Source organism: Microbulbifer mixtoriginis (SeqCode), assembly GCF_052466865.1.
The window spans coordinates 4,234,229-4,349,571 of sequence record NZ_CP174293.1; the positions used below are offsets into that span (position 1 = coordinate 4,234,229).

The 115,343-nt window shown below is 48.1% G+C and carries 98 protein-coding genes, 1 tRNA gene, 1 other RNA gene and 5 pseudogenes (1 of these 105 cut by a window edge); 51 read left to right on the forward strand and 54 right to left on the reverse strand.

What is annotated here, in order from left to right:
• Nucleotides 1–42: 42 nt before the first annotated feature.
• Entirely contained in the window at nucleotides 43–438 is a 396-nt protein-coding gene (locus ACJJJA_RS19105) for a nuclear transport factor 2 family protein (protein WP_444903065.1), read from the forward strand.
• Between the two features lie 150 nt (nucleotides 439–588).
• On the opposite strand, the gene ACJJJA_RS19110 is transcribed toward ACJJJA_RS19105, so the two are convergent.
• Nucleotides 589–2,979: a chitinase gene (locus ACJJJA_RS19110; protein WP_444903066.1), complete on the reverse strand. Its 2,391-nt coding sequence runs from the start codon at nucleotides 2,977–2,979 to the stop codon at nucleotides 589–591.
• A gap of 1,227 nt (nucleotides 2,980–4,206) precedes the next feature.
• Here ACJJJA_RS19110 and ACJJJA_RS19115 point away from each other — a divergent pair.
• Nucleotides 4,207–4,668, forward strand: coding sequence for a helix-turn-helix domain-containing protein (locus ACJJJA_RS19115; RefSeq protein ID WP_444889508.1), 462 nt, complete (start codon nucleotides 4,207–4,209; stop codon nucleotides 4,666–4,668).
• Between the two features lie 336 nt (nucleotides 4,669–5,004).
• Complete coding sequence (locus tag ACJJJA_RS19120; RefSeq protein WP_444903067.1) at nucleotides 5,005–6,066, forward strand: FAD-dependent oxidoreductase; 1,062 nt, start codon at nucleotides 5,005–5,007, stop codon at nucleotides 6,064–6,066.
• A gap of 31 nt (nucleotides 6,067–6,097) precedes the next feature.
• On the opposite strand, the gene cueO is transcribed toward ACJJJA_RS19120, so the two are convergent.
• Nucleotides 6,098–7,669, reverse strand: coding sequence for a multicopper oxidase CueO (gene cueO / locus ACJJJA_RS19125; RefSeq protein WP_444903068.1), 1,572 nt, complete (start codon nucleotides 7,667–7,669; stop codon nucleotides 6,098–6,100).
• Between the two features lie 800 nt (nucleotides 7,670–8,469).
• Here cueO and ACJJJA_RS19130 point away from each other — a divergent pair.
• Entirely contained in the window at nucleotides 8,470–9,825 is a 1,356-nt protein-coding gene (locus ACJJJA_RS19130; RefSeq protein ID WP_444903069.1) for a hypothetical protein, read from the forward strand.
• A 133-nt stretch (nucleotides 9,826–9,958) separates the two neighbouring features.
• Nucleotides 9,959–10,807 (forward strand): annotated as a pseudogene (locus ACJJJA_RS19135) (transposase).
• Between the two features lie 169 nt (nucleotides 10,808–10,976).
• On the opposite strand, the gene ACJJJA_RS19140 reads toward ACJJJA_RS19135, so the two are convergent.
• The gene (locus ACJJJA_RS19140; protein ID WP_444887103.1) at nucleotides 10,977–11,360 is read right to left on the reverse strand and encodes a lysozyme inhibitor LprI family protein; all 384 of its coding nucleotides are present in this window, start codon (nucleotides 11,358–11,360) and stop codon (nucleotides 10,977–10,979) included.
• 638 nt (nucleotides 11,361–11,998) lie between these two features.
• On the opposite strand from ACJJJA_RS19140, the gene ACJJJA_RS19145 reads away from it, so the two are divergent.
• Together ACJJJA_RS19145 and ACJJJA_RS19150 are read left to right on the forward strand one after the other, a co-directional pair.
• Nucleotides 11,999–12,124 carry a hypothetical protein gene (locus tag ACJJJA_RS19145; protein WP_444887104.1) on the forward strand — a complete coding sequence of 42 codons (126 nt, stop codon included), beginning with the start codon at nucleotides 11,999–12,001 and terminating at the stop codon, nucleotides 12,122–12,124.
• Nucleotides 12,121–12,444: pseudogene (locus tag ACJJJA_RS19150) on the forward strand (transposase); the annotation flags it as partial. The gene ACJJJA_RS19145 and the pseudogene ACJJJA_RS19150, both read left to right, overlap by 4 nt.
• Before the next feature lie 282 nt (nucleotides 12,445–12,726).
• On the opposite strand, the gene ACJJJA_RS19155 reads toward ACJJJA_RS19150, so the two are convergent.
• The 16 genes from ACJJJA_RS19155 to ACJJJA_RS19230 form a co-directional block, all read right to left on the reverse strand.
• Nucleotides 12,727–13,233 carry a tyrosine-type recombinase/integrase gene (locus tag ACJJJA_RS19155; RefSeq protein ID WP_444903070.1) on the reverse strand — a complete coding sequence of 169 codons (507 nt, stop codon included), beginning with the start codon at nucleotides 13,231–13,233 and terminating at the stop codon, nucleotides 12,727–12,729.
• Between the two features lie 2,006 nt (nucleotides 13,234–15,239).
• On the reverse strand, nucleotides 15,240–15,443 hold the full coding sequence (locus ACJJJA_RS19160) for a hypothetical protein (protein ID WP_444903071.1): 204 nt from the start codon (nucleotides 15,441–15,443) through the stop codon (nucleotides 15,240–15,242).
• Between the two features lie 740 nt (nucleotides 15,444–16,183).
• Nucleotides 16,184–16,591 (reverse strand): GFA family protein, encoded by a 408-nt coding sequence (locus ACJJJA_RS19165; protein WP_444903072.1) that lies wholly within the window; start codon nucleotides 16,589–16,591, stop codon nucleotides 16,184–16,186.
• 28 nt (nucleotides 16,592–16,619) lie between these two features.
• Nucleotides 16,620–17,795: a serine hydrolase domain-containing protein gene (locus ACJJJA_RS19170; protein WP_143730613.1), complete on the reverse strand. Its 1,176-nt coding sequence runs from the start codon at nucleotides 17,793–17,795 to the stop codon at nucleotides 16,620–16,622.
• A gap of 79 nt (nucleotides 17,796–17,874) precedes the next feature.
• On the reverse strand, nucleotides 17,875–18,480 hold the full coding sequence (locus tag ACJJJA_RS19175) for a tetratricopeptide repeat protein (protein ID WP_444903073.1): 606 nt from the start codon (nucleotides 18,478–18,480) through the stop codon (nucleotides 17,875–17,877).
• A gap of 44 nt (nucleotides 18,481–18,524) precedes the next feature.
• Nucleotides 18,525–19,067: a tetratricopeptide repeat protein gene (locus tag ACJJJA_RS19180; RefSeq protein ID WP_444903074.1), complete on the reverse strand. Its 543-nt coding sequence runs from the start codon at nucleotides 19,065–19,067 to the stop codon at nucleotides 18,525–18,527.
• Nucleotides 19,068–19,621: 554 nt separating this feature from the next.
• Nucleotides 19,622–20,647, reverse strand: a complete 1,026-nt coding sequence (locus tag ACJJJA_RS19185) for a DUF4062 domain-containing protein (RefSeq protein WP_444903075.1) — start codon at nucleotides 20,645–20,647, stop codon at nucleotides 19,622–19,624.
• A gap of 592 nt (nucleotides 20,648–21,239) precedes the next feature.
• On the reverse strand, nucleotides 21,240–21,560 hold the full coding sequence (locus ACJJJA_RS19190; protein ID WP_444925248.1) for a hypothetical protein: 321 nt from the start codon (nucleotides 21,558–21,560) through the stop codon (nucleotides 21,240–21,242).
• Between the two features lie 617 nt (nucleotides 21,561–22,177).
• Nucleotides 22,178–22,489, reverse strand: a complete 312-nt coding sequence (locus tag ACJJJA_RS19195) for a hypothetical protein (protein ID WP_444903077.1) — start codon at nucleotides 22,487–22,489, stop codon at nucleotides 22,178–22,180.
• 96 nt (nucleotides 22,490–22,585) lie between these two features.
• Nucleotides 22,586–23,047, reverse strand: coding sequence for a hypothetical protein (locus ACJJJA_RS19200; RefSeq protein WP_444903078.1), 462 nt, complete (start codon nucleotides 23,045–23,047; stop codon nucleotides 22,586–22,588).
• Between the two features lie 61 nt (nucleotides 23,048–23,108).
• Nucleotides 23,109–23,528 carry a hypothetical protein gene (locus ACJJJA_RS19205; protein WP_444903079.1) on the reverse strand — a complete coding sequence of 140 codons (420 nt, stop codon included), beginning with the start codon at nucleotides 23,526–23,528 and terminating at the stop codon, nucleotides 23,109–23,111.
• Nucleotides 23,529–23,531: 3 nt separating this feature from the next.
• Nucleotides 23,532–23,861, reverse strand: coding sequence for a CPCC family cysteine-rich protein (locus ACJJJA_RS19210; RefSeq protein ID WP_444903080.1), 330 nt, complete (start codon nucleotides 23,859–23,861; stop codon nucleotides 23,532–23,534).
• A 123-nt stretch (nucleotides 23,862–23,984) separates the two neighbouring features.
• A complete protein-coding gene (locus ACJJJA_RS19215) occupies nucleotides 23,985–24,227 on the reverse strand; it encodes a hypothetical protein (protein WP_444903081.1) in 243 nt (80 codons plus the stop codon).
• A gap of 86 nt (nucleotides 24,228–24,313) precedes the next feature.
• On the reverse strand, nucleotides 24,314–24,697 hold the full coding sequence (locus tag ACJJJA_RS19220; protein ID WP_444903082.1) for a hypothetical protein: 384 nt from the start codon (nucleotides 24,695–24,697) through the stop codon (nucleotides 24,314–24,316).
• Nucleotides 24,698–24,823: 126 nt separating this feature from the next.
• Nucleotides 24,824–25,144 carry a DUF5076 domain-containing protein gene (locus tag ACJJJA_RS19225; protein ID WP_444903083.1) on the reverse strand — a complete coding sequence of 107 codons (321 nt, stop codon included), beginning with the start codon at nucleotides 25,142–25,144 and terminating at the stop codon, nucleotides 24,824–24,826.
• Between the two features lie 125 nt (nucleotides 25,145–25,269).
• On the reverse strand, nucleotides 25,270–25,698 hold the full coding sequence (locus ACJJJA_RS19230) for a hypothetical protein (protein ID WP_444903084.1): 429 nt from the start codon (nucleotides 25,696–25,698) through the stop codon (nucleotides 25,270–25,272).
• 335 nt (nucleotides 25,699–26,033) lie between these two features.
• Here ACJJJA_RS19230 and ACJJJA_RS19235 point away from each other — a divergent pair, with 335 nt between their 5' ends.
• Entirely contained in the window at nucleotides 26,034–27,020 is a 987-nt protein-coding gene (locus ACJJJA_RS19235; RefSeq protein ID WP_444903085.1) for an integron integrase, read from the forward strand.
• A gap of 322 nt (nucleotides 27,021–27,342) precedes the next feature.
• On the opposite strand, the gene ACJJJA_RS19240 is transcribed toward ACJJJA_RS19235, so the two are convergent.
• The 12 genes from ACJJJA_RS19240 to rlmE all read right to left on the reverse strand — a co-directional run bounded on the left by ACJJJA_RS19240 (nucleotide 27,343) and on the right by rlmE (nucleotide 40,260).
• Entirely contained in the window at nucleotides 27,343–30,171 is a 2,829-nt protein-coding gene (locus tag ACJJJA_RS19240; protein WP_444903086.1) for a DUF927 domain-containing protein, read from the reverse strand.
• Between the two features lie 232 nt (nucleotides 30,172–30,403).
• Nucleotides 30,404–30,838 carry a hypothetical protein gene (locus ACJJJA_RS19245; protein WP_444903087.1) on the reverse strand — a complete coding sequence of 145 codons (435 nt, stop codon included), beginning with the start codon at nucleotides 30,836–30,838 and terminating at the stop codon, nucleotides 30,404–30,406.
• Nucleotides 30,838–31,086 (reverse strand): helix-turn-helix transcriptional regulator, encoded by a 249-nt coding sequence (locus ACJJJA_RS19250; RefSeq protein ID WP_444889491.1) that lies wholly within the window; start codon nucleotides 31,084–31,086, stop codon nucleotides 30,838–30,840. Before ACJJJA_RS19250 ends, ACJJJA_RS19245 begins: the two co-directional genes overlap by 1 nt.
• Nucleotides 31,087–31,194: 108 nt before the next feature.
• Nucleotides 31,195–32,205, reverse strand: coding sequence for a DUF6387 family protein (locus ACJJJA_RS19255; protein ID WP_444903088.1), 1,011 nt, complete (start codon nucleotides 32,203–32,205; stop codon nucleotides 31,195–31,197).
• A 67-nt stretch (nucleotides 32,206–32,272) separates the two neighbouring features.
• Entirely contained in the window at nucleotides 32,273–33,511 is a 1,239-nt protein-coding gene (locus tag ACJJJA_RS19260) for a tyrosine-type recombinase/integrase (protein WP_444903089.1), read from the reverse strand.
• Between the two features lie 167 nt (nucleotides 33,512–33,678).
• Nucleotides 33,679–33,764: transfer RNA gene (locus tag ACJJJA_RS19265), tRNA-Leu, on the reverse strand.
• A gap of 8 nt (nucleotides 33,765–33,772) precedes the next feature.
• Nucleotides 33,773–34,213 carry a preprotein translocase subunit SecG gene (secG, locus tag ACJJJA_RS19270; protein WP_252083192.1) on the reverse strand — a complete coding sequence of 147 codons (441 nt, stop codon included), beginning with the start codon at nucleotides 34,211–34,213 and terminating at the stop codon, nucleotides 33,773–33,775.
• Nucleotides 34,214–34,281: 68 nt separating this feature from the next.
• Nucleotides 34,282–35,016 carry a triose-phosphate isomerase gene (gene tpiA, locus ACJJJA_RS19275; RefSeq protein WP_444887106.1) on the reverse strand — a complete coding sequence of 245 codons (735 nt, stop codon included), beginning with the start codon at nucleotides 35,014–35,016 and terminating at the stop codon, nucleotides 34,282–34,284.
• 127 nt (nucleotides 35,017–35,143) lie between these two features.
• Nucleotides 35,144–36,496, reverse strand: a complete 1,353-nt coding sequence (glmM, locus tag ACJJJA_RS19280; protein WP_444882648.1) for a phosphoglucosamine mutase — start codon at nucleotides 36,494–36,496, stop codon at nucleotides 35,144–35,146.
• 93 nt (nucleotides 36,497–36,589) lie between these two features.
• Nucleotides 36,590–37,438 (reverse strand): dihydropteroate synthase, encoded by an 849-nt coding sequence (folP, locus tag ACJJJA_RS19285; protein ID WP_444887107.1) that lies wholly within the window; start codon nucleotides 37,436–37,438, stop codon nucleotides 36,590–36,592.
• Nucleotides 37,439–37,532: 94 nt separating this feature from the next.
• Complete coding sequence (gene ftsH / locus ACJJJA_RS19290) at nucleotides 37,533–39,461, reverse strand: ATP-dependent zinc metalloprotease FtsH (RefSeq protein WP_444903090.1); 1,929 nt, start codon at nucleotides 39,459–39,461, stop codon at nucleotides 37,533–37,535.
• Nucleotides 39,462–39,636: 175 nt separating this feature from the next.
• Nucleotides 39,637–40,260: a 23S rRNA (uridine(2552)-2'-O)-methyltransferase RlmE gene (gene rlmE, locus ACJJJA_RS19295; RefSeq protein ID WP_252083196.1), complete on the reverse strand. Its 624-nt coding sequence runs from the start codon at nucleotides 40,258–40,260 to the stop codon at nucleotides 39,637–39,639.
• A gap of 143 nt (nucleotides 40,261–40,403) precedes the next feature.
• Between rlmE and yhbY the strand changes: the two genes are divergently transcribed.
• A complete protein-coding gene (gene yhbY, locus ACJJJA_RS19300) occupies nucleotides 40,404–40,706 on the forward strand; it encodes a ribosome assembly RNA-binding protein YhbY (RefSeq protein ID WP_252083197.1) in 303 nt (100 codons plus the stop codon).
• A gap of 44 nt (nucleotides 40,707–40,750) precedes the next feature.
• On the opposite strand, the gene ACJJJA_RS19305 is transcribed toward yhbY, so the two are convergent.
• The 4 genes from ACJJJA_RS19305 to ACJJJA_RS19320 all read right to left on the reverse strand — a co-directional run bounded on the left by ACJJJA_RS19305 (nucleotide 40,751) and on the right by ACJJJA_RS19320 (nucleotide 45,950).
• On the reverse strand, nucleotides 40,751–40,996 hold the full coding sequence (locus ACJJJA_RS19305) for a hypothetical protein (protein ID WP_444903091.1): 246 nt from the start codon (nucleotides 40,994–40,996) through the stop codon (nucleotides 40,751–40,753).
• Between the two features lie 136 nt (nucleotides 40,997–41,132).
• Nucleotides 41,133–42,782, reverse strand: coding sequence for a S41 family peptidase (locus tag ACJJJA_RS19310; protein WP_444903092.1), 1,650 nt, complete (start codon nucleotides 42,780–42,782; stop codon nucleotides 41,133–41,135).
• 210 nt (nucleotides 42,783–42,992) lie between these two features.
• Complete coding sequence (pntB, locus tag ACJJJA_RS19315) at nucleotides 42,993–44,384, reverse strand: Re/Si-specific NAD(P)(+) transhydrogenase subunit beta (RefSeq protein ID WP_444882653.1); 1,392 nt, start codon at nucleotides 44,382–44,384, stop codon at nucleotides 42,993–42,995.
• A gap of 15 nt (nucleotides 44,385–44,399) precedes the next feature.
• A complete protein-coding gene (locus tag ACJJJA_RS19320) occupies nucleotides 44,400–45,950 on the reverse strand; it encodes a Re/Si-specific NAD(P)(+) transhydrogenase subunit alpha (RefSeq protein WP_444903093.1) in 1,551 nt (516 codons plus the stop codon).
• Nucleotides 45,951–46,656: 706 nt separating this feature from the next.
• Here ACJJJA_RS19320 and ACJJJA_RS19325 point away from each other — a divergent pair.
• The 9 genes from ACJJJA_RS19325 (at nucleotide 46,657) to ACJJJA_RS19365 (ending at nucleotide 59,328) form a co-directional block, all read left to right on the forward strand.
• On the forward strand, nucleotides 46,657–47,244 hold the full coding sequence (locus tag ACJJJA_RS19325; protein ID WP_444903094.1) for an ANTAR domain-containing response regulator: 588 nt from the start codon (nucleotides 46,657–46,659) through the stop codon (nucleotides 47,242–47,244).
• A 7-nt stretch (nucleotides 47,245–47,251) separates the two neighbouring features.
• Nucleotides 47,252–48,316, forward strand: a complete 1,065-nt coding sequence (locus ACJJJA_RS19330) for a CmpA/NrtA family ABC transporter substrate-binding protein (RefSeq protein WP_444903095.1) — start codon at nucleotides 47,252–47,254, stop codon at nucleotides 48,314–48,316.
• A gap of 180 nt (nucleotides 48,317–48,496) precedes the next feature.
• On the forward strand, nucleotides 48,497–49,960 hold the full coding sequence (locus tag ACJJJA_RS19335; RefSeq protein WP_252083204.1) for a NarK family nitrate/nitrite MFS transporter: 1,464 nt from the start codon (nucleotides 48,497–48,499) through the stop codon (nucleotides 49,958–49,960).
• The gene (locus tag ACJJJA_RS19340; RefSeq protein ID WP_444903096.1) at nucleotides 49,950–51,728 is read left to right on the forward strand and encodes a bifunctional protein-serine/threonine kinase/phosphatase; all 1,779 of its coding nucleotides are present in this window, start codon (nucleotides 49,950–49,952) and stop codon (nucleotides 51,726–51,728) included. The genes ACJJJA_RS19335 and ACJJJA_RS19340 overlap by 11 nt, the downstream gene beginning before the upstream one ends.
• Before the next feature lie 331 nt (nucleotides 51,729–52,059).
• Nucleotides 52,060–54,597, forward strand: coding sequence for a nitrite reductase large subunit NirB (gene nirB, locus ACJJJA_RS19345; RefSeq protein WP_444903097.1), 2,538 nt, complete (start codon nucleotides 52,060–52,062; stop codon nucleotides 54,595–54,597).
• A gap of 78 nt (nucleotides 54,598–54,675) precedes the next feature.
• Entirely contained in the window at nucleotides 54,676–55,104 is a 429-nt protein-coding gene (nirD, locus tag ACJJJA_RS19350; protein ID WP_444903098.1) for a nitrite reductase small subunit NirD, read from the forward strand.
• Between the two features lie 12 nt (nucleotides 55,105–55,116).
• Nucleotides 55,117–57,879 (forward strand): nitrate reductase, encoded by a 2,763-nt coding sequence (locus ACJJJA_RS19355; RefSeq protein ID WP_444903099.1) that lies wholly within the window; start codon nucleotides 55,117–55,119, stop codon nucleotides 57,877–57,879.
• 275 nt (nucleotides 57,880–58,154) lie between these two features.
• The gene (locus ACJJJA_RS19360; RefSeq protein ID WP_252083209.1) at nucleotides 58,155–58,568 is read left to right on the forward strand and encodes a VOC family protein; all 414 of its coding nucleotides are present in this window, start codon (nucleotides 58,155–58,157) and stop codon (nucleotides 58,566–58,568) included.
• Between the two features lie 34 nt (nucleotides 58,569–58,602).
• Entirely contained in the window at nucleotides 58,603–59,328 is a 726-nt protein-coding gene (locus ACJJJA_RS19365; protein ID WP_444903100.1) for a dienelactone hydrolase family protein, read from the forward strand.
• A 52-nt stretch (nucleotides 59,329–59,380) separates the two neighbouring features.
• On the opposite strand, the gene soxR is transcribed toward ACJJJA_RS19365, so the two are convergent.
• Nucleotides 59,381–59,869, reverse strand: coding sequence for a redox-sensitive transcriptional activator SoxR (gene soxR / locus ACJJJA_RS19370; protein WP_444889479.1), 489 nt, complete (start codon nucleotides 59,867–59,869; stop codon nucleotides 59,381–59,383).
• An 83-nt stretch (nucleotides 59,870–59,952) separates the two neighbouring features.
• On the opposite strand from soxR, the gene ACJJJA_RS19375 reads away from it, so the two are divergent.
• The 5 genes from ACJJJA_RS19375 to ACJJJA_RS19395 all read left to right on the forward strand — a co-directional run bounded on the left by ACJJJA_RS19375 (nucleotide 59,953) and on the right by ACJJJA_RS19395 (nucleotide 63,588).
• Nucleotides 59,953–60,135, forward strand: a complete 183-nt coding sequence (locus tag ACJJJA_RS19375) for a hypothetical protein (protein WP_444903101.1) — start codon at nucleotides 59,953–59,955, stop codon at nucleotides 60,133–60,135.
• Between the two features lie 153 nt (nucleotides 60,136–60,288).
• The gene (locus ACJJJA_RS19380) at nucleotides 60,289–61,359 is read left to right on the forward strand and encodes an MFS transporter (RefSeq protein ID WP_444905264.1); all 1,071 of its coding nucleotides are present in this window, start codon (nucleotides 60,289–60,291) and stop codon (nucleotides 61,357–61,359) included.
• 62 nt (nucleotides 61,360–61,421) lie between these two features.
• A complete protein-coding gene (locus ACJJJA_RS19385; protein WP_444887123.1) occupies nucleotides 61,422–62,384 on the forward strand; it encodes an ABC transporter ATP-binding protein in 963 nt (320 codons plus the stop codon).
• Nucleotides 62,384–63,145, forward strand: a complete 762-nt coding sequence (locus ACJJJA_RS19390; protein WP_252083213.1) for an ABC transporter permease — start codon at nucleotides 62,384–62,386, stop codon at nucleotides 63,143–63,145. The genes ACJJJA_RS19385 and ACJJJA_RS19390 overlap by 1 nt, the downstream gene beginning before the upstream one ends.
• A gap of 17 nt (nucleotides 63,146–63,162) precedes the next feature.
• Entirely contained in the window at nucleotides 63,163–63,588 is a 426-nt protein-coding gene (locus ACJJJA_RS19395; protein WP_444903102.1) for a GFA family protein, read from the forward strand.
• 11 nt (nucleotides 63,589–63,599) lie between these two features.
• On the opposite strand, the gene ACJJJA_RS19400 is transcribed toward ACJJJA_RS19395, so the two are convergent.
• Complete coding sequence (locus ACJJJA_RS19400) at nucleotides 63,600–64,232, reverse strand: TetR/AcrR family transcriptional regulator (protein WP_444903103.1); 633 nt, start codon at nucleotides 64,230–64,232, stop codon at nucleotides 63,600–63,602.
• Nucleotides 64,233–64,366: 134 nt separating this feature from the next.
• Between ACJJJA_RS19400 and ACJJJA_RS19405 the strand changes: the two genes are divergently transcribed.
• Both ACJJJA_RS19405 and ACJJJA_RS19410 read left to right on the forward strand, forming a co-directional pair.
• Nucleotides 64,367–65,485 carry an efflux RND transporter periplasmic adaptor subunit gene (locus ACJJJA_RS19405; RefSeq protein ID WP_444887125.1) on the forward strand — a complete coding sequence of 373 codons (1,119 nt, stop codon included), beginning with the start codon at nucleotides 64,367–64,369 and terminating at the stop codon, nucleotides 65,483–65,485.
• A 111-nt stretch (nucleotides 65,486–65,596) separates the two neighbouring features.
• Nucleotides 65,597–68,707: an efflux RND transporter permease subunit gene (locus tag ACJJJA_RS19410; RefSeq protein WP_444903104.1), complete on the forward strand. Its 3,111-nt coding sequence runs from the start codon at nucleotides 65,597–65,599 to the stop codon at nucleotides 68,705–68,707.
• Nucleotides 68,708–68,823: 116 nt separating this feature from the next.
• On the opposite strand, the gene ACJJJA_RS19415 is transcribed toward ACJJJA_RS19410, so the two are convergent.
• The 3 genes from ACJJJA_RS19415 to ACJJJA_RS19425 all read right to left on the reverse strand — a co-directional run bounded on the left by ACJJJA_RS19415 (nucleotide 68,824) and on the right by ACJJJA_RS19425 (nucleotide 72,255).
• Entirely contained in the window at nucleotides 68,824–69,735 is a 912-nt protein-coding gene (locus tag ACJJJA_RS19415) for an MBL fold metallo-hydrolase (protein ID WP_444903105.1), read from the reverse strand.
• A gap of 50 nt (nucleotides 69,736–69,785) precedes the next feature.
• The gene (locus tag ACJJJA_RS19420) at nucleotides 69,786–70,589 is read right to left on the reverse strand and encodes a glycerophosphodiester phosphodiesterase family protein (RefSeq protein ID WP_444887128.1); all 804 of its coding nucleotides are present in this window, start codon (nucleotides 70,587–70,589) and stop codon (nucleotides 69,786–69,788) included.
• Between the two features lie 184 nt (nucleotides 70,590–70,773).
• The gene (locus ACJJJA_RS19425; RefSeq protein ID WP_444903106.1) at nucleotides 70,774–72,255 is read right to left on the reverse strand and encodes a hypothetical protein; all 1,482 of its coding nucleotides are present in this window, start codon (nucleotides 72,253–72,255) and stop codon (nucleotides 70,774–70,776) included.
• An 802-nt stretch (nucleotides 72,256–73,057) separates the two neighbouring features.
• Here ACJJJA_RS19425 and ACJJJA_RS19430 point away from each other — a divergent pair.
• The 13 genes and pseudogenes from ACJJJA_RS19430 to ACJJJA_RS19490 all read left to right on the forward strand — a co-directional run bounded on the left by ACJJJA_RS19430 (nucleotide 73,058) and on the right by ACJJJA_RS19490 (nucleotide 88,123).
• Complete coding sequence (locus tag ACJJJA_RS19430; RefSeq protein WP_444887130.1) at nucleotides 73,058–73,651, forward strand: helix-turn-helix transcriptional regulator; 594 nt, start codon at nucleotides 73,058–73,060, stop codon at nucleotides 73,649–73,651.
• A complete protein-coding gene (locus ACJJJA_RS19435) occupies nucleotides 73,648–74,076 on the forward strand; it encodes a CsgE family curli-type amyloid fiber assembly protein (RefSeq protein WP_444887131.1) in 429 nt (142 codons plus the stop codon). The genes ACJJJA_RS19430 and ACJJJA_RS19435 overlap by 4 nt, the downstream gene beginning before the upstream one ends.
• Nucleotides 74,076–74,495, forward strand: coding sequence for a curli assembly protein CsgF (locus tag ACJJJA_RS19440; protein ID WP_444903107.1), 420 nt, complete (start codon nucleotides 74,076–74,078; stop codon nucleotides 74,493–74,495). Before ACJJJA_RS19435 ends, ACJJJA_RS19440 begins: the two co-directional genes overlap by 1 nt.
• A 30-nt stretch (nucleotides 74,496–74,525) precedes the next feature.
• The gene (locus tag ACJJJA_RS19445) at nucleotides 74,526–75,398 is read left to right on the forward strand and encodes a CsgG/HfaB family protein (RefSeq protein WP_252083224.1); all 873 of its coding nucleotides are present in this window, start codon (nucleotides 74,526–74,528) and stop codon (nucleotides 75,396–75,398) included.
• 42 nt (nucleotides 75,399–75,440) lie between these two features.
• Nucleotides 75,441–75,992 (forward strand): hypothetical protein, encoded by a 552-nt coding sequence (locus ACJJJA_RS19450; RefSeq protein ID WP_444887133.1) that lies wholly within the window; start codon nucleotides 75,441–75,443, stop codon nucleotides 75,990–75,992.
• A 692-nt stretch (nucleotides 75,993–76,684) separates the two neighbouring features.
• Nucleotides 76,685–77,635, forward strand: a complete 951-nt coding sequence (locus ACJJJA_RS19455; protein ID WP_444903108.1) for a hypothetical protein — start codon at nucleotides 76,685–76,687, stop codon at nucleotides 77,633–77,635.
• A 510-nt stretch (nucleotides 77,636–78,145) separates the two neighbouring features.
• Entirely contained in the window at nucleotides 78,146–79,168 is a 1,023-nt protein-coding gene (locus ACJJJA_RS19460) for a hypothetical protein (protein ID WP_444887135.1), read from the forward strand.
• Nucleotides 79,169–81,066: 1,898 nt separating this feature from the next.
• Nucleotides 81,067–82,089: a hypothetical protein gene (locus tag ACJJJA_RS19465; RefSeq protein WP_444903109.1), complete on the forward strand. Its 1,023-nt coding sequence runs from the start codon at nucleotides 81,067–81,069 to the stop codon at nucleotides 82,087–82,089.
• 881 nt (nucleotides 82,090–82,970) lie between these two features.
• Complete coding sequence (locus ACJJJA_RS19470; RefSeq protein WP_444903110.1) at nucleotides 82,971–83,993, forward strand: hypothetical protein; 1,023 nt, start codon at nucleotides 82,971–82,973, stop codon at nucleotides 83,991–83,993.
• Nucleotides 83,994–84,240: 247 nt separating this feature from the next.
• Nucleotides 84,241–84,357 (forward strand): annotated as a pseudogene (locus ACJJJA_RS19475) (helix-turn-helix domain-containing protein); the annotation flags it as partial.
• A gap of 582 nt (nucleotides 84,358–84,939) precedes the next feature.
• Nucleotides 84,940–85,311, forward strand: coding sequence for a hypothetical protein (locus ACJJJA_RS19480; RefSeq protein ID WP_444903111.1), 372 nt, complete (start codon nucleotides 84,940–84,942; stop codon nucleotides 85,309–85,311).
• Between the two features lie 551 nt (nucleotides 85,312–85,862).
• The gene (locus ACJJJA_RS19485; RefSeq protein ID WP_444903112.1) at nucleotides 85,863–86,753 is read left to right on the forward strand and encodes a hypothetical protein; all 891 of its coding nucleotides are present in this window, start codon (nucleotides 85,863–85,865) and stop codon (nucleotides 86,751–86,753) included.
• 491 nt (nucleotides 86,754–87,244) lie between these two features.
• The gene (locus ACJJJA_RS19490; protein WP_444899885.1) at nucleotides 87,245–88,123 is read left to right on the forward strand and encodes a hypothetical protein; all 879 of its coding nucleotides are present in this window, start codon (nucleotides 87,245–87,247) and stop codon (nucleotides 88,121–88,123) included.
• Nucleotides 88,124–88,188: 65 nt separating this feature from the next.
• On the opposite strand, the gene greA is transcribed toward ACJJJA_RS19490, so the two are convergent.
• From greA to dapB, 7 genes and pseudogenes are all read right to left on the reverse strand, one after another.
• Nucleotides 88,189–88,665: a transcription elongation factor GreA gene (gene greA / locus ACJJJA_RS19495; protein WP_252083232.1), complete on the reverse strand. Its 477-nt coding sequence runs from the start codon at nucleotides 88,663–88,665 to the stop codon at nucleotides 88,189–88,191.
• An 86-nt stretch (nucleotides 88,666–88,751) separates the two neighbouring features.
• On the reverse strand, nucleotides 88,752–91,979 hold the full coding sequence (gene carB, locus ACJJJA_RS19500; protein WP_444903113.1) for a carbamoyl-phosphate synthase large subunit: 3,228 nt from the start codon (nucleotides 91,977–91,979) through the stop codon (nucleotides 88,752–88,754).
• Between the two features lie 112 nt (nucleotides 91,980–92,091).
• Nucleotides 92,092–93,240 carry a glutamine-hydrolyzing carbamoyl-phosphate synthase small subunit gene (gene carA / locus ACJJJA_RS19505; RefSeq protein ID WP_282931318.1) on the reverse strand — a complete coding sequence of 383 codons (1,149 nt, stop codon included), beginning with the start codon at nucleotides 93,238–93,240 and terminating at the stop codon, nucleotides 92,092–92,094.
• 331 nt (nucleotides 93,241–93,571) lie between these two features.
• Nucleotides 93,572–94,285, reverse strand: coding sequence for a YfiR family protein (locus tag ACJJJA_RS19510; RefSeq protein WP_444887141.1), 714 nt, complete (start codon nucleotides 94,283–94,285; stop codon nucleotides 93,572–93,574).
• 54 nt (nucleotides 94,286–94,339) lie between these two features.
• Nucleotides 94,340–95,278, reverse strand: coding sequence for a 30S ribosomal protein S6--L-glutamate ligase (rimK, locus tag ACJJJA_RS19515; protein WP_444888945.1), 939 nt, complete (start codon nucleotides 95,276–95,278; stop codon nucleotides 94,340–94,342).
• Nucleotides 95,279–95,362: 84 nt separating this feature from the next.
• A pseudogene (locus ACJJJA_RS19520) lies at nucleotides 95,363–95,779 on the reverse strand (ATP-dependent zinc protease family protein); the annotation flags it as partial.
• Nucleotides 95,780–95,929: 150 nt separating this feature from the next.
• The gene (gene dapB / locus ACJJJA_RS19525) at nucleotides 95,930–96,745 is read right to left on the reverse strand and encodes a 4-hydroxy-tetrahydrodipicolinate reductase (protein WP_444903114.1); all 816 of its coding nucleotides are present in this window, start codon (nucleotides 96,743–96,745) and stop codon (nucleotides 95,930–95,932) included.
• Nucleotides 96,746–96,983: 238 nt separating this feature from the next.
• Here dapB and ACJJJA_RS19530 point away from each other — a divergent pair, with 238 nt between their 5' ends.
• On the forward strand, nucleotides 96,984–97,439 hold the full coding sequence (locus tag ACJJJA_RS19530) for a hypothetical protein (protein WP_444903115.1): 456 nt from the start codon (nucleotides 96,984–96,986) through the stop codon (nucleotides 97,437–97,439).
• Between the two features lie 132 nt (nucleotides 97,440–97,571).
• On the opposite strand, the gene dnaJ is transcribed toward ACJJJA_RS19530, so the two are convergent.
• From dnaJ to grpE, 3 genes are all read right to left on the reverse strand, one after another.
• On the reverse strand, nucleotides 97,572–98,696 hold the full coding sequence (dnaJ, locus tag ACJJJA_RS19535; protein WP_252083238.1) for a molecular chaperone DnaJ: 1,125 nt from the start codon (nucleotides 98,694–98,696) through the stop codon (nucleotides 97,572–97,574).
• Between the two features lie 225 nt (nucleotides 98,697–98,921).
• Nucleotides 98,922–100,874, reverse strand: a complete 1,953-nt coding sequence (gene dnaK, locus ACJJJA_RS19540) for a molecular chaperone DnaK (RefSeq protein WP_252083239.1) — start codon at nucleotides 100,872–100,874, stop codon at nucleotides 98,922–98,924.
• A 123-nt stretch (nucleotides 100,875–100,997) separates the two neighbouring features.
• The gene (gene grpE, locus ACJJJA_RS19545) at nucleotides 100,998–101,639 is read right to left on the reverse strand and encodes a nucleotide exchange factor GrpE (RefSeq protein WP_252083240.1); all 642 of its coding nucleotides are present in this window, start codon (nucleotides 101,637–101,639) and stop codon (nucleotides 100,998–101,000) included.
• Nucleotides 101,640–101,870: 231 nt separating this feature from the next.
• On the opposite strand from grpE, the gene recN reads away from it, so the two are divergent.
• On the forward strand, nucleotides 101,871–103,541 hold the full coding sequence (gene recN, locus ACJJJA_RS19550) for a DNA repair protein RecN (RefSeq protein WP_444903116.1): 1,671 nt from the start codon (nucleotides 101,871–101,873) through the stop codon (nucleotides 103,539–103,541).
• Between the two features lie 262 nt (nucleotides 103,542–103,803).
• Nucleotides 103,804–104,409, forward strand: coding sequence for a 1-acyl-sn-glycerol-3-phosphate acyltransferase (locus ACJJJA_RS19555; protein ID WP_252083242.1), 606 nt, complete (start codon nucleotides 103,804–103,806; stop codon nucleotides 104,407–104,409).
• A gap of 42 nt (nucleotides 104,410–104,451) precedes the next feature.
• On the opposite strand, the gene fur is transcribed toward ACJJJA_RS19555, so the two are convergent.
• Complete coding sequence (gene fur, locus ACJJJA_RS19560) at nucleotides 104,452–104,862, reverse strand: ferric iron uptake transcriptional regulator (protein WP_252083243.1); 411 nt, start codon at nucleotides 104,860–104,862, stop codon at nucleotides 104,452–104,454.
• A 277-nt stretch (nucleotides 104,863–105,139) separates the two neighbouring features.
• Here fur and ACJJJA_RS19565 point away from each other — a divergent pair, with 277 nt between their 5' ends.
• Nucleotides 105,140–105,484: an outer membrane protein assembly factor BamE gene (locus ACJJJA_RS19565; RefSeq protein ID WP_444903117.1), complete on the forward strand. Its 345-nt coding sequence runs from the start codon at nucleotides 105,140–105,142 to the stop codon at nucleotides 105,482–105,484.
• A 2-nt stretch (nucleotides 105,485–105,486) separates the two neighbouring features.
• Here the strand turns inward: ACJJJA_RS19565 and ACJJJA_RS19570 are convergent, their stop codons facing one another.
• Both ACJJJA_RS19570 and ACJJJA_RS19575 read right to left on the reverse strand, forming a co-directional pair.
• On the reverse strand, nucleotides 105,487–105,834 hold the full coding sequence (locus ACJJJA_RS19570) for an RnfH family protein (protein WP_444903118.1): 348 nt from the start codon (nucleotides 105,832–105,834) through the stop codon (nucleotides 105,487–105,489).
• Complete coding sequence (locus ACJJJA_RS19575; RefSeq protein ID WP_252083246.1) at nucleotides 105,831–106,271, reverse strand: type II toxin-antitoxin system RatA family toxin; 441 nt, start codon at nucleotides 106,269–106,271, stop codon at nucleotides 105,831–105,833. The genes ACJJJA_RS19570 and ACJJJA_RS19575 overlap by 4 nt, the downstream gene beginning before the upstream one ends.
• Before the next feature lie 193 nt (nucleotides 106,272–106,464).
• On the opposite strand from ACJJJA_RS19575, the gene ACJJJA_RS19580 reads away from it, so the two are divergent.
• The 7 genes from ACJJJA_RS19580 (at nucleotide 106,465) to ACJJJA_RS19610 (ending at nucleotide 113,080) form a co-directional block, all read left to right on the forward strand.
• Nucleotides 106,465–107,883 carry a sodium-dependent transporter gene (locus ACJJJA_RS19580; RefSeq protein WP_252083247.1) on the forward strand — a complete coding sequence of 473 codons (1,419 nt, stop codon included), beginning with the start codon at nucleotides 106,465–106,467 and terminating at the stop codon, nucleotides 107,881–107,883.
• A 15-nt stretch (nucleotides 107,884–107,898) separates the two neighbouring features.
• Nucleotides 107,899–108,378: an SsrA-binding protein SmpB gene (smpB, locus tag ACJJJA_RS19585; protein ID WP_152454820.1), complete on the forward strand. Its 480-nt coding sequence runs from the start codon at nucleotides 107,899–107,901 to the stop codon at nucleotides 108,376–108,378.
• A gap of 39 nt (nucleotides 108,379–108,417) precedes the next feature.
• On the forward strand, nucleotides 108,418–109,764 hold the full coding sequence (locus ACJJJA_RS19590; protein WP_444889457.1) for a sodium-dependent transporter: 1,347 nt from the start codon (nucleotides 108,418–108,420) through the stop codon (nucleotides 109,762–109,764).
• 155 nt (nucleotides 109,765–109,919) lie between these two features.
• Nucleotides 109,920–110,309: a transfer-messenger RNA gene (gene ssrA / locus ACJJJA_RS19595) on the forward strand.
• Nucleotides 110,310–110,910: 601 nt separating this feature from the next.
• A complete protein-coding gene (locus ACJJJA_RS19600) occupies nucleotides 110,911–111,363 on the forward strand; it encodes a nucleoside deaminase (RefSeq protein WP_444903119.1) in 453 nt (150 codons plus the stop codon).
• Nucleotides 111,364–112,138: 775 nt separating this feature from the next.
• Complete coding sequence (locus ACJJJA_RS19605; RefSeq protein WP_444903120.1) at nucleotides 112,139–112,381, forward strand: hypothetical protein; 243 nt, start codon at nucleotides 112,139–112,141, stop codon at nucleotides 112,379–112,381.
• Between the two features lie 105 nt (nucleotides 112,382–112,486).
• Complete coding sequence (locus tag ACJJJA_RS19610; RefSeq protein ID WP_444903121.1) at nucleotides 112,487–113,080, forward strand: hypothetical protein; 594 nt, start codon at nucleotides 112,487–112,489, stop codon at nucleotides 113,078–113,080.
• Nucleotides 113,081–113,792: 712 nt separating this feature from the next.
• Here the strand turns inward: ACJJJA_RS19610 and tenA are convergent.
• On the reverse strand, nucleotides 113,793–114,458 hold the full coding sequence (tenA, locus tag ACJJJA_RS19615) for a thiaminase II (protein WP_444903122.1): 666 nt from the start codon (nucleotides 114,456–114,458) through the stop codon (nucleotides 113,793–113,795).
• 311 nt (nucleotides 114,459–114,769) lie between these two features.
• On the opposite strand from tenA, the gene ACJJJA_RS19620 reads away from it, so the two are divergent.
• Together ACJJJA_RS19620 and ACJJJA_RS19625 are read left to right on the forward strand one after the other, a co-directional pair.
• A complete protein-coding gene (locus ACJJJA_RS19620) occupies nucleotides 114,770–115,021 on the forward strand; it encodes a hypothetical protein (protein WP_444903123.1) in 252 nt (83 codons plus the stop codon).
• Nucleotides 115,022–115,141: 120 nt separating this feature from the next.
• Nucleotides 115,142–115,343 (forward strand): annotated as a pseudogene (locus ACJJJA_RS19625) (transposase) (its annotated part continues 39 nt past the right edge of the window); the annotation flags it as partial.

The following is a 115,343-nucleotide window of genomic DNA, read 5'->3' on the forward strand; positions in this document are numbered from 1 at the left end:
TCGAAAACACTATTAATTTTAATCTAGTGGAGAGCTACCGATATGCTCGAACGGAAAACTGTCGAAGAGGTATTCAACGCTCTCCGTACCGACCCCCAACCATTTTTAGAGCGCGTTGCGGACAATGTGCACTGGGTTGTAAAGGGCACCCATGCTATGGCTGGCGAATATTCCTCCAAGAGAGAATTGGTTGAGCGTGCCTTTCATGGAATTGGCAAGGTACTCCAAGGAGGTAAGGTAATGATGGAGGTCAAGCGAATACTAATCGACGGGGACTATGCGGTGGTTGAAATGGAGAGCACCTGCATCGCATTAAATGGTAGAAGGTACAACAATACCTACTGTTGGATTGTTAAATTTGAGAATGGCTTAATTACTGAAGGCACTGCCTATGTGGATTCTGCACTGGTACAGCAGGTCTTGGATGAAAACTCTTAACCCAATTTTTTATTGCCGAAAAACTTGCTTTGGCTTCAGACTGTATAAAAATTATCTGTACAAAGCCCGGTAGCAATGCTTGCTACCGGGCCCACTGATCAGTAAAGAGCCGCATATTTACGGCCCCATATTTTAAGTCGCCACTATTAGTTAGTTTTGGTAATCGATAGTCATATCAAAATTACCCTCTACACATTTAGCGTAATCGCCTTGATTCAGTGCGGAGTAGGCGGTTTGATAGTTCACCAACTGACAAGCAAAACTCTCATTATTGGGATTGTCGGCAGACCAACCCCAATCCTTATCCCAATAGATACTCAGGGAGGCAGCACCACCGGTCTCAAACTGACCCATATTGGCACATCCCAACTCTTCATCCGCAGGAATGTTCACGCCCAAATAGTCGGTGAAACTTTTGTAGTAGTCCATGCGATTCTGAGAGCGAGCGTCCTCTGGACCCTTACTACACTCGATAGCGCCGTTCACAATATTGGTAGTGACACCAAAACCGGAACTCAGGTTATTGGCCCGGTCAACACTATTGGGCTCCCAGGTCCCATCAACCACATGCAACATGCTCGGCTTGGGCGGCTGTGGATACACGAAGAAGAAAATAGCGCTCGCCAAGTTCAACCAGGTATCCGCAACCAGCTCCGGATTTTCCAGCAGTGTATAAATATCACCGTACATAGCCTGAGAGAAAGGCCCGTAGTTATAGTTCCAGCTCAACTGCTTGGCACCGCGGCCAAAATAACTCTTGTAACCGCCATCAGCATTGATGGCACAGGGCCATACATCCGCCGCCCAGCTGCTACTGGATTCGCAGGCGCCATAACCACCGGAAGTTTCCTCAGTCCAACCAATCTCACGAATCCAGTAGAGACCCTGACGCCATTCCGGATCATCCCAGGCCGCCGCATGGGCACCGGCTTCCTGGCCAAAATGGGCAAACATAACTGCCAGCGCTTTACGGCAAATAGCATCGGAATTGCGACCATCGGTGTAGTCACCGCAAAAAGCCGGAAACTTGGCCACTGCGCGCAGGAAATTGGTGTAAGTGTATGCATCAGCCCGCAGGGGGAACAAATAGTCCCAGGTATCCTCAGAAATAATACTCTCAACACGCTGAACATTTGTCGGGTTGGCACTGCGACCGGGTTGAACCGCTTCCACAATCGCGTTACCTCGGGTCTCAACAGTATTTTTCACTTCTTGCAGAAGCGAATCAGTGGTACGGGCACTCTCCTCCGCCTTCAGTTCACTCAAGCCCATGACATGACCACTTGCGGAGGCACAACCCGTTTGATTGATGCTTACCTCTGCAACGTCACTGGCCGCAGAGGAATCGGTAGCCGTCAGCTGGAAGGTGTAGGTCACATTGCTGTAAACCTCAGACAATACCGCCTGAGTGGAGCTGCCCACGTAGTTTGAGAGCTTGATGGAAGGGCCACCTGTCTGGCTCCAGATATAGCGCATACCGCTACCACCGGTAGAGTCAGAACCATCCAGAGTAATGCTGCCGGTACAGCCCACACTATTGGCAGAGGCGGAGATCACCGCATTCACTGCACCACCTGAGTTGCCATTATCATTGGCGTCATCACCGTTACCAGCGTCAATGGCGAGGTTTTGCACTGTAACCTGCGCCTCCTCACTGGTTTCACCATCGCTGACAATCAGACTAAAAACAAAGTTCACATCATAGGTTGTGGCCGGTAGAGTCACAGAAGTCGAGGCGCTTGTCGCTGAGGCAATATCCGCTTCAGGAGCGCTCGGTGAGAGCTGTGCCCAACTATAACTGAGCGCGCCATCACCGCCGGAAGCACTAGCGCTGAGCTGCACCGTACCTCCACCAGTCACTTGTGTTTGTGAAGTAGACAGGTTGAGAGAGATCGGTGTATTGCCGGTATCGCCATTGTTACCGGTATCTCCTCCACTATTACCGCCGTTATTACCGTCAGAGTCTCCGCCGTTTTCGCTTCCATTGTTTTCATCGTTAACGCTACATCCATCGGCCTCTTTGCGAACCCAAGGTGAATCCCAAGTATTTTCCGCTGTCAGTGCATCAGAGGGTAAGTCACTGCCATTTGCCCACCATTGAGCAACAAAAATATCGCCGGAATAGCAAACTTCACTACCCTTGCGATAGCTTTGCCCGGATTGGTAAGCGGCTACGTCACTGGAGCTATCACTACCGGAATTATCTGAACCAGCAGAATTTCCGGAATCAGAATTGTCGTTGTCATTGTGATTATCGGAATGATCACTGTCACTACTATCATCAGAGGCGTCGCAGACTCCTGTTTCTTGCACGATCCAGGGGGAATCCCAGGTGTTCTGCGCAGTCAGGGCCTCAGCTGGACGCTGTTCTGCAGTAGCCCACCACTGCGCTTTAAAAAGATCGCCGCCATAGCAAACTTGGCTACCTCCCCGGTAATGCTGGCCTTCCACATAGTCTTCTGCGGGCTGATCGGCTGCCACAGCCTGGGCACCAATGATCAATGCCGAAGCAATCGCTGTACGAATAAAAAGGTGGCTCATGGAGTCTCCACTATTCATTTTTAGGGTTCTATTCAAAAATGGATGTATGCAAGGAGGTAGTGCAGCACGCTAGTGTTATTACAAGAAGTGCGGGCTAAGATTTTATCGTTAAACTCTATAGTGGGTTTTCAATTTCTAATTATGTGGTCAGAATTTATAAACCATCTGACTTTAGCCCCAGGCATTTAGAGGAATAATATTCCCATCCAATTAGACTCTTATTTCGGCACAGATAAACTGAGCCATATGATACCTTCAACAAATACTTAAAATTTTTCTGCGCTATATAGCCAAAACCCCATACATACACTGCAAATTCGATAGAACCTTCTCAGAATGGTTCCCACCATAAAAAACAATTCTTTACAAAACAGCCACCTCAAAACACACATAAAGTACTAGGAAGCGGAAGCAAATAGGAAAGCTATCCCAAAGCATATCGAAAACACCTCTGCCTAGATTCAACTCAGCCTATCTTAAATAGAAATTTAATTTTTAATAAAACAGACAAATCAATACACAAAAAGCACATAAATATCATTCCATAGATAATCTTTTGCATATTTCTTCCATATTTATATATTTTAGGCTGTCGGCAAATGTAAAAAAACTAAACGAGCCAATGTCATTCTCCAGAGCAATTTCTCTCGTACTTCCAACAATCCAGCTTAACAGCCCTCCTTTTCCCTATGAGTGGGCTAGAGCCTCAATAGAAAATCTCTGGTAAAACTATCAATTCCCATTCAGCCTCAACTCCAGCTTTACAATTGAATCGGCTATCGAACTTATCCCTTCAACCTGCAGCCCAGCTTGAGCCTCATCCGAATTACCCTTAAAGGACAACCAGGATTACCTAGCAACTGTTTCCCCACCATATGAAAAAATAGAAAAAAACATAGAGAAAAAAACTAATAGATCAAAGAGCAAGATATTGGTGCTTATCGCACTCAAGGCATTAAGTCATAATGCCAAGCCTAGCATCAATGACCCCCCGTAATTAGAGCAACCTCTGATGACTCTGAGATTAGCAATCATTAAAATAAAGCAGCATTAAGAAACTTATTTGGAATCTAATCGATATAAAGATAAAGACACGAGCCAATAAGGCATCGGATGTATCACAACTTCTATTTCTCTTCCAGGCTCTACCCACTAAGTAATGAAGGGTTGCCAGCGGGGTCAGTGAAAACTAGGATACAACTTCAAGTCTGCTTGAGGTCAATACAGATGAGTGGTCAACAGGATATAGATATTCGCGAAGTCGCGAAACGCAGTGGGCTTCCCTCCTCTACCCTTAGATATTATGAGGAGAAGGGTCTGATCCAATCTATCAGTAGACGAGGTATTGCCAGAGTCTTCCATATCAGTGTGCTGGAGCAGCTCTCTCTAATAGCTCTGGCACGCTATGCGGGCTTCTCTCTCGATGAGATCGCTAGTTTGTTTACATACAACGGAAAACCCAATATTGATCGGGAGCAATTGCTCGAAAAGGCCGATGCAGTGGATAAGAATATCCGCCGCCTGGAAGCTATGCGCGATGGTTTGAGGCATGTGGCAAATTGCCCAGAGGACAATCAGCTGGAGTGTTCAAACTTCCAAAACCTTGTGAAAAGAGCAATGAAATTACAGCAAGAGCCTAGTGATGACTCTACCGAAACGACTCAGAACAAGCTAAGTCACAGCCAATAATCTGTTGCTCTCTTAAAGATGCCACCCCACTAACCTGTTGAGAAGCTTGTAAACGGTTAAAGGTTTATTAGAGAGCTAAATGAATCACTACATATTGTGATACCTATAAATGCACCTTCCAAAGAAATCAATACTGGCAGCCCAAGATCTTATTGAGGATGCCGCCAGTTCTGAAAACAAGAAAAGCAATCTACAAATAAAGCGATTAATGACCGGTACATTTAAAAAAGTCATGAAGGTATCGATTCACAGCCACCGATTTTGTAATTTACCAACCAGATACTTCCCTTGAGAGCTGTACTATCGTTGTTATAAGGAAAACAACAGCTTGCTATTATGAAGGTACTGATTGTCGGTGCGGGACCAACTGGTCTTACTCTTGCCGTGGAATTAGCACGCCGGAATATATTTGCCAGGATTATAGATAAACGTGATAGTGCCTCTACTCTGAGTAGGGCCGTTGGTATTACCTCTAAAAGTTTAGAGCTACTATCACACTCCGGTGTATCTAAAAGGCTGATTGAAGAGGGGGTGCCCATTCAAAAAGCTTGTATCTATCAAGATAACCACCTTGCTTTGACCTTGCCGCTGCATTCAAGTACCTCTTATTTTCCTACCATATTGGGGTTACCCCAAGACCGCACCGAAACAATCTTAGCGGAGTCTCTGGCCTCCATGGGTGTGGAAGTCGAGTATAAACTCGCACTCAATGAGCTTCATGAGGAAGCGCAATCCGTTATAGCTCAATTATCCAGTGGAGAGGAGAGTAGCTTCGATCTAATTATCGGCGCAGATGGTGTTCGCAGCGCAGTTCGACAAGGTGCCAATATCCCCTATCCCGGATTTGATTTAAACGAAGACTGGTCAATCGCCGATGTGGAACTGGATGATTGGCCTCATCCACAAATGTTCACCCTCACGCAGACCAGGCCGGGAATAGTGGCAGTGTCAGTCCCCATCGGTAAAAATCGCTATCGCTTTGTTGGTAACTGCGAGAAGGTTTTGGAAGTTTTTCCGCTGCCGCTAAGAATTCACAAGGTGAGGCGGGAAGGGGTCTTCAAGATATCTATCCGTCAGGCACAGAGCTACTCCAAGGGCAGAATACATCTAGCCGGTGATGCTGCACATTGTCACTCTCCAGTTGGCGGACGAGGTATGAATTTGGGTATCGCCGATGCAGCCGAGCTAGCCAAATGTATTGCAGAAGGCCAGCTGGATAATTACTCGCCGCTACGCCGTCGGGAAGATAAGAAGGTAATAGATATCACAGAGCGAGGAAGAAAAATTGTCACTTCACAATCATTTCTCACCAGGCTCGAATTTTCTGCCTTATTAGCCGCAGCCAATCATCTACCATTTGTTAAAAGAAGACTCAGTAGGTTTGTGGTTGAGTTTTAAAGAGAGCAATAATACCGCGCGGCCCTCTTTACTAAGCCACACTAAACTCTGTCATCATGCCAGAGTCCTCGTGCTCCAGAACATGGCAATGCACCATGTAGGGCATATCCGGCATCGCCTCCAAAGGAAAACGTACATAGATTTCTGCACTACCGGCATTGGATATAGGCACCGTATCCTTCCAGCCACACATATAGGCCGGTGGCGTAGCATCGTTAAATTTAACCAGGCGAAACTGGCAACCGTGAATATGGACCGGGTGCAGCATAGTGTCTTTGCCCTCAGAAATTCGCCAGTGCAAGTCTGTATTAATGGGGGCCTTGAACCCAGGTTCAGTGAAGGAAAATGAAACACCATTAACCGCATTAGCGGTCAATTGTGCTTTCAAAGGCAACGCCGGCGCCTCAGTGATGAGTTTGAGCACCCTGGCTACCACAGCAGGATCTGTTTTTCCCGAGGCTACCATTTTTTCCAGTCCGGTCGCATCAATAAGTTTGTCTGCGATCTGCCAGCGGTTCATCTGCATTACCAATTTCTGGCTGATCGGCGGCAGCTTAGCCGGTATTTCAGGCATTGATACCAGCCGCTCAGGCAAAAAACCCCGCCCCTCCTCATTAGTAGGCACCACACTGAGAAACACTACAGGCCCATCGAATGGGGGCAACCGCATCACCTGTTGGGGCACTGGTAGAGTTATAAAATCAAAGGGCTGGCCATTGCGGGCATCCACCATTACCTCGTAACGCTCCCCGGCAGCTATGGGTAATTCTTTAACCTCTACGGGTTCCGGTAAAAATCCACCGTCTGTGGCAATCACAAAGATGGGCCGCTGATCACTAGTGGAGAGTCGGTAGTTACGAGCGTTTGATCCGTCCAGAATCCTGAAGCGCACCCATCCTCTTGGGGGATTAACCACCGGGTTGACCACACCATTGGTAAGCAAGATATCCCCGCAATAGCCCGCTGCAACCGTAATCTCATTAAAGCGATGAAAGAAGCTGCCGTCTTTGTTAAAGCGCCTATCTTGGATAATCACAGGGATATCATCCACCCCCCAACGCTTCGGCAGAGGCAAGGCATCACTATTTTCATCATCAATGATAATCAGCCCTGCCAGCCCCTTAAGTACCAACTCGGCAGTGGTGGGATAGAGATGCGGATGAAACCAAAGTGTCGCCGCCGGCTGGATAATCGGTAACTTTGCAGTCCATGTATGACCCGGCTTGATGGGCATATAGGGACCACCATCAGCATGACCCGGCACAATCAGGCCATGCCAGTGTGCAGTTACATTCTGGGTCAATTGATTATGTACGTTAGCCGTTACCGTTTCACCCTTGCGCAAGCGCAAAGCCGGGCCTAAAAAGGGGCCATTAAAGCCATAGGTCGGCGTTGTTACTCCCTTGAGAAATACTTTCTCCGCTGGCTTGGCTACTAGATTGATTTCTCCGGCTGAGTCCGCCCTCAACTCCGGAGGAATTGGCAGCACAGGCCTTGTAGAGGAATCCCTGGTACCATTGGTTTGCGCCTTCATATTAGAACTAGCCAATAGAGATGCCGCCAAGGTACCAAGACAGAAATCTCGACGTGATAAACGAGACAAGAAGAATCCCTCCTCATAATCTTAACGTTAAAATCTGGTAATATTCTGGCGGCTTAAACCTCTCGCTAACTACACACCTCTAATAAGCCCCAAAGCAGCATAGACTGCGGTGGCATCAGCAATAATTGGTTACAAGAGTTGGGGTTAGGTGGCCTTACGTTTATCTATATTTATATACCAACAGCATTACTGTCATTTGAGATACAGGCCGAACTCTTATTTTTCCTCAGCACAACAATATCCATATCTAGACTCCAATGCATATTAAAACCGCTGGCTTTATCATTTAACCGAAAAAAGCTGGGGCGACACACTCAAAAGCATGGTCTATCAATAGCGTCTCAATATAATAAATCCGCCAGTGTACATATAGAAATAGACACTCAATAAATCTAAGAAAATATTCCTATACAGTTAACTCAAATAATCAATAAAGCGCCTAAAACTATAAAATAATCCGTAGAATAAATTGCCAAATTTTTTTCAGACCTTCACTCTAGGCATATGCAGAATCACAAAAAAAGCAACATACGCCAAACCCATACTTTTTTCTCATAGTTTCAACACTTATTTCCCATGGCGGATAATCTGACACCTATAGATACTTTTATGAGAAGATTTACTTAGAAGGCAGACCAATCGCAACTCTAGATGGAACACTCTCGTACAAGCGGGGCCCCCTCTAAATTCACGAAGGAGATCATTTCAACCTTATTTTCCACCTAAAGAATCCAAAAAATAATTAGATCTCAATATAGACCTGCCATTTATTTCAGACTCATGCAGTAAAGGAGTCACACATGAAGCCATATTGCAACTTATTCACAGGGATAATTACATTTATTAGCATTGCAGCCTTTGCCGCAGGGAATCATGAACCTCAAGATCACTTACAAACAGATTTCAACTCCAGTAGCGATCAAACAGAAAAAAATAACAATAATTTCAGGGCGAGCATTCAAAATGGCAATAAGAATATTGTGAACACCCATCAAAATGACGAAACACTTGGAAGCAGCATACAATCCATTCAAATAGGCGACTTAAATCAGGCAAATATTTCTCAGCCAGGAACCATAACCTCATCCATTATTAATCGCCAACTTGGCAGTAAAAATATTTTATCTGTCACCCAGACTAACAGCATCAACAGCAACATATTCATTAATCAACAGGGCAACCAAAACTATTCAAACACAAACCAAATTTCTGGAGACAAAAATAGAGTCATCAATACTCAGATAGGAGGTTCAAATTATTTCATTGCCAAACAAGAAGGGAGCATATCCAGTACTATAAAAGTACATCAAGAAGGCAATATTCAGCATACCGCTGTAGAGGAAAGCAAATCTAGCTTTTTCAATACTATCTCCATTACTCAACTGAACCAAAAAAATTCTACATTTATTAATTTAGTTACAACAAATAAAAGCAATGTCGATATATTTCAGCAGGGAGCCAAAAATCATGCAGGAATCTTACAAAGCTTATCTGCTAGGAATAGCTTACAAATTCGACAGATTGGGAACTCTAATGCGGTCTTAATCAGCCAGGCTAGCAGTTTTGACAACACTTCCAGTATATTTCAGAAAGGGGATAACAACCAGACTTCAATTACACAAAATGGTAGCAACAACACTATTGTCTTACGCCAGAGTGGAGACCACACATCTGATAACCCAAGCCAGAAATCCATTGAAAAAAGCAAAGACATACAACTAACCAATTCCAACAATCAAGTAATTGTCAATCAGCAAGGTACTGAGTTAAGCAGCATTAACTCCAATCAGTTTGGCTTAGCTAACCAACTCACCATTAACCAGAGCGGTCAAAACATTAACACTTCTAATGAACAACAAGGCAATAAAAATGTTACAGGCATTGATCAAGCTGGAGAGAACCTCACCATCCTTACTCGCCAGATTGGCAATGAAAATCAGTCAACCTTTCATCAAATGGGAAGTGACCTAAACATAATTGCCAAGCAGCTTGGCGATAGAAATAGCCTTTCAATTATTCAGAAAAGTAATTTTAGCGTTATTGAAAGTGTCCAGATTGGAAATGGGAACCGACAAAAAATAGTGCAAAGCAACTCTAGTAGCCGGGCCTCATTGCATCAAGTAGGGCAAGGTAATGCTAGTCGGGTATATCAATGATGGCCAGCTATTACTGATCACTTAAGCCTATATTTTGTATCAACTACTCCCTGTCTTGCTTAGTTTGTAGTGCTCTACTAAACCCGAACACCAATTTAGGAAGTAAAGTTGCCACCGTAGATAGAGGTGTTTAATAAGTAGACAACATCGATCCTTTTGCCCAGAATTTAAACTAGATACTGCCCACCTAGCAGTAGATCAAGGCTATTCAACCCCTAAATCAGCCCGGTCACTGGATGTTGACACAACGGCTATCCCACGAGCAACTAGAGACAGAGCGTGGTGGAGAGATACCTACAAGTAAAGCGCTTACCATTGAGCAATAAAATTAAGGAGCTTGAAGCCCGTATCAATCGTCTGGAAAGGGAGAAAGGAATACTAAAAAAGACTACCGCTCTCTTGATGTCCGACGAGATAAATCATACGCGTTTATAGACCGATTGAGTGAGCAGGAGTCCGTGGAACTGGTCTGTAAAGCTTTTGAAACACCTCGATCATGCTACCACGAATATAGGAAAAAGAAGAGCTCCGCTGATGTACCCAGAATGCACCTTCGCTTCAAGGTCATTGAACTCTTCGAGCGCTGCCGTAGCTCTGCAGGAAGCCGTACAATCATAGGTTTACTTTATGCGCAGGGAGTACCAATAGGGCGCTTTAAAGTCCGAAGACTCATGAGTGAAGCGGGTTTGGTGTATAAGTAACCTGATCATCATAAGTATAAGAGAGCAATCGTAGAGCACTTAAGTATACCAAATAAATTTGACCGCCAGTTTAATATAGATAAACCCAACCAAATGTATGGATACCGTCTCTTGATTACACATCCATCACAGGAGTAAGGCGAGACATCAGACATTACCTGATGACTTACTACAATTGGGAGCGTCCCCACCAACACAATGACGAAATACCGCCCGTGAAAGCAGAAGAGAAGTTAACCTACTGTCCGGAAATAATTGACCACTACCGAGGCGGCCCTTGAGAAATTTAAGTAAGCCTAGCTACTCAATGATGCATGATAAAGTGCTTTCTTACTGCTGCTCCGCGGGATATATCTGACAACTCGCTTTGGATTGGCTGTAGTGGCCAGTCCAATTTATGTGAAGCCTCACAATTCCTTTTGTGCAAGGGTCCACGAACTATTCGTAAAGCTAGTGTGAAATCAATTTGCGCAATTGCTTTATTCGACGATCAGTTTCGCCTGCTCTACATAATTGATAAAGCATTGGCCAGATTGATCCTCCAGCTGCTTCTTCATTTGTTTGTGTAAGACAACTAGAATCACGTTTATTAAGCCATAAACGCTGTTCAGTACGTAGCTTTTTTTGTTTCTGTAGGGTTAGAGAATTTATAGTTTTTTCATAGACTACATTTAACTGATTATTACTAGATAGGAATTGCTGATATGCACATTGATTAAGCTCAAGTTGAGTACGCTCCCTTCCACACTGCTCTTCCCACTTACTCCAGTTATACTCTATCGCAAACAAGGGGAGAGATATAACGATGGATATTAGTAGTAATATTGTCTTCATAGATACTCCTTAGAACAAAGCTTGATCTAGTACACTATAAGCGGACACACTCCAGTGTATTTTTTTGTGACTCGTACTGTACCAGGCTGATATAACCCAAGGTGTTTTCACCGTTTTTATTGTAGTAGCCTTCAATTTATTCAAACACTGCTTGACGGGCATTTTCTCTATTCAGTAGTGAATCATGGCAGATGGCTTCTATCTTCAGAGAGCGGAAAAAGCTCTCAACATAGGCATTATTCCAACAATCCCATTTCCGGCTCATGCTTTGGGGTATCTTGTGTTTAGCAAGAATTTTTCGGAATTTAGCAAGCGGTACAAAAACTTCATACTTTATAAAATACTTCGGTTCATGTACTCCTTTTGTCTATTCAAAAATTCTGAGCCCAGTAACGTTCTCTTATGCGCCAGTTCCAATCCTTCCAGCCCCACTCCACATACTCTGAAAATCGCATGGCTACTGGGCTTGAAGTTTTGTTGTCCTAAGGTAATATTTTGCCGGTGTGCTGGTTTTTTTAAGGTTATATGGGGCACTTTAAAGGGCTTATAAGGGTCTTTAAGTAACGATCACTACCAACAACCTAAAGAAAGAAAATTAAAAGCTTTGAAAGGGTATCCCTGGAAGGGAGGACTTTCCTATGAACGAAAAAGGTAATTCTAATGTACCATTAGGAGACATAGCCTTTGATGGCTGTAGTGGTCTACCAAATCCGGGCACCAATTTAGATGATAAAGTTGTCTTCGAAAATAGAGGTGTTAAATGAATAAACAGCGTCGATCCTTTTCTCCTGAATTTAAATTAGACGCTGCCCGCTTGGTAGTAGAGCAGGGCTATTCAATTGCTGAAGCAGCCCGATCGCTGGATGTTGGCACAACGACTATCCGCCATTGGGTGAAGCAACTAGAGGCAGAGTGGAGAGACGCCTGCAAGTAAAGCGCTTACCACTGAGCAGCAGAAAATTCAGGAGCTTGAAGCCCGTATCAATCGCCTGGAAAGGGAGAAAGAGATACTAAAAAAGGCTACCGCCCTCTTGATGTCCGACGAGATGAATCGTCCGCGCTGATAGACCGATTGAGTGAGCAGGAGCTCTATGAGTAAGGGTCGCCCTGAGCTCCATTGCTTAGAGTATCGCTTCCTCGTAGTCACGATCCTCAAAGGCCGCTTCAAAACACGCCCCAATAGCAAGTATTTGAAGCACCCTAAGAAGCGAGTCTATTTCATTCGCTGCATTATCCTTTTTGACTAGATTAACAAGCTCGCAAAATGAATTTGGGGCTAAAGTGCTTGCTTTCTCCTCATTAGCAATTAAACCCTCACTTTGAAGAGAGGAGGAAATCTAACTCCTGAGAAGGGCAAGGAAATCTTTTAAGTTTTCTCCCGGTGCCCAAGTATTTCCTTCAAATCCTCAATATCGCGGACAATGGCTATTACATCTTGGGGCTGAAGATCAGCTATAGGCCTTTGGCCAATTCGAGGGAAGGTATAATCTCGTAGCCTAGTCCATACACGGTTGGCATGGCCCTCTGTCCAGGTTCCTTTCTGGTGGTTCCACCACTCTTCAGCAACAGCAGCAAAACTCCGGTCAATACTGACTCTGGCTTGGTACTTCTCAACTCGTTTCTGTGCTGAAGGGTCACGATCCTCTGCTAACAGCTGTTTTGCTCCAGCTACTTTTTGCCTCGCCTGTTTGAGACATACAGAGGGGCAAACGCCCAAGGCCAACGTCTTTTGCTTTCCTTGGAATCGACATTTAAGCCGCCAATACTTGGAGCCAGTAGGTTTGATCAACAGGCGCAGTCCCTGTCCATCCGTAAGCCACTGATCCTTGTCGCTTGGTTTGGCCTGCTTGATTTGAGTATCTGCCAGAGCCATGGTGGTGCTACCAGTTTCTAAATTGAACTAGGTAGCACCAAATGTAGTACCAGATGACAACAAACGAGAGCGGAGGGCTGTGTAACCTCCAGATAGCAAAAAGCCCCGATTTACGGGGCTTTCTGGATGATTCCGAACTTCTTCGGATCTTGATGTGGTGCCAGGGCGGGACTTGAAAATCACTCTATAGGCTAGTAATTACGGGATACACATGGAGCTTCAACAGAAAAGTAGCACCATATGTAGCACCACTTTGAATTCCTACCCCCAACTAGAGTGGTTTAACAGCAGTACGTACCACTGAAAAGAGCCTCTATACACATCTTGCCGTACCACCTGAATTTGACCCTAGCCTTAGCCTGTTTTCATGTACCTCAAACCGCGAATCTGGCGGTTTGGCTAGCATTCGACAGGGGATCGGCTTGAGCATGAACGGCTTCTTGAGCGCATAAGATGGAGCCGCGAATCGCGACGTCACCTCAGCATTCAGGTCGCCTATGTTTCATCACCTCCAAAACCGCAGGACTGGCGGTTTTGAGAGTTAAACCAAAACCGGCAAATCACCGGTTTTCACTGCCAAATAAAAACCGACGCTTTGTCAGTTTGAAACGCCCAGAACAACTACCTAATTATCACTCCCCCTACCTGAATTAAGCCATTGTGAAATCTAAGCTAGGACGGCAGTGCCGGATACAAGGCTGCCGGATATCCAACCTACCCCCCGTGGGTTCAGCTGGTCAGAACACCAAATCCCGAACTAGGGGTTTACCCCTGACTGACCCTAAGGAAGGTATAACCCCCCTAGGAAAAATCAGATATCTGTTAACTGAGCAGGGTCCGAATTACCCGTGTGTTGGACCCTCAGGAGGACCCGTTGAACCCTAAGCTTGGCTTAGAGTTCAGCCATAGCCACCAAACCGATTAGTGGGCAGTTAATCTACACTCTGCCCTAGTAGGAGAAATATTAGATGCCGTAGCCCACCAAAGGCTCAGTCATAAACTGGAGCTACTTCGTTACGTCAGGTAGATATTCACAGTCTGAGCTAACACAAATGGGAGTGAATTAAACTCACACTCCTACCATCAGGGGTCGGCACAATCTGCCGATCCTGTACGAGAAGCAACCACAGTCAAATAGATTCCCCAATCCGTTACGAGTGGAGTCCCTAAAGTAATTCAGAAATGCTTTCTCTATATTCTGTTGAGGGCATCCCCCCAACATCTCACAAGTTGATGATACCCCCTACTCCGCAGTCCCAGTCTAGCCAAAGGGGTGAGGGGGGAGCAGCCAACTCCTACCTCTATCAAATAAAGGTGTTACAGGTGTACAGGTGTTACAGAATCGCTGTAAGCCGTATGGCTACTGGCTTTGCATTGACACACCTTTCTGTTACCCCCAATGTCTCACAGTCCAAAGGTGTTACAGCATACTTTTAAAGTGAAGCAATTTTGGCTAGGTACAACTAGTAATCTTGTGACCAAACATTTCAGAACCGATAGCGTCTTACAGCGAATCAATCAGTAAAAGACAAAATGCTTGAGCCAAGCCTGTCCTCACTATGGTCAAACCACTGAGGCAGGCAGATTTTGAGCAGGGCTAAATTAAGAAAGGAGAGTAAAAATCCACGCGAAGCGGGTTGATGATTCCAGTAGCTGCAAGAATTGCCAGCCCGAAAGCAATAATGAAAGCAATATGCAATGGATGATTAGTTATAAATATTGATGTCACACTTGCCACCAGAGTAGTAAGCAATACTGGACAGGATAGAAAGGTCCCCCGGATTAACGTTGATAATGACCTGTTCTGCACATGTTGACCAAAATACATACCTCTACTGCAATCTTGATTGCTCAACAAGGGGGTACCCCCTCATTTCAACTTAGCTCCTTTACTTTTCATCCGAGCCTTAATCTGAGCCGCAAAAATAGTGGCCTTAGTGCGAGCTTCTTCTGGGGATATCTCTCCCTTCTGAGGCACCTGTTGCTTTTCTAAATCGGACAGTTTCTTAGTCTTCTTTGTCGTCATCCTTGCATATCTCTTCGATGGTTTTTTGGGTGCCAGAGGCGAGGTGATCAGGCTCCTCAGTATCCTCGGAAATTTTCTTTAGTTCATGGCTGCGACGCTTGGCAAATTCTTCGATCTCCTTTTGCGTCCAGCCTTTCTTTTGTCTGGCCTCAGCCAGGCGTTTCACTTTATCTTTATCAGTCATCACAATATATCTCTTGTCAGGTAGTTGCCCTTGGCGATGTACTGATATCCGTATCTCTCGTAGAAGGCTCTCACCGAGGAGGAAAAGGCCATCCTCCCAGGGCTTATCTTTCCACTTAAACGCTCTCTACAGGAAAATGAATCATCCTAGCTCAATAGTAAGAGGAAGATGTATACAGGAAGGCTAATGGGAAACATCAAACAAGAAAATGAGCCAATTATCAAAATTGAATTACCAGCAGACACCGCCTAATTGTTAAGTTTTCTGGTGCCACAAATTTTCACAGATGGGTTCAACTACTGATAGAACCTCAACACACTCATTATCAGTATAAATACAATAATGAACAATAGAATCTTCTCGATAAATATTGCAGCTAAACATGTGAAATCGCTCAATTAAATCTGATGTTCTTGTTCGCTGAAATGTAACGCCTGGATTACCTATCGTACTTTCAGGCGATAATAAAAAGCTTTCATCTGATCGGTGGTAGTACATAGGTCCAGCCAGCGGAAACCTTATACGTAATGCTTGCTTATTAGAGAACCTGTCACAGTTAGCCTCTAAAAGTATTCGAAAACCCTCCGAGTCGTCATGGATCGCATTAAAAGAGAAGTTTCGATATTCAGGAAATGGGTTCCAGCTTAAATCCATAGTATTTCTGTAAACTTAACGCCCAGCGTTGGCTGCCGCTCTGCCGCTCTGCCGCTCTGCCGCTCTGCCGCTGATTGTTATGTGAGTTACCCTCGGTCCGCCGGATGGTTTACCCCATCGTATGTTGGGACAACACCGATTTTGAGAGGATTTACACCCTCCAGGCACGCCACATTGAAACCGTATTGAGTAGGATTAGAGCGTCTTTGGTGATGTGTGTAAATACCGCAATTACCGCAGAAATAGTGTTTCGCTGTATTAGTATTGAATTGATAGAGCTTTAAATGTTCCTGCCCTTCTAAGACATTAATGCCATCTAGCGATACTGATGCGGCGATTGCACCTCTCCTGCGGCACAAAGAGCAATCACAACGCCGAAGATCAATAAGACCATCAGGTAGATCCAGTTCAATTTTTACAAAGCCGCAGTGACATGAGGCTAAGTGTTTTGGCTGAATTTTTACTCCATCAATCTCTTTCAGATTTACGCCCATAGCTCTTTCCTTGTGCTCACATAAAGCCTCAATAACCGGTGCTCTTTATAGCGTCCAAGCTCATAGATTCTTTATGTGCAATCTCTAACGGTTTTGCTAAACGCTTGACTATTTCCCAAGCAGAATACTCGGAAACTTTAAAGTTTCCGTCATTAGAAGTTATGGCTATCGCGGCATTGATATCTGGTAAAATTACAAGCAATGCATACCACATAGTATTTGAGCCGTTGTGCCAATGAACATTACCAACACCTAACTCTTCCGGTGGACCAATTACCCAGCCATAAGCATAGCTATTAAGGTTTGGATGATGTAGACGCTGAAACGATTCTCTTTTGAGGAATGAACTACGCCCTTGTATGCCTTGAAGATGTTCATCAGCATACAACGCCAAATCATTAAGCGATAAATGTATTGTACCAGCAGGTCCAATTATTGGCGTGTTATCATCTTTTCCACTCTTAGTAAAACCAAATAATTTTTTATGCCCCCATGGCTGACTCAATTTCCCCTCTATGTCTTTAGGGGCACCAAAGCCGCCACTCTCAATCCCTAGAGGTGAAAAAACCTCTTTTCTAATTAAATTTTCCCATGAAACTCCTGCCTTCTTTTCAGCTATTACACCTGCAATTGTATATCCGACATTTGAATATACAAAGGTGCCACCTGGCGTTACTTCAGGCCGCTGAGAGAGTATATATCGCACTGCTGATTCTCTTGCAGCCGTTCTTTCACTACCAGCGTTTGGATTTTTTAAGCTAACCAAAAGCGAGAAATTGGGTGTTGCTCCCGATGTATGTGCAAGCAGGTTGCCTAGAGTCACATCATTCCATTCTGTATGGATGTCCTTTTCATCAGGAAAAACATCTTTGATAGATGTATCCCACTTCAAATCACCTTTTTCAATCAGGCGAGCAATCATCGTAGCCGTAAAAGATTTAGTAATGGAACCAATATGCCATAGGTCCTGCTGTGAGACGAGAACACCATCGCCTTTTTTACGCTCGCCGCTAACCGAAAGTCCAATGATCTTGCTGTCCTGAATGACTACCGCACCAAGACCGACCAGATTTTCGGATTTTCTTATTTCGTCCACATGCCTTTTTAAAAATTTGTCGATCTGCGTAATTGGGTTTGCTTCCGAAGCAAGGCTATTAATTGAAGAAAGCACCAAAGGGACTATTAAAAATGATAAGGCTTTCATTGCGTTCTCTCAAATCACATAACGTCTGACTCTGGGGCTGCATGGAGCGCAGCGTAATGCAGTCCCTAGCAGCCACTTGTTACGTGCTGAATTTGCACAGATGTTTGATTGTTTTTTCATGTTCTTTACCCACCAAACCGACATCTTGATGAAAACGAAATCCAGATCTCTTAACTTTGGCCGCTTCAAGTGCCTTTTGTGCTTCTGAACCATCGTTATTGATTAGAGCTTTAGACGCATGCCACTTATAATGATCAAGTGGAAACGTAAGTCTATCAACATGCTCATGTAATACACTTAGTGCGTAAGCGTACTCATTTTCTATTTTTTGAGTTGCCACCAAATATGGATAATCAAGGTACACCCCTGTTTGATGGTTTGGAAACTCCCTTTCTCTTTCAAGTATCTCTTTAAAGGTGGCTATACATCCTTCGAGATCATTTAGTGCGATAAATGCATTGGCTTTTGCTAATAGTGCTCGAACATCTTCAAATTTGTCTTTTCTGGATTCGAAGTATTCATCAACCAAACGAATAGATATCTCTGGATGCTTGTCAGCCAAAGTAAGAGCTTGGATTACCAAGTACTGATCTCGTTGCGTTCTTGCTCGTTTTAACTTCGAGTAGAAGTGCTCTTCGATAGATTCGTTCCAATCTTTATTTCTATACCAATCGTCAAATGACACGATATTCCCTTAGCACGGGCGCAGCTTTGTTGCGTCCTGTGCCTTTACTTGTTAGGGCTGTACTTGGCGACATAGTCAGTTCCTAGCTCAATAGCCTGTTGCAATTGCTTTTTTGAAAGCTCCGCCTCAAGTTTTGGCTTAAGCTCTTTTATGCTTTGATAAGCTTTGGAATCGTTTGCCTCTATAACAGCAAACCATGCATAAGCCTCAATAGCGTTTTTATACTCAGGTGGAGCCATACCAAAGAGTAACATTGTGTAATCCATTTGAGCCGCAGGATCTTTTTGCTTGGCTGCCGCTTCAAATAGCTCTGCTGTTTTAGCAAAATCCGTTGGTACCCCATTACCTGTTGCGTACATGAGCCCAAGACGATGCTGGGCTCTTGGGTTGTTATTTACAGAAGCTTCTTTGTACCACTTGATAGCTTTACTGAGGTTTACGGGATTATTTTGCCCCATCTCGAAGCTGTAACCCATGAGGTATTGGGCATTAGCATCTCCAGATTTAGCTTGCTGCTCAAGCTCATCCATTCCTGCGATTGCACCAACTGAGAATAAGAAAAGAAAAATAATTGACACTAATTTCATGGTTCAGATTCCTAGAGCCCTAACGCCTTGCTAAGCGGCGCGCTTTAGCGCGTCCAGTGGAGGCTGCTTTTTGGCCGAAAAGAGGCTTGAGCAACTTGTTATGTTTCTACACCCGCCAGCACCGCAGAACTGTAATTTCTTTGCACCAAACACTAGACCTTTACCATATTCTTGATTTGGCTGCCGGAACTCAGATACCACTACTTTACCGACAGAGGCTGGTAACTTTCCATTAGGTGCTTCGATAGCTTCAGGTCCTACTTTTCTTGAATAGATTACTACCTGAATCGTGCCATCCCACATTTCCTGGGTATAGTAAGTGACGAACCCACTACAATATTTTTCTACTTGCTGCCGATTCGCATAATCATCATTACTCCATGGGTTGAATGCATAACCGATAACAATTGCGATACCAATAACTGCGAGAACAAAAATTACGCCCGCAACTTTTAAAAATTTAGCGATGATTTTCAGTCACTCCTGAAACATAACGCCCGCATTTGCGGCTGGTTTGGAGCGCAGCGGAAAACCAGTCCGACAACATGCGCTTGTTAGCCATTTTTCTCGATTGCTCTGAGGCGGTTCATAACACCGTCGCCGTATGGTGTTAAAGTCCAATAAGTACCTGTATCTTTAACTGAACGATTCTTTTCGTTTTTGACCATTAGCCCAAGAGCACGAAGCTGAACTTTTATTGTCTGAAAGTCTTCCTCGTCAATGCTCAGATTTCCGAAAGAGTGGCCTTTTCCGTCACCTTCTTTGAGCTCTGCTATACCGTACTTGCCAACAAATTTATTCAGAGCTTCTCGCAACTGCCTATCGCTCGCTTCATGTATCATGATTGGCGAAACGTGGTAGAAAACTTCGTCCCACGTCGATGTAATAGAAGGACTCCATGAGTATGATTCATAGTCTTTGTGAGAGGAGCACTTGTAGTTTATTACGAACTCCTCTTCACCTTGAGAGAGTTTCTCAGTTCCCGGAGGCGCTTTAGTCCGAACATCATTAAGTTGAGAGTTTAACCGGTCAATTTCTTTCTTTAGCTCAAGTATCTCAAGCGATGCTTCTTGCTCGGGAACCATGTCTCCTCTTACCCAGCCGATTCCTGGGTTTTTTCTTTGGAGCATAATTAGGCTTCTGCTTACCACGGAACCTAGCTCCTGCGGAGTTTCCCAAAACTTACACATTTTGTTCTGGGCTAGCGCTCTAAATTCCTTGAATTTCTTTTGTCCCTCTTCAGTTTGTTCAGTTCTCTTCTTTTCAATGGAGTCTGGATCTTTGTGGAGAAACGCAATTATCGGCTTGCCAGTTTCTAAAGCATACTGATACTCCATTTCGGTATATCCGACACCTTTAGGGCTTACGCTTCCATACCTGCCACCTAGAATCAAAATATAATAGTCACACTCGTCAATTACGCCCTGAATTAGGCTCCACTGATCTTCATCAGCAGCTGGAAACAACTCCATTCCTGAAGGTATGCAATCCAATTCTAAGAGCGCATGCATAACTTCTTGCCTTTCTACCCTTAAGTCTTCGTAGGTCGAACTAACAAAAACCTGATATTTTTTATTCATTCGTATGTCCGTAATTCATTGGATGGCTAACGCCCACAGCAGGGGCGGCTTACCTTATGCGCGTTTTGCGCGAAAATGGGTGCGAAGCGACCGTGCAAAACGTGCTTAAGGTAAGACGTCCCGCGGAGGGCTGAAGGCCCGGAGCTTCACTGCCTGTGATTGTTATGTTGAATTCCGCTGTACCGTTTCCACTACCGCCATAAAGTTGAATGCAATGGCTAAGCCCCACAACCAGTGTCTACTTTCCGGCCAGAATATCCTAGGGACAAATGAGCTTACATAGCTTGTTACTAGCGATAAATTTGGGGCGAAAAAAGATAGAAGACATACCAACGCCAACCATTCCAGTGCCAACCATAGTAAAAATAGATCTTGAACAAAAAATAAGGATACGGCAGCGGCTAGTGTTACACCTAACAAGGCCACATCAACTATGCGAATTCCCTCAGAACTCATAAGTTGAACCTACGCAACATAACGTCTTGCTAAACGGCAGCCGGTACGCAGTGTAGGCTGTCCGGTGGAGGGCGCGATTTTTGCGCCTGGAATGTATTTCAGCGACTTGTTATGAATTACTTGGTATTGGTTCATTCTAAATAGAACCCCCGAGCATAGTATGAAAGGAAGTTGCTACCCAGAGTAATTCTAGATGGGCCACAACATACCCAAGGGATAAACCCGTGGCCACTCCTAAATACTTGTATTTCACAAGCCCTTTATAGGTAATGACACCCCAAACAATGGGCAGAACAAATACGCCCCATGGAAGTGTATTGAGCCAAGTTTGTTGCTCATTAAGAAACAAAACAAAAATTGCATCTAAAACCATTAGGTAAACTAGGGAGACCACTGCTGTACTTAGTAGCCAAATCGCAATTCTGCTCACGTTAGCTTTTCTTAGCTCCATACTCATGGCTCATAACGCTTTGCTAAGGGGCAGCCGGAGCGAAGCGTAGGCTGTCCCACGGAGGGCGCGATTTTCGCGACCGGAGTGTACTTCAGCAACTTGTTATGGCTCTGTGAGATGAGACATAAAGTCTCTGATGTAGTATTCCTGGGCACATAGAGATACTGCTCCATTCTCATTTGGCTCGGGAAGATAGCGTAAGTGTAGCGTGGACCTTGGAGCCACTTCATAGTTCAAGCATAAATATAATTCCGATTCATTGATTGAGTCAGATGAACCAAGAATGTTTACATTTACTTCAAGAGAGGTGCTATCCGAAACTCCAGATCTCAGCAGGTAGGTTGCGTACTCCAACTTTCCACCCCTGTACTTTGTAGGAACAACTACTTTCACAGGGTGGCACTGAGGCGAATTGTACAATGCCCCTGCGGACAATTTTATGTGATGCGGAATTTCATCATTACCACATGCCATCCCATGGAGTGGCAGCATCGCTAGAGCAATAATTAAATATTTCATACTACTAAGAGTCATAACGCCCCGCACAGGGGCAGACAAAAAAGCGTAGCGTTTTGGCTGTCCCAGCGACCAACGGGAGCGATTGCTGCGGCTTGTTATGAGTACTACTCATTGATGTACTCTTTGATAATAAATACCTTCAAATACTCACATTCTTTCGGATGAATTGGATTATGGTTCTTACAGTAATCTTCCTCATAACCAACTATGCGAACCGCATCCATTAACTTTGGACAGACATCCGTCGCATCCCCTTTTGCGAAGTAATACCAGCCTTGTTTCCGCGGTTTTGGACTAAAAACAACGCCTAACTCACCTCTTGCCAATGGACCACAGTCATCGACGACTAGCTCAATGTCAATTGCATTCACAGATGCGCTGCAAAGAAGAATTAGTAATACGAGATATCTAGCCATTTGTACTCATAACGCTGCCAACACGGGCCGAAATGGAGCAGCGAAGCTGTGGAATGTAGGTCCAGCCAGCTTTGCTGGTGATCGTGCTTGGCATTGTTAAGCATAGTTTTCCTCGATCATCCTACGAAGTGACTCGCTACCTGGCTCTTCCCCCCACTCTTTGAGCAAGTAGTTATTACATGAATCCCAGTCACTCTGAACTGATGTGGAGGAGAATGAGTTACCTTGATAAGTTGCCACGCCGCTAAATTTGGAAATGATTTTATCCAGTAATGCCAATGCTACCGATTGGTCTGAGCTTGGTCGTGTTGCGAACGGGAACTTTATCCGGATTTCATCGAAGTCTTCTTGCGCATCTACTTCGACCCCATCCCTGAAGAGCCAGACATACAGGATAGACTCGGACTGCCATAACTCATGAGCAGTAGCTTCAAAGCTATAAACATCATAATGCAGGGTTGCTCCAAGCTCACGAAATAGCCGATTTCCTTTGCCTGCTTCAGTAATTGCTGGCAATGAAATAGCTATCTCTTTTTGTTCGTGTAGCTCGCCCCACATGAGGTGATCTCTCCTTGATGCTTAACGTCGCAAACACGCGCTTGTCGCGTGCTTTGCCTTGTTAACCCCACTCAAGAAAACTCTCCCCTTGCTCATTTATTTCAACGAAAATATCTGAGTAAGGCGAAATTTCAGGAAACTCGACACCAGGGTCACAGCGAACAGTAACCCCAAGAACCTCCACTAGCCTTCTAGCAAATTCAACGTCAGAACTCCATTTTTCTGCACCCTTGATACTAACTGATATATAACCATCTTGAATGCCAGTATTAATCAGAACCGCAATCTTATTACACGTGAATAAAGTATGTCCCTCATCGATTTCGCAATCGTAGGACAATGCACCAATCTCTTCATTAAGGAATGAAACCACTTGCGTTGTTTCATTTCCCTTCACATAAACTTCTATATCTTCCATTTTGCTCATATGGGTTAACGCCTGCCCCACAGGAAGAGCGTCAGCGATTTCCTGTGCGGGCACTGGTTATAAGTTTCTAGGCACATACTTAAACTGCTCTCTTTGCTCAACTGAGACAACATGCTTAACCATTTCAATTTCGCATGCACCATGATCTTTAAAATTTTTTCGTCCTTCTCTTAGCGTAATGCCATGATTTGGACCTGAACCAACATCCAGCTCATCAATATCTTGCCCATCGTCTTCCCAAAAGCACACTGAACAAATTAAATAGTTGCCTCGCTCAGGTAGTGAAATGTAATCACAGCAAGGACACTGCTCTCTTGGAGTTGGATCTTCTGGTTCATACCATTCAAAAGCCTTTTTACTAAATAATGCCTTTATCTTCTCTAGCACTACTTATTCCTTATAACGTTGCCAGCAAGGGCAGCCGAAGCGAAGCGTAGGCTGTCCAGCCCAGTCTCCGGCTGGGCGATCTTGCCTGGCCTGGTTATGCGTGACCTCGCACTGTGAATAAAACTATTTCTTTCTAGGGCCGCCTGCAAAGTAGCCAGCCAAAATTAGTATGACGGCAATACCAAGCGTGTACCACTTGCTAACACTAGGGCTATCTGAGGGAACAACCTTGTAATAGCCATTTTCCGGTGTAGATTGCACCCAATTCAGCGGAACAAAATCCACTAACTCTGGAATTCCTGTAGCTATTGCTATCAGTGTGTAAACAAAGATCGAAATCCCTAAGTAAAAAATTATCTTAGCCATTCTCAACCGGCCGCATAACGCTTAAAGCACCTGCAACAAAACCAAAGCGAAGCGGCGGTTTTGATGTCGGGTGCCTTTACTTGTTATTACGGATTAAGTCTGCCTGACACTAATTTTCTAAATCCTATTGCTGCGTAAAATAGTGCTGCAATATAGAGCAGATCAAGCGTTATCGTAATGACCTCTAAAAACATACTTGGCTCGTCAGGTAGCAACAGATCTACAAGGACTCCATCGACAATCAAAACTAACATCGCTGTAAGGAAGCAAAAAAGTATCTCCTTGCATCCTGGCAGATTGTTTTTGTACCCTTTCCAAGCCGCATGAACAACCAAAAGCCATGTTACTATGGCAACAATAGATCCCACTATCCAGCCCACATAATCAGCAACCGAAAACCCGGTGATCAGCTCTATCATTGACCACACGTCAGTGTTCTCGTTGACCTCAACTACTGCAACTTGCTCCATCTTTTACCCTAAAACTGAACATAGCAATAACGCCTGTCGCAGCCGCTGACAAAATGGGCGCTTGTTTTGCGGCCTTTTGCAAAACAAGTGACCGTTTTGGCAGTCGGTTGCCGGCACTTGTTATGCCTAATCCTCAATATACTTGCCTTCCAAACCTGGTGCTCGTTCTTTCATAGCTGAGAAAAAGTGTTTTGTAAGCAGTTCAACACTCTCATCAAAATCATAGCCATGACTTTGTGACATGCCATTTGCAATATGTTGAACGATATCACTTAGAATATTACCCCACGCCCATAATTCATCAGGTACTTCTTCATCAGTATCTGCGTCTTCATACATACCTAGCAATAGTGCTAGATGAGGTTCTCCATGTGCAAGCCAAAATCTAACCATTTCAGTTGCATTCTCATCTCCCTCAATAGTTGAGGGTACTTCAAGTTCTCTCATTGAATTCTATTCCATTCGAACGTTCTAGCTGGGGCATAACGTCTCAAACACCGGAATGGTGAAGTTGGCGGCTTTTTTGGAACAAAAAAGGTGACAGCTTTACCATGTCCGCGTGCTTTGATTTGTTAACAGTTGCCAAGCTGAACCTCCCCCGAGCTAAGAACACCAACAATAAACCCATGGTAAGGATCTTGTGCATTCTCAGTTATTGCCCATTGCCAATCTACAACATCGGTATCAGTTGTAAATTTTAATTTTACTCCATTCTCCAGCCCCAACTCTAAACTTGAATCAGAATGTATGAAAACAGAAGTTATCTTTTTACGAAGAGACGCTGTAATTATTGTGCCTTTAGCAATATCATCTTTGTCTATAGCTTCATTAGTTGGATGATACGCAGAAATCATCTCGTTAAGAGCACCCTCATCAGGACAAACAACATTATGTGATATAAGCCAGAAACGACCAAAATAGAGGTCGAATGTATCTCCAAGACTAACTCGAGAATAAAAATTCCCAAGTAGTTTTTCTTCTAAAACCTCTACTATGCTCATAATTCCATTAAGACTGTTAACAGTTTATTAAAGAGCCAGTGGCTCACTATCGATTTGGCCACTATTTCTGAAGTAGACCCTTCAAGCTATGTAAAAAATCCTTTATTTACAGTAGGTTATAAATTTACGATCAAATAATAACCAGAGATAGTAAGCCATCGGCTCAAGTCGCCTGGTAACACCTCCTGCTCTTGAACACATTTTACCCGCAATTAAATCAATAAGTTAGGGGGAACCTTTCTGCGGATGTCAGCCATGGCTCTATAATTCGGGGCTTGACACCTGTGATTATTGCACCCATAACTGTGTTTATATACAGTTGTGAGGGTACGATCATGGATGATATTCGTCACAGGCTTCCCAGGCATTCAACCAAATTCATCCCCAGCATTCGACTTCATATTCGTGAGGCAGGTCTAGCCTATCGGACTGAACAGACTTACGTTCACTGGATAAAACGCTTTATTCACTTTCATAAACTACGACACCCTCGGGAAATCGGTATTGCCGAGGTCGAGGCGTTCCTAAACCACCTGTCGGTAAATCGGCATTGTTCAGTTAACACCCAGCGGATCGCGCTAAATGCACTGGTATATCTTTATAAACGTTTTTTGGGGGTTGATACTTCCTACATTGGCTTTTCGCCTGCAAAGCAACATCGTCGCCTTCCAATTGTTTACAGTCGGGAAGAGATTAGAGCCATTATCTCAAAGCTGAAAGGTGTCTACTGCCTTCAAGTTAAACTAATGTACGGCACAGGGCTCAGATGTGCCGAACTCTTATCATTGAGAGTTAAGGACATCGATTTTGGCAGTAACAATGTGTTCGTACGGGGAGGCAAAGGTAATAAAGACCGAACCACAATACTTCCACAAGGCCTGATACCTGACCTGCGCACTCAAATTCAACAGGTCGAAATGACTCATGCATGGGATATCGCAAATGGCTATGGGGATGTCTATATGCCGGATGCATTAGAACGGAAGTACCCCTCTGCAGCCCGTACCACAGCTTGGCAATTCTTGTTTCCAGCTTCGCGCGTTGGCCCTTGCCCCCGTAGCGGCGTGATAAGACGGCATCATCTTCATCCTTCGGCACTTGCAAAGCAGTTACGGCGTGCTGTGCAGGAATCTGGCATCAACAAGCCGCCCAGAGCACATGCATTCCGACACAGTTTCGCCACTCACCTATTAGAAGTTGGCTACGATCTTAGGACAATTCAGGAGCTACTAGGGCATGCGGATATATCCACTACGGAGATTTACACTCATGTTGTGAATCGGGGCGGCAAAGGTGTATTGAGCCCCACAGACCGTTTGTAATCCTAATTGAAAAGATAGAATAGTAAAATGTTGGTGTTTGATTCTAAAACCTTTAAATGCCAAATTAATTTAATACCGAAGAGGCATCGTCTACTGGGGCAGGCTTTGTGTAAAGCTTGAATATCTGGATGGATAGTACACGATTACACATAGTCTGGTCCGCAAAGCTGCAAATAGAGTGCACTTTGAAATTGGCCAACTAAAGCCACCGGCAAGCTTTGGGTTTATCCCCTACAAGATAATTGTTTACCAAATAGGCAGTTACTTATTTTGAGAGTGTAAACGGCTGCACACCGTTTACAACACCTGTAAACGGTATGGGCTACGCGGCCTTTTTCGTAAGTAGTCCCTTTTCTCCATCATCTTCAACAAGAATCAAATGAGGTCTAATGATTAGCACCCGCTCAGGGTTACGCCCACTGTTCGGTAAACGCGTTGGTATCGAGAACTTCCCGTTTCCATCACGCTCCAAAGCACCACAGGCGGCCAGTAGTTGCTTTGCCTTTCGATCACTAAGCCCTTTGCAAACCTCTGCTTTGAAAGTGGCTGGGTAAACGTAGTAAACAGTCTCAGAACAAGCCTGTCCTTCAAGGGCGTTACTGTCTTGTAGCGTTTTCCGGTAGCCGCAGCGCTTTAGGGTGCGAACAGTGTGATCATCGGCTGTGAAGTCTTCTCGATCCCAGCGGGTAAAGTGGGACTCTCCGTAGAGATCAAAAAATAATCTCAGTGCTGACAAGGTCTGCCGGTCCTCCAGGTTTCCAACACCGCCACGGGCCGATACCCAAGCACTAAAACAGGATTTGGCCGCTTCCATAGCCATACCTTTAGGCCAGTCTGTAATTCCCGCAGTGGAAGCCAGCTCTCCGGCAAAGCCAACAAGAGCAAACTTGTCTGCTGCTCTGCGTACCTGACCACTCACATCATCAGACAGCTCTGCGGCAAAGTTCACAAGCTCTCGGCGAATCTGGCTTGCCAGCTTTTCCAAGTTGCTAGCGCAAAGCTCTCTGATAAACGTATAAAGGGGTACTCCATGGAACAAGGAAGCTTTCTCAACTATATAGCGCGATAACGCAGCACCACCAGCAAACCCGTGCAATTCATCAAAGATACCGGAACCACTCCCTGTATCTGAGGGGATAGCCAGTAATCGCACTTCTTGCCCGGCTTTGGCTTTCTTACCCACTTCAGCCATCTGTTGATCAAGAGTGCGCTCTCCTGTAGAGAGGAAGACAAGCCTCCATTCAAACGCATTCCCACGTACGCCTCCGCGATCATTAGCCCTTGCTTTGCCAGTGCCATTCCCGAGCATATAGGCTATATCCCCCACAATACGGGGATCGCACTGGCTGATCTCATCGAGAATTAAAAGGCCGTCAGAGTGGGAGGCAGCAATACTCTCTAGAGCGTTATCCGTACTGCGCCAGGTACGAACAAAATCAGGCCCGCCATAAACTGAGGCAGCCACTTTAAGTAAGGTCGTTTTGCCTTGTGAGCTATCACCAAAGAAATGAAAGCCGGTCGTTTCCATACCAATGAGATTTAGTAGAGGCCCTGCAAACGCCGCTGAAACTGCAAATAACAGCCGGGTATTGTTCTTACAATAGCTCGCCACATGCTCACGCCATTGCTGAAGCTCACCACTAAACTTTATCTTGTTGAGGTCCGGGCTGGTGGAGTAAAAATACAGAGGCTCTACAGGGGTTCCCAGGGTTTCATTCGGTAATAGGTAGGCATTGCCATGCCAGCCAAGTTTATTCACCAAGACATAGCGATTAGGGCTTTTTGCCGTTTGTAAGTACTGAACGATTCTGCGCCTTGGTTGTTGCCCCGCCTCAGCGCGAAGGCCCATGCTATACAGCTGCTTGAGTACTTCTGCACCGCCCTCAGTCGCTAGGTACTCACTGGGTATATTCCACTCTTTAACAATGCCATCGGGGTCAAGGAAGCGAACCAAGGTGCCCCAGTTTCTTCCTTGGGGGTCACGAGTTAAAGCAAGCACATCCAGGCGATCACAGATTCTCATTAGTGAAGGCTCATCATCTGCCCCCTGAACCGGGAAGAAAACCCCACGATCATTTACTACAAATTGCCCAGACTCGGCCCTTTTATTACTTCCGCCCTTATTTTGGGCTTGATGTTCCGTTGCCACAGGCTGATAGGGCGTTAAAAACTTTCCCTCTGCAATCAAAGCTGCAAGCTGCTCTCTTGTAATACCGGCAGCTTCCGCATCAGCCGCATCGCCTTTAGCTGGCCACTTAGGTCCTAAGGACTCTAAACACACCATAGAAACCTTACACTCCATAGTGTGTAGCATCGCAGCCAGCTTAAGCATACATTCTTTACCTGCTGCATCATTGTCGGGCCAGAGAAGTACTTCCCTTCCATGTAGAGGCTTAAAATCTGCTTTGCCCAGCGCTTTACTGCCACCGGGCCAGGTCATGGAAACATAACCCGGCAGCAGGCTAGCAGCTGCATCTGCCGCCTTTTCACCTTCGGTTAGCAATACCGGAGCTTTAGAGCGCTTTGCCAATAGATTCAGCTTATAGAGTGGTCGCTTTTTTACCGGCTGCTTCCATCTCCAAGAATTGCGACCCTTCGAATCCCGGCAATAGGTTAAGGGGCGATAGTCTTTTGATCTTGCATCGCCTTTCTGAATGTCAAAACGCATCACCTTCATTAGCAGTGAGCCGCATTGCCCCCGGTATTCCCAAACTTTAGAGGGTTTACCATTATGGGGATGGGCTGTTGGGCAAGACTGCTCTGCTTCTAAAGATACCGGTATTACGGCTTCCCAGGAGTTACCGGCTGGCTTTTTGGGTTTCGACTTATAGGTTGAGCCAGGTGGAATAGACTCTCCTTCAGAGAGCCCCAGAAAAGCAGCAAGCCTTTGTGCTGCCTCTCCATTGTTTACCCCCTCAAGATAGGCAACCAGCGATACGAGGTCCCCACCTTTTTCATCCGCTGCAAAATCTGCCCATGCACCGGTATTGCGATTTACTGAGAAGGACCCTTTGCTGCTATCAGATCGAGTTGGGTTAAGAGCAATATATTCAGCTCCCTGATATGAGCCACCTGGAGCCCAGTGCGCCAATACTTCATCAGCCCGATCAAGGGCGAAGTCTGCCACTCGTTTAATATCAAAGCGTGCCATTAGCTTTCCTTATATTTTTAGCTTTAACCCCCGCCCCGTAAGGCTTCCAACAGAACTGCGGGCCTCACTCCTGTTACACCTTTTTGCTGTAACACTCTTGGGGTAACAGAAAGGTGTGACAGCGGAAAGCCAGTAAATACGGGGCTTTCAGCCATGCTGTAACACCTGCACACCTGTAACACCTTTTTTAGAGAGGGGGTAAGATCGCCCCGAATAGAGGCAATAGTCTCATTTACCGTGTTGATAAATTTGGCGGTAGGGAAACCGCTACGCCCTTAGGTTCCGTAAACCGTTTTGCATCGCGTAAGTTGGCCAGACGGATACATTTTGCTTTGTCCTGTTCGTGATATTCATCATCACTGTAATGATGTAATCGCGCCAAGATCGCTAATTTAGCCTGATAAAAAAGCCAGGTTTCCGAGTTAGCGGTAGGGATACAACCATCGTTATAGAGGTGAATCTGTCGGGGATCAGGATCAGCATACAAAGAGATTGCAGCCGCTTTTTTCGGTGTAATTCTGATGTTGAAAAGTACAGGGTACTCTTCATAGTAGACAAATGATCTGCTGCTAAAACCAACTGGCTTGTAGTTTCGATTGAGTAGTGCGTAGCGACCGCATGGCTGCAAATCTAGGCAATATGGCAGGGATAGAGCACGAAGAGTCATTACTTGCCTCCCGCACGAGAAATAGCAACTCGATCTTGCACCCACTGGCAGACCTCAGAAGAGAGCCAACCACTGGCGCGCTCACCAAGTTTGATAGGGGTGGGGAATTCGCCTTTTTTCACCAGGGCATAGATATAAGTCTTCTTGAGCCCAGTCTGACGCTCTACCTCTGGTAGGCGCAAAATAGGGTCGCTCGGCGGGCTAGGTAAAACATCCGGCATTTGGGGATGAGTATTTGAGAGGGTCATATTCAGTCTCCTTAAACAAACCACAGTGAACGTCTGTGGCGGTGAGGAGATTGAACCAGCTTTAAAAGGCGATCGCCGGACCTTTAGGTAGCATCAAAATTCAGAATTTTAAGAAGCGCTATTTTTCCAGTGAGATTTTTGCTCCCAATCTAATGACCTATGAAGAGCTGTTAATAACTCGGTTTCCATGCAGCGAAAAGCATATGGCAGGCAGACTTTCTTAATCTTATCCTCATTAACTAGTTCATCAGTTAATGTATCTCCAGGAAAAACAAGCCTCAAATAATCTGCATTTGATAAAATTTCCCCCTCAACCACGGACCAGATATATAGGTCAATCAATGCCGGAACACGATAATCCCTTACTTTGTTCATATCGATCCGGCGGGTATCACGCTTTTGTAATGATGGTCCCAAAAACAGCTGACCCTTAAAACCTGGGTCTAATAGTCTTTCAGGAGCAGCCTGTAATAATTTTCGTAGCTTCGGTAGCAGTTCTTTTAACTCTGAAACTATCTGCTCATCCCTTGCCATCAAATCAATATTCAATGCTGCCAGGCCATGATGATAGTCATAAGCTTCACGATAATATTGATCAATTGATATATCTTCTAATTCAGGGAAAACCTCCTCATTACGATGATATCGAGCCCTCGATTCAGCCACGTCCTCGGCAAACTCTTCATCAGTAAAGCCCTTTGGTGCACCATCTCCCAAATCATCAAACATCCTAATAACATCTCCAACTCCCATTGGTTTTACTGAAGAACAGCTATATTTCTGTGATCTTAGCCAAGCGGGTGTCCAAGTTGAGGAGTCAATCGGTTCTTCGGCGTATTGTTCAAGGGAAACGTAATCACGTATATCAAAGGATTTAAGCTTCCTATAATCAGCATCATCCTCTCTAAAAGCTGTGAGGCAAGATCTCATTTCCTCTGCTAGTTCTGAATTGTTTGAGTTACGCTTAAAAAAGTTTCCCCCAGTCAAATGTAATAGCCATGAGCAAGTATTTGATCGATCTAGCAAAAATTTAAATAGAGAAAGGTCTTTTTTCTCATTTAGTTTTTTATAGTCTTCTATTCGAAAAATTTCCCTAGCTTTCTGAAAAGAAGATGACATATCTATTTCCCTGTTGGATTAAAAATAAAGGCGAGAGCGATTGTTCCTCTTAATGTTTAACTTTGTGTTAACCCTGCTTCACAAAAATAGGAACTACCTTTCCACTTCCTCGCATCTCATCAAGGTAATTTGCCCACCACTGCATCATCTCTTTTCGCTCATCCATATAACGAGCATGGTGGGTATATGCAGCCCGTACCCCATTTCTTTCCATATGTGAAAGCTGCCTTTCAATGGCGTCAGGGTTAAAGCCGGTCTCATTCAGGATTGAGGAAGCTGTAGCGCGGAAACCATGGGGATTTGCTTTACTTTTTCCCTCTTGGGAGCCATCCCAGCCCATTTTAAAAATTGCCTTACGCATAGTATTATCAGACATGGGTTTAGCTCTTTCGCGCTCGGAAGGGAAAAGCAGAGAGTACTGGCCAGTTATAGACTTTAACTCTTCAAGTGCAGTAAGAGCTTGTGAAGACAACGGCACAATATGATCCGTGCCCATCTTCATGCGCTCACCAGGGATACGCCATAGAGCAGATTCAAAGTCGAACTCTTCCCAACGTGCACAACGCAACTCGCCAGGTCTAACAAAGGTGAGTATCAGTAACTGAATAGCAAGCTTGGTTAATATCCGGCCCCGCTTTTGGTAGAGGTCTAACTCTTTCAGGAAACCAGGTAACTCTTCTCGTGGGAGGGAAGCCCGATGATTACTTTTTCGGCTACGCAAAATACCCGTTAACTCAATCGCTGGATTGTGAGTAAGTTTGCCAACCTGAACCGCATAGCGACAAACGCGGCGAATATCCTGTAAAACCCGTTGCGCAACATCCATAGCATCCCGCTCCTCAATATCGCGGACAATAGCTATTACATCTTGGGGATGAAGATCGACAATGGGCCTTTGGCCAATTCGAAGGAAGGTATTATCTCGTAACCTAGTCCATACACGGCTGGCATGGTCCTCTGTCCAGGTTCCTTTCTGGTGGTTCCACCAGTCTTCAGCAACAGCAGCAAAGCTTTGGTCAATATTGACTCTAGTTTGGTGTTTCTCAACTCGCTTTTGAACTGAAGGGTCGCGACCCTCCTCCAACAACTGCTTTGCTTCAGCTAACTTCTGTCTCGCCTGCTTGAGACTGACGGAGGGGTAAACTCCCAAGGCCAGTGTTTTCTGCCTTCCTTTGAATCGGTACTTTAGCCGCCAATACTTGGAACCATTGGGTTTGATCAATAGCCGTAATCCCTGCTGATCTGTAAGCCACTGATCCCTGTCGCTTGGTTTGGCCTGTTTGATTTGTGTATCTGTAAGGGCCATTGGTGGTGCTACCTGTTTCTAAATTGAACCGAGGTAGCACCAAATGTAGCACCAGATAGCACCGGATGACAATGAACTAGAGCGGAGGGCTGTGTAACCTCCAGATAGCAAAAAGCCCCGATTTACGGGGCTTTCTGGATGATTCCGAACTTCTTCGGATCTTGATGTGGTGCCCAGGGCGGGACTTGAACCCGCACGAGCATAGCTCACTACCCCCTCAAGATAGCGTGTCTACCAATTCCACCACCTGGGCAAAAATCTTTACTGCTGTTCCTCTGAATCAGTTTCCTGATTTACAGCTGGCTCTTGCGAATCGCTGCTTTCAGTCGGAGCCTGAGGAACATCACCGGCTTCCAGATCTGATTCAAGTTGCGGGATATCGCTTTCGATTTCTGGCAACTCGTTGGCCGGTCCAACTTGCTCAACTGCAGCAGGTATTTGCGGCAGATTTGCATCGACATCGGCATCTGCGTTTTGGCGAGCCAGAAAGGCCAGCCCCAAACTGGTGACGAAGAATACAGTAGCAAGAATTGCTGTCAAGCGGGAAAAGAAATTTCCGCCACCCTGACTACCAAAAACTGTCTGAGATGCACCTGCACCAAAGGAGGCACCGGCCTCGGCACCCTTACCTTGCTGCAATAAAATCAGGCCGATAATACCCAATGCAACCAGAACGTGTATACCTAAAACAATTTCTTCCATTTTCTGGAAACTCTCTACCGGGGTTGTGCTAACCCGTTTTTAGTATTCCCTAATCCGCTCGCTGAATATTATTCAGCAGCGCGACAAATTGCGGCGAACTCTTTCGCATCAAGCGAAGCGCCACCCACAAGGGCGCCGTCAATATCAGCCTGCGCAAACAGGGCGCTGGCATTAGCGGATTTTACACTACCGCCATATAAAATCTGTACATGCTCACCTACATTACCGAGCTCACCCCGAATAAATTGGTGAACGTCCTGCGCTTCTTCAGGCGTTGCAGTTTTACCTGTGCCTATTGCCCAAACAGGTTCATAAGCCACAACTGAATGCTTCCAGGTATCACTTTCGATGATGTCGCTAACAGCTTTAAGCTGGTTTGCGATCACCTCGAGAGTACGCTCCTGCTCACGCTCTTGCAGGGTTTCCCCGACACAAAGGATCGGGATCAAACCAGCCTGCTGGGCAGCCACAAACTTCTTGGCTACCAGCTCGCTTGTCTCCCCATAGAGACTGCGACGCTCGGAGTGCCCAACAATGACATAGCGAGCATTCCAGTCGAGTAGCATTTCAGCGGATATTTCACCGGTATACGCGCCACTGGATTCCTGACTGAGGTTTTGCGCACCAACACTAAAGCGCTCCCTATCTTCTGCTACCTGGGACACCAGGGGAATATAAGGAAATGGCGGGCAAACAACCACGTGAGCGGCAATAGCCTGCAAGTCGAAGTCAGAAAAAAAACGTTCGGCAAAGGCTTTATTGCCGTTCATTTTCCAGTTAGCTGCTACCAGCGGTATTCGCATGTGTGCTCCTTTAAGGGGCGCAAATCTTAGCGACATTGCCGCCAACATACAACCAAAAATATACGAGTTTGCCTATCTCACTGATGGCGCCCTATAGAACGCCTCAGGAGCCCCCCTAATGAAGGGCTCAGCCGCCCCCAACCCTTTGTACTACAGCGGAGATCTGCTGTGCCAGTTGCTCTACCTGTGTGCTATCACGGCCTTCCACCATTACCCGGATAAGGGGCTCAGTACCAGAGGGACGCAGCAGAACACGACCATTGTCAGCGAGCTGAAGCTCCGCATCACTGACCGCTGCCATAACTTCCGGATGGTCGAGTATACCATCGCGATGTCCAAGTCGCACATTAATCATGTGCTGGGGAAGCATCTGCATGCGCGCCTTGAGCTGGTGCAGAGGTAGGCCAAATTCAGAAAGGGCTCGAAGCACCTGAAGAGCAGCAACAATGCCGTCTCCGGTTGTTGAAGCATCGGCGCAGATGATATGGCCAGAAGATTCACCACCCAGCATCCAGCCATTGGCCTTCATTTTTTCGAGCACATAGCGGTCGCCAACTTTAGCGCGCTCAAACGGGATATTGCGCTCCCGCAAGGCCAACTCAAAGCCGTAATTACTCATCAGGGTACCGACAATGCCCTTACAGCCCCCAAGATGCTCCTGCTGGTAAAGGCCGATAATAAAGAGCAGCTGATCCCCGTCGACAAGATCACCATTGCGATCAACAAACAAAACCCTGTCGCCATCACCATCGAAAGCGATCCCGAGATCAGCACCTTGCTCCACTACTGCGCTCTGTAGCTGCTTGGGTTTGGTGGAGCCACATTCCAGATTGATATTTAGCCCATCCGGGCTAGCACTTAAGGCAGTCACTTCTGCCCCCAGTTCTCGAAAGACCTTTGGTGCTATGTGATAAGTGGCCCCGTTTGCGCAATCAAGAACGATTTTGAGACCACCCAAGGAAAAGTTCCAAGGTGTGGATGCTTTGCTGAATTCGATATAACGCGAGGCCGCATCATCTACTCGATATGCCTTGCCTAGATTTTCCGCCGCTTCCATGGGAAGCTCGAGCGCAGCTTCGATCTCGCGCTCTACTTCGTCGGGCAATTTGTAGCCTTCGGCACAGAAGAACTTGATGCCGTTATCGTGAAAAGGGTTATGCGAGGCGCTGATTACGATTCCCGCCCGAGCGTGGAAAGTACGAGTGAGGTAGGCAATAGCAGGGGTAGGCATGGGGCCCAATAGGCCCACATCAACTCCTGAGTAGATTAAACCCGCCTCCAGGGCAGCTTCAAACATATAGCCGGACACTCGCGTATCCTTGCCAATCAAAATATAGGGGCGACTGGACCTCTTACCCGCAGACATCTTACCCAGTACCTTACCAGTGGCGTACCCTAACCTCAGCATAAAGTCCGGGGTTATTGGCCCCTTTCCCACATGTCCACGAATTCCGTCAGTGCCAAAGTACTTTCTTTCCATTTCTGTTCTCTACTGCAGCTAACTACGCCGCATTTAATTTGTAAAAATTTTAAAAATGCCTCTACAATTTTAGGAGGCTAATGTTTGTAGGAATTAGGCTTTAAACCCCTCGACAGCTTGCTGTAATCGCAGAACATCAACTGTCTCTGCAACATCGTGCACCCGTAAAATCTTTGCCCCTCGCTGGGCTGCTAGCATAGCAAGTGCAAGGCTACCTGGAAGCCGATCTTCCACCTCTCGCTGCAACAGGCGCCCAATCATCGACTTACGCGACAAGCCAGCCAGTATAGGGACTTCCACTGGGCCCAGTTGCGACAAGGCACCCAATAAAGCCAGGTTATGAGCGTCGGTCTTGCCAAAGCCAAAGCCTGGGTCCAGCAAGAGGCGCTCTCGGTTAATTCCCACCGCACCACAGGCCTCAATACGGCCCGCCAGGTAATGGGCGACTTCCGTTACTACATCTCTATAATTGGGGGAAGTTTGCATGGTATCCGGCTGCCCTTGCATATGCATAAGACATACCGGTAAATCTGTTTGCGCGGCAGCCTCAAGTGCCCCCTCTCGCTCAAGCGCACGAACATCATTGATAAGCCCAGCTCCCACTTTAGCGGCTTCACGCATCACTGTTGGTGTACTGGTATCTACCGAGACGACAATATCCAGCCTCGTACAAATAGCATCTACCACGGGGAGCACCCTATCGAGCTCCTCCTGCTCAGAAATAGGAGAGGCTCCAGGTCGAGTGGACTCACCACCCACATCAATAATTGCGGCCCCCTCGTCTAGCATTTGCTCGGCCCGGCGCAAGACAAGAGACAGGTCTAGCATGCCAGCCTGATAGTAACTGCCGCCATCGGAAAAAGAGTCTGGGGTGGTATTGAGAACCCCCATCACTACCGGTGAGGAGAGGTCTAGTGTGTGTTTTCCACAGGTGATTTTCATATACAGAGATAAAAAAACGGAATGTCGAACCGGGGTGGACTGACGCCATCCCGACCTACATTCCGTTTATGCCATTTGAATGTTTCGCTGAGAATCAGTGCTCGTTTAACGGGCCACCAACCGGGTTACTCTTGTCTGCCTCAGTAGAGGCCTCAGATGTATCCTTTTTATCCACTTCATCGGTTGAGCTGTTGCCACCGGAGCCAAAATTGTTGTCTTCCCAGTCTTTAGGTGGACGCACTTTGCGACGAGCCATCAGGTCGTCCACTTGTTCTGCGTCCAGGGTTTCATATTCCATCAGGGCATCTTTCATCGCTTCAAGGATATCCCGATTTTCCTCTAGCAGCTGGCTGGCACGTTCATAGCAGCTATCAATGATACGGCGAACTTCTTCATCAATATCATTAGAGGTCTTGCCGGAAACCGGGTTACCCTGCCCCGGCTGGCCACTTTCATCTTCTCCATAGTGCAAGGGACCAAGTTTCTCAGAGAGTCCCCATTTGGTCACCATACTACGTGCCAAGTCGGTAGCGCGCTCGATATCGTTGGACGCGCCGGTTGTCACACCATCTATACCCAGGGTCATCTCTTCGGCAATACGACCACCAAACAGTGAACACAACTGGGATTCAATCGCACGTTTGGAAAGGCTGTACTTATCCTCCTCTGGCAAGAACTGGGTAACACCCAGTGCACGGCCGCGAGGGATAATGGTGACCTTGTGTACCGGATCATGTTCTGGGACCAGGCGACCAATAATCGCATGACCCGCTTCATGATAAGCAGTATTCACTTTCTCTTTCTCATTCATCACCATGGACTTGCGCTCGGCACCCATCATGATTTTGTCACGGGCACGCTCAAACTCCTCCATGGTCACCGTACGCTTATTAGCGCGAGCAGCAAAAAGTGCAGCTTCATTCACCAAGTTGGCTAAATCGGCACCGGAGAAACCGGGTGTACCCCGCGCAATAGTCTGAGCATTGACCTTGTCATCCAGTGGTACCTTGCGCATATGCACAGTCAGAATCTGCTCGCGGCCGCGGATATCCGGTAGGCCGACAAATACCTGACGGTCGAATCGACCAGGGCGCAACAGAGCATGGTCGAGTACGTCCGGGCGGTTAGTGGCGGCGATCACGATCACCCCTTCATTGCCTTCAAAGCCATCCATCTCTACCAGTAGCTGGTTGAGTGTTTGTTCACGCTCGTCATGACCACCGCCAACACCGGCGCCACGGTGGCGGCCTACGGCGTCGATTTCATCAATAAAGATAATGCAGGGAGCTTGCTTCTTGGCCTGATCGAACATGTCACGGACGCGGGAAGCACCCACGCCGACAAACATTTCTACGAAGTCGGAACCGGAAATAGAGAAGAAGGGCACTTTTGCCTCACCGGCAATGGCCTTAGCCAGCAGGGTCTTACCGGTTCCGGGAGGACCACACATCAGTACACCACGGGGGATATTACCGCCCAGGCGCTGGAACTTGGTGGGGTCTCGTAGAAACTCTACCAGCTCCTGTACTTCTTCCTTTGCTTCATCCACACCCGCAACATCGGCGAAGGTGGTCTTGATCTGATCTTCGCCTAATAGGCGCGCTTTACTTTTACCAAAAGCCATAGGCCCGGAACGGCCACCAGCACCGCCCTGCATCTGGCGCATGAAGAACATAAAGACGGCAATAATAATGAGGATCGGGAAGCTCGCTACCAAGAGTTGCTGCCAGATACTGGGAGATTCAGGTTCACGGCCAACGAACTGGGTATTACTGCGCACCAACTCATTGGTGAGTTCATCGTCAATAATCTGTGGCTGGATAGTCTTGAAACGACTGCCGTCGGCTTTTTCGCCAGTAATCACCAGACCATCCACAACGACGCTTTTCACCTGTCCCGACTGCACATCCTGAACAAAGTCGGAATAACTGAGAGCCTCATCCCGTGTCTGCGGCTTAAAATTCTGAAATACCATCAGCAGCACCGCCGCGATGATCAACCACAGTACAAGGTTCTTTGCCATATCATTCAAAGGGATAGCCCTCTCGCTTTCGCACTCAAAATCCGTTCATTTTGCTGTGCCGATCCTATCTATACCCATCAAATCAGTATAGATGTAGGAGACAACAGCCCTGCCGCCCAATAGGAATAATGCTTATACCATATCGAGCAGGCAGACTAGAAATACGCCTTCGCGCCTAATTGCCCTTAAAGCCCCTGGCCACCAAATAGACTTCGCGAGAGCGAGGCCTGGAGGCGCCAGGCTTACGAGTCACAACACTGTTGTAGCTCGCGCGCAAGTCGCGGATCAGCTCATCAAACCCCTCTCCCTGGAAGACTTTGGCAACAAAAGCACCGCCGGGCTTTAATACCTGCCGGGCCATATCTACTGCCAACTCTACCAAATACATGGAGGCGGGCTGGTCAACATCGCGTATCCCACTCATATTGGGGGCCATATCGGAAATCACAAGGTCTGCCATCTCATCGCCAAGATGTTGCAGCAGCTCGTTGAGTACTGACTCCTCAGTAAAGTCACCTTGCACAAAGTCCACACCGGCCAGGGGGTCCATCGGCAATATATCAGACGCCAAAACCCGGCCTTTGTGCCCCACTAGCTCCATCGCCACCTGAGACCACCCTCCCGGTGCAGCGCCCAGGTCGACAACCGTCATGCCTGGCTTGAACAGGCGGTCCTTATCCTGTAACTCCTGCAGCTTGTAGCTGGCACGGGAGCGATAGCCCTCTTTCTGGGACTGTTTGACGTAATGGTCATTAAAATGTTCACGCAGCCAGCGGTGGCTGCTCTTAGATCGGCCCATCGGGTACAATGCCTACAATCACTACAGCTTATTAGTAAGAGCGGTCATAAGCCGCGATCGGGTCAGCCAAACAACTGCTGACGAAGATCGAGGCTTTTGGTCACTCCCATATCGATATCCACAAAGTGGTAATGGAGTATTGTATGCCTTTAACCGCCGACCGCAAAAAAGCACTGCGCTCTCTCGGTCACAATCTCAAACCTGTCGTGACTGTAGCGGGCAATGGGCTCAGCGAGGGCGTGATGGAAGAACTGGAACGTGCACTGGAAGATCACGAGCTGATCAAGGTAAAGCTGATGATCGCTGACCGTGAAGTCCGACATCAGATTGTAGGGGAGCTCTGCCAGAAATCCTCTGCTGAACTGATCCAGGAGATTGGTAAAATCGCTTTAATCTATCGAGCTGCGAAGAAGCCGGATGTACGCAAGTCTAACTTGCTGCGCTGATGTTTTATCAAGAAGCGGCCTCTGCCGTTTCTTGATAATCTCCATCAAGTATCTTCATCAACAGCAAGCTCACAGGGTACAGACAGTTCCCACATCTCATCGCTAGAAAGTCGAGTAAGCCAACACTTCCGCCCATCCGTAAGTAACTGGAATTTGATGGGCTTCGCCATATCTCGACCAATTAATGCCATATGCTGCCGATTACGTTCAACGACCAGAATACTTTTTTCTACAAACACTTCAGAGCCCAGAGTAACTTTAACCCCACCCAAGGCTTCTGAAACCAGCACTTGTATCTCCGCAGTAACTTCTGGGCTAACCTTTTTCAAAAGCGCCGATTGGACACTCTGAATATTTGACTGAGAGGCGCATCCCAAGCATATAACGGCAAGACAGCAGTAACCTATCAGGGCTGCAATTTTCATTTTATCTCAACATTATCCGATTGCTGCGAGAAGCTTCTTTTGGCACTTGAACATTTGATACTGGAATGCGTGAATTGATACCAGACTCAGAAAATGCACTAACGGCTATATCACCACACTCCCCTGTTTCAATATAGTTTAGGGCTGCCGCAAAACGAGCCTCATTGGCATCACCTAAAAGATGATAAAAGTCATCGCCGATATGACAACCCGGCAAATCAGCAGCTGTATTATCGGTACCATTAGGGACAAACCCATCTGAATAATCGCCAAAGCCTTTAGCATTCACACCAGAAAACTGAATTGTGAAATAAGTAGTACCACAATTATCCAACGGATAAAAACCATAGGGCTTGCCACAAGTAGTTTCACCAATCTGAATAACCTCTATATCTACTCCGCGCAAGCCATTAATAATAGCTTCACTGGCCGAGCAAGTATTCTCACTGGTCAAAACAAATACACGTGGAAGGTTCAATGTAGGCAAAGGGGCTCCTTTCAAACCCTCATCTATAAGCCCAAGCGCAGAGGTATGAAACGGCGTCGAGTCAATTGGTTTCCCTGTGATTGGGTTTGTCTCTGGATGCTTATTATTAAACTTGGTCCGCTCAAAGGGCTGGCCAATTGTTACTGTACCAGCAATCATATAGGCTAGCTCTGCGGCAATATCTAAATACCCACCGCCGTTATAGCGTAAATCCAACACTAAATCTTCAACAGAAGCGGTATCTAACTGCGTAACTGCATTAATTAATTCCGCCTCAGCTGTTGCAATATGATCATTGAAAAGTATATAGCCCACTTTGCGACCGGAGCCCGTCACCTCGGTCTTTACAAACTGAACTGGATCAGACTTCACTGCTGAGGCAACTAGAGTAACCTTTTCAATCGTGGAAGAGCCCACTTGCCTAAATTCAAAAGTGTGGGATTCACCTTCACTCTCAGGCCACAGGCCATTATTTAGCGTATCTATATCTTCACCATTGGCCAAGTCGACTCCATCCACACTGATCACCTCAGCACCCCGAGTAATAATACCTGGCAAACTTTCATTGCCTTCTTCATCTAGGTAGGCGACTACTGCCTTTCGTGGTGGCTCACTCGATAGAAGTGCCCACTGAAGTCCATAGCCAACATAGACTCCGGACTCGGTTTGCGATAACCATTCGCTGGTCGGAATCGTGTAGTGAAAACGATCCTTATCTCGGCCGGAGGGCGTCTTCTTAAACGTTTTCAGCTGATCAAAGTAAGCCAAAGAGTCATCAAAGCTTGCCGGATCCTTATCTGTAATTTCATCGTACCAAAGGTAGACTTCATTACTCATGGAACGAAGCCAGTTGTTTTCGTCGACGCGTGTTCCCAGCTGATCGATATATTCGTAGCCAGTTGCTGGGTCGGTACCAGTTCTTGGTGAGACGCATCTAGCTACAAAAGTCGAGGATGGCAAAAAGTTATTCTCTACCCAAGATGCTCCAGCCGGGGTAGGAAGCTCTGCATTACCAGCAGTACCCGTAGCACTCGTAGCACTCGTAGCACTCGTTCTTTCAGGCGTATCATCTCCGCTGCCGCCGCCACTACCACAAGCAATCAGAGCAAGCGTTCCAAACGCCATCATTCCTTGCAAGGCAAGTTTACGAAAACGGGTCCCCATCCCCCAGCTCCTTTAATATTTTTGTCTAATACTATTAAAGTAGGGGAGGTTATCACTATTAATGAAAGCCAGCGATAGTCAAAGTAATTTAAGAATAATTTCACTCTGAAAAAACAAATGGAGCTGAAACATCCAATACCAATCTGGTATCAGTGTCTCAGCCCCATTGGGTAATGGCCACCTAATGATTAAACATCAGGCGCTATTTTATTAGTCGCAAACCCTCCCAATTACACCCTGCAGACTGTCTTTGGCATCGCCAAACAACATACGAGTATTCTCTTTATAGAACAGGGGATTTGCCACACCCGCATAACCAGAGGCCATAGAACGTTTAAGCACCACCACTTTGCGCGCTTTCCAAACTTCCACTACAGGCATTCCAGCAATTGGAGAGCCGGGTTTTTCTACGGCATCGGGGTTAACAGTGTCGTTGGCTCCGATCACCAGTACCAAGTCGGTGCTGGGGAAGTCGGGATTAATTTCATCCATCTCTAACACTATGTCGTAAGGCACATTGGCTTCGGCCAGCAAGACATTCATATGGCCCGGCAGTCGCCCTGCAACAGGATGGATACCAAAACGCACCGTTTTACCCATACCGCGCAGGCGATCGGTCAAGTCGCTGACGGCTTGTTGCGCATGGGCAACAGCCATTCCGAACCCAGGCACGATAATGATGCTATCGGCGCTCTTGAGGTCATCGACAAGTTCCTGCTGGTCAATGGCAATCACCTCACCCTCGACTTCCTCATCGGAGACTTCCCCACCGTCAGAGCCAAAACCACCGAGAATCACACTGATAAAAGAGCGATTCATACCGCGGCACATAATATAGCTGAGGATCGCACCGGAAGAACCAACGAGTGCACCAACTACGATAAGCAGATCATTGCCTAGCATAAATCCAGTAGCCGCTGCGGCCCATCCTGAGTAACTGTTCAGCATGGAGATAACCACCGGCATATCAGCCCCACCGATAGCAGCCACTAAGTGGATACCTAACAATAAAGCAATAGCGGTCATCACTAGTAGATTGATAACCGTAGGCCCACTCACTTCTGCAGGCACAAAGAGCACACCTAATACGATACAGGCCAGGATAGCAATTAGGTTAAGCCAGTGCCGAGCCGGCAGCATCAAGGGCTTACCGGAAACTATGCCCTGTAGCTTACAAAAAGCAACAAGTGACCCCGTTAAGGTGATAGCCCCAATAAACACCCCAAGATAAATTTCTGTGCTGTGCACAACATGTGCAGAACCATGGAGATTGACTCGAGGATCGAGAAAGCCTCCCCAACCAATTAAAACTGCCGCAAGGCCAACGAAGCTGTGCAGAAGGGCTACCATCTGCGGCATCTGCGTCATAGCCACGCGTTTTGCGAGTGACAGGCCTATTACAGCCCCCACCACCATGGCAATAATCACCATCCAGTAAGCGCCGGAGGCAATACCGGAAATAGTGGCTATTATGGCAACCGCCATACCAACCATTCCGTAGATATTCCCCCGGCGCGCAGTTTCATGACTGGACAAACCGCCCAGACTTAAAATAAACATTACCGCGGAAAAAAGATAAGCCATTGCAATCATACCGTTCATCACTTATCTCCCTTCTTAACGACGAAACATCTTCAACATCCGGTAGGTAACAAAAAAACCACCGAATATATTGATACTAGCTACAAGTACACCAACAAAGGCCAGCAAGGTTACAAGCCCAGAACCAGTAGCTCCCAATTGTAACAATGCCCCCACCACAACAATCCCAGAAATCGCATTAGTAACACTCATCAATGGGGTATGCAGGGCATGGGTGACATTCCAAATTACCTGCCAACCGACAAAAATGGCCAGCACAAAAACGGTAAAGTGTGAAACGAAGTCTGATGGAGCTACCCGGCCAAGCCAAAGAAGTAATATTCCAGCGATTGCCCAGAAAACAAAAATGGATAGGGGAGATTTGCGCTTTTCAACTTTTTCTTCAACAGAAACCTTGGTTTCCTCTGCGGCTTTTGTTGGCTTCTGGGGCTGCGCAGAGATCTTGGGAGCGGGAGGCGGCCAGGTGATCTCCCCTGACTTAACCACAGTTGCCCCACGAATAACCTCATCCTCAAAATTAAGGTTTATTTCACCATCTTTTTCCGGAGTGAGTTCACTGAGTAAATGGGCGAGATTGGTGGAGTACAACCGGGAAGATTGTGCCGCTGCACGGCTGGGTAAATTGGTGTAGCCAATGATTGTCACATCGCTATGTACAGTTTTCTGATGAGGGACAGTGTAATCACAGTTCCCCCCCATTTCTGCCGCCAGATCCACCACCACAGAGCCAGGCGCCATGCTGTCAACCATATCGGCAAGCCATAGTTTTGGTGCTGGTTTACCGGGTATCAATGCCGTCGTAATAACAATATCCACATCCTTGGCCTGTTCGCGAAACAACGCCATTTCCGCTTCAATAAATTCCTTCGACATCTCCTTGGCATATCCGCCAGAACCCGAGCCCTCCTCTTCCACCTCTACTGTGAGAAACTCGGCCCCCATGGATTCTACTTGTTCGCGCACCTCGGCTCGGGTATCAAATGCCCGAACGATGGCTCCCATACCTTTAGCGGTACCTATTGCCGAGAGTCCGGCAACACCGGCACCAATAACGAGAACTTTGGCTGGAGGGATTTTTCCCGCCGCGGTGATTTGACCGGTAAAAAAACGACCAAAATTATGTGCGGCTTCGATGACGGCACGATAGCCGGCAATATTAGCCATGGAGCTGAGCGCATCCATTTTCTGGGCCCGGGAAATCCTGGGGATGGACTCTACGGCAAGTGCGTTAATATCATTATCGGCAAGCTTTTGTAGGAGCTCGGCATTTTGTGCTGGCTTTAAGAAGGCAATCAATGTTGCCCCCTTAGGGATTAAAGCCAACTCTTCATCCGTTGGCGGTTGCACTTTAAGAACAACTTCCGCCCCCTTTAGGCAAGCCACTATATCCCCACGGATCTCAGCACCAGCTTGTCGATATAACTCATCGGCAAAGCTAGCCTTTTCACCAGCCCCGGCTTGTACAACAACAGAAAAACCCAAGTCAATTAATCGCTTTACGCTCTCCGGAGTTGCCGCAACACGCGCCTCCCCCTCTACGGTCTCTCTAGGTATGGCTATTATCACCGCCGTGCCCCTCATATTTAATATTATGAATTTACAACTACATCCACCTCAAAAAGGACTAGTTTGCCCATTTTATAGTCAGGCCGAGTGTAAACTCAGCAAACTGGGATTGAAAGAGAAGCTATCTAATAGCCACAATTGGTGAAATTTATAAGGCTATTAATAAGTTACAGCTGCAACATTAATTCAAGTACATCATAAGGTCACAGCGATAAAAAAATAATAAACTGTGAAAAGGAACTTTCTATCACCCGTGAGAAGCAACAAAGGAATCGGGCCAACTTAAATAATACAAATACTCTTTGGTTTCACACTGGCCAAACAATTGGGTTTGTTAATTCCCTAAAAGTTCTTTCTCATTAGGCTAATCATCACAAAAAAAACCTGGCAATAGGATCTTTCACCCATCAGAAATTGATAATGATGTAAATTCTTTTCATATACCCACCTGGAAATGGTTTCAAAAAACTTCTTTAGCATCTTCATTTCAAAGTGACCAGGCCAGATTTCCTCTCAAAAACTCCTCTTGTACTAAAAGATCAATAGTTCCAAAATGGCGTGATAAGAAACAACGGATATCTCATACTGTACTTCATGGAATTAGAAGAATTTATTTTATTTGCCCCTCTCTCACGATTTTGGCACAAGTTTTGATTGTACTTTGGTAAGCCGTCTATCTAGCCACAAACGAGTGCCACTTCAAGTCGTGACGAATATTAGCCCTGCCATCATGTTGGTTGATGATAATCAAGAACGCGCTCACCTTGTCTGTGAGTGTTTAAAATCTGCCGGATACACTGTTGTTGCGCAAATCAGCAGTGCCGAAGGGCTTCTATTCCAAGTAGAGAAATATCGCCCCGATGTGGTGTTGATCGACATTGAATCCCCTGATAGAGACATCCTAGAGAGCCTTGCCATCGTTAATCGTGAGGCACCGACACCAGTAGCTATGTTCTCCAGCCACAACAGTGCGGACTTTATCAGTCGCGCAGTTGAGTCTGGGGTCAGTGCATATATGGCCGAGGGGATCACTACCGAAAGAGTTGCCCCGGCAATAGAAATTGCCATGGCTCAATTCAAGAGCTTTCAGCTGCTGCGACAATCACTTGAGAAAACCCAACAGCAACTCAGTGATAGAAAAACCATTGAAAGAGCCAAAGGATTACTAATGGCCAAGAAAAAACTCAACGAGGAGGATGCGCATAAGATTTTGCGTAATCTTGCCATGAGTAGTAATGCCACCATGCACGCGGTAGCCGAACAGCTTATTCAATATTTTCAGAGCGAGCATTGAATCCCTAATGTCTTCCTTACTGTATCCGGAAAAGAAATCTATCAAGCTGCTGTATCTCAGACTCACCGACAGCGCCCCCCTAATCATTGCCAAGGAGAAAGGTTACTTTAGTCAATTTGGCCTTGAGGTGGAGTTAAAGCGGGAGACTTCCTGGGCAACTCTGCGCGATAAATTGATCGGGCGTAGGGCCGATGCAGCAGCCATGCTGGCCCCTATGCCATTAACGCTCCCAGAAACTCTACCTGACTGCAAAGAGCGACTTATCAGTGGTTTGATTCTCAGTTGTAATGGCAACGCCATTACCCTATCAGAGGATCTCTATCAACGCCTGCAGCACTACACAACAGAAGAAACGAAAACTGATATTGGTGTAGCACTAAAACAGTACCTGCAGAAAAACACTGGCATCTCGCCTATAAGACTGGCCACGGTTTACCCATTCTCCAGTCACACACTACAGTTACGCCATTGGTTACAGGCCGCCGGTGTGAATCCGGATCGGGATATACAGCTTATTATATTACCCCCCGAACAAATGCTGGAAAGCCTTCTCAGCGGCATTATTGATGGTTACTGTGTTGGCGAACCATGGAATAGCCTTGCTGCCCAAAAGGGTACTGGCGTGGTTGTTACGGCCTGCAATACACTATTGCCGGCAATGCCGGAAAAAGTATTATCTGTGACCCAAAGCTGGCATAAGGCCAACCCGGTCAGCCACCTGGCTTTGCGTGCAGCATTACTGAAAGCCTGCTCCTGGTTAATAGCAAGAGAAAATCGCTGCGAAGCAGCCGGACTATTATCACAGAAACACTATCTGAATTTACCAGAGTCATTGTTGCAGCGCTCCCTGAATGATCAGATTCTCTACCGCCGCAACACCAATATCATAGCCAACCCAGGCTGGCACCTGTTTGCCCATATCGATAATGACAACGGTCGTCCCTGTGAGACAAAAGCCCGACAGTTAATAGAGATGTGCAGGGGGTTTAGTGAGATAGCAACGATAAACAGTCAAAACTTCAGGCCAGAGCTATACCATCAAACTGTGGATTTCCTCAATTCCAAGAAATAATGGCACATTAATTGAATGAGAATATATCGATGGTGCAATGGCTTGCCGCTAGGCGCATTCGCACAGTCAATCGCTCTTTCAACAAAAATATCGGGCAATGGAGTCCATTGACTGCGACCAAAGGGGCGCGGTGGTGGGCTTTTTTTATGCCTGTGAAGTATGCAAATAAAGGAAATGCGCATGTCTAGTGAATCCCTCAATCTTTTTTCATTTCGAGGAAGGATAAAGATTCTTCACCTAACCTGGGTGGCCTTCTTTATTACGTTTTTTGCCTGGTTTAACCATGCCCCATTATTGATGGCAATATCGAAAAGCCTGTCATTGACTCCTGATCAGGTAAAAACGCTACTGATCTTAAATGTAGCCCTAACCATTCCAGCACGAGTAGTAATCGGGATGCTCACCGATAAATACGGCCCCAGGCTTACCTACTCCCTGCTGCTTGCTATCGGCAGTGTACCCTGCTTTATTTTTGCCTTAGCGGATAACTTTATGCAGGCGGCAATAGGTCGCTTTCTGCTCGGTTTTATTGGCGCTGGTTTTGTCGTTGGTATCCGCATGGTTTCCGAGTGGTTCCCCGCCCGTCAACTGGGCACTGCTGAGGGAATTTACGGCGGTTGGGGTAATTTTGGCTCTGCCGCTGCCGCTATGAGCTTACCGACCATCGCTCTATTTTTTGGTGGCGACAATGGCTGGCGCTATGCGATTGGAATCACCGGAGTTATTGCACTGGTATATAGTGTGATTTACTACTTCTCAGTTACCGATACCCCCAAGGGCTCCACTTATTTCAAACCCAAAAAAATAGGGGCTATGGAGGTCACTAGTTCAGGAGACTTTGTACTGTTACTGATTATGAAGGTACCAATGTATGCCGCACTGGCGTTGTTGACCTGGAAACTTTCAAGCGGTGTAAACTTGATTTCCAGTCTCGCTGCCACCTTGATTTATTGTGGGCTCGGCTTACTTTACCTACTGGATGCACGCAAGACATATAGCATCAACCGGGAGATTTTCACTAATCCACCGGCTCCCGTACATCGTTACAAATTTAAGCAGGTAGCGGTACTCAACCTTCTTTACTTTGCTACATTTGGTTCAGAACTCGCAGTAGTATCCATGTTGCCACTGTTTTTCTCTGAGACTTTTACCCTAGACCCTGTAAAAGCAGGATTACTTGCCTCAGCTTATGCCTTCATGAACCTGATGTCTCGCCCAGCAGGCGGCTTAATCAGTGATCGCTGGGGACGCAAACCCACCTTGCTGATACTAACTGCAGGCCTGGCACTGGGTTACTTCACCATGAGCCTGATTGATGCCGAATGGCCACTCTACTTGGCGGTAGCCGCTGCCATGGCCTGCTCTTTCTTTGTGCAGGCCGGTGAAGGGGCTGTATTTGCTGTAGTCCCTCTAATCAAGCGCCGTCTTACCGGGCAGATCGCAGGTATGACTGGGGCCTACGGCAATGTCGGAGCAGTTTTTTATCTCACCGTGTTAAGCCTGGTTTCCTACCAAACATTTTTTATGGTTATCGGCATCACCGCACTTCTCGGCTTTACAGCACTGTTATTATTGGAGGAACCCGAGGGGCAAATGGCTGAGGTACACCCAGATGGCAGCGTGTCGATGATCGATGTCGCCTGATAAAGAACAGCACACAAAAACTCCGGTAGGGATACAAAACGCCCATGGAGCTTCTAAAAATTTGCAGAGTAAAGAGTTGCATGCTCTGCAAATTTTCAGTGCTACCTGTTCCGGTCATCGCCAACACAATGATGATGCTTGTGCCGTACGGCTACCCGAGAGGCTAGAGTTAAAGCGCTATGGCGCACTCGCCGCAGTAGCGGATGGCGTCGCCAGCGCCGAGGCCGGCGGCGAAGCTGCTCGTGCAGCCATCAACGGTTTTTTCTCAGACTATTACAGCACCCCGGAAACCTGGTCTACTCGCCATGCTGTTGCACGAGTACTCCACTCCCTCAACAGCTGGCTATACCGACAAAGTGGAGGCAGTGTGGAAATCCAGCGGGGTTGGCTGACCACTTTCTCAGCCCTGATTTTTAAAGGTGCCAGCGCCCACTTGGTGCATATCGGCGATACACGTATCTACCGCCTGCGCGCTGGCACGCTTGAGTGCCTCACGCGTGATCACAGCCACCAGCTGTCTCCTGGGCGCACTTTTCTCAGTAGAGCCCTGGGGATGGATGTCCATATTGAAGTGGACTACCGCTGTGAAGCACTACAAACCGGTGATATTTATTTACTGAGTAGCGATGGCATTCACGATTTTTTGCCAGAGACTTCTATTCAGAAAAGACTTTCTGAGTTTGACAAAACTACACCACAACAACTCATTGATACGGCCCTAAAATCAGGTTCCAAAGATAACCTGAGTGCAGTCGTCGCCAGGGTTAATAATCTGGACTTTCCTCAATGCGACGAATTGGCAATGCACAGCCGAACGCTTCCCTTCGCTCCCGATCTGAGCCCAGGACAAAAACTCGATGGCTTTCTTATTTTGCAGGAGCTATATGCCAGTAAACGTAGCCACCTATACCTGGCCCAAGATCATATGACCGGAGAGCTTCGCGCGTTGAAAACTCCATCGGTAAATTACTGTGATGATCCAAACTATATCGAGCGTTTTATCGCCGAAGAATGGACCGGCAGGCGAATAAATCATCCAGGGGTTATCAAGCTATACGCTCCAAGAGCCGAACGCGCTTGCCTGTATCATGTACTCGAATATATTGAGGGGCAGACGTTGCGACAGTGGATGCAACTTAACCCTCAGCCAGAAGTATCCCAGGTAAGGGAGTTACTTTCTCAGCTGGTAAGTGCCCTGCGCAGCCTGCAGCGATTAGAGATTGTACACGGCGATCTGAAGCCAGAGAATATTATGATCCGCAACAATGGTCGTCTAGTGATCATTGACCTCGGAGGGGTCGATGGACCAGGCCTTAGGGAGCAATTACATTTCACAGAAATTGATACTCCAGGCAGTAAGAATTATGCGGCTCCTGAATTCTTTTTTGGCGATAGCGCCAGCCATCGTTCGGATATTTTTTCTCTCGGAATAATTGTCTATGAATTACTCACAGGAAAATATCCCTACCCTGAGCGCCTCGGCAATCTGCACTATCACCTCAAAAGTTATCAACAATTGCGTTATACAAATGCATATGTGCACCGCAAGGATATCCCCCACTGGATAGATAGTGCCTTGCAAAAAGCCTGTGCCCCCAATCCTAAACAAAGATACGATAGCCTATCCGAATTTATCCAGGACCTGCAGCATCCCAATCCAACCTTCAAACCTGCCCAGAACCATCCTCTACTGGAAAAAAATCCAATTTTATTCTGGCAGCTCATAGCGCTGATCCTACTGCTTTCCCACCTCCTGTATGTTTTCTAAAGCCCCTCTTGGTTAATCCCTTATTTGCCTCTCAGTAACTTAAGATGACATTTCCCGCTTAATAATCCACAAAATTTAACTAAGCACCAATTCAGAGCAGAAAAAAGGTTTTCTGCACCAACATATCGCAAAAATTGTGGACAATAGGAGCGGATAGGCGCCATCCCTGGGATAAATACTGGCATGAAGATTGAATGTATTTATTAACCAACAAAATTATCCCCCAATTCGAGGCAACGGCGCCTGTACTCTTCGGCAGAAGAGGAGGCGCCCTTGTCATATCATCCGCCCCTCCTGCCAAGAGAATCGCTTCTAGATGGCAGGAATATCAATGACTGAAAAGACAAAAAAGCAAAAGCTGGTTGTGATTGGTAACGGCATGGTCGGGCACCACTTTCTTGAGCAGCTGGCAGAAAAAAATGAAAGCAACGGTTTTATCGTCACAGTCTTTTGTGCGGAAAACAGACCTGCTTATGATCGAGTACATCTATCCGAATACTTCGCTGGGTGCAGTGCGGAAGATTTGGCTATGGGTCATATTGAGCAATATCGACAATGGGGTTTTGAGCTAGAGCTCAACAATCCGATAGCTTCCATCGATCGCGAAAAGCAAACTGTTACCACCCAGACTGGAAGCTTACATAGATATGATCAATTGGTCCTCGCTACTGGCTCCTATCCTTTTGTGCCCCCCATCCCAGGGCATCAACACGAGCGCTGCTTTGTCTACCGCACCATCGAAGATTTGAATGCGATTCGCGCAGCTGCGTCTAACGCGCAAAGTGGCGTCGTTGTCGGTGGTGGCCTGCTCGGTTTGGAAGCGGCAAACGCCTTGAAAACCTTAGGGCTTGACGCCCATGTGGTGGAATTTGCTCCAGGACTGATGTCCACTCAGCTTGATGAGGGCGGCTCCAATTTACTGCGAAAAAAAATCGAGGCCCTTGGCGTTACTGTACATACCAGCCGAGCTACCGAACTTATTACAGACGCTGACGGCCGCTTGTGTATGCAATTTAAAGGGGGGGACGAACTGATTACCGATATGATCGTGTTCTCTGCAGGAATTCGCCCTCAAGATGAGCTGGCAAAATCCTCAGGGCTGCAAGTCGGTGAGCGAGGAGGTATTGTCATCGACAACCGTTGTCGTACATCAGACCCCAACATTTTTGCCATCGGTGAGTGCGCTCTCTATGAGGGGCAAATTTTTGGCCTGGTGGCTCCAGGCTACAGTATGGCTCGCACCACCGTCGCACAGCTCACCGGTATGGAGACGTTTTTTAATGGTGCCGATATGAGCACTAAATTAAAGCTTCTCGGTGTGCAGGTTGGCTCTATTGGCGATGCTCACGGCCGCAGCGAAGGCGCTGCAACGATTACTTTTGTCGATGAGCAGAGCGGCGTGTACAAGCGTATGATAACCGATGCTACAGGCCAGAAACTGCTCGGCGCTGTACTGGTTGGTGATACTGGGGATTACGATACTCTTCTGCAATATCATCTCAATGATATCGACCTGCCAGAGCACCCGGAACAACTGATTCTTCCCTCAACTGACGGAGCGGAATCACTCCTTGGTGCTTCCGCTCTCCCCACTAATGCTACCGTGTGCTCCTGTTATAACGTGAGTAAAGGGCAAATTCTGGATGTTGTACATGGCGGCTGTCATACCTTGGCTGAAGTGAAGGATGCCACTAAGGCATCCACGGGTTGTGGTGGTTGTGCCGCATTGCTGAAGGATATCGTCGATAGTGAATTAGCCGCTCTGGGAATGGAGGTCAACAATCATCTCTGTACACACTTCCCCTATAGTCGCCAAGAGTTGTTCCACATTATTCAGGTGGAGGAAATTAAAACCTTCGATGATCTCCTTCAAAAGCATGGTAGCGGCAAGGGCTGCGAAGTGTGTAAACCCACCGCCGCCTCTATTTTCGCCTCCCTATGGAATGAACATATCTTGGAGCAAGCCCACGTTGGCCTGCAGGATACCAATGATACGTTTATGGCGAATATGCAGAAAAATGGTAGCTACTCTGTAGTACCGCGTATTCCCGGTGGAGAAATCACCCCGGAAAAGCTCATCGTGATTGGCGATGTTGCCAAACGCTATAACCTCTACACCAAAATTACCGGTGGCCAGCGTATCGATTTGTTTGGCGCACGCCTGGAACAACTGCCGGAAATTTGGCGGGAACTCATTGATGCGGGATTTGAAACCGGCCATGCCTATGGCAAATCTCTGCGCACGGTAAAGTCCTGTGTAGGTAGTACTTGGTGCCGCTTTGGTGTGCAGGACAGTGTTTCCATGGCCCTGCGAGTAGAAAACCGTTACAAGGGGCTTCGTTCCCCACACAAAATAAAGATGGCTGTATCGGGCTGTACACGCGAGTGCGCCGAGGCGCAGAGCAAGGATGTGGGCGTTATCGCCACAGAAAAAGGCTGGAACTTATTTGTTGCCGGCAATGGCGGCATGCGCCCGCGCCACGCCGATCTATTCGCTACCGACCTGGATGATGAAACCCTGATTCGCTATATCGATCGTTTCCTGATGTTCTATGTGCGTACTGCCGATAAATTGCAGCGCACCTCGGTATGGCTGGAAAGCCTTGATGGCGGACTCGACTATCTACGTGAAGTCATTATCGATGACAAATTGGGAATCTGTACCGAGCTGGAAATCCAGATGGAACGCGTTGTCGATAGTTATCAGTGTGAATGGAAGTCCGCAATCAACGATCCGGAAAAACTTAAACGATTTCGTCAGTTTGTTAACAGCAATGAGAGCGATGACAATATTATTTTCGTCAAGGAGCGCGGCCAGCCCCGTCCCGCAACTATTGAAGAAATAATAGAAACTGCGGAATCTGCATAGAGACAATCCTATACATTTAATTTATGAAAATTTAATTTCAATTGCTGATTTTTCTCTTAATCCCGCAAGGAAATTGTTATGCACCAAGCCAGCGCCAGACAAAGCTCACTTACATCCAATGCCATAACCCACCCCCATTGGCTGCCGATCTGCCAAAGATCAGATTTAGTCAGCAACTCCGGGGTGTGTGCCCTTTGGGGCGATACCTCCTCAGAAAAAACGAACTATCTAGCAAAACCTGAGAGGAAAGGTATCGCCCTATTTTTTTTACCGGGGCAAGAGCGACAACTTTACGCCGTTGACAACTGGGACCCGATCGCACAAGCTGGCATTATTTCACGGGGAATAATCGCAGAACTGGATGGTGAATTAACTATTGCCTCACCACTTTATAAACATCACTTTCGCCTTGAAGATGGCGTTTGTATGGAAGACGGCAATATCCAGCTTGCCACTTACCCTTTAGCATTTAATGGAAATACCGTTTATATCGGTTGTGATAAATAAGCAAGAATAATAATGGCAGTAAAGGAATACCTAAGCACCCAGCGTTCCTGCACTACCTGCCCCTATTGTGGGGTCGGCTGTGGAGTAACTATTAACAAGGAAAAGCGGCAAAGTACTTCTGTAATTTCCGCCACAGGTGATAAACAGCACCCCTCTAATTTTGGCCGTTTGTGTGTTAAGGGCTCAGCCCTTGGGGAGACACTCGGTGAGCATGGGAGACTCTTACGCCCACATTTGCATGGCGAAGCCTGTGACTGGGATACCGCTATGTCTTATGTGGCCAATGAATTCGCCCGCAATATTCACGAGCACGGCCCGAATTCAGTAGCTTTTTACCTTTCTGGGCAACTCCTTACTGAAGACTATTATGTTGCTAATAAATTAATGAAGGGGTTTATTGGCAGCGCCAATATTGATACCAATTCACGCCTTTGCATGTCCTCAGCCGTAGCAGGATACAAGCGCGCCCTGGGTGCAGATGCCGTGCCCTGTTGTTATGAGGATCTGGAAGAGGCAGACCTTATTGTTTTAATAGGCTCTAATGCCGCTTGGACCCACCCGATACTGTTCCAGCGTATGCAGGCAGGCAAGGCCAAAATAGTAGTGGTTGATCCGCGAGCTAGCGCTACCAGCGAGATGGCCGATCTGCACTTGGCGATAAATCCCGGCAGCGACGCAGCACTGTTTAATGGTCTGCTTAATTTCCTCGCCCAGCACAACCGCCTCAATCACCACTATATTCAGCATCATACCCAAGGCTTTGAGCTGGCTCTGGAAGTGGCCCAGCATTGGTCCCTACAGCAAACGGCACTGAGTTGTGGTGTACCTGCAGAAAAGTTATTAGCTTTCTTCCGTTTGTTTGCCGAAACGGAAAAAACACTCAGCTTCTACTCCCAGGGGGTTAATCAATCCAGTAGCGGCACAGACAAAAACAACGCAATCATTAACTGCCACCTGGCAACAGGTCGCATTGGCCAGATTGGAGCTGGTCCTTTCTCTATTACTGGCCAGCCCAACGCGATGGGGGGACGCGAAGTAGGCGGCCTGGCCAATATGCTCGCCGCCCACATGGAGTTTAAAGAGAGTGATATTGATCGGGTGCGGCGCTTCTGGGATGCTCCCAATATGGCACTGGCCCCCGGTCTAAAGGCGGTGGATATGTTCCATGCAGTGGAGACCGGCCAGATCAAAGCAATCTGGATTATGGCCACTAATCCCGCGGTGAGTATGCCTGAAGCAGAGAGGGTGACTGAGGCACTACGTAAATGTCCGCTGGTGATTGTTTCCGATTGCATCGCCGATACCGATACCGCCCGCTGCGCCGATGTACTACTGCCGGCCACCGGCTGGGGAGAGAAAAATGGCACAGTTACCAATGCAGAGCGGCGTATTTCCCGGCAGCGCACTTTTATCGATCCCACTGGAGAGGCGCGTCACGACTGGCAGGCTATCTGTGATTTGGCCAACCGCCTAGGGTTCCGCGAGCAGTTTAACTTTGCCCATCCCGCAGATATCTTTCGAGAACATGCACAATTGTCAGGTTTCGAAAATAACGGCAGTCGCGCCTTTGATATCTCACTCTTTAGTAATATCGAGCAAAATGAATACGATGCGCTTCAGCCAGTACAGTGGCCGGTAAATCGGGAAAATCCCCAGGGTAGTGCACGATTATTTGGCAACGGAAAATTTTTCACTGAAACTGGTCGAGCCAATTTTATTGCTGTCAAGCCGCGTACACCCCAGCAACAAATAAGCCCTAGTTATCCCCTATGGCTAAACAGCGGCCGCATACGTGACCAATGGCACACCATGACCCGTACCGGCCGCGCGCGGAAATTGCTGGATCACAGTGAGATTGCCGAAATTCAGATAAACCCCAGAGACGCGCGTAAATACGGTATAGACGAGGGCGTGTTGGTAGAGTTACACAGTGCCCAGGGTAGAATGTGCGGACGTGCGGTATTAAACAGTGGCCAAAAACCCGGTGAGCTATTCGCTCCTATTCATTGGAGTCAGACCTTGGCCCAAGAGTCTAAGGTCAGCGCCCTTGCCGGGGCAGAGGTAGACCCAATTTCCGGTCAGCCCGAATTCAAACAGGTACCGGTTCAGCTGAAAGCCCTCGCCTGTAAGAGCTTTATCACCCTTATTTGCCCGGAACCACTGGCACAAAACCTTTGGCGATGGCTACAGACCCATATGGAAGAAAATCTACTGCACTGGTATCGAGTGCCCTGTCAAAATGGATATCGCTTTGAGTTGGCGCTCAGCGCCCCTTTGGATGGTCGCCAACTGGGTGCCCAATTACTACAAAAAAATCCAGATATACGCTGGCAGCAAATAGAGACCTTAAATAGCCAGCGTTGGCTCGCTTATAGCGAACAAATAGAGCTGCTTATTTTTTCCAGTAATGATTGGCAGACACTTCCTGATCGACGCACCCTGGAACGCTACCTACAACTGGAATTACCTGAAAATCCTGCCCTGTTTCTCCAGGCAATTCCACCAGGTGAGCGCATAGTATGCACCTGTATGCAGGTTTCACGTCCACAGATTGAAAAAGCAATCAACCAGGGGGTCAATTCCATTGATGCGCTGGGTGACGCCCTGGGTTGCGGGACCCGCTGTGGTTCCTGCAAGCCAGAGATTTCCCAGCTGTTGCGCACGAGACTGCAGCATAATGCACAGAACCACGCAGTTGCGGCGGTGCTGGAAACAGAGATTGTCAGATCGGCAAAAAGTCTGCGTGAGAAATTTGATAAGGTTTATAGCGCTTAAGACTAATATTGTTCGATAAATTCATATCCAAATGCGCGGATTGCGGTTTTCTCAACCAGCACTCCGCGCAAAGGCATAGCACTAGTCGCAATACACGCCCCACCTGGCCCATAAAGCCTCACACCCCCTACACTTAGAGCCGTTAATACACTGGCGCAGATATTTGGATCAAAGGTTTCAATCACAGCCATTATTGGCTTTTAGCAGCGGTGGCGGTTATTTGTATTATTTTTTATTCGCCAGATTAGCGCCCACCACAATTATAAGGAATTCCAGTGTTCAAAATTCAACATATTGACCATGTAGTGCTGAGGGTTAAATCCCTGGCTGCAATGCGCGATTTTTATGAAGGAGCCCTCGGCTGCACCATGGAGCGAGAGAATAAGGAATTGGGTCTCTATCAGTTGCGCGCAGGGCACTCATTGATCGATCTGGTTCCAGTTGATCAAGGCATCGGTCGCGAGGGTGGTACAGCCCCAGGCATAGAGGGGCGTAATTTACATCATTTCTGTTTGCGTATAGACCCTTTCGAAGCCGATAAAATCATTGCTTATTTGAAGGGGAAAAATATTGAACCCTCCGCGCCACAACAGCGCTACGGTGCCGAAGGCATGGGCCCATCAATTTATATTTATGATCCCGAGCAAAATTTAGTGGAACTCAAAGGCCCCCCCAAATTATTGAAATAACAGTATCCATCATTCGCCAGAGAGACATGCAACGATGAAAACCGAAGTGATCGAATATGCGGTAGATGGCAAGTCCTATAGCGGCTATCTCGCCTGGGACGACACAACTCAAAAAAAACGTCCCGGCGTTATGCTGGTTCACGAATGGTGGGGTCACAATGCCTTTGTACGCGAGCAGGCGGAAAGGCTCGCCGGGCAGGGTTACTGTGCATTTGCCGTGGATATGTTTGGTAGTGGCAAGCAAACTGATGATCCCGCTGAAGCCCAGCAGTATCGCGATGAGGCACTTGAGAATCCTGTATCCCTCGAGGCATGTTTCCGCACCGCACTCACCCTGCTTCAACAGCATAAAGTTGTCGAGGAAACTCAAGTCGCAGCTCAGGGCTATTGCTTTGGTGGTGGCGTAGCCTTGACCATGGCACGCCTCGGTGTGGAATTACGTGGGATAGTTAGCTACCACGGAGCCCTGGCCAGCGAGGTTCGTACCAAAAAAGGGGGAGTCCAAGCGGAATTATTGGTTTACACCGGTGGTGCCGATAGCATGATCCCACCGCAACAGGTCGGCGCTTTTGTGGCGGAGATGCAGGAGGCCGAGGCCAAATTTACCCTGGTGAGCTACCCCGGCGTATTGCACGGCTTCACCAATCCTGTTGCAACTGAGCGCGGGCAGAAATTTGGTCTGCCGCTGGCCTATAACCAGGAAGCCGCGCAGGACGCATGGCTGGGCACTCTGGATTTTTATCGGAAAATTTTCCAGTAGTTTCAATCAAATATCTCAGGGGCCGAATAGTTCACCCCGCAAAAATACTCCGCTACTTGCCAATATCCAGATAGCGCGCCCCAGCCCCCTGCTCTGCAGCTTGGTCCCCTGGATTGCGGAGCGGGCAGCTCTCCATGGAAAGACAGCCGCAGCCGATACAGCCTTCCAAACGGTCGCGCAGCTGGGTCAGCTGGCGAATGCGTTGGTCCAGTTCCTCACGCCAGCCGGCGGAAAGCTTGGCCCAATCCTTCGCGGTGGGTGTACGCCCATCAGGAAGATTAGACAGGGCCTCGCGAATTTCGGCGAGGGGAATACCAGTGCTCTGTGCCACCTTGATAATGGCCACACGTCGCAATACGTCCCGCGAGTAACGCCGCTGATTGCCGCTGGTGCGCCAGCTGCTGATCAGCCCTTTACTTTCATAAAAATGCAGCGCACTCACCGCCACATCACTACGCTCTGCAACCTCACCTACGGTCATCTCACGACGGCATTTCTTGTTTCCACAAACCGACTCTTTCTTTTCACTGGTATCAGACATCAGATGTCTCCGACAACTATTGACCTCAATATTACTTGAGGTTTTACACTGCGCAGCATTCCATTGCAAGCCCAGGGAGAATCATGATGAACCGTAACAGCAAACAAACCTACCCAGTCACAGAAATACCGGCTACAACTGCCACTTCCCTTTTAGTGGCAGCACAAAGTCAAAGTATCAGCCTGGCGGTGCAAGAGGGGCTATGCCAACCAATCACCTCCATGAGCGTAGAGAATAGAGAAACCGATAGCGGAGGGCGCCGGTGATACTTAACAGCGCAGCACCAACCCGCGAAGTGGCGGAATCAGCTATACCGGTGCCGATGCGATTCACATTGCTGTGCCTGGCGGCGCTCACAATTATGTCTGGTGCCACCATAGCGCCATCCTTACCGGCGCTGGAGGCACATTTTGCCCAGCATGAAGATTGCCCTGCTCAGTCGCCTGATTTTGAGCCTACCGGCATTAATGATCGCTCTATTTGCACCTATCGCCGGGTTTATATCCGACCATTATGGTCGCAGGAAATTGCTGTTACTGGCGGTAACTGTTTACGCCCTGGCCGGCATCTCTGCACTGTTACAGGAAAGCTTGGTGGGACTTTTGGCCAGTCGCATCCTTCTGGGAATTGCAGTGGCGGGCACAATGACTTCAGTCACCGCCCTGGTAGGTGACTATTTCAGCCCCATTCAAAGGCAAACCTATATGAGTCAGCAGGGCGCCTTTATCAGCCTCGGCGGAGTTGTCTTCCTTTTGGCCGGTGGACTCTTGGCAGATTTACATTGGCGCGCGCCCTTTGCCATTTACGCAGTGGCACTACTACTAATCCCTGCCGTGTTGCGTTTTCTGCCAGAACCTACACGCAATAGTATTGAACCACTCCCCAACAATGTCACGAATGGAAATCCCGATTGGCCAGCATTCGCCTTGTTGCTGGGTGCAGCCTTACTAAACAGTCTTATCTTTTTCCTGATTCCCACACAGCTCCCATTCCTGCTAAAAGAGATTGGAGCAGACACCCCCAGCCTCGCGGGCATTGCCATTGCTGCCAGCAATTTAATGGGTGCCCTGGCTTCACTGGTTTTCTACCCTCTGGCACGTAACTACTTGGGAAAAAGTGGCGTTTTTGTGTTAGGTTTTACTGTTATGGCCTTTGGTATGGGGCTGATCGCCGAGGCAGATTCATTTAATGCAATAATAATGGCCACCGCGATTTACGGCTGCGGTATGGGGACATTGATCCCCCATATTTTTGCCACCGGGCTGGAATCTGCCACTCCCAACATTCGTGGGCGAATATCTGGAGCTCTCGCCGCCAGTGTTTTTATCGGACAATTTATCTCACCATTTATCAGCCAGCCCTGGATAGAACGTTTTGGCCTCGCCAGTGGTTTTTCCGCAGCCAGCACTACGCTGCTACTTTTAGCCTCCCTGGCACTGCTCCTGCATTGGTTAAAACCGAAGCCCTCCGCAAAAATGTTTTTGCAGTAGGATCTATACACACTAAAAATATTTTGGCCGAGCCGCCTGCAAGGCCACGCTTAGGAGAGAAAGTGAAACCGATAATTTCTGTTAGAGGTCTCGACAAGACATATAGTGGTGGGTTTAACGCCCTAAAAAGTATTGACTTAGATATTCAACGGGGTGAGATCTTCGCACTGCTCGGCCCCAATGGTGCCGGCAAAACGACTCTGATCAGTATAATCTGTGGCATCGTCAATCCTGGTCAGGGCAACGTTACAGTCAATGGCTACGATATCCAACGTGATTACCGCCACGCACGGCGCGAAATTGGCTTGGTCCCCCAGGAAATTGCCACAGATTCCTTTGAGAGCGTGCTTGGCGCAATTCAATTTAGCCGCGGCTTGTTTGGCAAGCCGCCCAATCCCGCTTACCTGGAGAAAATCCTTCGACAGCTTTCCCTATGGGAAAAAAGAGACAACAAAATAGTCACCTTGTCCGGCGGTATGAAACGACGCCTGATGATCGCAAAGGCCTTATCTCATGAGCCCAGTGTGCTCTTCCTGGACGAACCCACCGCCGGGGTCGATGTGGAACTGCGCCAGGATATGTGGGGGATGGTGCGCGGCCTGCGCGACTCCGGCGTAACCGTTATTCTCACCACGCACTATATTGAAGAGGCGGAGGAGATGGCCGACCGGGTTGGTGTCATTAATCGCGGTGAATTAGTATTGGTTGAAGATAAAAAAACTTTGATGCAAAAAATGGGGGAAAAAGAGCTCAGCCTACAATTACCCACACCTCTGGAAACTATTCCTGACAGCCTCTCCGACCTGCCTCTGCGCCTCAACGGAGATGGTAGTGAACTCATCTATCGCTTCGATATCAAGAGTGAAAATACCGGTATTACGGAATTCCTTCGCCGCCTCACCTCTGCAAATATTGAATTTCGCGATTTATATACCAGGGAGAGTTCTCTCGAAGAAATATTTGTCAATCTGGTGCACTCTGCACAGCACCAAGGCGAGGAGCAACTCAGTGGGGAGGCACAATAATGAACTGGTATGGTATTGCGGCAATTTACAAATTTGAAATGTCACGGACTTGGCGCACATTGATACAAAGTGTCGCTTCTCCTGTACTCTCCACATCCCTGTACTTTATTGTTTTTGGTGCCGCTATCGGCTCGCGTATGGGAGACATCGAAGGTGTGAGCTACGGGGCCTTTATTATCCCAGGCTTGTTGATGTTGGCGCTTTTGGGAGAAAGTATTGCCAACGCCGCCTTCGGCATCTTTTTCCCGAAATTTTCAGGCACTATTTATGAAGTGCTATCGGCACCGGTATCCCCCTTTGAAATTGTCGCCGGCTATGTCGGCGCTGCGGCCAGCAAGTCAATTCTGCTCGGGCTACTAATCCTTCTCACCGCGCGATTTTTTGTGGACTATGAAATCCTTCATCCATTCTGGATGGTCACATTTCTGGTGCTAACCGCCGTTAGTTTTAGCTTGTTCGGCTTTATTATCGGCATCTGGGCCGATGACTTCCAAAAACTGCAAATTATTCCGCTAATGATTATTACCCCCTTAACCTTTCTCGGTGGGGCTTTTTATTCCATCAGTATGCTGCCGGAGTTCTGGCAAAAAGTGACTTTGTTTAATCCGGTGGTTTATCTGATCAGTGGTTTCCGCTGGGCATTCTACGGTGTGGCCGATGTAAACCTGGGCCTCAGCGTGGGAATGACATTACTCTTCCTTTTCCTATGCCTGGTAACAGTCTGGTGGATTTTCCGCACCGGTTACCGCATTAAAACCTGATCGGTGAGAGTTTAGGGATGGAGGAGTTTCACGAAGGTGGCTGTGCCTGTAGTGTTGTACGATTTCGCGCCACTGGCCAGCCTCGCCGAGTGAGCCTCTGTTCCTGTAGCTGGTGTCGGAAACGCACCGGTAGCTTAATAGGCGTATCAGTGTATTTCGAAAAAAACAATGTAGAGTTCATTCGAGGCAGGCTGAAAAGTCACCGGTTAATGTCCGATGCGGGCCGTTGGATAGAGTGCCAATTTTGTGGGCAATGCGGCAGCGCCCTCAGCTGGACACTGGAATTTCTCCCAGAGCTTCGCGGCCTAGCTGGGGGCGCCTTCGACGACCCGGTATTTATCCGACCAGAGCGTTACGTCTACTACCAAAACAAGCCGGGCTGGCTGGAAATAAGCGGCGATATCAACCGTTGCCCAGCGATGCCGGAAAACCCCAACCAGTAGCCAGTAGCTTGTCAGCGGTACCCCCGCATAAAAAGCGCCACTGCCTTACGCACCCGCTCGCGCCGCTCACCCTCGGCCTGTACCTTACAACAACCGATCAATACCCGCATGTGCCGGCAACCCAGCAGTATGCCCATAAAGTCCTCGGCGGCCTCGGCCGGGTCTGCCACCTGCAGCTTGCCCATCTCGGTTGCGCGGCGCAGCAACTGCTCAATATCTCGAAGGATGCGCTGGGGGCCCGCATCGAAAAACAACTGAGCAAGTTTTGATTCCTGCGCCGCCAGAGCACATAAAAGCCGTAACAGGCGGATACTATCCTCGCTATCCACCATGCTTAGAAAAGCCTGACCAATGCGCTCCAGTACTTCTGCCACCGAATCCCCCTCTTTCAGATCGAAAATGGGCAGGGGCATCATCATCTCGCAGCGGGAGGTAATCGCAGCACTGAACAGCGTCTCTTTATCGGAGAAATGGCTGTACACCGTCAGTTTCGATACGCCCGCAGCAGAGGCCACCGCATCCACACTGGTAGCGGCAAAGCCTTTGGTCAGAAACAGCTCTTTGGCTGCATCGAGAATGGCCTGGCGTTTGGCCAGATCCTTGGGACGCCCGCGCTGGGCGGCCATCTGAGTCTGTTCAGACATAGCACTCCATATACTGGACTCGCCAGTTTAATAAATTTACTATACTCGCTAGTATAACATTACCGGCCGCCCGGCCATGACTCGTCCACTTCCGGACTTACCTTGTCGCCTCGCCGCCGAGGAAGGGAGCCCCTATGTACCGATCGCTACTCTTCGCTGCCCTGTCGTTCAGCCTGCTGTTGTCCGCCTGCGCGCCATCAGAGTCCACCGAACAATTAGAAAAACCCCGCCCAGCGGTGATGGTCCAGCCACAAGTGGCCAGTGCCCAACAGGATTTTTATCCCGGCGAGGTGCGAGCCCGCTTCGAACCCGCTTTGGCCTTTCGCATCAGTGGCAAATTACAGCGGCGCCTGGTTAATGTAGGCGACCGTGTTGAGCAGGGCCAACCGCTGGCTGAACTGGATACCGAAGACCTGCTCCTACAACTGGATTCCGCACGCGCACGCCTCACCTCCGCCGTGGCAGACCAGCGCCTGGCCAGCAGCGAGCTGGGGCGCCACCGCAAACTATTGGAGCGCCAGCTGGTCAGCCAATCACAGTTCGATGCGGTGGAGACCCGTTTCGAAGCCAGCGATGCGCGCCTGCAACAAGCCAAGGCGCAATTAGACGTAGCGCGTAATCAAGCCGCCTATGCGGAATTGAAAGCTCCAGAGAGCGGTGTTATCGCCCGCCGCATGGCCGAGGCTGGCCAGGTTGTCGCCGCTGGTCAGGGGATTTTCGAACTTGCCGCCGACGGCGAACGCGAAGTGCGCATCGATTTACCGGAGCAGGCAATTAGCCATTTCCGTGTCGGCCAACCTTTGACCGTAGAACTCTGGTCGCAGCCCGGTAAATCCTTCCCCGCCCAGGTGAGGGAACTCTCCCCCGCCGCAGATCCGGTATCCCGCACCTTTGAAGCACGCGTGGCCTTTACCAATAAGACCACCGGCATTGAAATAGGTCAGAGCGCCCGAGTATTCGTGCCCAAAGCAGTGGCCACCGATGTTTTACAAGTACCCATGTCGGCAGTGAGCGCCGATAACGGCAAAGCCTTTGTCTGGGTACTGAACCGCGAACAACAAACCCTGCATAAAACCGAAGTCACCGTAGGTGCCTTCGGCCAAGAATTTGTACCGATTTTCTCTGGCCTGCGCGCCGATGATTGGATCGTTGCCGCTGGTACGCACCTGTTATTGGAGGGACAACAGATTCGTCCCGTGGACCGTATGAATCGCCCAATCGATCCGGACCGCGCGCTTGCCCAGCAGGACTAACTAAACACCACCCCAAAATAACAACTGGACTGAACGCTAAAACGCGCTCCGATGAAATTGCCGAAGCACTGTTAGTTCGATCAATCCGTGCTTCCATACAGAGAAATAACCATGGGCTTTAACCTTTCCGAATGGGCGCTGAAAAACCGCCCGCTGGTACTCTACGCCATGATCGTGCTGGGATTGCTGGGCGCTGCCTCCTACACACAACTTGGGCAAAGCGAAGACCCTCCCTTCACTTTCAAGGTAATGGTGATCAATACCCTTTGGCCCGGCGCCAGTGCCGAGGAGGTGTCCCGTCAAATTACCGAGCGGGTGGAGAAAAAACTGCTGGAGACTGGTGACTACCAGCGCATCTCCTCTTTCTCCCGTCCCGGCCAATCCCAGGTGTTGTTTGTCGCCCGCGACGATATGCACTCGCGCTACATCCCCGATCTCTGGTATCAGGTACGCAAAAAGGTCAGGGATATCCGCCACACCTTGCCACCGGATATCCAGGGCCCGTTTTTTAATGACGAATTCGGGACTACTTTCGGCAATATTTATGCGCTAACCGGCAGCGGTTTCGATTACGCCCTGATGAAAGACTATGCCGAGCGCCTGCAGTTGGCACTGCAGCGGGTCAAGAATGTGGGCAAGGTGGAATTACTGGGGCTGCAAGATGAAAAAATCTGGGTGGAAATTTCCAACACCAAGCTCGCCTCTCTGGGCATTCCCCTCAGTGCAGTGCAAAGCGCACTGCAGTCGCAAAATCAGGTCGCCGATGCGGGCTTTGTAGATACGGTGAGCGACCGCGTGCGCATTCGCGTTAGCGGTCAATTTCACTCGGTCGATGAAATACGCCGCTTTCCCATCACTGCCGGCGGGCGTACCCAGAGGCTGGGTGATATTGCCGAAGTACACCGCGGTTTCAGCGATCCTGCACAACCTCGCATGCGCTTTATGGGCGAGGACGCCATCGGCCTGGCCGTTTCCATGAAAGAAGGCGGTGATATCCTCAAGCTGGGCAAACAGCTGGACGCCACCTTTGCCGAGTTGCAGGAAGATCTGCCGATCGGCATGCAGTTACGCAAGGTGTCCGACCAACCCGCGGCGGTGAAACGCGGTGTGGGGGAATTCCTGCAAGTATTGGCGGAGGCACTGGGCATTGTCCTGCTGGTGAGTTTTTTCTCTCTCGGCAGCCGCCCCGGCTTGATCGTGGCGCTATCGATACCATTGGTGCTGGCCATGACTTTCGCACTGATGAATTACTTCAATATCGGCCTGCACAAGATTTCTCTGGGCGCCCTGGTACTCGCCCTTGGCCTGATGGTGGACGATGCCATTATCGCCGTGGAAATGATGGCCATTAAAATGGAGCAGGGGCTCAGTCGCCTGAAAGCCGCCGGCTTCGCCTGGACCAGTACCGCCTTCCCCATGCTCACCGGTACCTTAATCACCGCCGCCGGTTTCCTACCCATTGCCACGGCGGAATCCGGCACCGGGGAATACACCCGCTCAATCTTCCAGGTGGTCACACTTTCCCTGGTTGTCTCCTGGATTGCCGCAGTCATATTCGTGCCCTACCTGGGCCATTACCTTTTGCCCAATCTGGCTCGCCACAATCACAGTGGCGAGGTTCAAGACCCCTACCAGAAGCCCTTTTACCAGCGCTTCCGCCGCCTGATTACCTGGTGCCTGCGCCACCGCAAAGCTGTCATAGTGGCAACCCTGGCGATCTTTATTGGTTCCCTGGCACTTTTCCGCCTGGTGCCCCAGCAGTTCTTCCCTTCTTCCGGGCGCTTGGAACTGTTAGTCGATCTCAAGCTGGCCGAAGGCGCCTCGCTGAAGTCCACCGAGTACCAGGCCAAGCGATTGGAAACCCTGCTGGATAAAAATGACCTGGTAGAAAACTATGTGGTGTATGTGGGCACCGGCTCACCGCGTTTCTATCTGCCATTGGACCAGCAGTTACCCGCGGCCAGCTTTGCCCAGTTTGTAGTGATGACACGTAACGTAGAGGAGCGCGAGCAGGTACGCAGCTGGCTGATCGAAACCATGGAGGAGGAATTCCCCACTCTGCGCAGCCGGGTATCCCGCCTGGAAAATGGCCCACCGGTTGGCTATCCAGTGCAATTCCGCGTCTCTGGTGAGCATATTGGTGAAGTGCGCAGCCTGGCCCGCCAGGTTGCCGAGCGCGTGCGGGAAAATGCCAAGGTCACCAACGTCCACCTGGATTGGGAGGAACCGAGTAAAACCGTCAACCTGAATATCGATCAGGACCGCGCCCGCGCTATGGGCGTGAACAGTGCCTCGCTCTCCCGCGCCCTGCAAAGCTCACTCACCGGTATTACTGTTAGCCAATACCGCGAAGACAATGAGCTGATTGACGTGCGTGTGCGCGGCGACGAGCAGGAACGCTACGCCCTCAGCCAACTGGGTAACCTGGCGGTGCAAACCGACAGCAGCCGCAGTGTCCCCCTGAACCAAATTGCCACCCTGGAGTACGGCTTCGAGGAAGGGATTATCTGGCACCGCGATCGCCTGCCCACCGTCACAGTACGTGCCGATATTTATGGTGAAGAACTGCCCGCAACCGTGGTGAATGAAGTCTGGCCGCGCCTGCAGAACATTCGAGAGCAACTGCCACCGGGCTACCTTCTGGAAGTTGGTGGCAGTGTGGAGGAATCCGAGCGTGGACAAAAATCAGTGAATGCCGGTATGCCGCTATTTATCTTGGTGGTATTCACCTTGCTGATGCTGCAGCTGCGCAGCATGTCCCTTTCCACCATGGTCTTCCTCACCGCGCCTTTGGGACTGATCGGGGTTACCTTGTTCCTGCTGCTGTTCGGCAAACCCTTCGGTTTTGTCGCCATGCTCGGCACCATTGCCCTGGCCGGTATGATTATGCGCAACTCCGTCATTCTGGTGGATCAAATACAGCAGGATATCACCCAGGGCCTGAGTACCTGGGAGGCAATTATTGAGTCCACTGTGCGGCGTTTCCGCCCGATCGTTTTAACCGCTCTGACTGCGGTATTGGCGATGATTCCACTGTCGCGCAGTGACTTCTTCGGCCCCATGGCTGTCGCCATTATGGGAGGACTGATCGTTGCTACTGGCTTGACCCTGATCTTCCTGCCAGCCCTGTATGCAGCTTGGTTCCGAGTGCGAGAGGAGAAAACAGAGATAACCGTAGAGACTCCAAAGGAGTTAAATGGTGCTGAACCCCAAGCATCCTGATAACTACAGATGCTTTAATAGCCGGGCTCAAGAAAGCCCCTAAACAAAAAGGCCCAGATAGAAATATCCGGGCCTTTTTATTTCAGCAACTTTTAATAGTCACCATCAATATAGGATCAAGACTTCTTGGATTTTGCAGCCAGGGAGTCATACACAATACCAGTCCATATATCTGGTGTCATAAAACCCTGTCCATACTGTTCGTCAAAATCTTTGGTCGGTTTGGCAGCAATGACTTGGTCACGGCTTTGGCCATTATCGACCAGCTTCTGGATACGATCCCTCAGGGTCTGCAACATATCCCGTTGCACTTTTAACTCCGCAGGACTACTCAGAGGGCCATGTCCTGGAATGATTTTCGTGTTTTCGCCAGAAAGCGCCAATGCGGTGTCCATCGCTTCAATCATGCCATCCACCGAACCACCAGATGAAAGATCGATAAATGGATAAGTGCCATTAAAATAGATGTCACCCATATGAATCACATCGGCTTTGGCGAAATGCACAATAGAGTCACCATCGGTATGGGCTGGGCCAACATGCTGCACCTTCACCTCATCACCATTCCAGTGAAAAGTAGTGGCATCGGTAAAGGTGATTACCGGCAGTGCTGCCGGCGGTGAGGGCTCAACCTTACGCTTAAAAGCCTCAATAAACTGTTCGGTACTCACACGTTTACGCACATTCTCATGGGCAACGATCAGGGCACCGCTTTTACCCAGATTTTCATTGCCGCCAGTATGATCGCCATGCCAATGAGTATTGATCACAAAGCGCAGCGGCTGATCTGCCAAACCCGCCACCGCTTTCTGTATTTTTGCAGTGAGTGGCGCATATTGGTCATCCACCATAAAGGTGCCGTCCTCTCCGACCAGTACTGCAATATTGCCGCCAGCCCCCTGGAGCATATAAACATTTCCTGCCACCGGCTCACTACTAATTTCTACTTTGGCAAAGCGGTCTTCCGCCAATACCGGGGTGCTGATTAGAGACGCTAACAGCACCCCAATACCTGCAATCTGCTTCATAAACATTACTCTGTTGTTATTGTCATATTGTTTTTGCGATGTTGCTCAATTTAGGAAGCCCGTTCAAGTAGCTTTGGTTCTACCTTCGGCTCCCGACTGGGCAACATACTCATCAATATATCCGGGCGGTCAGTAACAATACCATTCACTCCCATATCGATATAGCGCTGTAGATCGGCCCGCCCATTTACAGTCCACACAGAGACGTGCAGGTTAAGCTTACGCGCCGCACGCATAGTGCCCCTGGAAACCACATTGAGCCCCCAAAATTGCATGGGCAATTGCATAGTTTGATAACGGGGGGCTAGCAGGCTTTCCGCACGCAGTAACTGAGCAAAAAATAGAAGGGTCGCCTCCCAGCTTGTAGAACCGGTCGCCGTCTCCGGGCTCAATCGTCGAAATTCCAGAAGAACCTTGTGATTAAATGAGGAGACGATAACCTGACTGTGCTTGCCAGTGCGCTCGAGCAAAGCGTTCAACTGTCGTGCGGCCCGTAACTGTTTACTTTTTATATCCAATATTAGTGGCGTCTTACCCACTATCTGTAAAGCCTCTTCTAGGGTAATTATTTTCAAAGGTTTATGTCGATAGGGGTAAGATTCTTGATCACGACTCCAGTGGTGAGCTGCATTTAAGTTACGCAGTTGAGCCAGCGTAAAGTCCTCTATAAACCCACTACCATTGGTTGAATCTTCCAGATCAGGATCATGGCGTAAAACCAAATGCCCGTCAGCACTAAGCCAAACATCTATTTCAATAGCATCCACCCCCTGCATCACCATATTTTGCAGAAATTCCTGAGTATTCCCCGGGAAAAGCCCATTGCCACAATCATTGCCATGTGCGATAACCATAGGCCCTTTGCATGAAGGTAGCTTTAATGCTGATTTTGGCGCAATGCCCGAGCGGGCATATAAGAACAACACAAGCAAAAGAAAGAAAAAAATAAGTAACATTGACATCTATTTCAAAAACCTAAGATCAATAAAAAGACGCTAAATTGATTTATCTGGGCTGCAATCATTACTTAAATAGCAGTCAGACACTAGCGGCTCCTCCTGTAGACACTTCTTTCTCAATATTTATTTCTGACTTGGATTGGCTTACTGGTGATTTCGACTTATCCGACGCAACATCTAATTCTGAAGCTTTACGAAACTGCCTATAAGTATGCTGCAACCAAAGAGGCAGAAATATTATTAGGTCATAGATACGATTAAGGAGTGTGCCACAATTTATTGCAATAAGCGCCAGAAGACGTAAACCCACTGATAACACATTCAGGAAAAATACTAAGACACTACCAAACACCGTGCGGGCAGAAGATAAAAATTGCTCCAAGGGTATTGCGATAAAGGCCAGGACCAAAGGGAGCGTAAAACCCAACATCATTTGCACGAGCCCGAGAGTCCAGTAAGCGTTTATCTCAGTAACAGCAGAACCGCTCGTTTCAGATAACCCCGTAAGCAACTGATCCTGTTGCAATAGTAACTCCCTTGAGAGTGATAGCCCCGCCTCAATAGAGGCCAAACACAAGAGTAGAAGTACCCCAATCCACAGCAAACGCTTCCGTACTGAATCAGTTAATGCGGAGACCGAAGGAAATAATCGCGTAATCCGCAAACACTCCATAACCACAATACCAGTGACAATTTGTACGAAGATTAAAATCAAAGCTGCAATATCCGCTGTCCCATACCCCCCCAGAAAACTGTTACTTCCAATGATTTCCGCCACTGGCCTGGCAATTAATTGGTGATTCAACCAAACCCCTGCCATTATCAACAGCAATACCAGTGAAGAGATAAAAAAACGACTAAAAAAAGAGGTTGATAGAAGACGTAAACTACGATCACTCTCCTGTAATACCTCCTCGTAGCGTGTCATATGCTCATCCAATACTTTGCTACGGTAAATTACAGATTCCACACTCTTATTCATTCTTCCCAGAGTTTTCAATATGGAACGCCAACCAGGCATCATGCGCTTTAGTAGCTGATGACGCTCCCTTATAGACTCCCGATAAGACTCCAGAGCTTTATTTTCAGCCTTGCGCATAGAGTGATTAATAGTCTCCAACACATCTGCCACAACTGTATCGTCTGGAGTAGGAATTTCCGCCACAGAGCGGATTGCCCGGGCCCAGCTTGATGGCTCTGGAGGAACCTCTGCGCTACGCACATAATCATCATCTAAGGTTGTCATCTGCTCACACAAATGACGATGCAACGTAGGATATTGTGCCATATCCCGCTTTAAACTACTTTCTATTCGCTCAAACTCCCTCTCAATTTGCCACTCTGTTACCTCACGACCTCTAGCCAGCAGTACCTCTCGATTGCGTTCACGGAGGCCCTGCCCGGCAAGCTCAACAGCGTTTGCAGAAAACAATAATGAGCGATGAAATAGCCTTGCCAGGGAATAAATACTTCTATGAATAGGCCCTCTAGCTAAGAAAAATGTAATAACCGCCAAACTCACCCATAGCCAGGATGGTAGTGTCTCAAATAGGTGACTCATGACGTTACTTTTCCCTGTGGAACCGAGCGATATCACATCCTAACAGCTGAAGCTTTGACAATCGCCTAAAATGTCACACTTTGTGTTGCTATATTGCGTCACTTGCTAGCAGGCATGATTCACTATCTATTTATTGCTTCCTAATGGTAAAAATTGGACCACAGTCATCCCAGCATTACTACTCACAATATTCATCCTGGGAATACCATAAACCAGGGCTCATACCAGCACTTTCCCGCCTGCCAAAAACCCCCAACCTCATCTAAAGACTACATCAGTGACATATTCCACAAGTCACTTAAAAAACAATCACTAAGTAACTACCCTCATAGGTATATTTTAACTTCAGAGTTAAATTTGCCATATATTCACAAGCAAGCTTTAGAAAGAAAGAATCTTAGAAATCAACGCTCGCACCCAACCGACTATTCCTAACCAGCAACCCCCAGCCAACTTTCCCATTCAAAATAGAGACAAACTCACAAGCAAAAAGTAAAACTTAATCAATCACATAAAATTCAACCAATAAAATTTACTGACGACATCATTCATTACTCCCTTACCGTGAAATAAAAACAGGCATCATATTTTCCAGAATACCTCACACCCACGACTACACTCCAAACTAAATTCTCACGAAATGAGTTATTTTCCCTAAACAAAGAGGTACTTAGCGTTAACAGCAATATTTTTTTGTGGTCTTCAAAGATCAACCAGGAAACTTAAACGACAGGAGTCGACAACGGATTCCGCTCTTCAAATTGAGAGGATTCCATTTGTTTCAAGGAGAGGTACGAGGTATATGCCGGTTCTTTTTTTTAGCAATTCCGGCCTTCAGGGCGATCTTTTATTTTCACTGTTTTCTCAGTCTATTCCCATGCCATGGGAAAAAGCCTGTATAGGAAAACAAAGACACTGTTTACAACACTACGAGGCGATAATTATTGATTGCTGGCAGATTGGCACCAACAGCTACTCTAAGGATTTTCTTTCTGATTTAAAGAAAATCAGACACTCAAAAGCAATTCTTATTAACTTTCCTGCCGACTTACCAACCCACATCTCAGAAAAACTACGGCAAAGTGGTTTTTATTTGTTGTGTGACAATAACATCAGCCAGGAAAGACTTATCCAAAGACTCAGTACAGCCATTCACAGCTGTGAAAGCAGTCACGCTGATAATTCGCAATCCCCCCTTCCTCTCACTCGTAGAGAACAGGAAATCCTAGGGCAACTAACAACGGGAGAACCCAATAGCGTCATCGCTACGAAACTACACCTGAGCGAACACACCGTTAAAAATCACATGTATAACATTTTCCGGAAAATCGGCGTGAAGAATCGCTTACAAGCTAGCAACTGGGCAAAACTCAATCTCCAGGAAGAGAGAATATGAGATTAACCCCGCTGATTATCATTCTTCTCTCAACTGTAGTCTTTGCTCAGGATGACACCCAAGTTCCTCCTGCAGACACTGACTCAGGAAGACTTGAGGATGAAATCAGCGGGTTTAATATCGACAGAACAATTACTCGAACAGGCCACGACTTTGCCAGATATCTTAGTGAATATAGAAATCTGAATTATCCAGATGCCACTTACAATTTAACAGTTTACGAGCGACCCTCAGCTCGTTGGGGAAACTTAATATGGGTTACCTACAACGACAAAATTGTATTTCGACGATTTATCAGCCCAAGTACCAACAATATTCATCGCCTTGCAGACGAAGCAGCCCAATATATTCATCAAGCGGTCTTAAAGGATCGCGTGAGCAGTGCCCTAATAGATAATTTTGATTTGGGAAAGGAGGAATTCTAATGAACAAAAATTACCTTGTTTATCCAGCTAGCCTGGTAGCCGCCCTATTCTCGTGTGGCTCTGTGATCGCGACTGAATTAATTTATGAGCCAGTTAACCCGAATTTTGGCGGCAATCCTCTTAATGGAACCTACTTGCTGCAAAACGCGCAATCTCAGGATAGCCACGAAGACCCCGACAAGAATGACAGTCTCTACGAACAACCAAGTGCCCTGGATCGCTTTACTGACTCATTGGAAACAAGACTACTCAATCAACTGCTAACGGATGTCGGCGATGGCAATAGTGGTGAGTTAATTACCGACGATTTTATCGTACAGATCGTCGATAACGATGGCGTTCTTACGGTACTAATCACAGACAGAAGTACTGGGGACAAAAGTGAGATCGTTGTCAGTGGTCTCAATCCCACAAATTAGATAAGAATCAACACTGAAGGAAAACTGGCAATGCGCAATGCAATAACAAAAGCCTTAGCCTTGCCCGCACTGGCGTTTACTCTCACACTAAGCGGATGCTCAGCATTTAAAAGCCTTGGTGATGCCTTATTTGGCCCTGGGCGGACTGATGCTATGCTGACCCCACGAATGAATACCTATCGGGATTTGGTAAATCTTCCTGAACCTAAAGGGAAGATATTGGCTGCTGTATATAGTTTCCGCGATCAAACCGGACAATACAAGCCAGCACCAAACAGTAGCTTCTCCACTGCGGTTACTCAGGGTGGAGCCGCTATGTTGACCGATGTACTCAATGAATCCGGCTGGTTTATCGCATTGGAGCGTGAAGGCTTACAAAACCTTTTAACCGAGCGAAAAATTATACGTGCCGGGCTCAGTAAACCTGATGCTCCAGCCAATAATAATATTCCTCTACCAACTCTAATTGCAGCTAACGTATTGCTTGAAGGCGGAATTGTCGCCTACGATCAAAATATTCAAACCGGCGGTGCCGGAGCAAGATACTTTGGCATCGGTGCCAATGAGCAATACCGCGTCGACCAGGTGACGGTCAATCTAAGAGCAATCGATATACGCTCAGGCAGAATATTGCACTCTGTATTGACATCAAAAACTGTTTACTCCAAAGCAATCAGTGCCGATGTATTTCGTTATGTTAAATTCCGACGCTTACTGGAGTTGGAAGCCGGGGTAACATATAACGAGCCAGCACAACTTGCTATGCTTTCAGCTATGGAATCTGCGGTGATTCACTTGATCAGTGAGGGGATTGTGCATAATTCCTGGGCCTTAGCGAATCCCGATGAAATTAACAATCCCATACTGCAATACTATTTAAACGACAGTACCGTCATTATGTGATGGTGAACTGAGATCAGGCAGCACAATGAAGTAGAGGAATTTATGTTTGGCAGTCAGAAAAATCACCTCATATTACTCCCACTATTCATCGGGTTATATACCGGGGGATATGCAAAAAATTGTACAGCCTCTGATTTGGATGCCAGTAGTGAACTCGCCTTAAGCAGCGAATTGAGCGCAGCTAATCTTCTATCAGTCTCCAATCTCACAGTAATCAACCAAGAAGGTGGCGTGAACAATATTAACGTGCGGCAGTCGGGCCGAACCAATTATACTTCTGCTCATCAAGATGGTAATAGAAACAGTCTTTCTGTAACACAAGCAGGCGAAAATAACATTGTACTTTCACGTCAAATAGGTGAACAAAACCTAAGCGGATTAATCCAGGTGGGCTATGAAAATCTGATTAATATAGAGCAATATGGTACAGCTAACTCCGCAGGCATATCCCAATTTGGCACACAGAACAGTGCTTATGTGGAAGAAATTGGTATGTTACACAAAGTTAATATCTATCAAAGTGGTCATGGCTTACACACTTCTGTAACGGTAATAGGCACTGCGACCACTACCTCTATCCGCCAATTTGACTGAAATTACGCGCCTTTAGGCCTCCTTAAATATAACATCTCACATATGTGTCAGAATTAGCAGCCTGACAGATTCCCATGAAAACATCTTAACGACAAAATTAGAGCTGAAAAATAACAACCCACTGTTCTTATTAAATTCTTCAATTTTGTGATCCATAACGATCTATCTGCGTAAAAACATAAGTCGTGGCCATTTGAGCGGAATATCCGCCTATGAAACCTGATTCTTTTAAAAGCCAAATCACACATTAAAAATCAAGCCACAACAAAAGAACTATATTCCTATCTATTAGTGACTTATGTCCTATAGCGTATCTCCGCTTTACAGACAAAACTCATTACATATCTGATCAAATGTTGTTTTACACCTCTTGGACATTTTGTCATGCAGACATTAGGTTGTTTAGAGATCAATCTCTCAAAGCCAAACTGGCCCTCTCTCAAGAGTGGTCCCCAATGTAGTATCTGGGAGACACCTTACCTCCCCGTAGGCATAAGAGTAGTCAAGCCAACCAAGTAAATTAGCAATTTGAAGTATTAATCGCTGATTATTTTATTCAGCCAGAATTCAACGATGTAGCTTATTCCAGGAATTTAGGAATCCTGCATTGTGAATCCATGACATCTGGATGATGTCAGTAATTCCAGCACTGTGTGTGCTGGATCAAAACGTCAAGAGTAAAGGAGTATCGCATGAAGGCGTTAACACCAATCGCAGCCGCTATTCTCATCACCACAAGTGGCAGCGTATTTGCGGCAAATAATACCACCGTGCAAAATCAAGCTGGCCTGGGCAACCTGGCTATATCTACTCAGGTAGGACCTGGAAACGATGACAACACGGTTCTTCAAACTCAAATCGGTAATTTTAACTTCTCCGATGCATTGCAAACTGGTGGTAGTGACACCAACCTTATCAATCACTTTCAATCAGGCAATGCCAACAGCGCAAATTCTTTTCAAATTGGTGGAGCCCTGAATACGGCTTCGGTTGTTCAGGCAGGTAATGCCAACTTGGCTATTACCACCCAGGCCGCGCCAGCATTTGCATCAGCAGCACTTGTCAATCAAGCTGGGGATGGAAACTTTGGCTCGGTGTTCCAAACAGCCTCTTTGGGAGATGTTGGCGCAATTAATCAATTAGGCACCCTAAATTTTGCAACAGTCACTCAAATACTTAGTGCTGGAAATAGCGCACTTGTGAATCAGGCTGGCACTGCAAATATTGCAAATATGGCTCAGGTATTAGCTGTTGGCAATACTGCTGTGGCTAATCAGGCTGGCACACTCAACATTGCAACCCATGCTCAATCAGGGCTGTTGAATAGTTCTAATTCATCACAGCTGGGTACACTGAACCTTGCAACGGTCCTACAAGCCGGCCTGGCCAATGACTCAACCACTCTCCAAGCTGGTTTTGGCAATATCTCGACCCATGCACAAGCAGGCTCATTTAACGATGCACTTACCGCACAAGCAGGAATCATAAATATTTCCACTATTGCCCAAGCCGGTTTTGGGCACAATGCACAAACCTCACAGGCTGGACTTCTGAATGTGCATACTACTACCCAACTCGGGGCTAATGAAACAGCTATAGCAAATCAAGCTGGGGCATTTAACGTCGGTTTCATTTTCCAGTAGTTCTTACTGTAGCTTCTTAGAGAGAGAACATCTTGCGGCGGTCATTATTTGGCCGCCTTTTTTATGCTCAAAATATCTTATAGGAAAGAAAATTTCTTGTGACCCTATTAAAGTCAATGGTCCAAAAAGAAGGACTACCACCATTTTTTTTCACTAAATTCACTATCCTATAGCTCACTGTTATTTAAGCAAAAACTCGGTGACACTCGATTATCTACATGGATGAAAAACATACTTTCTTCCTAGGTGATCGAAACTTATCTCCTATGGCTGTTTCGTATTTTCCCCACAAGACTCTACTCAGCATCAAGCTGAATTCTACGAGGCACCTATGCTTTTTTCTAGAAATCAATACGGACCCAGCTTCCAATTGAAACTCCTGAAAAAGACCCTCAACGATTTTTCCCTACACCAGGAAAAGTAATTTTCACGCAAGCTTTCGATGCTGTTTCGATAATCTCTCTAGCAAAAAATTTTCAAGCTAAATCTGATATCTCTAAGGAGTAACCAATGAACAAGTACACACCAATTGCTGCTGGCGTGTTAATGGCTCTTGCCACTAGTGGCGCCATGGCCAACACCCTGATTGTTAATCAAAATGGGGCCGGAAACTCTGTTGCTCCAGTACAGGATGGCACTGTTTTCAATAGCACCATCATCGTTAACCAAACTGGTGACTTTAACACCTCTGTTCCTCAGCAGCAGAACTTCACCAACAATAGCTGGATCAGTCACACTCAATTCGGTGACTCAAATGGGGCCACATCTATACAGAATGCTGCCTCATTTTCAACAGCGTTCATAACCCAGACCTCTGATTTTAATGGCGCCACCACTACTCAAACCTCAGCTATCGGCTCATCTGCATCCATTTCACAAAGTGGATGGGGCGGTCAGATGGCATGGATCCAACAGGGTGCGGTTTTCTCAAACCACGCTACAGTAAACCAAACAAAAAATTCCAACCTTGCTATAGTATCTCAGTTTAATGGATCAGGAAACGTTGCCACTGTTAATCAGGAAGGGCATTTCATTGGCAACAACGAAATGCAAGTAGTACAGGTAAATGGCAATTCCAATACTGTAGAGGCCACACAAATTGGTAATGCCCAAACTGGATTTGTTTCCCAAAATGGAGGATCGGGTAATTACTCCTACAGCTACCAATTTGGTAAATATAATGACCTAAATGTTGCGCAATCAGGTGACGACAACCATAGCCATATCGAGCAGTACTGGGAATCTAACCTGGCTGTACACAACCAGTCTGGCAACAACAACTATGCATGGACAGAGCAGACCGCTCAATTTAACGAGGTTGGTGTGGATCAGTCTGGTGACTTTAACGAATCCACCATTACTCAATCTGGTGGCAACATGAACCGGTACTTTATTACGCAAAGTGGAAATGCTAACGTATTTAATGGAGAACAGGTTGGCAATTCTAACTTAATATCGGTCGTACAGGCAGGTAATGGTAGCATGATGGCTATTAGTCAAATTGGCGATAACAACGTTTTCATTTTCCCATAGACTCACCAGCTAAGCTTCTATTTGAGCTGACCCCAACAGGGTCAGCTCTTTTAACTTAAAGAATTTCTTGTAAACTAAACGCTCTATATATATTTTAAATATAACCTGGAAAAACCTGCCATACATCCCCAACTTATCAAGAAGCTTAATTCACCTTTTTTTCTAAATATGTCAAGTGTAATTACTTAGACAGTTACAACAATAATAAAATTTCGCCAGCAATTAATCACAAACCAACCAAGGAAAAGGCCACCTTGACAGCTGAAAATTAGTCAACACAGAAAAGCAATTCATTACTAAAGAAATACCGGACCTACCAGCTAACCTCTAGAATAAATACCATTTGAGGCCAACATATTTATAAAAACAGAAGGAATAATTTTTTCTTAGATAATGGGATATTCTCTCTCATGAAAAGCATAAAATTTTCTTCATAAAATTCCACACAGCAGCAGGCTAATAATCACGAGGTGAATTTGATTTACCCAGTAACTCAATTACATACCAAACACCCAATTGCAACTCTTGAAAACCTAAATAGTTTACCCCTACATCAGGAAAAGTAAGGCACTTGATTGGAAGCTTGCCGAAAGCACCTCGGATAGCAGTTTTGCTTCAGCCCAAGAAGGAAATCTGAAGTCAGAAAAAACAAAAGAGACAATGGTAATAAATGGATGATGGTAGTTGATGGCGAAAGATTCCATTATTGCCTGCACATTGATTAGGTTAAAGAAATTATGAACAAGCTTTTAGGTGTTTTTCTGGCAATCGTCATAAGCGGTTCGGCTGTCAATACTCTGATTGATTTTCCCAAGATGGTACTGTAACTAATAATGTCACTCTCATTCACCGGCTCTTTCAACTCCTGAGGAAATTAATAACATTAGTCAAAGCCTTATTATCCACACACGAGTTGGCAATACGAATAAGGCATGGTCGCAACAACGATAATACCTCTGGTTCATTTACATTAATCAATCCAATGAACAAAAAAAACCCACAAGCCCCAGCTCTCTTCTTATTTTCCTGGTCCATCAATCTTTTTAAGTGGCTTTGAAACAGTTAATCAGGAAAAAGCTATAAATTTGCACCCACAAAACAACTTTGTGATATTTCTTATATCACTACTGTGACTAAAACAGACGTAATCGTATTGCTGTAATACAGTACCTCGGTAGCTTCAATGGAATAGAAATTATTCAATATGGCGGTTTGAAAAGTGCATTATTTTTACAGGCAGGTGGATATGGTAACAATTCCCACACTGATCAAATGGGACGAAACGCTGCCTGGTCTGCGTGATGGAGACACGAGTGAAATCTGGCAATACTGAGAAACCAATATTGCCATTGTAAATCAGCCAGGAAATAATAACACCCTTGATACAACTCAGATCAGTAAATCAAATCTAAAGTCAGTAGCAAAAAAACTGATAGAAGTGTCGTTATGCTGACTTAGCAATATCACCTTCTAATTTTTAATAAGGATAACCTTACCGGGTCAAATTTCTCACCACAATCGCACTTAATTTATAGATGGTATAGATACATAGGAGATTATTACTTTGCTATTGTCATGTAAAATCTATCATTCACTACACCTAAATATTAAAATAGTAGGATACAAACTTTCTACCTAGCTAAATGAGACTAATCTCTCATGGTTAATATGCACTTCTCCTCCAAAATTAAACTAATGGAATGTGGATATTCACAAGGTATATGTAATTCTCCGTGACTTAGAGAAGAGCATCGGTTCTTATAAATCTATGGAAAACCTTGAGTGACCTCCCTTACGCTAAGGAAAGCAACTTTCACGAAAAGCTTTCACTGCTGATTAGATATCATCCCTAGGAAAATAATTTTCAATCTAAGGACGATATCTTAAAGGAGTAACTAATGAATATTTATACCCCCGTCTTTGCAGGAATAACCATAGTTCTTGCTGCGAGTAACAGCATAGCCAATACCGTCATTCTAAATCAGAATGGTGTTGGAAACCTGGCTTCGCCAGTTCAGGATGCCTCTGTAATCGACGGCACCATCATTATCAATCAGGTTGGGGACTATAATGAATCCTATCCAGAGCAAACTAATAACACCAACTCTAGTGCTATTAGCCACACTCAATCTGGTGATATGAATAAAGCTGAATCACAACAAAAAAATACATCGAACTCATTCTCCCTTATTGATCAAGTGGACAACAATCACGAAGCCACTTCTGTTCAAATCTCAACAATTGATTCAGGATCCACTATTCATCAAAGTGGCTCTTTATCTCAAACTGCACTTATTCACCAGAGAAATGTTACCTCAAACTCTGCTACGGTAAATCAGGATAATGGCTCTAATTTTGCCTCAGTGAGTCAGTTCAATGGTATTTCTAACACTGCTTTTTTCAACCAAGTAGCTAGTGATATTGGTGAGAATAATCTTATCACCCTGCAAAGTAATGGTGATTTCAACACTATTGTTGCCGATCAGGATGGTGACTTGCATAGCCTATTCATCTCACAAGTAGGCGGATCAAATAATATGTCTCTCTCACAACAGAGAGGAAAGGGGAATAAATTTAACGTAACACAGTCAGGAGATAACAACACTAGTGAAATTTTACAGACTTGGGAGAATAATATAGCTTTTGTCAACCAATCGGGAAATAACAACTTCCTGATTATTGAGCAACTATCTAACGATAACTTTTCTGTAACTGTTCAATCGGGTGATATGAATATTTCTACCATATCCCAGTCTGGAGGTAATATGAACACATATCTTATCACTCAGAGTGGTGACTCCAATGCATTTAGAGCAACACAGACTGGGAATTTCAATTTAATATCTGTTATGCAAGCCAATAATGGTAGCGTAATGGCTATTAGTCAAATTGGCGATGGCAACACTTTCATTTTTCCATAGAATTACCAGCCAAGCGTCTATCTGAGCTGCCCCCAACAGGGTCAGCTCTTTAATTCAATAAAATATTTTTTACATTCCAAACACTTTACATTTTTACATTTTTACATTTTTACATTTTTACATTTTTACATTTTTACATTTTTACATTTTTACATTTTTACATTTTTACATTTTTACATTTTTACATTTTTACATTTTTACATTTTTACATTTTTACATTTTTACATTTTTACATTTTTACATTTTTACATTTTTACATTTTTACATTTTTACATTTTTACATTTTTACATTTTTACAAGTTAAATCTAAAAAAACCTCCATATTTCCTTAACCCATCAAGAAATTTAATTCATCCACTCATTTCGCATTACCTCAAATAAAATCACTTAGATACATACAGAATTAAAAGAACTTTGCTAAGAAATATTATTTAATAATTCATCGTAATATAGTTAAGGGGGAACCATCTTAACAACCAAAAACTAACAAATATAGAAAGGCACTCCATTAAAAACGCCAAGAATAAGTCCAGATTCATCATTCTGAAACTTCCCTGATAAAAACAGACACTGTATGACGCTAAAATATTTATGAAAATATAAGACATACTTTTTTCTTAGATCAATGAGAATTACCTCTCATGGAAAACAAGAAATTTTCCACAAAACTTTACGTAGCATAAAACCATTAATTTCAAAGCACATTTTATTTTCCCTTAAGCTCAACACATACCACGCACCCAATTGAATCACTTAAAAAACTTCACAATTTACTTCAAAACTAGGGAAAACGATTTTCACGCCAGCTTCCGACACTGCCTTGACTATCTCTCTAGTAAAAATACTTTTAAACTAAATTTGATATCTCTAAGGAGCAACCCATGAAAAAGTGCATCTCCATTCCCTTAGGCATTTTCCTGACAATTACCACAAGCGGTGTAGCTGCCAACACCGTAATTGTTTTGCAAAATGGCATGGGAAATACTGTCACACCGGTACAAGAAGGCACTGTATCTAATAGTACCATTCTCATTAATCAGGTTGGCGATTTAAGCTCCTCAAAAACAGAGCAGATTAATAACACTAATGATAGTACAATTAGTCATTTACAATTTGGCGACAGGAACACGATAGTTTCTCTGCAGAATAATTCATCGTCTTCTACCGCCTTCATCACCCAAGTAAATGATAATAATAGCGCATCCACTACTCAGTCCTTTACTAACGATTCAATAGCATTAGTTATTCAAAGCGGTTTACACGGCCAGGTCGTATTTACTAATCAGGGAAATACTTCTTCAAGTAGTATTTTTGTCAACCAAACTAAAAATACTAATTCAGCCACAATGGGTCAGTTTAATGGATCTGAACACAGGGCTACTATTAACCAAAAGGGGCTTTTCATCGGAAATAATAAAATCGAAATACAACAAGGAAATAGCAACTCTAACTCTGCTTATGCAACCCAGATTGGTAATACCCAAACTGGATTAGTTATTCAGAACGGAGGTTCAAGCAACACATCTTATTCCTACCAGTTCGGCAAGGACAATTACATTGATGTCACACATACAGGGGATAGTAACACCAGTGAAATCGTGCAATCCTGGGAATCTAACCTAGCTGTACACATCCAGTCTGGTGATAACAACTTGGCCCTGGCCAAACAATCTGGTCAATTTAACGTTGTAGATCTATTTCAGAGGGGTGACATGAACATATCAGACATAACTCAAGTTGGCGGTAATCTCAATGAGTATGACTTAACTCAAAGCGGTGACTCCAACACCTTCTTAGCAACGCAGGATGGTAATTCGAACGTTATCATGGTGACACAAGCAAGTAACGGTAACTTCCAAATGATCAACCAAATTGGCGATGGTAATATGTATATTTTCCCATAAGTCTCAAAAGCTGGCTATAACCGGTCAGCTTTACAATCAATCACCTCTACCCAACTAAAATTAGTTCATTAGAATCTAAAATACTCTTTCTACCCATCATCAGATACAACCAAGTATTTCCGCCTAATAACCATTCTTAAATCAATAGAATATTAAAATACACTTGGTTTCGAATAATAAGTGCAATTGGTAAGGGAGAGCTCAGCTTATAGAGTCGACATCTCTCCCGACCAAAAGAAAGACGCTGGTGAGCTACTACAAACTGAGTGAGAACGAACGATACCAGATTTACAGCCTGAGAAAGGTCGGACACTCTCAGAAATCAATTGCAGAGTTCTTGGAGAGGTATCCCACATTGATCAGTCTCAGGATGTATTTATTACCGGCTTGCGAAGGTATGCCGAGCGATTCGGGATAGAATATCATAGAATAAATTTTTTATGAGACTGCAAGGTAATCTGCTTGCATCATAAGGAAATTGTAATTATTACTTGAAGCCGAGAGATGTATCTTTTGCTAATGCTAATACAATTTATTCTTCATTATAAGTGACAACAATTTCGTTATATTTCTATAACCATATTGTAAGCCACCCCTCCTACAACTTGGACTTGATGTCTCTAAGGAGTAATCCATAAAGAAACATGCTTCGATTACAACTGGAATATTAATAGCTTATGCTTCAAGTGATGTACTGACATCTAATAATGTCTTTCTCAATCAAAATGATAACGAGAACCTAGCCTTTCCATTTAAAGACCCAATAGTTAACTTCAATATCATTATCATCGCTCAGAATGATGGCTTTAATGAATCTTCTTCTCAACAAACAAATCACAGCAAAAATAGCGTTATCAGTCATAGGCAGACAGGCAATATGAATAAGGAATAGTCCTTACAGGATAATACTCTCAATTCTTTTGGCGTGATTAGCCAAATAGACAATATGTATGAAACAGCCACAAGCCAAACATCTGTCAACAATTCAGCAGCTGAAATTTTTCAGAGTGGCTTTGCGCCACAGTTAACTACGATAAATCAAACGAACACCAACTCAAGTTTTGCAACTATTGCTCAAACAGGAGGTGCTCTTGACGGAAATACCTTAACCCCTGTGCAGGTTATCTGTAATTTAAATACTCTCGATGTCACCCAATACTGCGTTACGAAAAGCGCATCAATCTATCAAGTTGGAGGTTCTATCAATACCTCTTACTCCATTCAAAAACGCTGTAAAAATCAAACTCACGTTGTTCAACCTGGAAACAACAATGTAAGTGACAACACATTAATTGGGGAAAAACATTGTGACTGTTAATAAAATAGAAAATTGCAACCGCTCCGTTACCATCCAGCAGATCATAGATAATTATGCTGCAACTGATCAATCTAGCAATATTATTCAGTCAACCATATCCCAGTCCGGTAGTAACATGGATACGGCGCTTATAACTCAAATCGACAGCAGTACTACAATTGATGCGACACAGACTGTGTAGTTCCAACCTTATTTCTGCAGTACAACGAACCAACGATAATAACATATCCTTCTCTCAAATTGATGACGTCAATGTCTTTATACTTGCTAAATAGAATAAGATAAAAAACTAAAATTTAACCTCAGGTGGATCAGCTTAAAAGGCGACATCAAGCTCATTTACTCTGTTTTTTTAGGAAAACACTAAACCTGTCACCCTCTTCCATTAAATTAATAAGCACAAACCAAAGTACCCAACGCCAACAGCCTTTATTCCATACCAGCTAGTCTAAAGTTAAATCAGCAAGCTATTACCTTCAAAATACTGAACACATAGCTAGCCTAGAAATACACTGAACCAAAATGGACACAGCAGTAAACAGGAGTTGAACGTGAGGAAGTTTCCAGTTCTTTCGCTGGCATTAATGATGTCTTATGGCGGACTTACATATGCAGCGGGGAATTCAACGTCATTAGAGCAAAGTGGCAATAACAATCAGGTATTGATTGATCAATCCGATAATAGTGCCATAGACAACAGCGTAAAGATTTCTCAGAACGGCAACCTCAATAATGCAGAGTCTATCCAGACCAATGTAATTGATAGCCTGATACACCAAGTTCAAGAGGGAAAATTAAATGACGTTTACAGCCTACAAATGGGCGGCTCAGGTAATAATGCCCTGATTTACCAAACTGGCATGGATAACCGTGCCAATACCTACCAAATTGCCACTCAAAATAGCCAAGCAACCATTCGCCAAAATGGTGCAGGAAATGAAGCAGAAATTCATCAACATTTGGGAAGTGACAACATTTCCGTTATTGAGCAAATTGGTAATATTCATGGAGCTTTAATTGGGCAGTATGCCAGCTTCAATGCTGAAGCTTACATATTCCAAGATGGTTCTTATCACGAGGCCATAATTAGACAAGAGGGCACCGGACACTATGCCAGTATCTCTCAATCAGGTATTTCTCACACTGCCGAAATAACCCAGGCCGATATGCACAACGAGGCCGACATTGTCCAAATGGGAGAAAGCAACTACAGCACGATTGTTCAAGTCTCTTGGTATAACAGCGCGTTTGTGACTCAAGATGGCTACATGAACCGGGCAACGATTATGCAGTCAGGAGGTGGCGCCATGGGTGGGGGCCACTTAGTTGTGGTCAATCAATCTGGTGGCATGAATACGGCTACAGTTATTCAGAGCGGATTCTCTGAATCCGCAAATATTACTCAAACCGGCTACGGCAATACAGCTATAGTACATCAGTAAACATTGCTCCCCTACAAATGCCAAAGATCAGGAACGATCTTTGGCATTTTTAATTATTTACTCCTCCCAACTAAATTTTATTCCCAAGTCCCTGTATAAATTCCTTTTTAAAAATGACTTCACTGTGATTTTTTCACCATTTTTCCTGGCTAAAACTTATCTCCCAGGTAAATCAAACTTCTATCCTATGGCTTTTCTTAGACACTGAAGCAACAATAATAAAGACGGAACGAACTTATGGACTCCTAAGCAGTAACAGGGATGCCAATCAGAATGAACCAGCTATTTCCTATCTTTGATTTCCCTTCGATTCTACCTTTTTGCACAGGCACTTACAGCGAGTGTATATCTGAGTAATTTATAGTTTCGCCGCTAAACATAGCCTAGCGCTTTACTACAAAATACTCGGGTGACTTATGCTGTGCTCCCGCTCAGCCGGTAAATGCTGAACCCCAACGCGATGCTCTTTTCAAGTAGTAATGGAGATACTCATGAAGACTTTAACCCCAATCGCTGCCGCTATTGCTTTTGTAATCAGCGGTGCAGCCATGGCCGATAACAATACCGCTTACCAGGATCAAAACGGTATGGATCAACTCGGTTATATTGATCAAGCCGGCCCCGGTAGCCATCATAACCTGGCTGATCAGGAACAACACGGGGCACACAACACGGCGGTTAGTATCCAGGTCCATGAACACCACAGCACGGTTCTTCAATATCAGGATGGCTACAGTAATTATGCCAATGCCTTTCAAAATGGGGGATCTGGCAACACCGCTATGAGTGAGCAATTGGGTATCGACAATAGCTCCTTAACTTTCCAGTTTGATGAGCACCATAGCTTCTCCTACCATGCTCAGGAAGGCCACGGGAATACCGCCTGGACTTATCAACAGTCTGGCGCTAATAACCAGGCGACTATTTTACAAAACGGCGACTATGGCTACGCTACTGTCACTCAAGTAGGCAGCTACGGCAGTGAAGCTATGCTCTCACAGGTTGGCGAAATGAATCGAGCTGATGCTCTTCAAGTTGGTGAAGGCCATAAAGCTCACTTAATTCAGGCAGGAGGTGGCCACAACGATCTTGATTCCCGTCAAATCGGCTATGGCCATGAAGCTCATATGTACCAAGATGGTTGGTATAACGAAGGAGATATTTCTCAAGCCGGTAGCCACCACTTCGGAAAAACTATGCAGGTTGGCTATGGCAATGATGTCTATATAGGCCAAATAGGCGAAAACCACTATGCAGAGGTCACTCAGATTGGTTCACATAACAACAGCTTAGTAGCCCAATTTGGCTACAATGAAACCGCCAAAGTTCACCAACATGGCGACAGTAACAACAGTTTCGTTCACCAGTAAAGCTGCTCCTGCCCCCAAGAAAAAAGGCGGCCTCTGGCCGCCCTTTTTCTTACTAAGAGATCTTTTTATAGATGCTCTACAGTATCGATTTCATATTCCACCGTGCCGGAAGGCGTATGCACAACAACGACTTCTCCCACTTCTTTACCAATCAGTGCGCGGGCAATCGGCGAGTTCACTGAGATTTTTTGTTTCTTCACATCCGCTTCATCGTCACCCACGATTTTATAAGTCACTTCAGCATCGTCATCCAGGTGAATAATCGTTACCGTGGTGCCAAAAATTACCTTATCGCTGGGCTCAATCGACTTCACATCGATCACTTGAGCGTGAGACAACTTGGCTTCAATCTCTTGAATACGACCCTCAATAAAGCCCTGCTTTTCCCGCGCCGCATGGTATTCGGCGTTCTCCTTCAAATCACCGTGTTCGCGTGCTTCGGCAATGGCCTCTACCACCGCAGGGCGCTCGACTTTTTTCAGATTATCCAGTTCTGAACGCAGCGCTTCCGCGCCTTCAACGGTCATTGGTACCCGGTTCACTGTGGGACCTCCATTATTGTTACTACGCAACCGGGCCCTGTGTTGCCACAAGGCCCGGTCGGAAATGACGGATTGTTTTTAGATGATTAAGACAGCTTTACCACACGCTGGTGAAGGTCTTGCAGGCGGCGAACCTGTAGCGGCTGCTCCTGACGCATGGCCATCGCCATGGCCTGGGCCGCTGCCAGGGTGGTGGTGTAACACACCTGGTGGTTCTCGGCACTGCGACGGATATCCGCAGAGTCGCGAATCGCCTGGCGCCCTTCGGTGGTATTCACCACCAGTGCAATCTCGTCGTTCTTAATCATATCGACGATATGCGGGCGACCTTCACTCATCTTGTTGACGGTTGTAACGGGAATATCGTTTTCTTGCAAGACCTTGGCGGTGCCGCGGCTGGCAATGACTTCGAAGCCAAGCTCCACCAGATCGCGAGCTACGCCCACTGCGTCGGCCTTGTCGAAGTCACGCACAGAGATAAATGCGCGTCCGGACTCCGGCAGGCGGTCGCCAGCGGCAACCAGGCCCTTGTCGAAGGCCTCTGCGAAGGTAGCGCCTACGCCCATCACTTCGCCGGTGGATTTCATCTCGGGGCCGAGAATCGGGTCCACTTTCGGGAACTTGTTGAACGGGAATACAGACTCTTTAACGGAGTAGTAGTCCGGTACGATCTCTTCGGTAAAGCCCTGCTCCTGCAGGCTGATACCCGCCTGACAGCGCGCGGCCACTTTTGCCAGTGAAGTGCCGATACACTTGGAGACGAAAGGTACGGTACGGGAAGCGCGCGGGTTCACCTCAATCACGTAGATCTCGCCGTCCTGGTAGGCCAGCTGGGTGTTCATCAGGCCGACTACGCCCAGCTCGCGAGCCATGGCCTTCACTTCTTCGCGCATACGGTCCTGCACATCCGCCGGCAGGCTGTAAGGCGGCAGGGAGCAAGCGGAGTCACCGGAGTGAACACCACACTGTTCAATGTGCTGCATGATGGCGCCAATCACAACGTCCTTGCCATCGGATACCGCATCGATATCCACCTCAATGGCGGCGTTGAGGAAGTGATCCAGTAGTACCGGCGCTTCGTCGGAAACCTGCACCGCTTCTTTCATATAAGTGAGCAGCTCGTCTTCTTTGTAGACGATCTCCATGGCGCGGCCGCCCAGTACGTAAGACGGGCGCACAACCAGCGGGTAGCCCACGTCTTTCGCCGCCTGAATGGCTTCGGATACAGAGCGCACAATGGCGTTCTTCGGCTGCTTGAGGCCGAGACGCATAATCATCTGCTGGAAGCGCTCGCGGTCTTCAGCGCGGTCAATCTGCTCTGGTGTGGTACCGATAATCGGCACACCTTCGTTGGCCAGGTAGCGCGCCAGGTTCAGCGGAGTCTGACCACCGAACTGTACGATCACGCCTTCCGGCTTCTCTTTGGCAACAATTTCCAGCACATCTTCCAGGGTTACCGGCTCGAAGTAGAGGCGATCGGAAGTGTCGTAGTCGGTGGAAACAGTCTCCGGGTTACAGTTGACCATAATGGTCTCGTAACCGTCTTCGCGCATCGCCAGGGCGGCGTGTACACAGCAGTAGTCGAACTCGATGCCCTGGCCGATACGGTTGGGGCCACCGCCGAGTACCATGATTTTCTTTTTGTCGGACGGCTGCGCTTCGCACTCCTCATCGTAGGTGGAGTACATGTACGCAGTGGAGGTACTGAACTCAGCAGCACAGGTATCCACGCGCTTGTAAGACGGGAATACACCCAGCTTGTGGCGGAACTCGCGCACAGTCTTCTGGCTTACCCCCAGCAGATCCGCCAGGCGGCGGTCGGAGAAGCCTTTGCGCTTTAGGAAGCGCATGTGCTCAGTGGTCAGTGCCGAGGTAGGCAGTGACTTAAGCGGCTCTTCGATTTTGATCAGTTCTTCGATCTGCACCAGGAACCAGGGGTCGATACCGGACAGGTCGTAAACTTCGCCGACGCTCATGCCCATACGGAAGGCGTCGCCCACATACCAGATGCGCTCGGCACCCGGAACGGAGAGTTCGCTGCGCAGGCGGGTCTCAGCGCCGTCTTTGCTCGGGTCAATCTTGCTTTCCAGGCCGAAGCTGCCCACTTCCAGACCGCGCAGGGCTTTCTGCATGGACTCCTGGAAGGTACGGCCGATTGCCATCACTTCACCCACAGACTTCATCTGGGTGGTCAGGCGTGCATCGGCTTCACCGAATTTCTCAAAGGTGAAGCGCGGGATCTTGGTGACAACGTAATCGATAGACGGCTCGAAGGACGCCGGGGTAGCACCGCCAGTGATATCGTTCTGCAACTCGTCCAGGGTGTAACCCACTGCCAGCTTGGCCGCGACCTTGGCGATCGGGAATCCGGTGGCCTTGGAGGCCAGTGCGGAGGAGCGGGATACGCGTGGGTTCATCTCGATCACAACCACGCGGCCAGTCTTCGGACAAACGCCGAACTGTACGTTGGAGCCGCCGGTTTCAACGCCAATCTCGCGCAGTACCGCGATGGAGGCGTTACGCATCAGCTGATATTCCTTATCGGTCAGCGTCTGCGCCGGGGCCACGGTGATAGAGTCACCGGTGTGTACGCCCATCGGGTCGAAGTTCTCGATGGAACATACGATGATGCAGTTGTCGTTCTTATCGCGAACCACTTCCATCTCGTACTCTTTCCAGCCGAGCAGGGATTCGTCGATCAATAGTTCGTTGGTGGGGGAGAGGTCGAGACCGCGCTTACAGATCTCTTCAAACTCCGGCCAGTTGTAGGCCACACCACCACCGGAACCACCCATGGTGAAGGACGGACGGATAATTACCGGGAAGCCGAACTCTTCCGGTACTTTCTTCGCCTCTTCCATGGAGTGGACGATCTTGGCGCGCGGAGTTTCCAGGCCGATAGCTTTCATCGCCTTGTCGAACAGGTCGCGGTCTTCCGCTTTCTCGATAGCGTCTTTATCCGCACCGATCAGCTCGACATTGAATTCCTTCAGGACACCGTGCTTATCCAGGTCCAAGGCGCAGTTCAGTGCTGTCTGGCCACCCATGGTGGGCAGGATGGCGTCGGGGCGCTCCTGCTCAATAATCTTGGCAACGGTGCGCCACTCCACCGGCTCGATGTAAGTGGCATCGGCCATGGCCGGGTCGGTCATGATGGTGGCCGGGTTGGAGTTCACCAGGATCACCCGGTAACCCTCTTCGCGCAGCGCCTTACAGGCCTGGGCGCCGGAGTAGTCAAATTCGCACGCCTGGCCGATCACGATGGGGCCTGCGCCGATAATCAGAATGCTTTGGATATCTGTGCGTTTTGGCATCTTTCTTCCGTTCTACTACCGGCAAAGGCCGGCTGCGCTAAATTTCATTCGTTTCTTGTTAAAACCGCCGCAAAAGCGGCGGTTAATTGCCCTACCCTGGGCGGCTACGCCCTTAGGCGCGCTCTTTCATCAAATCGATAAAGTGGTCGAACAACGGCGCCACATCGTGTGGGCCCGGGCTCGCTTCCGGGTGTCCCTGGAAGCTGAAGGCCGGCTTGTCCTTCAGGTGAATACCCTGCAAGGTGCCGTCGAACAGGGACTTGTGGGTAACTTCCACATTGTCCGGCAGGCTGTCGGCGTCCACTTCGAAACCGTGGTTCTGCGCGGTGATCATCACCTTGGTGCTGTTCAGGTCTTGTACCGGGTGGTTACCACCGTGGTGACCGAACTTCATCTTGGCAGTTTTACCGCCCACCGCCAGGCCCAACAACTGGTGGCCCAGGCAGATACCGTAGGTGGGGATGCCAGCGTCCAGGATTTCGCGAATAGCGGTGATCGCGTATTCACAGGGCTCGGGGTCACCGGGGCCATTGGACAGGAATACACCGTTGGGATTCATCGCCAGTACTTCGGAAGCCGGGGTCTCCGCCGGTACTACGGTGATGTCACAGCCGCGATCCACCAGCATACGCAGGATATTGCGCTTCACACCGAAGTCGTAAGCCACTACTTTGAAGGGCTGTTCCGGCGCGGCCTTGTGGCCTTCGCCCAGTTCCCAGGTACCTTCGCTAAAGGGGTAGGCTTCCTTGGTGCTCACTACCTTGGCCAGGTCCATCCCTTTCAGACCGGCAAATTCCTTGGCCTTGGCCAGGGCTTCTTCGCGGTCAATATTGTCACCGGCAACGATGCAACCGCTCTGTGCGCCCTTGTCGCGCAGCAGGCGGGTCAGGCGACGAGTGTCGATATCGGCGATACCAACGATATTGCGCTCGCGCAGGTAGTCCTCCAGGGACTGCTCGTTGCGGAAGCTGCTGGCCAGCAGCGGCAGGTCGCGGATTACCAGGCCGGCAGCCCAGATATCAGCGCACTCTTCGTCTTCCTGGTTGGTGCCAGTGTTGCCGATGTGCGGGTAGGTCAGAGTCACAATCTGGCGGGCGTAAGAGGGATCGGTGAGGATCTCCTGGTAGCCGGTCATGGATGTGTTGAACACGACCTCGCCAACAGAACTGCCATGGGCACCGATTGCGCGTCCTTCAAAGACACTACCATCTGCGAGCACCAGCAGCGCGGGAGTTGTACTCTGCATAAAGTTGTGGGGCATGAAAGCCTCCGACGTAGGGACAGCTTTAGTCAAATTGAACTCCAATCTTCAGAACTGCTTCCGGGCGGGGTTTGCGGGCTTCGGAGCACGCGGGCTCCTGACTGGTGCGCGCATAAAAAAGCGAGATGAAACATCGCAGCTTCATCTCGCTTTAAAAATCTGTTCACGCGTGATTCTCACAAAGTGGCCGACGGTTGCCGCCAGCTTTTTAGTAGGCTCACGCTGCGCGATTCAGCTTCGCGGCACCGGCCCAAATCGGGCGCAGATTCTACGCGAATTCACCTCTGGACGCTAGTGCAAAAATACGCCAAACCTGACGAAAAATTCCTCTCTACTCCAGCTTCTGCCCGAGACGAAAGAGACTATTGCCCATTTTCAGCTCGGCCTTCTCCAACATGGTCTTGTTCATACGCAGCGCCACTTCGCCACCTTTATCGGCAAATTCAATCATGCCGCCGGTTGCGGCAAAGCGATCGGCATCGCTCACGGTTAAGACAGGGAAGAACTCCACTGTGACTAGCGTCTTGAGCAGACTGGAGCGATCCATAGAGCCAAGAATCACGATCTGGCACTTGCGCGCGCGCAGCATATCTTTGAAGCCAATTTTCTCCAGCGCCACCCGGCGCCCATCAATACGCTGATTCTTGAAGCGCAGAGCCAGCTGCTCACCGAGGGAATCCCCTCCCATCAAACACACCTTAAAGGGAGCACTGTAATTATCAAAAGCGTTGACCGGCCACTGCAGGTTGTAGGCGAAGTGCACGATGTAATCCACCATGACACGCCGCCCCAGGGGGGTATCCGAAAGGTGTACTGCGGCCTGTACCAAGGGAGCAAGCAACAGGCCCAATATCAGGGAAATCGTCAGGAATGGGCGAGTGATAGAAAGTCTGGCAAAGAGTGTCTTCACGGTCATTGATACCCTGGAGTTCACACCTTCTGCCGGCGGAAGGCGCGGTTCCGGCAGAAAGTGTCTATCGGCGGATACCTGGGCAATCAACCACTGCCGAGGCTCGAACGGCGCGCCAGCGAAAAGCCCGGCCACCTTTGAAGGTTAGCCCACCGAGCTTTGCACCGTCGGCGCCCCGTTCACCGTCGATTACTCGGGTACACGGTTATCCAAGTCGGCACTTCCATCCTGGGTTTTTGTTACGGGACGCCATTTGAGCGCCTTCTCGATCGACATAATCATCGCACCGGCCACATCCTTGCGCGTGGCACTCTCAATACCCTCGAGACCGGGGGAGGAGTTCACCTCAAGTAATAACGGCCCTTTACGCGAACGAATAATATCCACACCAGCCACTTTCAACCCGAGCGCTTTAGCCGCTTTAATGGCTATGCGCTTTTCATCTGCTGTGACTTTAACCACCGAAGCGGTGCCGCCCTGGTGAATATTGGCGCGAAACTCTCCCGGTGCCGCCTCTCGCTGGATCGAGGCCACCACGCGGCCATCAATCACAAACAGGCGCAGGTCCTTGCCCTGGGCCTCACGGATAAACTCCTGCACCAGCAAATTGGCTTTAAGTGACTTGAACGCATTAATCACCGATTCGCCGGCTTTGCGAGTTTCCGCCAACACCACTCCGCGCCCCTGAGTTCCCTCCAACAACTTCACAATCAGCGGCGCCCCACCCACCATGTCAATCAACTCGTTGGTATCTACCGGCGAGTTGGCAAAGCCTGAAGTGGGAATACTCAAACCACTCTGCTGTAACAACTGCAGGGAAAATAGCTTATCCCTCGATTGGCTGATCGCGGCAGAGCCATTCAGGGCAAACACATCCAGACTCTCAAAGTGGCGAGTGAGGGCGCAGCCGTAAAAAGTCTGACTCGGGCGAATACGGGGGATAATGGCATCCAGATTGTTGAGAATTCTGCCGTCGCGATAATGTACTTCGGGCTCATCCGCATCGAGCTTCATATAACACTGGCGAACATCCAGGAAGGTCATCCGGTGGCCGCGCTCGGCACCGGCTTCCATAATGCGGCGGTTGCTATAGAGATCCGGATTCGATGCCAACAAGCCTATGCGCAAGCCGGTGCCGGCGATATGGTGCTCGTCCCGATAAAATTCATCCAGCTGACTTTTTGGCAGTTCACCCAGACAGAAGCTCTCCGAGGGGTCCACCATCATGCGGCCGAGCATGGCCTCGCGTCCCAACAACATGCGATAGCCCATACTGTCACGGTTGGTCAGGGTCAATTCGATATCCCAGACGCTGCCACCAACAGAAAGCGCAGTACGAATTACCGGGCGCCGCTCCGACTCACCAGAGGAGCTGCGTACAAGGCGCTTGTCGAGAATTCGAGCCTCACAGCGCACGGTCGGCCGACGCTGGTGCTGCAATGGATGCGCTTCAAAGCTTACCCAGGGCTCACCATCCCGTTTAAACGTCTGAATATTATATGCGTGCAGGCAAGAAGTCTTAGCCCCGGAGTCCACCCGGGCCTTAACTGCGGGGATACCCAGACCGGGAAACGCACACCATTCTTCACTGCCGACAATCAGCTTTTTTTCCAAACAAAAAATCCTCAAAAAAGTTTTTGATTTACCTAAAGAGTCAAAAACCCGAAGTATTGACTTTCACTATAAAAATAAGGCTCGCCTATCGATCAACCGTATAATTACTGCCTAAGAACTATTGAATAAAGGCCGTCCCTTTACCGATTTTTTTACGTGATTCAATTAATTTAATCCCAGCACATCGCGCATATCGTAGTGGCCCGGCGCACGCACCGATTGCTTATTTCCCATCAACCATATCGCTGCGCGTACCGCACCGCGGGCAAAAGAGAGACGACTGCTGGCGCGGTGACTGATTTCTACGCGCTCCCCTTCGGCCAGGAACAGTACAGAGTGCTCACCGACCACATCGCCGCCGCGCACAGTGGCAAAACCGATGGTGTCGCGTTCACGGGCACCTGTCTGGCCCTCGCGTCCATAAATCGCCACTTTCTCCAGATCCCGCCCCAGGGTCTCGGCGACGACTTCTCCCATGCTTAACGCAGTGCCAGAAGGCGCATCCACTTTGTGGCGGTGATGTGCTTCAACAATTTCTATATCGGCATCTTCACCCATTACCCGTGCAGCGGTCTCCAATAACTTGAAGCACAGATTTACACCGGTAGAAAAGTTACTGGCCAGGCACAACGGTACCTTACCCGCATTAGCCAGCACCTGATTTTTCTGCTCAGAGTCAAAACCGGTAGTGCCAATAACAATGGGGCGTCCGTTGGCTGCACAATAGGCAGAGTTATCCACAGTTCCCTGTGGTGCGGTAAAGTCAATCAGTACATCGAAGTCGGCTTTATCCAGACTATCGACAATGACGATACCGTTGCGCCCGAGGCCCGCAACTTCACCGGCATCGGCCCCCACTAAGCTGGAGCCCGGCCGTACAACTGCCGCGCTGAGCTCAGCCTCATCACTTAGAAGCAGTGCCTCCGCCAAGGCCCTTCCCATACGCCCGCCAAACCCGGTGATCGCTACTTTTACTGCCACAACAACACTCCTGTCTACGCCCAATATTGCTGCGAATCTTACCTCGCCCTACCAGAAAGCAGCTACAAAAACTCAGTCTTAAAAAGTGATCATTTTTGGGGACCAAACTGACCATAAAACTTCCAGCCATAGAGGAAATAACAAAACATATTTTTATTACCAACTAACTGAAGTTGAGTGAAAGCAATGACAAATCACGATGCTAGGCTTAAGCCAGAGGGGTAAATGGAGCGCCAACATGCGACTAATGATTCGATCAAACCACCTGCCACATTTATTGGTGGTGGTTATTTCTTTAACCCTGGCCTTTGGCAGTGCGTCCGTATCCGCACAACAGCAAACTACAAACCCAGACTTCTGGGAGAAATATGACGACATTACAGATTGGGTGACGCTGCGTCTGCAGCTCACCCCTGGCCAGGAAAAAGTAGTACTGCCCATCTTGCAAAAGAGCCTTGCAGAGAAAAAAGCCGTACTGGATCGCTATGGCGTTTTGGACAACCCTAAACTGACCTTGACACCTAAGCAGCGCGGGGAAATCGGTGCGCAATTGGCCGCGATTAGCGCGCAGGCAAACAAAGAACTGGAAGGGATACTAAAAAAACAACAGATGAGGGAGTTAGGTAAGATTCAACACGAATTATTGATGGCACTGGCTGCCCGTCTGAGGGCCCGTTCTGCCCAGGGCAACTAACCCGGCAGAGATACCGGGCCAGTTTTCGCTATTCTTCCTGCTTTTAACTTTTAAAAGAGCTCATCCGTTAAGCAACTATATAAGCCCTAAATTACCGATGGTCGAATAGCGATTGGGGATGCTCGCTTAGCGTTAAAGCTTCATATCCCCAAAGAAGTTTTTCACTCCTTCAAACCAACCGGTCTGGCGAGGTGCATTTTTCTTTTCGCTCAGGGTATTGGCAAATTCCTGCAGTAACTCTTTCTGTTTACCAGAAAGGTTTACCGGTGTTTCCACGACAACCCGACACAACAAATCGCCGGTAGCGCCACCGCGCACCGGAGTGACACCTTTACCACGCAGGCGGAACAGCTTGCCAGTTTGACTCTCTGCGGGAATCTTTAGCTTCACCTTACCATCAAGGGTCGGCACTTCCAGTTCGCCCCCCAGTGCTGCGGCAGCAAAACTGATGGGCACTTCGCAATACAAGTTCTTGCCATCGCGCTGAAACAGCTCGTGCTCCTTCACCACCACCTGTACATATAAATCACCAGCGGGGCCGCCATCGGGGCCCGCTTCACCCTCTCCGGACAGGCGGATACGATCGCCAGTATCTACGCCAGGCGGAACCTTAACGGACAGAGTCTTGGTCTCTTCAACCCGACCGCGACCGTGGCAGCTGCCACAGGGATCGGAGATAGTGGTACCGCGACCGCGACAGTTGGGGCAGGTTTGCTGAACAGAGAAGAAGCCCTGTTGCATACGTACCTGACCGGCGCCACCACAGGTGCTACAGGTCTGCGGAGAGGAACCTGGCTTGGCGCCTGAACCGTGGCAAGTATTACAGGAAGCGAGCGTTGGCACACGGATCTTGACCGTGGTACCGCGCACTGCGTCTTCCAGGTCCAGTTCCAAGTCGTAACGCAGGTCTGAACCGCGCGCCGGGCCACCCCGACGGCCGCCACCGCCCCCACCGAAGATATCGCCAAATACATCGCCGAAGATATCGGAGAAACCGCCGAAACCGCCGGCGCCACCGCCACCCATCTGCCCCTCTACACCGGCGTGACCAAATTGATCATAAGCCGCGCGCTTCTGCGAATCGGACAGTATCTCGTAAGCTTCGTTGGCTTCCTTGAATTTATTTTCCGCTTCCGCATCATCGGGATTGCGGTCCGGGTGAAACTTCATCGCCACCCGGCGGTAGGCTTTCTTCAGCTCTGCATCCGAAGCGCCGCGCTCGACGCCGAGGACTTCGTAATAATCGCGTTTCGACATAAAACTATGTTCTCTGGTCCGGCATCAAGAACGGCCAAACTCTTTCTACTTCTCGGTTTCTAACCAAGCCCCGCATTGCGGAGCACCACCAAACTGCGAACTCTGTACAAACTTTGATGGATACCTGAAACAACACAGGGCGCGGGGCCTAAAAAGAAGGCGCCGCGCCCCTGAAGTTCTCCGGCGGCCACTTTAAAAGCTGCCACCGGAAATGCAAGCGAACGCTTACTTACCTTCTTTCTTGTCGTCCTTTACTTCTTCGAACTCTGCATCTACCGCATCGTCGCCAGCGGAAGATTGCTGCTGCTCGCCCTGTTGAGCGCCTGCACCAGCGGCACCTTCAGCGCCTGCGGCCTGGGCCTGCTCGGCGTACATCTTCTGTGCAACCGGGCCGGAAGCTTCGGTCAGCTTGGTGGTGGCAGCTTCCATAGCCGCCTTGTCGTTGCCTTTCACCGCTTCTTCCGCTTCTTTGATAGCCGCTTCGATTGCAGACTTCTCTTCAGCGGTGGCTTTGTCGCCAGCTTCTTCCAGGGTCTTCTTGGTGGCAGAGATCAGGCCGTCGAGGGTATTACGGGTTTGCACCAGCTCCTCGAACTGCTTATCCGCTTCGGCATTCGCCTCTGCGTCTTGAACCATCTTATCGATCTCGTCCTCGGACAGACCGGAGGAAGCCTTGATCACGATGGACTGCTCTTTACCAGTCGCCTTGTCTTTCGCGTGTACGTGCAGGATACCGTTGGCATCGATATCGAAAGTCACTTCGATCTGCGGCACTCCGCGGGGAGACGGCGGGATATCGGCCAGGTCAAAACGACCCAGGGATTTGTTCTGGGAAGCCTGCTTGCGCTCACCCTGAACCACGTGAATGGTTACCGCAGTCTGGTTATCTTCCGCAGTAGAGAACACCTGGGACTTCTTGGTGGGGATAGTAGTGTTTTTGTCGATCAGCGGAGTTGCAACGCCACCCATGGTTTCGATACCCAGGGTCAGCGGGGTTACGTCCAGCAGCAGTACGTCTTTAACGTCTCCGGACAGAACAGCGCCCTGGATAGCGGCACCCATGGCAACGGCTTCGTCTGGGTTAACGTCTTTGCGCGGCTCTTTACCGAAGAACTCGGTAACTTTCTGCTGTACCAGCGGCATGCGGGTCTGACCACCAACCAGGATCACTTCGTCTACGCCAGAAGCGGACAGGTCGGCATCTTGCAGAGCAATTTTTACCGGCTCCAGGGAACGGGTAACCAGATCTTCTACCAGGCTTTCCAGCTTGGCGCGGGTCAGCTTAACCACCAAGTGCTTGGGACCGGTGGCATCTGCAGTGATATACGGCAGGTTGACTTCAGTCTGCTGGCTGGAGGACAGCTCGATCTTGGCTTTTTCTGCAGCTTCTTTCAGGCGCTGCATCGCCAGGGGATCGCCTTTCAGGTCGATGCCTTGGTCTTTCTTGAACTCGTCTGCGAGATATTCGATCAGACGCAGGTCGAAGTCCTCACCGCCGAGGAAAGTGTCACCGTTGGTGGACAGTACTTCGAACTGCTTCTCACCATCTACGTCGGCAATTTCGATAATGGAGATATCGAAGGTACCACCACCCAGGTCGTATACCGCTACAGTGCGGTCACCGCCCTGCTTGTCCAGGCCGTAGGCCAGAGCAGCAGCAGTCGGCTCGTTGATAATACGTTTAACGTCCAGGCCCGCGATACGGCCGGCGTCTTTGGTGGCCTGGCGCTGGGAGTCGTTAAAGTAAGCCGGTACAGTAATTACTGCAGCGTCAACTTTCTCGCCGAGGAAGTCTTCTGCTGTCTTTTTCATTTTCTTCAGAACTTCGGCAGAGATCTGCGGCGGAGCTTTTTTATCGCCTTTCACTTCTACCCATGCGTCGCCGTTGTCGGCTTCAGTGATGGTGTAAGGCACCATCTTGATATCTTTCTGTACAACGTCGTCTTTGAATTTACGGCCGATTAAACGCTTAACCGCAAAGAGAGTATTCTGGGGATTGGTCACCGCCTGACGCTTGGCAGACTGACCTACCAGGATTTCGTTGTCGTCAGTGAAGGCAACAATAGAAGGTGTAGTACGATCGCCTTCGGCGTTCTCGATTACACGCGCTTTGTCACCATCCAGTACCGCCACACAGCTGTTGGTGGTACCCAGGTCGATGCCGATAATTTTTCCCATCTGTAAAATCCTCATTTGTTACGCGCTGCCAGCTCTGTTCTGTATGCAGCGCGCGAATAATTCTTGATGTCAGCTATATTGGTGCCGGCCAGCGAAATTCAAGGCCGTTTCACGCATTTGCCGTTACGGGGCCTTACTAACCACAACCATGGCCGGGCGAACCAGGCGACCATTGAGGCGATAGCCTTTTTGAAATACCTCTAGAACCGTGTTCGGCTCCACCTCCCCATTCGGCACCTGGGTCATGGCCTGGTGCAACTCTGGGTCGAAGGGCTCTCCCGCTGGATCGACAACTTCCACAGAATTTTTCGTCAGGGTGTCGACGAAAGATTTATGAGTAAGCTCGATACCTTCCACCAATGCTTTATTGCTTTCATCAGCGCTATCAATGGTGGCGAGGGCGCGCTCCAGGTTGTCCACAACCGGCAACAAATCCTGCAGCAGTTTTTCCACTGCAAATTTGCGTGCGCGATCCACATCCTGCTGGGCGCGACGACGGGCATTCTGCTCCTCAGCCTGGGCGCGCAGAGCGAGGTCTTTCTGCACCACTAACTGCTCTTGCAGCTTGATAATTTCATCGTGCAGCGCATCGGCACTCTCGGCTTCTTCGTGCAATGCTTGCTCAGCCTGCTCGCGCTCGGTCGCGGTGGGATCTTCAATCTCCGCGGAAGCCGCCTCGTCTGTCGCTGTCAGGTGCTCATCAGCCAGTGCTTCCGGCTGCACCCCCTCTGTAATCTGATCTTCTTCGCTGCGCTCTCTGGCCACTGCTTTCTCCGTCGCGTCGACTCTGTCAGTAATGAGTTGGGCCCGTCCTGCGGGCTCTGGGGGCTATATGGGGCCATCCCCGCACAGTTCAAGTGGTTTTTTGCGCTAGCACGCAATAGCTGGAGAATCTGCGCTTGACGCTATAGCTAACCAGAAAGGAATACTGTATAAATAACCACTGATTGGGTATTCAGACCCGCCCATAAGAAAGGACACAGAAGCGATCTCTATATGTTGCTGCACCTGTCTATCAGCCAATTCACCCTGGTGGACCAACTGGAGTTGGAGTTCGGCCCAGGTACCAGCACCCTCACCGGCGAGACCGGCGCGGGCAAATCCATCACCCTAGATGCACTCGGACTCGCACTGGGTGGTCGCGGCAGTGCCGAACTGGTACGTGCTGGAGCCAACCGCGCCGATATCAGCGCTACCTTCGATATCTCCGGCTACCCCAACGCCAGCGATTGGCTTAAATCCCAGGAGCTAGATAGCGGGCAGGAAGTGATACTGCGCCGCACCATCGGCGCCGATGGCCGCTCACGGGCCTATATCAACGGGCAGCCGGTGACGCTGCTGCAGCAGCGCGCCCTGGGTGAGCAACTGATTGATATCCACAGCCAGCACGAGCACCAGTCCCTGCTGAAGAAGGAAACCCACCGCCGCCTGCTCGATGAGTACGCCCAAGCCCAGGAACTGGCTGCCGAAACCCGCAGCCGCTACAAGACCTGGCAGGACCAATACCGCCGCTACCGCAATCTGGCCGACAGCGTTGAGGAGGCCGAGGCGCGCCGCAACCTACTGCAGTACCAACTGCGCGAGCTGGAACAACTGGATTTGAGCGAAGGTGAGATAGAGGCCCTGGAGAGCGAGCAGCGTCAGCTGGCCAATGCCGGCGATATTCTTAACGGCAGCTATCAGCTGGCCGCGCTGCTGTCCGGCGGTGAGGGCGATATCGCCGAACAACTGCACCGCGCCCTGCAACTGCTTTCCGCTATGCCCGAACAGGCGCCGGCCCTGGTCGAGGTAGCGCAGATGCTCGATAGTGCGCGAATCCAGATCGACGAAGCGGCCGGTACTTTGTCGCGACATATCGATCGCTTCGAGATGGACCCTGAGCGGCTCAGTGAAGTTGAGGAGCGCCTCAGCGCTATTTACCAAGCGGCGCGCAGACACCGTGTACAACCCAGTGAGCTACCGGCCCTGCAGCGACAGCTGCAAGAGGAACTGGAAGATATCGGCACCGAAGATACCTTGGAGCGCCTCGCCGAAACCTGCAGCAAACTGGAAAAAGAGTTTCGGGCAGTCGCAGCAAAATTAAGCGAGCTACGGCGTGGGGCAGCGATCACACTCGCCGAATCTGTCAATCGGCAACTGGTGGATTTGGCCATGCCGCACGCCAAGGTCAAACTTGCCTTACAAGCTCTCGACAAGCCTTGCAGCCACGGCCTGGAGGAAGTGGAAATTTTAATTTCCACCAACCCCGGCCAGCCACCGCGCCCACTGGGCAGGATCGCCTCCGGCGGTGAGCTTTCTCGGGTAAGCCTCGCCGTACAGGTGGTCACGGCACAGACTTCACGCACCCCAACCCTGGTCTTTGATGAAGTGGACGTCGGTATCGGCGGCGCCACTGGAGACGTGGTAGGTCGCCTGCTGCGACAGCTGGGAGAGACCCGCAATGGCTGTAGCGGCCAAGTGATCTGCGTCACCCACCTGGCTCAGGTGGCCGCGAGAGCCCACCGCCAATATCTGGTGGAGAAGCACAGTGATGGGGAGCAGGCGTTTGTGGCCCTGCGTGAATTGAAAAACGGCGAGCGCCGCGAAGAGATCGCACGCATGCTCGGAGGGCAACCCAGCCCGCAGTCACTGGCCCATGCGGAAGAGATGTTGACCAGGACTCTTTAAGCTGCCCCCACAATCTCAGAACAGCCCTTCAACCGAGGTTCAAAGCTGACCATCGGGACAGCCCATCACTTTTAATGGAGCGGTGGGCAATCATATCTCGCAGATCAATAAATAACCGCCAACAATCCGGCAAAATAGCCGGCCTGCCGGTGATAAATGCCGTTTTAGGACAAATAGACCAAATATGACTGGGTCTGGCGGCAGAAGTCACCATATACTGAGCCGCTTGTTTAACTTTGTTTGAGTAGTATCGGCCGAGTTTATGCAGAGAACGATTTTTAATACCCCGATTATCACGCCGCTGCTGCGCCAAGTTGCCAAGCTGCTGCTGAAATTTCACGGCTGGCGCGTTAACGGCGATCAGCAATCATTAAAACTGAAAAAATATGTATTGATCGGGGCTCCCCACACCACTAACTGGGACGGCTACTACTTTATTCTCGCCGCGCTCAAATTGAAGATGACTCCGCAGTGGATGGGCAAAGACAAACTATTCCAGTTCCCCCTGGGCGGCCCCATGCGCTGGTTTGGCGGTATCGCCGTAGACCGCAGCAAGGCTAACAACTTGGTAGATGCCACCGTGCGCCAGTTTAAGCTGCGCAAAGAGCTGGTTATTGCCATCCCGCCGGAGGGCACCCGCGGTTTGGGTGAGCGCTGGAAGTCCGGTTTCTACCATATTGCACGCAGTGCCAAGGTGCCGCTGGTATTGGGCTTTATCAATTTCTCCAAGAAAGAAGTGGGCATCGGCCCTATCGCCCAACTGGGGGAAAACCTGGAGGCAGAATTGAACAAATTAAGGGAGTTTTACGCGGATAAGGTCGGTAAATTCCCAGAGCTGTACACGCCACCCTGCCAGCCACAGCAGTAAGCGGGCATAAGATGGGTGCGGCGGACGCCGCACCCGACTGGATTACTTCTCTTTTTCCTTCACGTACAGCACTAAGCTGTGGCCTGTCAGCTCGTAGCCGTGCTCATCGGCGATCTGGCGCTGCAGTTCCTCAATTTCCTCATTGTGAAACTCGATCACCTTGCCGGTATCGGTACACACCATATGGTCGTGATGATCACCACGATCCAGCTCGAATACGGAGTGGCCGCCATCGAAGTTGTGGCGAACAACCAGACCCGCGCTCTCAAACTGGGTCAGTACCCGGTAGACGGTAGCCAGGCCGACATCTTCCCCCGCTTCCAGCAGTAGCTTATACACATCTTCAGCACTCAAGTGCTGCTCGCTGGTGCTTTCAAGCAATTGCAAAATCTTAACCCGCGGCAGGGTGACCTTCAGGCCAGCCTTGCGCAATTCCTGGTTTTCGTTCGACATGAATAAATATTTCCCGACAGGATTTTATGAATTGTCTTTACTTGCAACAGCTCACTGAAAAGGTCTATACCCGAATAAGACCACAGATTCCCGCCTGTCAGCGAGCCGGCTCTTCGGGTATTATCCCATGCCGAACGGAGTCAGCGGAACCCCAGGCACCATGAGAGAGGGAAATCGCAGAGGAAGGGAACTTTCCCTACGCATAGGGTCCTATTCCGGACGACCGTTTAAAATTTGTACGAGAGGTGCCGTGTGAAAGAACATAATGGAGCAATGAATGCCGCCTAGCCTGAAATTTATCGCCATCGCCAGCCTCTGCGCCCTTCTCGGCGCCTGTACGCTGGTTAAGTTTCCCGGTGTGCACCGCATTGAGGTACAGCAGGGCAATATCATTACCCAAGAGATGATCGACCAGCTGAAGCCCGGTATGACCCGCCGCCAGGTACAGTTTGTTCTCGGCACCCCGCTGCTGGAAGACACTTACAATCCCAACCGCTGGGACTACGTTAACCGCATTCGCGACAAGAAGGGTGATATCAGCCAGGAGCGTTTTAGCGTTTATTTTGACGAAGACTCCCTGGTAGCCACCAGCGGTGACTTGCAGCCGGCTGACTGGCCCTAAACCTAAGCCTCTTCGGCACCTTTCTTTTTCTCGGCCATACGCTTGGCCTTCTCGGCGCGTTGTTTGCGCGCCTCTTTCGGATCGGCGATCAGCGGGCGGTAAACCTCCACCCGATCGCCCGGCTGCAACTCGTAGCTCTCTGCCGGCGCCAATCCTTTGCTCCCCAGAACCTGGCCAAAGATACCCATCTTGGCACTATCCGGGTCCACTTCCGGATACTCTTTTGGAATACCCGAACGAATCAGAGCCTCCCTTGCCGTAGTGCCCGGTTTTACCAGTAGCCGCATCAACCGCTGTTCATGGGGCAGTGCGTAAACCACCTCTACCGAAATCATTTTTTCTTCTGTCATTGCGGCTTCCCGTAAATGTCCTCGGCACGCTCACACATTACCGCCACCATTTGATTGGCCAGATCACTAAAAAGCTTACCCGCGGCGGCGGCGATCAAACGGCTCTTCATGGAGAACGACAGTGAAAAAGTCACCTTACAGGCGCTCTCAGCCAGGGGAGTAAACATCCAATGCCCGGTAAAATTTTCGAAGGGACCGTCTACCAGGGTCAGAGTCATGCTGGTGGGACGCACCAGTTGATTGCGCGTGGTAAAACTTTGACGAATACCCGCGCGCGATAAATCCAACCGTGCCTCCAGGGTTTCTTCGTCCCGATGCAGAATTTCAGCACCGCGACACCCCGGTAAAAATTGTGGGTAGCTGGCCACATCATTGACCAGATCAAACATTTGTTCCGCGCTGTACATCACCAGCGCGCTGCGCTCTATTTCAGTCATTCCTGTTGTCAAATCCAGTCCGCCAGGCGAAATCGCCTGGGATTGTCGTTCGGCCGCTAATTTTGCCAGTCGGCGCTACTCAAGCAAGAGAATTCCTGCAACAATCGCATTTTTTGCCAGCGGGACATACCCGGCCCCGCTGGAATAACAAAAACGAAAGCTGTATCTGATAAAAAATAATAGCGAGAGTACTATGACCGCAGTGAGAGAGCATTTTGGGTCAAGGCTGGGCTTTATCCTGGCCGCAGCTGGTTCCGCAGTTGGTATTGGTAATCTGGTGGCATTCCCGGTAGCGGCCACCAAGAGCGGAGGCGGTGCTTTCCTACTGGTCTATGCGCTCTTTGTTTTTCTGATCTGCCTGCCGGTTATGATGGCGGAATTGGCTCTGGGGCGCCGCTCCGATAAAGACCCGGTAGGTGCCTATCGTCAACTCTCCAACGGTTCACACCTGTGGCGTATCCCCGGCTGGCTAGCCTTGATCACGCCTTTTATGATCGCGGTATTTTATTTAGTGGTTACTGTGTGGGTACTCGGGTACCTGATTGAAACCGTCACCGGTAATCTCAACCTGCTCGCCACCCAGGATTTCTTTATCCACTTTATCAATACACCCAAGGTATTTATTTACCTGGTAGTACTGATGCTGATTATTAACGCCATCCTCGCTATGGGAGTTAAAGACGGTATTGAGCGTGCGGCAAAAACCCTGATGCCGATGCTGTTTGTAATGCTGCTGGGCCTGGTGATTTTTGTCCTGACCCTGGATAACGCCATCCTCGGTGTGAAGTATTACCTGGTGCCAGACTTCAGCAAAATTGATGGCAACGTGGTGAGCAAAGCCATGGCCCAGGCCTTCTTCTCGCTGTCTCTGGGTATGGGCATCATGATCACCTACGGCTCTTATATGAAGAAGCGGGACTCTATCCCCGGCTCCTCCCGCGCCGTTGCCATTACCGATACCATGGTGGCCTTTACTGCGGGCCTGCTGATTCTGCCGAGTATCTTCCACTTCAACCCGCAGATTGATCCCTCCGAATTAAGCGAGTCCTCTGCCGGAATGATCTTCCTGTTCCTGCCGAAGATCTTCCTTGCCCTACAGGACAGCATCGGCTATGCCGGCGCAAGTGCCGTGGCTGCAATCTTCTTCTTCCTGGTTCTGGTAGCAGCGATCACGTCCCTGGTTTCCATTATTGAAGTACCTATCGCCACCCTGCGCGACGAGCGCGATATGGAGCGTAAAACAGCCATTTACTGGGTTGCCGGAGTACAGTTTGTACTGGCCATCGCTTGCGCCGTCTCCTTTGGCATGGTCAACTGGTTCACTGAATTTGTACAGTTGGCCGGCGTTAACAAGTCCTTCTTCGATTTAGTGGAGATCATTTTCTACGACACCATCCTGCCCTTAAACGGCCTGCTGGTGTGCCTGTTTGTGATCTACAAATGGAAGAAAGCCAACTTTGACAAAGAGCTGCAGGAAGGCGACTCCGCCTTTGCCGGCTCTTTCTCACAAAAATACGTAAACTTCTCCCTGGGCACCTTTATCCCTCTGATACTGCTGTTGATCTTTATCAACACCGTGGCCCTGAAGTTTTTTGGACACAGTTTTATCTAGTCACTAGAAGTTTTCATGGCCAAGAAAAAGAAAGCGCAAACATCCAATACCATCGCCCTCAACAAGAAGGCCCGTCACGACTACTTCATAGAAGAGAAGTTTGAGGCGGGCGTTGAGATGCAGGGCTGGGAAGTGAAAAGCTGTCGTGAGGGCAAGGCCCAGCTCACCGACAGCTATGTCATTTTTAAAAATGGCGAAGCCTGGCTGCTGGGTTCCAATATCCAGCCGCTTGCCAGCGCCTCCACCCATTATGTGACCGAGCCCGACCGCACCCGTCGCCTGCTGCTCACCAAGCGCGAGCTGTCCAAGCTGATCGCCGCCGTGGAGCAAAAGGGGCACACCGTGGTTGCCACCGCGCTGTATTGGAAGGGCCATTTGGTCAAATGCGAAATCTGCCTGGCCAAGGGTAAGGCTATGCACGACAAACGCGAAACCGAGAAAAAACGGGATTGGAACCGTGAAAAGCAGCGCCTGATGCGCGCCACGCACAAGTAGTGCACAGAGACAACTAGAAGAATAATTACGGGATTTACTATGAGTGCACCACGAGGACAGTTCAGCTCGAATATTGGCTTTTTGATGGCCGCCGCCGGGTCCGCCGTTGGTCTCGGCAACATTTGGGGCTTCCCCACCAAAGCCGCCAGCAACGGCGGCGCCGCCTTTGTAGTGGCCTATCTGTTTTTGGCCTTCGCCCTCGCCTACCCGGCGCTGATGGCCGAACTTACCATTGGCCGTTACGCGCGGCGCAATATGGTACAAGCACTGCGAGCTATTTCTATTGGCCCTGTGAGCCGCTTCTTCGGTGGTCTCACCGGCTTTGGCGGTATCCTGGTAGCCTCTTTGATTCTGAGCTTTTACGCTATTGTGGCCGGCTGGATGGTGGCCCACCTGGCCGAGCCTTTCGCCGCCCTGTTTGGCGCCCAGGAAGCCGTCCAATGGCTCACTGAAAACAGTACCCAGCGCAACCTGATCTTTACCGCAATCTTCAGTGGTCTCACCATGCTGATTATTGCCAGCGGTGTGGAGAAGGGCATTGAGCGCTGGTCCACCCTGTTGATGCCCTCGCTGATTATCCTGCTGCTGCTTTTGATCGCCTATGTACTCACCCAGCCCGGTGCCTTTACCGGCCTGGAGGTGTACCTGATGCCAGACTTCAGTCACTTCACCCCGAAGCTATTGATCTCTGCCATGGGCCAGGCCTTCTTCTCCCTGTCTCTAGGGGTGGGTACTATGCTGATCTACGGCTCTTACCTGAGCCAGCAAGAGAGCTTGCCGCGCCTCGGCGCCCTGGTCACTCTGATCGATGTGGGGATCGCCTTCACCGCAGGCCTGCTGATCCTGCCCGCGATGTATGTGGCCCAGGAAGCCGGCACCCAGATCTTCGCTGCTGACGGCGCCCTGATTGCCGGGCCCAACCTGATCCTGCAGGTGTTGCCAGCGCTGTTCGATACCATGGGCGAAGCCGGCGTGTTCGTCGCCATTGCCTTCTTTGCCCTGATGGTGATCGCCTCCCTCACCTCCTCTATCTCTATGCTGGAAGTACCGGTGGCTTTCTCTATTGAGAACCTGGGCATCCCCCGCCGTATTGCCACTCCAGGGGTGGGCCTGGTGATCTTTGCCATCAGCAGCACCATTATTTACAACTTCGACAGCCTGTTTGGACTGGCAGTCAGCATCAGTACTGAATACGGCCAGCCCCTGCTGGGTATTGCGCTGTGTATCTTTGCCGGCTGGATCTGGCGCCGCGACCAGCTGCTGAGCGAGCTGAAGAAAGGCCACGAAGATATTGAGCACACCCTGTTCTGGAAGATCTGGCCCTGGTATGTGCGCATCGTGTGCCCACTGCTGATTCTGGTAGCCTTCGCCCAATCGATACTGTAAGCCCTTTCTAACTCCCCCGGCGGCCACCGCTGCCGGGGCACTCCGCTTTCCCCCTGCTCCTGATCAAAGTTCCCAAAAATCCTTGGCGCATAAAAATTTATTGCAATGCCCGAGTTTGAGGTATACTTAGATGACACACGAGAGTGTTTCTTATCGGGGATGACTTGGATTCGACGCCGGTGACGAAACCTTGGGTGCATGCCGTGATGGCAGCGAATCACGTAAATCCAAAGCTGTATTTTATTAGTTGCCAACGACGACAACTACGGTGCCCAACTCGCTGCGTAAGCAGCTTGTGAAGCACTAACTAAGGGTTCGTCCCTTAGCAGTCTTCAGCAAGGTTCCAGTATCGCGCTGTAGACTGTTATACAGAACTGGATCGCCGCAAGCCATACTCGTGGGCAAGCGGTTAAACACTTTACGGGATCGCCCTATACGTCCTGACCGCCGGGCTGTAATGGGTTAAATCAATAGACGGAGCTAAGCATGTAGAGCCTCTGGCAGAGTGCTGACGGACGCGGGTTCGACTCCCGCCATCTCCACCAAATCGAAAAAGGCCAACCGCAAGGTTGGCCTTTTTTATTGCTTGGTCGACTCCCTACTCAATCTTCCTCCGACGAAAATTTTTGGTATAGCTTATTGATGGCGAATATTGACGGTCTCAAAAAGCTCATCATTAGCGTTTATTCAGGTTGCTAACAATTCAAGAATCCCGTTAGATAGCACTAAACAAACCAATTAAAAACCACTGGGTTACCGGCCAGCTCACAAATCTAGGACGATCACTCCAGTCACTTTAATGACACGTAAATTTACCGGCCTATCTTTCTATAGCCTCTAAAATCAGCCCCTAAAATCCAAACAACTGTTTAAAAAGAAGTTATTTAAATCATCTGCAAAAAGGCGTGATCATTAGCAGCAAGGAAGACACATGCTAGCAACTCACAGCGATGCAGAATCAAGTTATGAAACATATCGCCAATTAACTGAGTCCCCTTTCAGCCCCCCAAATATCGCCGACATAGCTCAACCTAGCGCCTGTTTACACTGATTCTAGTCGGTAGCTCACTAATGCAGTGATGTATTAATAATATGCTCTACATTCTTTGATTAAAATATTCTTAATACCTAAAACAGAGAGCTGTAATGAGTGAAGCTAACCATGGCGCTTACATGCAAGAAGCCATTAATGAGGCACGAAAAGGTTTAGCAACGGGAGGAATTCCTGTCGGTTGTGTAATAGTGCTGAATGGTGAAATTATCGGCAAAGGTTACAATCAGCACGTCCAGCAAAACAGTGTTATCAAGCATGCTGAAATGAGCGCACTGGAAAATATGGGAAAATTGTGTTCTACCGATTACCAAAAGTGCACCGTTTACACGACTTTATCACCCTGCCCGATGTGCAGTGGGGCCATACGTCTATTCAGAATTAAGAATATTGTTATCGGTGAAAATAAAACATTCCTAGGTGATGAATCATTACTCAAATCTGAAGGTGTAAGCTTGGTTGTTCTTAATAATCTTGAATGTATTGGTCTTATGAATCAATTTATTCAGCAATATCCTGAAATCTGGCATGAAGATATTGGCCAGTAGGAACCATTAACTACAAAGTATATTTATAATGGCCCACCAATAAACCAAATTACTAGAATAGATTGAGATTTTATTGATACTTTTGATGTTTACACTGTGGCTTTCAAGAATTCAATTCTGCTTGAGAAGCTCCACGGCCCTCTACTCAGCACCAATCTGACACATTACTGGTCAACCTGATAATTGCTAAGTAGGCCCAATCGGTGAAGGTTGCAACTGCCACCAGATATGGGCCCTAGCCTGAGGTACACAACTAGCCTAGGCCGAAATTTCAGCTCAATTTATAGACTAAAAAGCTAGCCCCCATAAACTATTAATGGAATTTGTTATACACCCCATCAATAACGGATACCATCATCTTTGCAAAGACAAACCTGGAGCCGAGCTCTACTTCTTATATTTTTAACTCTGGGTGCCCGATTTTATTACGAGGGCATTGTTACTGGCATGTCAGGAAGGGGAGCTGACAGCTGCATCTTGTACCAACGTGCATACTGGCTCTACAAATACCGGAAGGGCCGAATGTGATCCCACCACAGACTTGGCCGGCGCACTCACAGCCACCAAGAAAAAGCATCTGACAGCAATTACAGACCCTGCTGAAGTTGGGCACTCACTAACAGCCATAGACGAATACCAGGGCTCCCCAGTAGTAAGAGCAGCCCTAAAACTATCCCCTCCCCTCTTCTGCCCCCCTGGAGAATTGCGAAAACTTGAGTAGGCGGAAATCAATTGGGATGCCAAGCACATAGAACTGCCCAGCGAAAAAATAAAAATGGACCCGCCACACATTATTCCTCTTGCTGAACAGGCTCTAGCCTTACTGCAAGAACTGGAGCCGCTAACAGGCTTTGGCAAATATGTTTTCCCATCAGCTCGATGCCAGAGCCGTCCACTGCCTGATAACGGTGTGAGGACTGCACTCAGGTCACAGGGCGATGACAATCAAACCAAGACTGCCCACGGCTTCCGTGCAATGGCTCGTACTCTATTCGACCACGACACTCGGCAGATTTGATTTAGAATTCGCGTATTCATCAAGGAGAAAATTGAATGTGGCACATGCATCTCAAATCAGAGAGGTGGAACACATTCTTCAATGGATTTAGGAGGATAAAAGGGTATGTCTATCAACGAACATGCAACCAAGATACAGGTGAGTCGACTGGTTAATACCGCTCTGGCAGCGATTAAGGATAAAGATCCGAGACTTGATCAGACTCTGGTCCACACCTTGGATCAACTCAGCTTAATCAGCAGGAACCTGAATACTGCCAAACATAACGTACAGCACTTTGGTGGAATTATGGCGAGTGGCGCTCATGGACAAAACGCCTACCGAGCCAATCAATCCATGAACTCGAAGCTTAGGACCCTCTCATCACTTGAAGCCTTCCTCGCAGAAGAATGGAACAAGCTTGGTAAAGCAGTTGACGCATATAGGAAACAGCTACCATGGGACGGCAAGACCGAGTTGGAACTCCTGGATATGCTTGCGGGAGAAATCGAGTCGTTCGATAAATTACTTAAGAAAAACGTCATTCAGGTTCCAAAGCACCAGTCCAATCCACATCAAACGATAACCCTTCAAAGAGATATCACCCAATTAAAGGCAATGCCCGCTTATACTGCACCAAGTATGCTTGTCTTAATTTCCATCGGCCTTCGGTTATTTGCAATGTACGTCGGCTCTAAAAGAGTGACTAGCAATAGATAGTCTCGATTTCCCTATTAGCTACTTGCTAGGTGCTGGACGTTTTTCATCCGGCAGGCTCAATGCCTGTCGGAGCCTTCTAAATAAGTGGGGTCAGATCAATATTGTGTTAGGAATACGCACATTTCTACCCATTAACCAACTTAAAAAAATACCTTAAAGAACCCACTTAGCCTCTCACCTCAAAAAGAACAAAGCCTCAACCATCGATCATGTGATGCACTCTTTACAATACACAGAGGACGCACTTATACATGAGAGGAAGGTTTATCCACAAACAAGGAGGCCGCTCGCCTGTTGACATCGATAAAGGTTTTTTTCACATCAGTAAGCGCCCCAAGAATGCCTGCTGAGGCATGACGCATAGAGAGAGCCTAGGGCACAGTTGATCCGGATAAATTACGCGCCAAACTGGGGATTACTTTGCTTTAGTACTGGGGTTTTCTTTCGGCTTTTGTGATTAAACAAAATAAAAACCGAGCAAATACGATAGCTACAGCAAACGATTCAACTCCCGTCATCTCCATCAAATCGAAGAAGGTCAATTGCAAGGTTGGCCTTTTTATTACCTGTACCACACCCTAAAAACCTATAACTCATTTTGGGTGGGGCAACCCCTTAAGTAAGGCGTTTTTACTCTCTACAGCTAAACCAACTTTTTAATCACGCGAGTTTTGCGTGGCCTTGCCTATGAGCTGAAAAGCTATTATTCGACTCAAGTTGATAGATCAAGCCCTTGTTGCCAGAAAGCAATTTCCATCCTGGTAGCTGTAGTGAAATGTTTCTGAAGTTGCTTGGCGCGATGTGATTCATTAGGTATTTCGGCAATCAACTCATTGAAAAAATCTGTAGTTAATTTGGCCGCCTTCTGGCACTCAGGGCCTGAGTAGAGTTCAATCCACTTCGTATAAGGATCACTTTTTGTCGTATTAGTACTTCGCTGAGAAAGAAACTGGCCAATGTGCGCATAACCCAGCGCACAGGGTACTAGCGCGCCATAAAGATCAGCCAGATCTCCCTGTAAACCCACATCAATTAGATAGCGGGTATAAGCAACCGTAGCAAACCCTTCAGGGATATCCATAACGTCAGACTCCTGTAAACCCCACTCAAGGCAATAGTCCATATGTAAGCTGAATTCATGCTCTATCAAGTTGGATAATGACGATATGGTGGCCCGCATTTGTACGGGATTCTCGCATTTGAATACCGCAAGAGCGAAGGCGCGAGCATATTGAATCAGATACAGGTAGTCCTGCTGTAAGTAATGCTGAAAGCATGTCTTGTCTAAGCTACCATCGCCAAGTTGGTTAACGAATGGGTGATGAACAAACAGATCCCATTCCTTCTGGCAGCCGGCAATAAGGTCTTGATGCGTCATTTTGGCATCCGATTAAAGGGACCCGAAAAGTCCTAGATAACTTTATGACCACTGTAGCTCACAATGCGTAGCTGCTTTACAGGAATTCAGCACCTTTCGTGAGATCTTAAAGATGATTGTGAATAAGAGTCACCGCTAAACTTGGTACTTGGGGCACTAAATTAGCGACCACCCGCATATTATGGTGGGCGGTTTGGGGGGCCTTGTGCCCGTCGTTCCCTTGTAGCGGTAGTTCCAACCCATACAGCCCGCCGCCCAATTGAGATTGGAACCTCAAAAGCAGCGGCTCACTTATACAAGGAGCCCAAGTCATGGCAAACCAAGCCCCAGTCGTATCTACCCCTCAAGCAGATAACCTCCTTGATCGTTCAATCGATATCGCAAATCTCAGCCTAGAGTCAATAAACAAGCTACGGACTCTTTTCCATAGTATTAGCCTGATATCCAAGAGCAACACCACCAGCCAAGAGCTGGCAGTTATCGGCGCTCACCTTGCCGATGAGTGGGCAAACCTAATCGACCGTGAGCGGGAAGACCTGGAGCGCCGGGAGAGCAAGCAGTAAACATGAGGACTGCTCACGCCCAAATTATTAAGAAATATTAGGGTGGTATCGGGAGTGGGCAGCCTAAACAGGGATGCAGAAAAGTTGAGGTGCCTTCCTGGCCGCGCGAAATTACTTACGACGGCTATCTGCCGTTGGGTGAAGCAACTAGAGGCAGAGCGGAGTGGAAAGACGCCTGCAAGTAGAGCGCTTACCACTAAGCAGCCGAAAATTCAGGATCTTGAAGCCCGTATAAATCACCTGGAAAGGGAGAAAGAGATACTAAAAAAGTCTACCGCTCTCTTGGATAGACCGGTTTAGTGAGCAGGAGCCTGTGAAACTG

Excerpts from the sequence above, each read along its gene's own strand:
- ACJJJA_RS19105 (WP_444903065.1), top strand. The coding sequence starts at position 43 with ATGCTCGAACGGAAAACTGTCGAAGAGGTATTCAACGCTCTCCGTACC.
- ACJJJA_RS19110 (WP_444903066.1), bottom strand. The coding sequence starts at position 2,979 with ATGAGCCACCTTTTTATTCGTACAGCGATTGCTTCGGCATTGATCATT.
- ACJJJA_RS19115 (WP_444889508.1), top strand. The coding sequence starts at position 4,207 with ATGAGTGGTCAACAGGATATAGATATTCGCGAAGTCGCGAAACGCAGT.
- ACJJJA_RS19120 (WP_444903067.1), top strand. The coding sequence starts at position 5,005 with ATGAAGGTACTGATTGTCGGTGCGGGACCAACTGGTCTTACTCTTGCC.
- ACJJJA_RS19130 (WP_444903069.1), top strand. The coding sequence starts at position 8,470 with ATGAAGCCATATTGCAACTTATTCACAGGGATAATTACATTTATTAGC.
- ACJJJA_RS19140 (WP_444887103.1), bottom strand. The coding sequence starts at position 11,360 with ATGAAGACAATATTACTACTAATATCCATCGTTATATCTCTCCCCTTG.
- ACJJJA_RS19145 (WP_444887104.1), top strand. The coding sequence starts at position 11,999 with ATGAACGAAAAAGGTAATTCTAATGTACCATTAGGAGACATAGCCTTT.
- ACJJJA_RS19155 (WP_444903070.1), bottom strand. The coding sequence starts at position 13,233 with ATGGCTCTGGCAGATACTCAAATCAAGCAGGCCAAACCAAGCGACAAG.
- ACJJJA_RS19160 (WP_444903071.1), bottom strand. The coding sequence starts at position 15,443 with ATGACTGATAAAGATAAAGTGAAACGCCTGGCTGAGGCCAGACAAAAG.
- ACJJJA_RS19165 (WP_444903072.1), bottom strand. The coding sequence starts at position 16,591 with ATGGGCGTAAATCTGAAAGAGATTGATGGAGTAAAAATTCAGCCAAAA.
- ACJJJA_RS19170 (WP_143730613.1), bottom strand. The coding sequence starts at position 17,795 with ATGAAAGCCTTATCATTTTTAATAGTCCCTTTGGTGCTTTCTTCAATT.
- ACJJJA_RS19180 (WP_444903074.1), bottom strand. The coding sequence starts at position 19,067 with ATGAAATTAGTGTCAATTATTTTTCTTTTCTTATTCTCAGTTGGTGCA.
- ACJJJA_RS19185 (WP_444903075.1), bottom strand. The coding sequence starts at position 20,647 with ATGAATAAAAAATATCAGGTTTTTGTTAGTTCGACCTACGAAGACTTA.
- ACJJJA_RS19190 (WP_444925248.1), bottom strand. The coding sequence starts at position 21,560 with ATGAGTATGGAGCTAAGAAAAGCTAACGTGAGCAGAATTGCGATTTGG.
- ACJJJA_RS19195 (WP_444903077.1), bottom strand. The coding sequence starts at position 22,489 with ATGGCTAGATATCTCGTATTACTAATTCTTCTTTGCAGCGCATCTGTG.
- ACJJJA_RS19200 (WP_444903078.1), bottom strand. The coding sequence starts at position 23,047 with ATGTGGGGCGAGCTACACGAACAAAAAGAGATAGCTATTTCATTGCCA.
- ACJJJA_RS19215 (WP_444903081.1), bottom strand. The coding sequence starts at position 24,227 with ATGGCTAAGATAATTTTTTACTTAGGGATTTCGATCTTTGTTTACACA.
- ACJJJA_RS19220 (WP_444903082.1), bottom strand. The coding sequence starts at position 24,697 with ATGGAGCAAGTTGCAGTAGTTGAGGTCAACGAGAACACTGACGTGTGG.
- ACJJJA_RS19225 (WP_444903083.1), bottom strand. The coding sequence starts at position 25,144 with ATGAGAGAACTTGAAGTACCCTCAACTATTGAGGGAGATGAGAATGCA.
- ACJJJA_RS19230 (WP_444903084.1), bottom strand. The coding sequence starts at position 25,698 with ATGAGCATAGTAGAGGTTTTAGAAGAAAAACTACTTGGGAATTTTTAT.
- ACJJJA_RS19235 (WP_444903085.1), top strand. The coding sequence starts at position 26,034 with ATGGATGATATTCGTCACAGGCTTCCCAGGCATTCAACCAAATTCATC.
- ACJJJA_RS19240 (WP_444903086.1), bottom strand. The coding sequence starts at position 30,171 with ATGGCACGCTTTGATATTAAACGAGTGGCAGACTTCGCCCTTGATCGG.
- ACJJJA_RS19245 (WP_444903087.1), bottom strand. The coding sequence starts at position 30,838 with ATGACTCTTCGTGCTCTATCCCTGCCATATTGCCTAGATTTGCAGCCA.
- ACJJJA_RS19250 (WP_444889491.1), bottom strand. The coding sequence starts at position 31,086 with ATGACCCTCTCAAATACTCATCCCCAAATGCCGGATGTTTTACCTAGC.
- ACJJJA_RS19255 (WP_444903088.1), bottom strand. The coding sequence starts at position 32,205 with ATGTCATCTTCTTTTCAGAAAGCTAGGGAAATTTTTCGAATAGAAGAC.
- ACJJJA_RS19260 (WP_444903089.1), bottom strand. The coding sequence starts at position 33,511 with ATGGCCCTTACAGATACACAAATCAAACAGGCCAAACCAAGCGACAGG.
- secG (WP_252083192.1), bottom strand. The coding sequence starts at position 34,213 with ATGGAAGAAATTGTTTTAGGTATACACGTTCTGGTTGCATTGGGTATT.
- tpiA (WP_444887106.1), bottom strand. The coding sequence starts at position 35,016 with ATGCGAATACCGCTGGTAGCAGCTAACTGGAAAATGAACGGCAATAAA.
- glmM (WP_444882648.1), bottom strand. The coding sequence starts at position 36,496 with ATGGAAAGAAAGTACTTTGGCACTGACGGAATTCGTGGACATGTGGGA.
- folP (WP_444887107.1), bottom strand. The coding sequence starts at position 37,438 with ATGAAAATCACCTGTGGAAAACACACACTAGACCTCTCCTCACCGGTA.
- ftsH (WP_444903090.1), bottom strand. The coding sequence starts at position 39,461 with ATGGCAAAGAACCTTGTACTGTGGTTGATCATCGCGGCGGTGCTGCTG.
- rlmE (WP_252083196.1), bottom strand. The coding sequence starts at position 40,260 with ATGGGCCGATCTAAGAGCAGCCACCGCTGGCTGCGTGAACATTTTAAT.
- yhbY (WP_252083197.1), top strand. The coding sequence starts at position 40,404 with ATGCCTTTAACCGCCGACCGCAAAAAAGCACTGCGCTCTCTCGGTCAC.
- ACJJJA_RS19310 (WP_444903092.1), bottom strand. The coding sequence starts at position 42,782 with ATGGGGACCCGTTTTCGTAAACTTGCCTTGCAAGGAATGATGGCGTTT.
- pntB (WP_444882653.1), bottom strand. The coding sequence starts at position 44,384 with ATGAACGGTATGATTGCAATGGCTTATCTTTTTTCCGCGGTAATGTTT.
- ACJJJA_RS19330 (WP_444903095.1), top strand. The coding sequence starts at position 47,252 with ATGTCTTCCTTACTGTATCCGGAAAAGAAATCTATCAAGCTGCTGTAT.
- ACJJJA_RS19335 (WP_252083204.1), top strand. The coding sequence starts at position 48,497 with ATGTCTAGTGAATCCCTCAATCTTTTTTCATTTCGAGGAAGGATAAAG.
- ACJJJA_RS19340 (WP_444903096.1), top strand. The coding sequence starts at position 49,950 with ATGTCGCCTGATAAAGAACAGCACACAAAAACTCCGGTAGGGATACAA.
- nirB (WP_444903097.1), top strand. The coding sequence starts at position 52,060 with ATGACTGAAAAGACAAAAAAGCAAAAGCTGGTTGTGATTGGTAACGGC.
- nirD (WP_444903098.1), top strand. The coding sequence starts at position 54,676 with ATGCACCAAGCCAGCGCCAGACAAAGCTCACTTACATCCAATGCCATA.
- ACJJJA_RS19355 (WP_444903099.1), top strand. The coding sequence starts at position 55,117 with ATGGCAGTAAAGGAATACCTAAGCACCCAGCGTTCCTGCACTACCTGC.
- ACJJJA_RS19365 (WP_444903100.1), top strand. The coding sequence starts at position 58,603 with ATGAAAACCGAAGTGATCGAATATGCGGTAGATGGCAAGTCCTATAGC.
- soxR (WP_444889479.1), bottom strand. The coding sequence starts at position 59,869 with ATGTCTGATACCAGTGAAAAGAAAGAGTCGGTTTGTGGAAACAAGAAA.
- ACJJJA_RS19375 (WP_444903101.1), top strand. The coding sequence starts at position 59,953 with ATGATGAACCGTAACAGCAAACAAACCTACCCAGTCACAGAAATACCG.
- ACJJJA_RS19380 (WP_444905264.1), top strand. The coding sequence starts at position 60,289 with ATGAAGATTGCCCTGCTCAGTCGCCTGATTTTGAGCCTACCGGCATTA.
- ACJJJA_RS19390 (WP_252083213.1), top strand. The coding sequence starts at position 62,384 with ATGAACTGGTATGGTATTGCGGCAATTTACAAATTTGAAATGTCACGG.
- ACJJJA_RS19395 (WP_444903102.1), top strand. The coding sequence starts at position 63,163 with ATGGAGGAGTTTCACGAAGGTGGCTGTGCCTGTAGTGTTGTACGATTT.
- ACJJJA_RS19400 (WP_444903103.1), bottom strand. The coding sequence starts at position 64,232 with ATGTCTGAACAGACTCAGATGGCCGCCCAGCGCGGGCGTCCCAAGGAT.
- ACJJJA_RS19405 (WP_444887125.1), top strand. The coding sequence starts at position 64,367 with ATGTACCGATCGCTACTCTTCGCTGCCCTGTCGTTCAGCCTGCTGTTG.
- ACJJJA_RS19410 (WP_444903104.1), top strand. The coding sequence starts at position 65,597 with ATGGGCTTTAACCTTTCCGAATGGGCGCTGAAAAACCGCCCGCTGGTA.
- ACJJJA_RS19415 (WP_444903105.1), bottom strand. The coding sequence starts at position 69,735 with ATGAAGCAGATTGCAGGTATTGGGGTGCTGTTAGCGTCTCTAATCAGC.
- ACJJJA_RS19420 (WP_444887128.1), bottom strand. The coding sequence starts at position 70,589 with ATGGTTATCGCACATGGCAATGATTGTGGCAATGGGCTTTTCCCGGGG.
- ACJJJA_RS19425 (WP_444903106.1), bottom strand. The coding sequence starts at position 72,255 with ATGAGTCACCTATTTGAGACACTACCATCCTGGCTATGGGTGAGTTTG.
- ACJJJA_RS19430 (WP_444887130.1), top strand. The coding sequence starts at position 73,058 with ATGCCGGTTCTTTTTTTTAGCAATTCCGGCCTTCAGGGCGATCTTTTA.
- ACJJJA_RS19435 (WP_444887131.1), top strand. The coding sequence starts at position 73,648 with ATGAGATTAACCCCGCTGATTATCATTCTTCTCTCAACTGTAGTCTTT.
- ACJJJA_RS19440 (WP_444903107.1), top strand. The coding sequence starts at position 74,076 with ATGAACAAAAATTACCTTGTTTATCCAGCTAGCCTGGTAGCCGCCCTA.
- ACJJJA_RS19445 (WP_252083224.1), top strand. The coding sequence starts at position 74,526 with ATGCGCAATGCAATAACAAAAGCCTTAGCCTTGCCCGCACTGGCGTTT.
- ACJJJA_RS19450 (WP_444887133.1), top strand. The coding sequence starts at position 75,441 with ATGTTTGGCAGTCAGAAAAATCACCTCATATTACTCCCACTATTCATC.
- ACJJJA_RS19455 (WP_444903108.1), top strand. The coding sequence starts at position 76,685 with ATGAAGGCGTTAACACCAATCGCAGCCGCTATTCTCATCACCACAAGT.
- ACJJJA_RS19460 (WP_444887135.1), top strand. The coding sequence starts at position 78,146 with ATGAACAAGTACACACCAATTGCTGCTGGCGTGTTAATGGCTCTTGCC.
- ACJJJA_RS19465 (WP_444903109.1), top strand. The coding sequence starts at position 81,067 with ATGAATATTTATACCCCCGTCTTTGCAGGAATAACCATAGTTCTTGCT.
- ACJJJA_RS19470 (WP_444903110.1), top strand. The coding sequence starts at position 82,971 with ATGAAAAAGTGCATCTCCATTCCCTTAGGCATTTTCCTGACAATTACC.
- ACJJJA_RS19480 (WP_444903111.1), top strand. The coding sequence starts at position 84,940 with ATGTATGAAACAGCCACAAGCCAAACATCTGTCAACAATTCAGCAGCT.
- ACJJJA_RS19490 (WP_444899885.1), top strand. The coding sequence starts at position 87,245 with ATGAAGACTTTAACCCCAATCGCTGCCGCTATTGCTTTTGTAATCAGC.
- carB (WP_444903113.1), bottom strand. The coding sequence starts at position 91,979 with ATGCCAAAACGCACAGATATCCAAAGCATTCTGATTATCGGCGCAGGC.
- carA (WP_282931318.1), bottom strand. The coding sequence starts at position 93,240 with ATGCCCCACAACTTTATGCAGAGTACAACTCCCGCGCTGCTGGTGCTC.
- ACJJJA_RS19530 (WP_444903115.1), top strand. The coding sequence starts at position 96,984 with ATGCGACTAATGATTCGATCAAACCACCTGCCACATTTATTGGTGGTG.
- dnaJ (WP_252083238.1), bottom strand. The coding sequence starts at position 98,696 with ATGTCGAAACGCGATTATTACGAAGTCCTCGGCGTCGAGCGCGGCGCT.
- dnaK (WP_252083239.1), bottom strand. The coding sequence starts at position 100,874 with ATGGGAAAAATTATCGGCATCGACCTGGGTACCACCAACAGCTGTGTG.
- recN (WP_444903116.1), top strand. The coding sequence starts at position 101,871 with ATGTTGCTGCACCTGTCTATCAGCCAATTCACCCTGGTGGACCAACTG.
- ACJJJA_RS19555 (WP_252083242.1), top strand. The coding sequence starts at position 103,804 with ATGCAGAGAACGATTTTTAATACCCCGATTATCACGCCGCTGCTGCGC.
- fur (WP_252083243.1), bottom strand. The coding sequence starts at position 104,862 with ATGTCGAACGAAAACCAGGAATTGCGCAAGGCTGGCCTGAAGGTCACC.
- ACJJJA_RS19565 (WP_444903117.1), top strand. The coding sequence starts at position 105,140 with ATGCCGCCTAGCCTGAAATTTATCGCCATCGCCAGCCTCTGCGCCCTT.
- ACJJJA_RS19570 (WP_444903118.1), bottom strand. The coding sequence starts at position 105,834 with ATGACAGAAGAAAAAATGATTTCGGTAGAGGTGGTTTACGCACTGCCC.
- ACJJJA_RS19575 (WP_252083246.1), bottom strand. The coding sequence starts at position 106,271 with ATGACTGAAATAGAGCGCAGCGCGCTGGTGATGTACAGCGCGGAACAA.
- ACJJJA_RS19580 (WP_252083247.1), top strand. The coding sequence starts at position 106,465 with ATGACCGCAGTGAGAGAGCATTTTGGGTCAAGGCTGGGCTTTATCCTG.
- smpB (WP_152454820.1), top strand. The coding sequence starts at position 107,899 with ATGGCCAAGAAAAAGAAAGCGCAAACATCCAATACCATCGCCCTCAAC.
- ACJJJA_RS19590 (WP_444889457.1), top strand. The coding sequence starts at position 108,418 with ATGAGTGCACCACGAGGACAGTTCAGCTCGAATATTGGCTTTTTGATG.
- ACJJJA_RS19600 (WP_444903119.1), top strand. The coding sequence starts at position 110,911 with ATGAGTGAAGCTAACCATGGCGCTTACATGCAAGAAGCCATTAATGAG.
- ACJJJA_RS19605 (WP_444903120.1), top strand. The coding sequence starts at position 112,139 with ATGGACCCGCCACACATTATTCCTCTTGCTGAACAGGCTCTAGCCTTA.
- ACJJJA_RS19610 (WP_444903121.1), top strand. The coding sequence starts at position 112,487 with ATGTCTATCAACGAACATGCAACCAAGATACAGGTGAGTCGACTGGTT.
- tenA (WP_444903122.1), bottom strand. The coding sequence starts at position 114,458 with ATGACGCATCAAGACCTTATTGCCGGCTGCCAGAAGGAATGGGATCTG.
- ACJJJA_RS19620 (WP_444903123.1), top strand. The coding sequence starts at position 114,770 with ATGGCAAACCAAGCCCCAGTCGTATCTACCCCTCAAGCAGATAACCTC.